This is a genomic window from Pseudomonas sp. R19M, assembly GCF_050312585.1.
Classification (GTDB): Bacteria; Pseudomonadota; Gammaproteobacteria; order Pseudomonadales; family Pseudomonadaceae; genus Aquipseudomonas; species Aquipseudomonas palleroniana.
This window is the reverse complement of record NZ_JBNPJV010000037.1, coordinates 57,308-141,420: the sequence shown is the minus strand read 5'-3', so window position 1 is coordinate 141,420 and position 84,113 is coordinate 57,308. Positions and strand designations below refer to the sequence as shown.

63 protein-coding genes, 2 pseudogenes and 1 riboswitch (1 of these 66 cut by a window edge) are annotated in these 84,113 nt (G+C 61.1%); of the genes and pseudogenes, 42 read left to right on the top strand and 23 right to left on the bottom strand.

Translation table 11 applies throughout. The features are described from left to right. Positions 1 to 158: 158 nt before the first annotated feature. Together ACQRBT_RS06940 and ACQRBT_RS06935 are read right to left on the bottom strand one after the other, a co-directional pair. A pseudogene (locus ACQRBT_RS06940) lies at positions 159 to 758 on the bottom strand (methyl-accepting chemotaxis protein); the annotation flags it as partial. A 303-nt stretch (positions 759 to 1,061) separates the two neighbouring features. Continuing rightward, positions 1,062 to 1,718, bottom strand: a pseudogene (locus tag ACQRBT_RS06935) (MCP four helix bundle domain-containing protein); the annotation flags it as partial. 342 nt (positions 1,719 to 2,060) lie between these two features. On the opposite strand from ACQRBT_RS06935, the gene ACQRBT_RS06930 reads away from it, so the two are divergent. Then, positions 2,061 to 2,291 carry a hypothetical protein gene (locus ACQRBT_RS06930; protein ID WP_058423524.1) on the top strand — a complete coding sequence of 77 codons (231 nt, stop codon included), beginning with the start codon at positions 2,061 to 2,063 and terminating at the stop codon, positions 2,289 to 2,291. After that, positions 2,288 to 2,578, top strand: coding sequence for a cell division protein ZapA (locus tag ACQRBT_RS06925; protein WP_412046586.1), 291 nt, complete (start codon positions 2,288 to 2,290; stop codon positions 2,576 to 2,578). Before ACQRBT_RS06930 ends, ACQRBT_RS06925 begins: the two co-directional genes overlap by 4 nt. On the opposite strand, the gene ACQRBT_RS06920 is transcribed toward ACQRBT_RS06925, so the two are convergent. Both ACQRBT_RS06920 and putA read right to left on the bottom strand, forming a co-directional pair. Next, on the bottom strand, positions 2,575 to 4,377 hold the full coding sequence (locus tag ACQRBT_RS06920) for an acyl-CoA dehydrogenase (RefSeq protein WP_412046587.1): 1,803 nt from the start codon (positions 4,375 to 4,377) through the stop codon (positions 2,575 to 2,577). The two genes, ACQRBT_RS06925 and ACQRBT_RS06920, sit on opposite strands and share 4 nt — an antisense overlap. A gap of 230 nt (positions 4,378 to 4,607) precedes the next feature. After that, a complete protein-coding gene (putA, locus tag ACQRBT_RS06915; RefSeq protein ID WP_205344156.1) occupies positions 4,608 to 8,561 on the bottom strand; it encodes a trifunctional transcriptional regulator/proline dehydrogenase/L-glutamate gamma-semialdehyde dehydrogenase in 3,954 nt (1,317 codons plus the stop codon). A gap of 460 nt (positions 8,562 to 9,021) precedes the next feature. On the opposite strand from putA, the gene putP reads away from it, so the two are divergent. The 3 genes from putP (at position 9,022) to ACQRBT_RS06900 (ending at position 13,475) form a co-directional block, all read left to right on the top strand. Beyond that, positions 9,022 to 10,506: a sodium/proline symporter PutP gene (gene putP, locus ACQRBT_RS06910; RefSeq protein WP_060755164.1), complete on the top strand. Its 1,485-nt coding sequence runs from the start codon at positions 9,022 to 9,024 to the stop codon at positions 10,504 to 10,506. Positions 10,507 to 10,710: 204 nt separating this feature from the next. Further along, positions 10,711 to 12,723, top strand: coding sequence for a type VI secretion system tip protein VgrG (locus ACQRBT_RS06905; protein ID WP_412046588.1), 2,013 nt, complete (start codon positions 10,711 to 10,713; stop codon positions 12,721 to 12,723). A 26-nt stretch (positions 12,724 to 12,749) separates the two neighbouring features. Further along, complete coding sequence (locus ACQRBT_RS06900; protein WP_412046589.1) at positions 12,750 to 13,475, top strand: DUF4123 domain-containing protein; 726 nt, start codon at positions 12,750 to 12,752, stop codon at positions 13,473 to 13,475. On the opposite strand, the gene ACQRBT_RS06895 is transcribed toward ACQRBT_RS06900, so the two are convergent. Beyond that, a complete protein-coding gene (locus ACQRBT_RS06895) occupies positions 13,461 to 14,738 on the bottom strand; it encodes an O-acetylhomoserine aminocarboxypropyltransferase/cysteine synthase family protein (RefSeq protein WP_060755161.1) in 1,278 nt (425 codons plus the stop codon). The two genes, ACQRBT_RS06900 and ACQRBT_RS06895, sit on opposite strands and share 15 nt — an antisense overlap. Before the next feature lie 174 nt (positions 14,739 to 14,912). Between ACQRBT_RS06895 and ACQRBT_RS06890 the strand changes: the two genes are divergently transcribed. After that, positions 14,913 to 15,749: a 23S rRNA (adenine(2030)-N(6))-methyltransferase RlmJ gene (locus ACQRBT_RS06890; RefSeq protein WP_060755160.1), complete on the top strand. Its 837-nt coding sequence runs from the start codon at positions 14,913 to 14,915 to the stop codon at positions 15,747 to 15,749. Between the two features lie 157 nt (positions 15,750 to 15,906). Here the strand turns inward: ACQRBT_RS06890 and msrA are convergent, their stop codons facing one another. From msrA to aceE, 4 genes are all read right to left on the bottom strand, one after another. After that, positions 15,907 to 16,554, bottom strand: coding sequence for a peptide-methionine (S)-S-oxide reductase MsrA (gene msrA / locus ACQRBT_RS06885; RefSeq protein WP_090367222.1), 648 nt, complete (start codon positions 16,552 to 16,554; stop codon positions 15,907 to 15,909). A 72-nt stretch (positions 16,555 to 16,626) separates the two neighbouring features. Next, positions 16,627 to 19,320 (bottom strand): putative bifunctional diguanylate cyclase/phosphodiesterase, encoded by a 2,694-nt coding sequence (locus ACQRBT_RS06880; RefSeq protein ID WP_161547742.1) that lies wholly within the window; start codon positions 19,318 to 19,320, stop codon positions 16,627 to 16,629. Between the two features lie 304 nt (positions 19,321 to 19,624). Next, the gene (gene aceF, locus ACQRBT_RS06875; protein ID WP_412046590.1) at positions 19,625 to 21,268 is read right to left on the bottom strand and encodes a dihydrolipoyllysine-residue acetyltransferase; all 1,644 of its coding nucleotides are present in this window, start codon (positions 21,266 to 21,268) and stop codon (positions 19,625 to 19,627) included. An 11-nt stretch (positions 21,269 to 21,279) separates the two neighbouring features. Then, positions 21,280 to 23,925, bottom strand: a complete 2,646-nt coding sequence (aceE, locus tag ACQRBT_RS06870; RefSeq protein ID WP_090367216.1) for a pyruvate dehydrogenase (acetyl-transferring), homodimeric type — start codon at positions 23,923 to 23,925, stop codon at positions 21,280 to 21,282. 382 nt (positions 23,926 to 24,307) lie between these two features. On the opposite strand from aceE, the gene glnE reads away from it, so the two are divergent. The 8 genes from glnE to ACQRBT_RS06830 are packed head-to-tail and all read left to right on the top strand — an operon-like array spanning position 24,308 to position 34,248. Further along, the gene (glnE, locus tag ACQRBT_RS06865) at positions 24,308 to 27,247 is read left to right on the top strand and encodes a bifunctional [glutamate--ammonia ligase]-adenylyl-L-tyrosine phosphorylase/[glutamate--ammonia-ligase] adenylyltransferase (RefSeq protein ID WP_198760867.1); all 2,940 of its coding nucleotides are present in this window, start codon (positions 24,308 to 24,310) and stop codon (positions 27,245 to 27,247) included. A gap of 54 nt (positions 27,248 to 27,301) precedes the next feature. Further along, positions 27,302 to 28,336: a lipopolysaccharide heptosyltransferase II gene (gene waaF, locus ACQRBT_RS06860; protein ID WP_060755154.1), complete on the top strand. Its 1,035-nt coding sequence runs from the start codon at positions 27,302 to 27,304 to the stop codon at positions 28,334 to 28,336. Between the two features lies 1 nt (position 28,337). Next, positions 28,338 to 29,399 carry a lipopolysaccharide heptosyltransferase I gene (gene waaC / locus ACQRBT_RS06855; RefSeq protein ID WP_090367212.1) on the top strand — a complete coding sequence of 354 codons (1,062 nt, stop codon included), beginning with the start codon at positions 28,338 to 28,340 and terminating at the stop codon, positions 29,397 to 29,399. Further along, the gene (locus tag ACQRBT_RS06850; RefSeq protein ID WP_412046591.1) at positions 29,399 to 30,523 is read left to right on the top strand and encodes a glycosyltransferase family 4 protein; all 1,125 of its coding nucleotides are present in this window, start codon (positions 29,399 to 29,401) and stop codon (positions 30,521 to 30,523) included. Before waaC ends, ACQRBT_RS06850 begins: the two co-directional genes overlap by 1 nt. Beyond that, positions 30,520 to 31,326 (top strand): lipopolysaccharide core heptose(I) kinase RfaP, encoded by an 807-nt coding sequence (gene rfaP / locus ACQRBT_RS06845; protein ID WP_104995340.1) that lies wholly within the window; start codon positions 30,520 to 30,522, stop codon positions 31,324 to 31,326. The genes ACQRBT_RS06850 and rfaP overlap by 4 nt, the downstream gene beginning before the upstream one ends. Next, on the top strand, positions 31,326 to 32,060 hold the full coding sequence (locus ACQRBT_RS06840; RefSeq protein ID WP_090367206.1) for a lipopolysaccharide kinase InaA family protein: 735 nt from the start codon (positions 31,326 to 31,328) through the stop codon (positions 32,058 to 32,060). Before rfaP ends, ACQRBT_RS06840 begins: the two co-directional genes overlap by 1 nt. Further along, positions 32,057 to 32,809 (top strand): lipopolysaccharide kinase InaA family protein, encoded by a 753-nt coding sequence (locus ACQRBT_RS06835; RefSeq protein WP_090367205.1) that lies wholly within the window; start codon positions 32,057 to 32,059, stop codon positions 32,807 to 32,809. Before ACQRBT_RS06840 ends, ACQRBT_RS06835 begins: the two co-directional genes overlap by 4 nt. Next, a complete protein-coding gene (locus tag ACQRBT_RS06830) occupies positions 32,809 to 34,248 on the top strand; it encodes a lipopolysaccharide kinase InaA family protein (RefSeq protein WP_244384537.1) in 1,440 nt (479 codons plus the stop codon). The genes ACQRBT_RS06835 and ACQRBT_RS06830 overlap by 1 nt, the downstream gene beginning before the upstream one ends. A 164-nt stretch (positions 34,249 to 34,412) precedes the next feature. Here ACQRBT_RS06830 and ACQRBT_RS06825 read toward each other — a convergent pair whose 3' ends face one another. Beyond that, on the bottom strand, positions 34,413 to 36,491 hold the full coding sequence (locus ACQRBT_RS06825) for a TonB-dependent receptor family protein (RefSeq protein WP_104995343.1): 2,079 nt from the start codon (positions 36,489 to 36,491) through the stop codon (positions 34,413 to 34,415). 173 nt (positions 36,492 to 36,664) lie between these two features. Here ACQRBT_RS06825 and ACQRBT_RS06820 point away from each other — a divergent pair, with 173 nt between their 5' ends. The 8 genes from ACQRBT_RS06820 to ACQRBT_RS06785 all read left to right on the top strand — a co-directional run bounded on the left by ACQRBT_RS06820 (position 36,665) and on the right by ACQRBT_RS06785 (position 45,282). Beyond that, a complete protein-coding gene (locus ACQRBT_RS06820) occupies positions 36,665 to 36,985 on the top strand; it encodes a YceK/YidQ family lipoprotein (protein ID WP_060755146.1) in 321 nt (106 codons plus the stop codon). A 144-nt stretch (positions 36,986 to 37,129) separates the two neighbouring features. Beyond that, a complete protein-coding gene (locus tag ACQRBT_RS06815) occupies positions 37,130 to 38,887 on the top strand; it encodes a carbamoyltransferase family protein (RefSeq protein WP_065900046.1) in 1,758 nt (585 codons plus the stop codon). Further along, complete coding sequence (locus ACQRBT_RS06810) at positions 38,871 to 40,001, top strand: glycosyltransferase (RefSeq protein WP_412046592.1); 1,131 nt, start codon at positions 38,871 to 38,873, stop codon at positions 39,999 to 40,001. Before ACQRBT_RS06815 ends, ACQRBT_RS06810 begins: the two co-directional genes overlap by 17 nt. Then, positions 40,001 to 40,897 (top strand): antimicrobial resistance protein Mig-14, encoded by an 897-nt coding sequence (locus ACQRBT_RS06805; protein WP_090367193.1) that lies wholly within the window; start codon positions 40,001 to 40,003, stop codon positions 40,895 to 40,897. Before ACQRBT_RS06810 ends, ACQRBT_RS06805 begins: the two co-directional genes overlap by 1 nt. After that, positions 40,894 to 42,333 (top strand): PIG-L deacetylase family protein, encoded by a 1,440-nt coding sequence (locus ACQRBT_RS06800; RefSeq protein WP_244701729.1) that lies wholly within the window; start codon positions 40,894 to 40,896, stop codon positions 42,331 to 42,333. The genes ACQRBT_RS06805 and ACQRBT_RS06800 overlap by 4 nt, the downstream gene beginning before the upstream one ends. Before the next feature lie 32 nt (positions 42,334 to 42,365). After that, positions 42,366 to 43,250 carry a DUF6625 family protein gene (locus tag ACQRBT_RS06795; protein WP_244701732.1) on the top strand — a complete coding sequence of 295 codons (885 nt, stop codon included), beginning with the start codon at positions 42,366 to 42,368 and terminating at the stop codon, positions 43,248 to 43,250. Continuing rightward, positions 43,247 to 44,401, top strand: a complete 1,155-nt coding sequence (locus ACQRBT_RS06790) for a glycosyltransferase (protein WP_090367187.1) — start codon at positions 43,247 to 43,249, stop codon at positions 44,399 to 44,401. The genes ACQRBT_RS06795 and ACQRBT_RS06790 overlap by 4 nt, the downstream gene beginning before the upstream one ends. Next, positions 44,398 to 45,282, top strand: coding sequence for a glycosyltransferase (locus tag ACQRBT_RS06785; RefSeq protein ID WP_090367185.1), 885 nt, complete (start codon positions 44,398 to 44,400; stop codon positions 45,280 to 45,282). Before ACQRBT_RS06790 ends, ACQRBT_RS06785 begins: the two co-directional genes overlap by 4 nt. A gap of 17 nt (positions 45,283 to 45,299) precedes the next feature. Here ACQRBT_RS06785 and ACQRBT_RS06780 read toward each other — a convergent pair whose 3' ends face one another. After that, entirely contained in the window at positions 45,300 to 47,177 is a 1,878-nt protein-coding gene (locus ACQRBT_RS06780; protein ID WP_104995347.1) for an O-antigen ligase family protein, read from the bottom strand. A gap of 158 nt (positions 47,178 to 47,335) precedes the next feature. On the opposite strand from ACQRBT_RS06780, the gene msbA reads away from it, so the two are divergent. The 3 genes from msbA (at position 47,336) to ACQRBT_RS06765 (ending at position 51,702) form a co-directional block, all read left to right on the top strand. After that, positions 47,336 to 49,141 (top strand): lipid A export permease/ATP-binding protein MsbA, encoded by a 1,806-nt coding sequence (gene msbA / locus ACQRBT_RS06775; RefSeq protein WP_060755140.1) that lies wholly within the window; start codon positions 47,336 to 47,338, stop codon positions 49,139 to 49,141. A 208-nt stretch (positions 49,142 to 49,349) separates the two neighbouring features. Beyond that, positions 49,350 to 50,774: a bifunctional D-glycero-beta-D-manno-heptose-7-phosphate kinase/D-glycero-beta-D-manno-heptose 1-phosphate adenylyltransferase HldE gene (gene hldE, locus ACQRBT_RS06770; RefSeq protein WP_090367181.1), complete on the top strand. Its 1,425-nt coding sequence runs from the start codon at positions 49,350 to 49,352 to the stop codon at positions 50,772 to 50,774. Next, complete coding sequence (locus ACQRBT_RS06765; RefSeq protein WP_161547756.1) at positions 50,767 to 51,702, top strand: NAD-dependent epimerase/dehydratase family protein; 936 nt, start codon at positions 50,767 to 50,769, stop codon at positions 51,700 to 51,702. The genes hldE and ACQRBT_RS06765 overlap by 8 nt, the downstream gene beginning before the upstream one ends. An 18-nt stretch (positions 51,703 to 51,720) precedes the next feature. Here ACQRBT_RS06765 and ACQRBT_RS06760 read toward each other — a convergent pair whose 3' ends face one another. The 4 genes from ACQRBT_RS06760 to ACQRBT_RS06745 are packed head-to-tail and all read right to left on the bottom strand — an operon-like array spanning position 51,721 to position 55,097. Then, complete coding sequence (locus ACQRBT_RS06760) at positions 51,721 to 52,680, bottom strand: metal ABC transporter ATPase (protein WP_090367178.1); 960 nt, start codon at positions 52,678 to 52,680, stop codon at positions 51,721 to 51,723. Positions 52,681 to 52,721: 41 nt separating this feature from the next. Next, entirely contained in the window at positions 52,722 to 53,534 is an 813-nt protein-coding gene (locus ACQRBT_RS06755; RefSeq protein WP_104995349.1) for an aldo/keto reductase, read from the bottom strand. Further along, positions 53,531 to 54,706, bottom strand: a complete 1,176-nt coding sequence (locus ACQRBT_RS06750) for an NAD(P)/FAD-dependent oxidoreductase (RefSeq protein ID WP_060755136.1) — start codon at positions 54,704 to 54,706, stop codon at positions 53,531 to 53,533. Before ACQRBT_RS06750 ends, ACQRBT_RS06755 begins: the two co-directional genes overlap by 4 nt. Positions 54,707 to 54,761: 55 nt before the next feature. Beyond that, a complete protein-coding gene (locus ACQRBT_RS06745) occupies positions 54,762 to 55,097 on the bottom strand; it encodes a DMT family transporter (RefSeq protein WP_060755135.1) in 336 nt (111 codons plus the stop codon). Between the two features lie 104 nt (positions 55,098 to 55,201). On the opposite strand from ACQRBT_RS06745, the gene ACQRBT_RS06740 reads away from it, so the two are divergent. Then, entirely contained in the window at positions 55,202 to 56,092 is an 891-nt protein-coding gene (locus tag ACQRBT_RS06740) for a LysR family transcriptional regulator (protein WP_060755134.1), read from the top strand. A 23-nt stretch (positions 56,093 to 56,115) separates the two neighbouring features. After that, positions 56,116 to 57,396, top strand: coding sequence for a lipid IV(A) 3-deoxy-D-manno-octulosonic acid transferase (waaA, locus tag ACQRBT_RS06735; protein WP_412046593.1), 1,281 nt, complete (start codon positions 56,116 to 56,118; stop codon positions 57,394 to 57,396). A gap of 20 nt (positions 57,397 to 57,416) precedes the next feature. Here waaA and ACQRBT_RS06730 read toward each other — a convergent pair whose 3' ends face one another. Beyond that, positions 57,417 to 58,856: a TolC family outer membrane protein gene (locus ACQRBT_RS06730; RefSeq protein ID WP_060755132.1), complete on the bottom strand. Its 1,440-nt coding sequence runs from the start codon at positions 58,854 to 58,856 to the stop codon at positions 57,417 to 57,419. Between the two features lie 196 nt (positions 58,857 to 59,052). After that, positions 59,053 to 59,158: riboswitch (TPP riboswitch) on the top strand. A 147-nt stretch (positions 59,159 to 59,305) separates the two neighbouring features. Between ACQRBT_RS06730 and thiC the strand changes: the two genes are divergently transcribed. Then, positions 59,306 to 61,210, top strand: coding sequence for a phosphomethylpyrimidine synthase ThiC (gene thiC, locus ACQRBT_RS06725; protein WP_060755131.1), 1,905 nt, complete (start codon positions 59,306 to 59,308; stop codon positions 61,208 to 61,210). 145 nt (positions 61,211 to 61,355) lie between these two features. Continuing rightward, positions 61,356 to 62,645: a putative hydroxymethylpyrimidine transporter CytX gene (cytX, locus tag ACQRBT_RS06720; RefSeq protein ID WP_412046594.1), complete on the top strand. Its 1,290-nt coding sequence runs from the start codon at positions 61,356 to 61,358 to the stop codon at positions 62,643 to 62,645. On the opposite strand, the gene ACQRBT_RS06715 is transcribed toward cytX, so the two are convergent. Beyond that, complete coding sequence (locus ACQRBT_RS06715; RefSeq protein WP_104995353.1) at positions 62,614 to 63,360, bottom strand: RsiV family protein; 747 nt, start codon at positions 63,358 to 63,360, stop codon at positions 62,614 to 62,616. The genes cytX and ACQRBT_RS06715 overlap by 32 nt on opposite strands. A gap of 193 nt (positions 63,361 to 63,553) precedes the next feature. On the opposite strand from ACQRBT_RS06715, the gene ACQRBT_RS06710 reads away from it, so the two are divergent. The 8 genes from ACQRBT_RS06710 to ACQRBT_RS06675 all read left to right on the top strand — a co-directional run bounded on the left by ACQRBT_RS06710 (position 63,554) and on the right by ACQRBT_RS06675 (position 72,570). Continuing rightward, positions 63,554 to 64,171: an NUDIX domain-containing protein gene (locus ACQRBT_RS06710; RefSeq protein ID WP_060755128.1), complete on the top strand. Its 618-nt coding sequence runs from the start codon at positions 63,554 to 63,556 to the stop codon at positions 64,169 to 64,171. Beyond that, positions 64,162 to 64,611: a DUF1249 domain-containing protein gene (locus ACQRBT_RS06705; RefSeq protein ID WP_060755127.1), complete on the top strand. Its 450-nt coding sequence runs from the start codon at positions 64,162 to 64,164 to the stop codon at positions 64,609 to 64,611. Before ACQRBT_RS06710 ends, ACQRBT_RS06705 begins: the two co-directional genes overlap by 10 nt. A gap of 99 nt (positions 64,612 to 64,710) precedes the next feature. Beyond that, positions 64,711 to 65,526: a 3',5'-cyclic-AMP phosphodiesterase gene (gene cpdA, locus ACQRBT_RS06700; RefSeq protein WP_198760888.1), complete on the top strand. Its 816-nt coding sequence runs from the start codon at positions 64,711 to 64,713 to the stop codon at positions 65,524 to 65,526. Between the two features lie 270 nt (positions 65,527 to 65,796). After that, the gene (locus tag ACQRBT_RS06695; protein ID WP_412046595.1) at positions 65,797 to 66,405 is read left to right on the top strand and encodes a YqiA/YcfP family alpha/beta fold hydrolase; all 609 of its coding nucleotides are present in this window, start codon (positions 65,797 to 65,799) and stop codon (positions 66,403 to 66,405) included. A 44-nt stretch (positions 66,406 to 66,449) separates the two neighbouring features. Further along, positions 66,450 to 68,354, top strand: a complete 1,905-nt coding sequence (gene parE / locus ACQRBT_RS06690; RefSeq protein ID WP_412046596.1) for a DNA topoisomerase IV subunit B — start codon at positions 66,450 to 66,452, stop codon at positions 68,352 to 68,354. After that, entirely contained in the window at positions 68,354 to 69,349 is a 996-nt protein-coding gene (locus ACQRBT_RS06685; RefSeq protein ID WP_104995356.1) for an esterase-like activity of phytase family protein, read from the top strand. The genes parE and ACQRBT_RS06685 overlap by 1 nt, the downstream gene beginning before the upstream one ends. A gap of 73 nt (positions 69,350 to 69,422) precedes the next feature. Next, positions 69,423 to 71,687, top strand: a complete 2,265-nt coding sequence (parC, locus tag ACQRBT_RS06680) for a DNA topoisomerase IV subunit A (RefSeq protein WP_060755122.1) — start codon at positions 69,423 to 69,425, stop codon at positions 71,685 to 71,687. 172 nt (positions 71,688 to 71,859) lie between these two features. Beyond that, entirely contained in the window at positions 71,860 to 72,570 is a 711-nt protein-coding gene (locus ACQRBT_RS06675; RefSeq protein ID WP_060755121.1) for a PqiC family protein, read from the top strand. A gap of 130 nt (positions 72,571 to 72,700) precedes the next feature. Here the strand turns inward: ACQRBT_RS06675 and ACQRBT_RS06670 are convergent, their stop codons facing one another. Continuing rightward, positions 72,701 to 74,230: a histidine kinase gene (locus ACQRBT_RS06670; RefSeq protein ID WP_412046597.1), complete on the bottom strand. Its 1,530-nt coding sequence runs from the start codon at positions 74,228 to 74,230 to the stop codon at positions 72,701 to 72,703. Between the two features lie 133 nt (positions 74,231 to 74,363). Here ACQRBT_RS06670 and serB point away from each other — a divergent pair, with 133 nt between their 5' ends. Then, complete coding sequence (gene serB / locus ACQRBT_RS06665) at positions 74,364 to 75,578, top strand: phosphoserine phosphatase SerB (protein ID WP_090367158.1); 1,215 nt, start codon at positions 74,364 to 74,366, stop codon at positions 75,576 to 75,578. 139 nt (positions 75,579 to 75,717) lie between these two features. On the opposite strand, the gene asd is transcribed toward serB, so the two are convergent. Genes asd through ACQRBT_RS06650 form a run of 3 tightly spaced genes read right to left on the bottom strand, consistent with a single transcriptional unit; the run spans position 75,718 to position 79,003 of the window. Continuing rightward, entirely contained in the window at positions 75,718 to 76,578 is an 861-nt protein-coding gene (gene asd, locus ACQRBT_RS06660) for an archaetidylserine decarboxylase (protein ID WP_205344171.1), read from the bottom strand. Between the two features lie 16 nt (positions 76,579 to 76,594). Then, positions 76,595 to 77,410 (bottom strand): thiosulfate sulfurtransferase, encoded by an 816-nt coding sequence (gene rhdA, locus ACQRBT_RS06655; RefSeq protein ID WP_060755117.1) that lies wholly within the window; start codon positions 77,408 to 77,410, stop codon positions 76,595 to 76,597. 57 nt (positions 77,411 to 77,467) lie between these two features. Further along, entirely contained in the window at positions 77,468 to 79,003 is a 1,536-nt protein-coding gene (locus tag ACQRBT_RS06650; RefSeq protein ID WP_060755116.1) for an HDOD domain-containing protein, read from the bottom strand. Between the two features lie 167 nt (positions 79,004 to 79,170). Between ACQRBT_RS06650 and motA the strand changes: the two genes are divergently transcribed. Together motA and motB are read left to right on the top strand one after the other, a co-directional pair. Further along, positions 79,171 to 80,022 carry a flagellar motor stator protein MotA gene (gene motA, locus ACQRBT_RS06645; RefSeq protein WP_060755115.1) on the top strand — a complete coding sequence of 284 codons (852 nt, stop codon included), beginning with the start codon at positions 79,171 to 79,173 and terminating at the stop codon, positions 80,020 to 80,022. A gap of 3 nt (positions 80,023 to 80,025) precedes the next feature. Beyond that, the gene (gene motB / locus ACQRBT_RS06640; RefSeq protein ID WP_090367151.1) at positions 80,026 to 81,048 is read left to right on the top strand and encodes a flagellar motor protein MotB; all 1,023 of its coding nucleotides are present in this window, start codon (positions 80,026 to 80,028) and stop codon (positions 81,046 to 81,048) included. A gap of 49 nt (positions 81,049 to 81,097) precedes the next feature. Here the strand turns inward: motB and rsgA are convergent, their stop codons facing one another. Then, positions 81,098 to 82,129 (bottom strand): small ribosomal subunit biogenesis GTPase RsgA, encoded by a 1,032-nt coding sequence (gene rsgA, locus ACQRBT_RS06635; RefSeq protein ID WP_161547765.1) that lies wholly within the window; start codon positions 82,127 to 82,129, stop codon positions 81,098 to 81,100. Positions 82,130 to 82,237: 108 nt separating this feature from the next. On the opposite strand from rsgA, the gene orn reads away from it, so the two are divergent. Further along, complete coding sequence (orn, locus tag ACQRBT_RS06630; RefSeq protein WP_034105723.1) at positions 82,238 to 82,780, top strand: oligoribonuclease; 543 nt, start codon at positions 82,238 to 82,240, stop codon at positions 82,778 to 82,780. A 16-nt stretch (positions 82,781 to 82,796) separates the two neighbouring features. Then, positions 82,797 to 83,411, top strand: coding sequence for a trimeric intracellular cation channel family protein (locus tag ACQRBT_RS06625; RefSeq protein WP_060755111.1), 615 nt, complete (start codon positions 82,797 to 82,799; stop codon positions 83,409 to 83,411). Here the strand turns inward: ACQRBT_RS06625 and queG are convergent. Then, positions 83,390 to 84,113: the 3' portion of a tRNA epoxyqueuosine(34) reductase QueG gene (gene queG, locus ACQRBT_RS06620; RefSeq protein WP_060755110.1), read on the bottom strand. The gene runs 359 nt beyond the window's last position; the window shows 724 of its 1,083 coding nt (coding positions 360-1,083); its start codon lies off the right edge, out of view; it ends in the stop codon at positions 83,390 to 83,392. The two genes, ACQRBT_RS06625 and queG, sit on opposite strands and share 22 nt — an antisense overlap.

Here is an 84,113-nt window from a genome sequence, read left to right as displayed (position 1 = left end):
GTATTTCAGAAGGACCGAGGTGCCTGGGTTCGGGGCGGCTGCGCCACCCAGCGCGGGGCAAGCCCGCTCACTACAGATGATGTGTTCTACATTCCACCATTTAACTGACTGGCATTAGGGCTTGCCCTCTCCCACATTTTCAAGCCAGTGGTGTCCAGTCAGAGGCGGAAGCGGCTCACCATCCCGTTCAAATCCACTGCCAGGCGCGACAACTCACTGCTCGCCGTACTGGTCTGGCTGGCACCGGTCGCCGACTGCACCGACAGATCACGAATGTTCACCAGGTTACGGTCCACTTCACGCGCCACCTGTGCCTGTTCTTCCGCTGCGCTGGCGATCACCAGGTTGCGCTCGTTGATCTCGATGATCGCGGTGTTGATAGTGTCCAGGGACATGCCTGCCCCTTTGGCAATGTTCAGCGTGGATTCTGCGCGTTCGGTGCTGTTACGCATCGAGTCCACCGCATGCCCGGTGCCGGTCTGAATGCTGCCGATCATCCGTTCGATCTCACTGGTCGATTGCTGAGTGCGGTGGGCCAGCGCCCGCACTTCATCGGCGACCACGGCGAAGCCACGACCGGCTTCACCGGCACGCGCCGCTTCAATCGCCGCGTTCAAGGCCAGCAGGTTGGTCTGGTCGGCCAGGCCGCGAATCACATCCAGCACCTTGCCGATGTCACGCGATTCGTTGGCCAGCTCGCCAATCAGGGTGGCGGTGGCTTGCACGTCGCTGCTCATGCGTTCGATGGCACTGACGGTTTCCTGTACCAGATCACGCCCGTCGCCGGCCGACGTGGTGGCGTTGCGCGAGGCCTCCGAGGTGCTGACCGCATTACGCGCGACTTCTTCGACGGCGCTGGTCATCTCGTTGACGGCAGTGGCGGCCTGTTCGATTTCGTTGTTCTGCTGGGTCAGGCCGCGAGCGCTTTCGTCGGTGACGGCGTTCAGTTCTTCGGCGGCGGACGCCAGCTGGGTGGCGGAGCCGGCGATGCGTTGCAAGGTGTCGCGCAACTTGTCCTGCATCTTGGCCATGGCGGCCAGCAGGCGGCCGGCTTCGTCGTTGCCGTCGACCTTGATCGGGCGGGTCAGGTTGCCTTCAGCCACTTCTTCGGCCGCTTCCAGAGCCTGGGAAATCGGCACGGTGATGCTGCGGGTCAGCAACCAGGCGAACAACAGCGTCAGCCCCGTGGCGATGATCAGCAGGCCCACTACCAGGTCAAAGGCCATGTCGTACTGGTTTTTGGCTTGCAGGTTGGCGGCATTGGCATCGTTGTTATTGATGTCCAGCAGGCGGGTCAACACGGCATTGACCTGCTCGGAGTTGTCCAGCAATTGCGTGTTCAGCAGGTCGCGCAGGGCTTCGATCTGATTGGCGCGCGACAGGCTCTTCATGCGTTCTTCAATCTGGTGGTACTGGCCCAGCAGGCGTACGTACTCCTCGTAGGCATTGCGTTCTTCAGGGCTGCTGATCAGCTTTTCGTAGACGGCCTGGGCTGTGCGGATCTGCTGATTGCGCAGGTCGAAGGCATCCAGGGTCTTTTGCTGCACGTCCGGCTCGCGGTTAGTCAGCAGGCGGTACGACAGCACTCGCAGGCGCAGGGTCAGTTGGGTGAACTCGTCCAGGGCGCGGATGCTCGGCACGCTGCTCAGGGTGATGGCTTCGGTGGCTGCGCGGATCTTGCTCATCTGGTTCAAGGCGAACACGCCCAGACACAACATCAGTGCGCCAATAAACGCGAAGCCGAGGAAGGCCCTCGGAGCGATATTCATATTACGGAGAGACATGCGGGAATCCTGGGAAGAAGCGCGATCCATGCGGTCTTGAGACGGGTATGCATCGGCTATCGGCCATGCGACTAAAGTCTTAAGGGCGTGCGCGCTTTTGTCGCATCGGACGAGGGGTTAAACCGATTCAGGAACCAGATGGGGGAATTGCAGTCACTAAGGCTCCGAAAGTGCGGCCCGGCCCTTAAAAAACGGGCTGCGCGCCGGGGATAAGCCTGGCATCCGAGGTGAATTTTCTTTATCGTCACCGCCCTTTTAAAAGCCCGAGAAATCAAAATGTTAGAAGCATCTCTCAGTCAATTGGAACAATTGGTCAGCGACCTTGTACAGCAGAACCAGGACCTGCTGGGCAGCAACGAGTCCCTCAAGGCGGAACTGGCCCGCGCCAAGGATGAAAACGACAGCCTGCAACTGAGCCTGATGGAACAGGAAGAAAAGCACGGCGCCACCGCCGCTCGCATCCAGGCGTTGGTTGAGCGTGTGAGCGCAGGGCCTGTCAGCGCATGAATGAAGGGATAAAGGTCGTTTCGATTCTCGGAGAGGATTACTCGATCAAGGCTCCGGCCGGGGAAGACCAAACCCTGATGCACGCCGTGACCCTGCTCAAGGCCTCGTTGGCCACCACCAAGAAAAAGTACCCGACCCTGATCGGTGACAAGTTATTGGTACTGGCCGCGCTGAACCTGTGCGCCGAGCAGATCGAAATGCAACAGCGTCACCAGCAGGAGCTCGACCGTTACCAAGAGCAAGTCAGCGCCACGGTCGATGTGATTTCCAAGGCCATCCAGCCCTAGAACCAGTCATCCTGCATCCCCAGGCACGTATCGTCGCGTGCCTCCAGAATCGCCAGTTCATGATGGCAGCTCGGCACTTCCCAGGTCAGGAAGTACCGGGCAGCCTGGAGCTTGCCTTTATAGAAGGCGACGTCGGCCGCATTCCCCCTGGCCAGCCCTTCCTCTGCGCGTATCGCCTGTTCCAGCCAGCGCCAGCCAATCACCGTATGCCCGAACACTTTCAAGTACAGCGCCGAGTTCGCCAGGCTGCTGTTGACCTTGCCTTGGGCCAGATCCGTCAGCAGGCCGATCGTCACGCTTTGCAAGCGGTTGACCAGGTGTTCCAGTGGCTCACGCAATGCGTTCAGTGACGGATAGGCTTGTGCCCGTGCGCCCGTCTCGGCGATCAATCGAATCAACTGCTTGAGACCCGCACCACCGTTCTGCGCCAATTTACGCCCGAGCAAGTCCAGGGACTGAATGCCATGGGTCCCTTCGTGGATCGGGTTCAGACGGTTGTCGCGGTAATACTGCTCAACCGGGTATTCACGGGTGTAGCCGTGGCCCCCGAGAATCTGGATCGCCAGTTCATTGGCCTTGAGGCAAAACTCCGACGGCCAGGATTTGACGATGGGCGTGAGCAGGTCCAGCAGTTCGTGGGCTTGCTTGCGCTCGCCCTCGGTCTCCAGGGTGGTGGTGTCGTCAAATAGCCGTGCGGCGTAGAGGCCAAGGTCGAACGCGCCTTCCACGTAGGACTTTTGGGTCAGCAGCATGCGCTTGATGTCGGCGTGCTGGATGATCGAGACCGGTGCTGTCGTAGGATCTTTGCTATCGGGCAGGCGACCCTGCGGGCGCTCACGCGCATATTCCAGTGAGTACAGGTAACCGGCGTACCCGAGCATCACGGCGCCCATGCCGACACCGATGCGTGCCTCATTCATCATCTGAAACATGCAGCTCAGGCCCTGGTGCGGTTTGCCCACCAGATAACCGACACAGTTGCCGTTATCGCCGAAGTTGAGCGCTGTGGAAGTGGTGCCGCGCCAGCCCATTTTGTGAAACAGCCCGGCCAGCAGCACATCGTTGCGCGCGCCGAGGCTGCCATCGTCGTTGACCAGGAACTTGGGCACGATAAACAGCGAAATGCCTTTCACCCCTGGCGGCGCATCCGGCAGCTTGGCCAGCACCATGTGCACAATGTTTTCCGACAGCGGGTGGTCGCCGCCGGAGATGAAAATCTTATTGCCCTTGAGTCGATAAGTGCCGTCGGCGGCAGGTTCCGCACGTGTACGGATATCCGACAGCGACGAGCCGGCGTGGGGCTCGGTGAGGGCCATGGTGCCGAAGAAGCGGCCGTCGATCATCGGCTGCAGAAAGCGCTGTTTCTGTTCTTCGGTACCGAAGCTTTCGATCAGGTTGGCGGCGCCCATGGTCAGGAACGGGTAGGACGTCGATGCCGCGTTGGCTGACTGAAAGTGCGCGAAACAGGCTTGAGACAGCAGAGTGGGCAGTTGCATGCCGCCGGCTTCGAAGCTACGGGCGGCATTGAGAAAGCCGGCTTCGAGAAAGGCATCCACGGCGGGTTTCACTTCCGGAATCAGAATCGCCGCACCGTCTGCATAGCGCGGCTCGTTTTCATCGTTCTTGCGGTTATGGGGGGCAAAGTACTTTTCAGCGATGTTTCGCGCCGTGCCGATGGCGGCGTCGAACGTCTCGCGGGTGTGTTCGGCAAACCGCTCGCGCTGGGTCAGGCCCTCGGCATCGAGGACTTCATACAGCTCGAAAGCCAGGTTGCGGGAACTGAGCAGCGACTCGGACATGGCGGGTTACCTTTAGAGGAATTGGCCTGAGTCTAAGTGCGCGAATGGAGGCTGGATAGCAAGATTGATTTGGGTGATGGAGGGGCAGAACGCGCAAGGGTGAGAGAAGCGCGGAGCCAATGTGGGAGCGGGCTTGCTCGCGATAGCAGCTTGTCAGTCGATGAGAGGTCGACTGACATTGCGCATTCGTGAGCAAGCCCGCTCCCACAGTTCTGACCCTGTTGGGTCAGTTAACCAATGGTCATCAGGCTGGCGTTACCGCCTGCCGCCGCAGTGTTGACGCTCAAGGCACGTTCGATCACCAGGCGCTCCAGCGCAATCGCCGTCTCACCCTGCGACAAACCCTGCACCCCGACAATTGCACCGCCACGCTGGGCCACTTGCTGGCACACCGCACGCAGTTGGTCGGAGTCGCCGTGGTGCAGAACGGCGTCGAATACGACTTCGTCCTTGGTCCAGTCGGCCACGCGCTTGATCTTCGCCTGAATCTCCCTCGGCAGGCGTGGGAACAAGGCCTTGGTCAGGCCAGTTTCCGGCCATACCGCCGAACCGCCTACCGCCAATACCGCCGCCAGTTGAGTAAGCAAATCACCTTCCACCTCCGCCAGCGACAACACGTGTTCGCGAGGCAGGATGGCGTAGCTGTTGCGCTCGCCGGTCGGGCCGGCCAGTTGGCGGGTGATACCGCTTTGCGACTGCGCGGCGAATTGAGTGCACAGGGCGCTCAGTTCGCTGAACTTATTGCTGTCGGCCCAGGTTTTCAGGGCGGTCAGCGGTTGGCTCATGGCATCGCGCAGGCGCACATCCGGTGCGGCCAGTGCATCGCCACGCACGAAGGATTGTTCGATCGCATCGGTCGGACGTGTCGACAGCAGGCGGTACAGGTACAGCGGGCCACCGGCTTTCGGGCCGGTGCCCGACAGGCCTTCGCCGCCGAACGGCTGCACGCCGACCACGGCGCCGACGATGTTGCGGTTGACGTAGACGTTACCGGCATTGACGTTGTCGATCACCTTGGCGATGGTCTCGTCGATACGGGTATGCACGCCCAGGGTCAGGCCGTAGCCCGAAGCGTTGATCTGGCCGATGAGCTGGTCGATTTCCTTGCGCTTGTAGCGCACCACGTGCAGCACCGGGCCGAAGATCTCGCGTTGCAGTTCGTCGAAGCTTTCCAGCTCGATCAGGGTCGGCATCACGAAGGTGCCGCGCTTGATTTCTTCGCCGTCGGCGATAGCCACTTGGTACACGTTGCGGCCTTTGTCGCGCATGGCCTGGATGTGTTTCTCGATGCCGGCCTTGGCTTCGGCGTCGATCACCGGGCCGATATCCACCGACAGACGCTCCGGGTTGCCCAGACGGCATTCAGCCATGGCACCTTTGAGCATTTCGATGACGCGGTCTGCCGAGTCTTCCTGCAAGCACAGTACGCGCAGGGCCGAGCAACGTTGACCGGCACTGTCGAAGGCCGAGGACACCACGTCGATGACCACTTGTTCGGTCAAGGCCGAGGAGTCGACGATCATCGCGTTCTGGCCACCGGTTTCGGCGATCAGCGGGATCGGGCGACCCTGGGTGTCCAGGCGGCCGGCGACATTGCGTTGCAGCAGGCGCGCCACTTCGGTGGAACCGGTGAACATCACGCCTTTGACGCGATCATCACCCACCAGGCGGGCGCCCACGCTTTCGCCCTGACCGGGCAGCAGTTGCAGCACACCTTCCGGAATGCCGGCTTCCAGCAGGATGCGCACGGCTTGTGCGGCCACCAGCGGGGTTTGCTCGGCAGGCTTGGCCAGTACCGGGTTACCCGCCGCCAGCGCGGCGGCGACTTGGCCACTGAAGATGGCCAGCGGGAAGTTCCACGGGCTGATACATACCACCGGGCCCAATGGGCGATGGGCGTCGTTGGTGAAATCGTTGCGTGCCTGCACCGCGTAATACCGCAGGAAATCCACGGCCTCGCGCACTTCGGCGATGGCGTTGGCGAAGGTCTTGCCGGCTTCGCGGGCCAGCAGCCCCATCAGCGGCTGGATCTCGCTTTCCATCAGGTCGGCGGCACGCTCCAGGATCGCGGCACGTTCGGCGGGCGGAGTGGCCTGCCAGATCGGACCGGCGTTGATCGCGCACTGGATGGCGTTATCGACATCTGCAACGGTGGCTTCCTGGACCTGGCCGACGACGTCGCGCAGGTCGGCGGGGTTCAGCACCGGCGTCGTCGCTTGCTCGCTGGACGCGCAACCGAGCATCGGCGCGGCTTTCCAGTCGTTGTGGGCCGTGGCCAGCAGGGCGCAGGACAGCGACGCCAGGCGATGTTCGTTGGCCAAGTCGATACCGGCGGAGTTGGCGCGGTCGCTGCCATACAGGTCGCGTGGCAACGGAATACGTGGGTGCGGCAGGCCGAAACCGCCTTCCAGCGTGGCCATTTGCTCGATGCTGGCCACGGGATCAGCCACCAGCTCCTGAATCGAGATCGACTGATCGGCAATGCGGTTGACGAAGGAGGTATTGGCGCCGTTTTCCAACAGGCGACGTACCAGGTAAGCCAGCAGCGTTTCGTGGGTGCCGACCGGTGCGTACACGCGGCACGGACGGTTCAGCTTGCCATCGGCAACCTTGCCCACAACCTGTTCGTAAAGCGGCTCGCCCATGCCGTGCAGGCATTGGAACTCGTACTGGCCAGGGTAATAGTTCTGACCGGCGATATGGTAGATGGCCGACAGTGTATGAGCGTTGTGCGTAGCGAACTGCGGGTAGATGACTTCCGGTACCGACAGCAGTTTGCGTGCGCAGGCAATGTAGGAAACGTCGGTGTACACCTTGCGGGTGTACACCGGGTAGCCTTCCAGGCCCTCGACCTGGGCGCGCTTGATCTCGCTGTCCCAGTACGCGCCTTTCACCAGGCGGATCATCAGGCGATGGCGGCTGCGGCGCGCCAGGTCGATAACGTAGTCAATCACATACGGGCAACGCTTCTGGTAGGCCTGGATCACAAAACCTATACCGTTCCAGCCGGTCAGTTGCGGCTCGAAACACAGGCGTTCCAGCAGGTCCAGGGACAGCTCGAGGCGGTCGGCTTCTTCGGCGTCGATATTCAGGCCTATATCGTATTGCTTGGCGAGCAGGGTCAGCGACAGCAGGCGCGGGTACAGCTCGTCCATCACACGCTCGTACTGAGCGCGGCTGTAACGCGGGTGCAGGGCCGAAAGCTTGATGGAGATGCCTGGCCCTTCATAAATCCCACGGCCGTGAGACGCCTTGCCGATGGAATGGATAGCTTGTTCGTACGAGGCCAAGTACTTCTGGGCGTCATGCTCGGTGAGTGCGGCTTCGCCGAGCATGTCGTAGGAGTAACGGAAGCCCTTGGCTTCGAACTTGCTCGCATTGGCCAGGGCTTCGGCGATGGTCTCGCCGGTGACGAACTGCTCGCCCATCAGGCGCATGGCCATGTCGACGCCCTTGCGGATCATCGGTTCGCCGCTCTTGCCGATGATGCGGCTCAGGGATGAAGTCAGGCCGGCTTCATTGTGGGTGGAGACCAGTTTGCCGGTCAGCAGCAGGCCCCAGGTGGCGGCGTTGACGAACAGCGACGGGCTGTTGCCCAGGTGCGGCTGCCAGTTGCCGGTGCTGATCTTGTCGCGGATCAGCGCGTCACGGGTGCCCTTGTCCGGGATGCGCAACAACGCTTCGGCCAGGCACATCAGGGCCACGCCTTCCTGGGACGACAGGGAAAATTCTTGCAGCAGGCCCTGAACAATACCGGCACGGCCGCCGGCACTCTTCTGATTGCGCAGTTTTTCGGCAATCGAGGCGGCCAGTTTGTTGGTGGCTTCGGCCATCGGCGCCGGCAGGCGTGCCTGCTCGATCAGCATGGGCACCACTTCCGGTTCCGGGCGGCGGTAAGCAGCGGTGATCGACGCACGCAGTACCGACTGCGGCAGGATACTTTCGGCGAACTCCAGGAAGCACTGGTGGGCGTGATCGGTCTGGATCTCGCCGGCCTCTTCAACGTCCTTGCTGCCCAAGCCATTGAGCTCGGTCAGGGTTGCACCACCCTCGAGTTTCTCCAGGTAATTGAAAATCGCCTGCTTGATCAGCCAGTGCGGCGTGCGATCAATGGAGGTCGCGGCAGCCTTCAGGCGTTCGCGGGTCGGGTCGTCGAGTTTGACCCCAAGGGTGGTCGTTGCCATCTTTTTATCCTCATGGGTGCCACTACCGAGTGGCATCTGCTGGCGCCAAGATTAGCTTTGCCCATGAGGAGGTGCAACCGGGTGCAACCCTTTTGTTCAGGAAATTTTTGAAGGTTCTTGAGAAAAAAATCGGCCCTCAGCGGAATTCGCTTCTTCTTGGTGCGTTTTATTATGATGTCGGCTGTTTTTGCTCCGAAAGGGAGCAAAAACGCGGTGTTTGGCGTAATACATGTCTGGGTGCAACTTATTCTCGCGAAACTGGTTGCACCTTATTTGCTTTGTTGCATAGCATTCGCGACCAAGGTGCAACCACCTCCAAGGTTCGGTTCATCGGCTGGCGGCTTTCCTGGGGAAACGCCAGTCATAAATGCGCGGCACGCAGTTTCGTCTACCCGGTTAACACTGGGTAGCCGTCTGACAGACCGCCGCTACATAAAAACAAAGCCAGGGCGTCACTCTTATGAGCGTTAGCAATCCAACCCTGATCACGTTCGTGATCTACATCGCAGCAATGGTACTGATCGGCTTCATGGCCTATCGCTCCACCAACAACCTTTCCGATTACATCCTTGGCGGTCGCAGCCTCGGTAGCGTGGTGACGGCTCTGTCGGCCGGCGCTTCCGACATGAGCGGCTGGTTGTTGATGGGTTTGCCGGGCGCGATCTACATGTCGGGCCTCTCGGAAAGCTGGATCGCCATCGGCCTGATCGTCGGTGCTTACCTGAACTGGCTGTTCGTGGCCGGTCGCCTGCGCGTACAAACCGAACACAACGGCGATGCCCTGACCCTGCCGGACTATTTCTCCAGCCGTTTCGAAGATAAAAGCGGCTTGCTGCGGATCATCTCTGCGGTAGTGATCCTGGTGTTCTTCACCATCTATTGCGCGTCCGGCATTGTGGCCGGTGCCCGCCTGTTCGAAAGCACCTTTGGCATGTCCTACGAAACCGCCCTGTGGGCCGGCGCTGCAGCGACCATTGCCTACACCTTTGTCGGTGGTTTTCTGGCCGTCAGCTGGACTGACACCGTGCAAGCCACGCTGATGATTTTTGCGTTGATCCTCACGCCGATCATCGTGCTGTTGGCCACCGGTGGCGTCGACACCACCTTCCTGGCCATCGAAGCCAAGAATCCCGACAACTTCAATATGCTGAAGAACACCACCTTCATTGGCATCATTTCGCTGATGGGTTGGGGCCTGGGCTACTTCGGCCAGCCGCATATCCTCGCGCGTTTCATGGCGGCCGATTCGGTGAAGTCGATCGCCAAGGCGCGTCGCATCTCCATGACCTGGATGATCCTGTGCCTGGGTGGCACCGTGGCGGTGGGCTTTTTCGGTATCGCTTACTTCTCGGCGCATCCGGAGGTGGCAGGTCCAGTGACCGAGAACCACGAACGTGTGTTCATCGAGTTGGCCAAGCTGCTGTTCAACCCATGGATTGCCGGTGTATTGCTGTCGGCCATCCTCGCGGCGGTGATGAGTACCCTGAGCTGCCAGTTGCTGGTGTGCTCCAGCGCCTTGACCGAAGACTTCTACAAGACCTTCCTGCGTAAAAATGCGTCCCAGCTGGAGCTGGTCTGGGTCGGCCGTGCCATGGTGCTGCTGGTGGCCCTGATCGCCATCGCCATGGCCGCCAACCCGGACAACCGCGTGCTGGGCCTGGTGAGCTATGCCTGGGCCGGTTTCGGCGCAGCATTCGGGCCTGTGGTACTGATCTCGGTGATCTGGAAAGGCATGACCCGCAACGGCGCACTGGCCGGTATCCTGGTTGGTGCGATCACCGTCATCGTATGGAAACACTTCAGCCTGCTCGGCCTGTACGAAATCATCCCGGGCTTTATCTTCGCCAGCCTCGCGATCTACTTCGTGAGCAAGCTGGGCGCACCGACCGCAGGTATGGTCGAGCGTTTTAATGCTGCGGAAAAAGACTACAACCTCAACAAGTGATTCGTCAGGTGTTGAGCCTGCGCTGAATTGAAAAAGAGGCCCGCGTCCTACGGATGGCGGGCCTTTTTTTGCGCGTGATTTTCGCAGGGCCGAAGAAGATTCGGGCGTGTACATGTAGGGCGTTACTGATTTATCCAGGCTGTGCTCAGCGGGGTAGAACAGTGGTGCAGAATCATCCGCCTACTTCCCGCAGAGAAACACCGGATGTTCGCTCCTGCTAATCAAAGTGCTTTTACCCTCACCCTTGATGGGGAGCCCAGTGAGCTCAAGGTCTTGGAGTTCAAGGGGACCGAAGCCATCAACCAGCCCTACCGTTTCAACCTTGAACTGGTCAGCGAGCAACCTGATCTCGACCTGGAAAGTCTGCTGCATCGCCAGGTGTATCTCGGGTTTGATGACCAGGGGCATGGCGTCCACGGCCTGGTTTACCGGGTGGCACAAGGTGACTCCGGGCGGCGTCTCACGCGTTATCAGGTCAGCCTGGTGCCGCAACTGGCGTACCTGAAACACAGCAGTCACCAGCGCATCTTCCAGCACCTGACAGTGCCGCAGATCGTTGCGCAAGTGCTGGAGGTGCAGGGCATCCAGAGTGACCGGTTCAAATTCCAACTCAGCGGTACCTACCCTGCGCGTGAGTACTGCGTGCAGTTTGGTGAGACCGACCTGGCATTCATCCAGCGGTTGTGCGCCGAGTTGGGCATTCACTATCACTTCCAGCATTCGCCCGCAGGGCACCTGCTGGTGTTCGGTGATGACCAGACGGTGTTTACCCAGGCCGAACAGTCCACCGCTTACATGCCCGGTTCCGGAATGGTGGCGGATACGCCGGTGGTCAGGCGCATGACCGTGCAATTGGAAACCCGCACTACTGCGGTCAGCCTGCGCGACTACGACTTCCGTAAACCACGCCTGACGTTGGAGAGTGAAGTGGCTGGCGAGCAGCTTCCTCGGCTGCTGGAGCAGGGTTTTCCCGGCCAATTTTCCGACCGCTCCCATGGCAAATGCCTGACGCAGCACAGGCTGGAGCGGCATCGCAGCGACTACCGCGTCGCCCATGGCCAAGCTGATGAGCCGGCGTTGGTCAGTGGCCGTTTCCTCAAGTTGAGCGGGCACCCTCGTGACGACTGGAACGACCTGTGGCTGGTGACGCGGGTCACGCACGAAGGCAGGCAGCCCCAGGTGCTTGAGGAAGCGGTGGTCGAGGTGGCCGGCGGGGATTTGCGCCAGGGGTATCGCAATGAATTCAGGGCGGCACCCTGGGACGTGATTTTCCGGCCGCCGCTGCCGGAGCAGCCACGCCCGAGTATTTCCGGGTATCAGCATGCGGTGGTCACTGGGCCTGACGACAGCGAAATCCATTGCGACGAGTATGGCCGGGTCAAAGTGCAAATGGCCTGGGATCGTACGGGAGAACACAACGACCACTCCAGCTGCTGGCTGAGGGTGGCCAGTGCCTGGGCGCATGATCGTTATGGCTCGGTGCTGATCCCGCGGGTCGGCATGGAGGTGCTGGTGGGCTTCGTCAATGGCGACCTGGATATGCCGGTGGTCATGGGTTGCCTGCCCAACGCGGCGACACCGGTGCCCCTCGAACTGCCGGCGGACAAGACCCGCAGTATCTTGCGCAGCCATAGCAGCCCAGGCGGGGGTGGCTACAACGAACTGCGTATCGAAGACCGCAAGGGGGCCGAGGAGATCTACCTGCGCGCCCAGCGGGACTGGACTGAGCATGTGCTGCATGATCAGCAGGTGCAGGTGGATAACCTGCGCCGGATAACGGTGGGCGGCGAGTCGCACCATGAATTGCAGGGCGAAGAGCAGCGCATCACCCACGGTAACCGCCTGACTGAACTCAAGCAGGATGATCATCTGGTGGTCGGTGGTTCGCAGCAAATACAGGCTGGGCGGACCGTTCAGATCGGCGCCGGGCAGAGTGTCGTGATCGATGCCGGTGCCAGCGTGACGATTCAGGCGGGCGGCCAATCGATCACGGTTTCAGCGGGCGGCATATTCAGCAGTGTGCCGATCCAGCTTGGCGGGGCGCCGGTTCCCGCTGTTGCGCCGTTGCTACCGGGCATAAAGGCAACGCTGCTGGCGGTAATACCCGCTCCGCTGAGTCGCGCTCAAGTGGCCAGCCTGAAACGCAGCGCGCCGTTCTGCGAGGAGTGTGAGCGCTGCAAGCATGGCCAGTGTGATATCCCTCGACACAGTGGCTGAGCCTAACCTGAAAGGAGTTTACCGCGATGAACAAGCTGCTGACCCCCAATGCCTGGATCACACAACACCCTCTGCAGGCTGATGAGCGGATCTTCGCCATCTTGAGTGGTACCAGCGATGCCAAACCCTTTGGCCACTGGCAAGCCATGGGCGGCGGGATGCTGCCCCAATCGATCTGGGCAGGCACCGCCTATGCCGAGTGGGATGAGGTCATGCCTCATGTCGGTATCGTCGAGCCGGGCAGTGCCTTTCTCGATTGGGTCGCAACCACTGACGCTATGGATTGGGGCTGGTTGGCGGTGTCGTCCAGCTCGCTCGACATCGTGATTGCCCATCTGCAAAGCCTGACCAAGGTCTATCTGCCCGACGGCCAGGTGGTGTTCTTGCGTTTTTGGGATGGCGCTCAGTTTCTGCCGGTTGTGCAGGGCCTGGGCGATGACGCGGGGAGGGTATTGCCGGTGTTCCAGCGGTACCTGATCAATGGCCGGCCGCTGACGGTTGCGCCTGGTGCGGTCACGGTTGCCAAGACCAGCCCCTGGTGGCGAGTGCCTGCACCTCTATTGGCGCATGTGGCAGAACAATCCCCGCAAACCCTGATCGACAACCTGCTGCAACGGCTCGAAGAACAGCGCCCCGACCTGTACGCAGGGTTTACGCCGGCGACCTTGCAGCACAAGGTCGCCTACTGGGCGCGCAGGCCGACGATCAGCCCCGCAGCGCTGGCCGATTACCTCGCCTCAGAGTTGAGTTGAACCCAGCGCCTGCTGCAGATCGTCGATCAGGTCGTCAATCGCCTCGATACCCACCGACAGGCGGATCATCTCGGGCTTTACTCCGGCCTTGGCTTGCTCGTGTTCATTCATCTGCCGATGGGTGGTGGATGCCGGGTGACAGGCCAGGGACTTGGCGTCGCCGATATTCACCAGGCGCTTGAATATCTGCAGGGCGTCGTAGAAACGTACACCGGCATCAAAGCCACCCTTCAAGCCGAAGGAGAGGATCGCCGAGGGTTTGCCTTGCAGGTATTTCTGCGCCAAAGCGAAATGCGGGTGGTCCGGCAGCCCGGCGTAACTGACCCATTCCACCGCAGCATGGCCTTGAAGGAATTGCGCGACCTTGAGGGCATTCTCAGTGTGGCGCTCCATGCGCAGGGCCAGGGTTTCCAGGCCTTGCAGCAGCAGGAAGGCATTCATCGGCGCCAGCGCTGCGCCGGTGTTGCGCAGGGGCACGGTGCGGGCGCGCGCAATGAAGGCAGCCGGACCGAATTTTTCGGTGTAGACCACGCCGTGATAGGCCGGCTCAGGGTTGTTGAGCCCGGGGAATTTTTCGGGGTATCGGGTCCAGGGGAAGGTGCCGCTGTCGACGATTACGCCGCCCAGGGAATTGCCATGGCCGCCGATGTATTTGGTCACTGAATGCACGACGATGTCGGCGCCGAACTGGATCGGCTTGCACAGGATCGGCGTAGCCACTGTGTTATCTACCATCAGCGGTACGCCACGGGCGTGGGCCACCGCTGCCAGGGCTTCGAGGTCGACGATGTTGCCCGCCGGGTTGCCGATACTTTCGCAGTAGACCAGTTTTGTATTGGCGTCGATCAGTTCGGCGATGGCCGCGGCGCTGTCATCGCGGGCAAAACGGACCTCGACCCCAAAACTCGGCAGCAAGTGGGCGAACAGGGTATAGGTGCCGCCGTAGAGCTGCGGGGTGGTGACAATATTGTCGCCGGCGCGGGTGAGGGTCTGGATTGCGTAGTGGATGGCGGCACTGCCGGCCGACACCGCCAACGCCGCGATACCGCCTTCGAGGGCGGCGATACGTTGCTCCAGCACATCGTTGGTGGGGTTCATGATGCGCGTGTAGATATTGCCGGGCACGTCGAGGTTGAAGAGGTCGGCGCCGTGCTGGGCGTTGTCGAATTCGAAAGCGACATTCTGATAGATCGGCACGGCGACGGCCTTGGTGGTCGGGTCGGACTTGAAGCCGTGGTGCAGCGCGATGGTGGCGTCTTTCATGATTGTTATTGACCTCCCTGGAGAACGGATCGCCACAATAAATCCACCCTGGCCACGCCATTTAGATTTTTTTCAGCCGGCCTCCTGTGTTTGCGGCATAAGCGTCGCCCGACACGCAGCCCTGCACCTTTGCTCACGTAGAAGGTAAACTTCGCCCCCTGCGCAGGAGCAACCATGAATTATCGTCACGCCTTTCACGCCGGCAACCATGCCGATGTCTTCAAACACCTGACCTTGACCCGCCTCATCGCCCTGATGTCGCGCAAGGAGCAGCCGTTCGCCTACCTCGACACTCACGCCGGCATTGGTCTGTACGACCTGCAAGGTGACCAGGCCAACCGCACCGGTGAATACCTGGAAGGCATCGCCCGCCTGTGGGGTGAAAGCGACCTGCCGCCACTGACCGCCGATTACATGCGCGTATTGCACGAGATGAACCCGGACGGCCAATTGCGTTACTACCCGGGTTCACCGGAGCTGGCGCGGCGTCTCACGCGCCCGCAGGATCGTGTGCTGCTCAATGAAAAGCACCCGGACGATGGCGTGTTGCTCAAGGACAACATGAAGGGTGATCGTCGTGTGAAGGTGCACCTGGGCGAGGGCTGGCATGTTCCGCGTGCCTTGCTGCCCGTGCCGGAAAAGCGTGCGCTGATGCTGATCGACCCGCCGTTCGAAAAACTCGACGAGATGCAACGCTGCGCGGCTTCCCTCAAAGAGGCGGTGGGCCGCATGCGTCAGACCGTTGCGGCCATCTGGTATCCGGTGAAAGACCAGCGCATGTTGCGCCGTTTCTACCAAGACCTGGCCGGCACCGGTGCGCCGAAGTTGCTGCGTGTGGAATTGCTGGTGCATCCGCTGGACACGCCCAACACCCTGACCGGCTCGGGCCTGGCGATCGCCAACCCGCCGTGGGGCTTGGAGGAGGAATTGCGTGAGCTGCTGCCATGGCTGTCCAAGAAGCTTGGCCAGACCCAGGGCGGGTGGCAGATGGATTGGCTTATTGCCGAGTAACTGCTGATTGTAGTGAGCGGGCTTGCCCCGCGCTGGGCGGCGTAGCCGCCCCAACAAGGACGCCGCGGTGTTTCAGCAGGACCGAGGTGCCTGGGTTTGGGGCGGCTGCGCCACCCAGCGCGGGGCAAGCCCGCTCACTACAAGTTCAGGGTTAGGGTCAGATCGGGCAGGTCACGCCGGTGCCGCCGATGCCGCAATACCCCTGCGGGTTCTTCGCCAGATACTGCTGGTGATACGCCTCGGCGAAGTACACCGTCGGCGCTTCTTCGATTTCCGTGGTGATTTCACCCAGGCCGGCCTTGGTCAGTTCGGCCTGATAGGCTTGCGCACTGGCTTTGGCCGCTGCCAGTTGCTCAGGCGTGGTGGCGTAGATTACCGAGCGGTACTGGCTGCCGATGTCGTTGCCCTGGCGCATGCCCTGGGTCGGGTTGTGCAGCTCCCAGAACATCTTCAGCAAGTCTTCGTATTTCACCTTGGCTTGGTCATACACCACCAACACCACTTCGCTGTGGCCGGTCAGGCCAGAGCAGACTTCTTCATAGGTCGGGTTCGGCGTGTAGCCACCGGCATACCCGACCACCGTGCTGACCACGCCATCGCGCTGCCAGAACTTGCGCTCGGCGCCCCAGAAGCAACCCAGGCCGAAGATGGCGAACCCGACGTCGTCGAGGAATGGGCCCAGCAGCGGGTTGCCGTTGACGAAGTGGGTGTCCGGCAGCGCCATTGGGGTTTCACGGCCGGGCAAAGCTTGTTCTTGAGTAGGCAGCACGTTTTTGTTCACCAGAATTTCCGAGCGCAAGACCATGATCAGTCCTCTCAGTCAGATTGAGTTAGGTAAGAATTCAGACAGTCAGTGTGCCCGAGTGTTACATCGCTGTCAGGCGATTGGCCCGCGCGGGTAGCGTTTAAGCATCTTCATCAGCTCTGAGCCAGGGATCGGCCGGTCGAACAGGTAGCCCTGGCCCACATCGCAGCGATGCCGACGCAGGAACGCCAGTTGTTCGGCGGTCTCGATACCTTCGGCCACCACCTTGAGCTTGAGGTTGTGGGCCATGGCGATCACCGCCGAGGTGATTTCCATGTCGTCCTGGTTGTCCGGGATTTCGTGGATAAAGCTGCGATCGATCTTAATGATGTCGATGGGGAATTTTTTCAAGTAGCTCAGCGACGAGTAACCGGTGCCGAAGTCGTCCATGGCCAGGGTCAGGCCGAAGCTCTTCAACTGGTCCAGTTGCAGGCGCGTGTCTTCAGTGGCCTCCAGCAGCAGGCCTTCGGTCAGTTCCAGCTCCAGCAGATTCGCCGGCAGCTGTTCTTCCTTGAGGATCGTGGCAATCGACGCGACCAGGTCCGGGTCGGAAAACTGTTTGGGCGACAGGTTAATCGCCACCTGCAAGTTGCCCATGCCGGCGGCGCTCAATTGCTTGCTCATGCGGCAGGCCTGGCGGGCGATCCATTTGCCGATGGGGATGATCAGCCCGGTCTCTTCGGCCACGCTGATGAATTGGTCGGGGCGGATCATGCCCTTTTCCGGATGGTTCCAGCGCAGCAGCGCTTCCATGCCCAGCAGGCGGCCGCTGCGCAGGCACAGCTTGGGCTGATAGAACACATCCAGCTCGTTCTGAGTCAGGGCGCGGCGCAGGTTGTTTTCCACGAACAGCTTGTAGCTGGCCTCGGCGTTCAGCGCCTCGGTAAACACTTGCACCTGGTGTTTGCCGTTGGCCTTGGCTTTGTGCAAGGCCAGGCCGGCATTGCGCATCAGGGTCTGCGGGTCGCGGCCATGCAGTGGCGCACAGGCCAGCCCCACCGAGCCGGTGATACTGATCAATTGGTTGTCGACGAACATGGGCTTGTCGAGGGTCGTCAGCAGTTGGCTGGCGACCTGCTGGCCCGTCTCCAGGTCGGCATCGTCCAGCAGCACCGCAAACTCGTTACTGGCAAAGCGCGCCAGGCTGCCGCCGGCACTCAAGCTGTTACGCAGGCGCCGGGCCAGGCTGATCAGCAGTTTGTCGCCGGTCTGGTGGCCGAGGCTGTCGTTGATCCGCTTGAAGTTGTCGATGTCCACCAGCAACAGGCTGATAGGGCTGTCGCTGTCCCGGGCGAAGCGCTCATCCAGGTTGCGGATAAACGCCGGGCGGTTGCCCAGGTTGGTCAGGTTATCGGTGTAGGCCAGGCGCTCGATACGCTGCTGGGCCAGCTTGGTCTGGGTGATGTCTTCGTAGATGCCGATGTAGTGGGTCAGTTCGCGGTTGTCGCCATACACCTTGGAAATCGACAGTTGGCCCCAGTAGGGTTCCAGGTTCTTGCGCCGGCTCTTGAATTCGCCTTGCCAGCTGTTGCTCTTGGCCAGGCTCGACGGGGCGTCGAACAGCAACTCGCTGAGGTTCTCCAGCGCCGGCAGCTGCGCCAGGCGATGGCCGTGGACTTCTTCGGCGCTGTACTGGGTAATCGCGGTAAAGCTGGGGTTGACGTACTCCACCACACCATCGCAATTGACCAGCAAGAAGGCGTTGGCACTTTGCTCCACTGCCCGCTGGAATAAATGCAGCGCGCTGGTGGCGGCGCGACGGTTGTGGTTGTTGATCACGTGGGCGAACTGGTCGGCCAGTTCGCCGGCAAAGGCGATCTCATCGGACTGCCAGTCGCGTGCTCGACCGCTCTGTTCCAGGCACAACACGCCGACGACATGGCCATCGACGCGGATGCTCGCGTCAAGCATCGCGTAGATGTCCTTGGCGCGCAGATGGTCGGCCATTTCACGCGTGCGCGGATCGCGCATCGCGTGGGTGGCGTCGATGGCACGGCTGCTGTGCAGGGCTTCCAGGTAGTCCGGGAAACCGCTGGCGTCAATCGCCTCGGGCAGGTGGTGTTTTTGGTCAATGCGGTGATACGCCGAGATCGGCACCAGGCGCTGCCCTTCGAGGTTCCAGATACTGGCGCAATCGACCTGGTAGATATCGCAGGCACTGCGGGTGATCAGCTCGGCGGCTTCCTGCAGCGAGTTAGGCGTGCTGTAGCGCTGGCGCGCCAGCAGCAGGATCAGTTCCTGCTGGGCGCGTACCCGCTCCAGGTGCTGCAATTGTTCCTGTTGCGCACGCTGGTTGAGTTCCAGGGCGATTTGCAGGCGGCTGTTCTGGTTTTCCAGGTCGGCAGTCGGGGCAAAAGTCGGTACTTCACTGAACAGGCCGTCGACCACCATGAGGTAGCCACGCAGCAAGTGACGATTGTGTTGCTTGTAGGCCTCGCCCATTTCCAGCAGGCTCAGCGGCCCATCGTGGGTGTGCAAGGTGTAGCGCACCAGGTAATGGGGGCTCTGGCTCAGTTGCTGCTGGATCGCATCGTGCAACTGATAGCGCGCCTGGGGTTCCATCAGGCTGGCGTAGGGGGTGCCGAGCAGGGCGCACAACTCGACCGCCGGCAGGCCGAATTGGCGTTCGCAATTGGGGTCGAGGTAAAGCATGGCCCAGCTTGCCTCATTAAGCCGCTCGAAACGCAGCATGCCGAGGCGCGAAGGCACCGGTAATTGCGTCACTACCTCGGCCGCCATTCGGGCGACATCGGGTTGGCTTTTCATGGGGGAAACTCGCTTGGGAAAATGCGCACTGCACCGGGCTCACGCCCTCTTTACTGTCGCCTGCGGCAAGGTTGCATCATGCAGCACGCACTGACAAGAGAGGATGAAGGCTAAGTGCTATATGGCTGTTATCGGCCGCTCGGAGGATTTCTGCAATCGGGCTGATAGAAGGTGTACAAACCTGTTCTGGCTATGCAACAAGAGCCCAAAAAAAGCCCCGCCAAGTGGCGGGGTTGAGGTACGAGCGTGGCGCTCGGAAATCGGTGCAGCCAGGCCTCCCTGGTAACAGGGAGACCCGTGAGGCTTACAGCAGGATGGTGCGGATGTCGTTCAGCAACTGGCTCAGGCGCTGAGTGAAGCGTGCAGCCGCGGCGCCGTTGATCACACGGTGATCGTAGGACAACGACAGAGGCAGCATCAACTTCGGCTGGAACGCTTTACCGTCCCACACAGGCTGGATAGTCGCCTTGGACACGCCCAGGATCGCCACTTCCGGCGCGTTGACGATTGGCGTGAAGCCAGTGCCGCCAATGTGACCGAGGCTGGAGATGGTGAAGCACGCACCTTGCATATCGTCTGGGGTGAGCTTCTTGTCGCGGGCCTTGGCCGCCAGCGCAGCCGCTTCAGCAGCAAGTTGCAGCAGGCTCTTCTGGTCGACGTTCTTGATGACCGGTACCAGCAGGCCATCCGGAGTATCGACGGCAAAGCCAATGTGTACGTATTTCTTGCGGATGATCGCTTTACCGCTCGGGGCCAGCGAACTGTTGAAGTCCGGCAGTTCCTTGAGCAGGTGCGCGCAAGCCTTGAGCAGCAGCGGCAGCACGGTCAGTTTCACGCCGGCTTTTTCGGCCACGGCTTTCTGCGCAACGCGGAAAGCTTCCAGGTCGGTGATATCGGCCTGGTCGAACTGAGTCACGTGCGGAATGTTCAGCCAGCTGGCGTGCAGACCTGCTGCGCCGATCTGCATCAGGCGGGTCATCGGCACTTCTTCGATTTCGCCGAAGCGGCTGAAGTCCACGGTGCGGATCGGCGGAATGCCCGAACCACCGGTAGCGCCGCCTGCGGCCGGAGCGTCCTTGGCTTTTTGCATCATGGCTTTGACGTAAGCCTGCACGTCTTCCTTCAGCACACGGCCGTGAGGGCCGCTGGCCGACACAGCACTCAGCTCAACGCCGAACTCACGAGCCAGCTGACGTACCGCAGGGCCGGCATGAACCTTGGCACCGCTTGGCGCGGGTGCGACAGCAGCAGGGGCCGCAGCGGCCTCGGCTTTTGCCGCAGGCGCAGGGGCGGCGGCGGCCGGAGCCGCTTCAGCCTTGGCGGCCGGAGCGGCAGCCGGTGCTGGTGCGGCAGCAGGCGCCGCGCCTTGTACTTTCAGCTTGAGGATGAAGTCACCGGTGCCGACTTCGTCTTCCAGCTTGACCGCGATGCTTTCCACGACGCCGGCAGCCGGCGAAGGGATTTCCATGGAGGCCTTGTCGGACTCCAGGGTGATCAGCGACTGGTCGGCTTCGACGGTATCGCCGACCTTGACCAGCAGCTCGATGATCTTGGCCTTGCCCGACGAGCCGATGTCCGGCACATGAATGTCCTGGACGCTGGCGGCGGCGGGTGCAGTAGCCGGGGCCGGGGCGGCCTCGACAGCAGGTTTTTCAGCAGCAGGCGCTGGCGCGGCAGCGGCAGCAGGAGCCGCCGCTGGGGCCGCATCAGCGGCACCTTCGATTTCCAGCTCCAGCAGTTCGTCGCCTTCTTTCAGGCGGTCGCCCAGCTTAACTTTCAGGCTCTTGACCACGCCGGCCTTGGGAGCAGGGATTTCCATGCTCGCCTTGTCCGATTCCAGGGTCAGGATGCTCTGGTCGGCTTCAACCTTGTCGCCGACCTTCACAAACAGCTCGATTACTTCACCTTCACCGCTGCCGATGTCAGGTACGCGAATGAGTTCGCTCACAAAAAATCTCCTCAGCAGTCCAGTGGGTTGCGTTTTTCCGGGTTGATCCCGAACTTGACGATAGCGTCAGCCACTACCTTGGGTTCGATCTCACCACGGTCAGCCAAGGCTTCCAGGGCTGCCAACACCACGAAGTGACGGTCGACTTCGAAGAAGTGACGCAGCTTCTTGCGGCTGTCACTGCGGCCGAAACCGTCGGTGCCCAGGACTTTGAATTCCTTGGACGGGACCCACTGGCGAATTTGTTCAGCGTACAGTTTCATGTAGTCGGTCGAAGCGATCACCGGGCCTTTACGGCCGGTCAGGCACTCTTCAACGAAGGTGCGCTGTGGCTTCTGGCCAGGATGCAGGCGGTTGTGACGTTCTACGGCCAGTCCATCGCGACGCAGTTCGTTGAAGCTGGTAACGCTCCACACGTCGGCGCCGACGTTGAACTCTTCACGCAGGATCTTCGCCGCTTCACGCACTTCACGCAGGATGGTGCCGGAGCCCATCAGTTGTACGTGGTGCGCTGCTTCCTTGGTGTCTTCTTCGAGCAGGTACATGCCCTTGATGATGCCTTCCTCCACGCCGGCCGGCATGGCTGGCTGCTGGTAGGACTCGTTCATCACGGTGATGTAGTAGAAAACGTCCTGCTGCTCTTCGGTCATCTTCTTCATGCCGTCCTGGATGATCACCGCCAGCTCATAGCCGTAGGTTGGATCAAAGGTGCGGCAGTTCGGGATGGTGGCAGCCAGGATGTGGCTGTGACCGTCTTCGTGTTGCAGGCCTTCGCCGTTCAGCGTGGTCCGGCCGGCAGTGCCGCCGATCAGGAAACCACGGGTACGGCTGTCGCCGGCCGCCCAGGCCAGGTCGCCGATACGCTGGAAGCCGAACATCGAGTAGAAGATGTAGAACGGCAGCATTGGCTGGTTGTGGCTGGAGTACGAAGTACCGGCAGCGATGAAGGAGCTCATGGCGCCCGCTTCGTTGATGCCTTCTTCGAGGATCTGGCCCTTCTTGTCTTCCTTGTAGAACATCACCTGGTCTTTATCGACTGGCTCGTAGAGCTGGCCGACGGAGGAGTAGATGCCCAACTGACGGAACATGCCTTCCATACCGAAGGTACGGGCTTCGTCCGGGATGATCGGGACGATGCGCGGGCCGATGTCCTTGTCCTTGACCAGCTGCGCCAGAATACGCACGAAGGCCATGGTGGTGGAGATTTCACGGTCGCCCGAACCGTCAAGGATAGCCTTGAGGGTGCTGAGGTCTGGCGTCGGTACGCTGAAGCTGTTGGCGCGGCGCTGTGGCACGAAACCACCCAGTGCGGCGCGGCGCTCGCTCAGGTAACGAGCTTCGGCGCTGTTCGGCTCCGGCTTGAAGAACGGCAGGTTTTCCAGCTCTTCGTCTTTTACTGGAATGTCGAAGCGGTCGCGGAACAGCTTCAGGCTGTCGACATCGACTTTCTTGGTGTTGTGCGCGGTGTTTTTCGCTTCGCCGGCACCGGTGCCATAACCCTTGATGGTCTTGGCCAGGATGACGGTCGGTTGTTCCTTGTGGTTGACCGCTTCGTGGTACGCCGCGTAGACCTTGTACGGGTCGTGGCCGCCACGGTTGAGTTTCCAGATCTCGTCGTCGGACAAGTCGGCAACCATCGCCTTGAGTTCAGGCGTGTTGAAGAAGTGTTCACGCACGAACGCGCCGTCTTTGGCTTTGTAGTTCTGGTACTCGCCGTCGATGACTTCGTCCATGCGACGCTGCAGGATGCCGTCGACGTCCTTGGCCAGCAGTGGGTCCCAGAAACGGCCCCAGATGACCTTGGTCACGTTCCACTGAGCACCGCGGAACACACCTTCGAGTTCCTGGATGATCTTGCCGTTGCCGCGAACCGGGCCGTCGAGGCGCTGCAGGTTGCAGTTGATGACGAAGATCAGGTTGTCCAGCTTCTCGCGGCCGGCCAGGGAGATGGCACCCAGGGATTCCGGCTCGTCACACTCGCCGTCACCCAGGAAGCACCAGACTTTCTGCTTGCCTTCAGGGATGAAGCCACGGGCTTCCAGGTACTTCATGAAACGTGCCTGGTAGATCGCCTGGATCGGGCCCAGGCCCATGGATACCGTCGGGAACTGCCAGAAATCAGGCATCAGCCATGGGTGCGGGTACGACGACAAGCCGTTACCGTCCACTTCCTGGCGGAAGTTGTTCATGTGTTCTTCGGTGATGCGGCCTTCCATGAACGCACGGGCGTAGACGCCTGGGGAGGTGTGGCCCTGGAAGTAGATCAGGTCGCCGCCGTGCTCGTCGGTCGGGGCCTGGAAGAAGTAGTTGAAGCCGATGTCATACAGGGTCGCGCTGGAAGCGAAGCTGGAGATGTGACCGCCCAGGTCCGAATCTTTCAAGTTCGTGCGCATTACCATCGCCATGGCGTTCCAACGTACCAGCGAGCGAATGCGGCGTTCCATGAACAGGTCGCCAGGCATGCGTGCTTCGTGGGTAACGGGGATGGTGTTGCGGTATGGCGTGGTGATGGCGTAGGGCAGTTGCGAGCCGCTGCGGGTCGCGAGTTCGCCCATACGGGTCATCAGGTAGTGAGCACGGTCTTCGCCTTCTTTGTCGAGAACCGATTCCAGGGCGTCCAGCCATTCCTGGGTTTCGACGGGATCGAGGTCTTGCATGGCTTGCTCCAGGGCGGAAAGGCTACCAGAATCGGTTGCCTGAGTTTGCGACTGGCCTTGTGGGCAGACGACATAAATTCTTGGATGGCCGAAGGTTGCTTCGGCGTCCTGTAGTTTTACTACAAATCGTCAGCCATTTCAGCCTTTCGAATGTATATACGAGTAGTAAAACTACACAAGACTGAGCGTATGGCTCGGTCTGGCTGGTGAGCATAATCGTTATTGTTGATCTTTTGCGAACAAGAAAAGGTGAATGTTTGATGTTGGCTGCCAAAATGAAATTAATTTCAGCTATTTCTAACCTTTGTTCGACAGTCCTTCACCGAGCGTGGTTCCTGCGTTCACAGCTACAAGCCATTCACGCGCCGATCAAGGATAGACCATGAGCCTTCCAACGCTGGCCGAACTGCCGGCCATTCTCTTGCCTTTTGCCCAGCGGGCCGAGCAGTCATTTCGTGACGCGGTGGCCGCGCTGGATGACGATCATGGCCTTTCTGCGTGGACGCCGCAACGGTGGGCCGACTTCGCCCGGGTATGCGCCGCCAGTGATTTTGTCATTGAACAGAGTCTTCGTGACCCTTTGATGTTGCTGGAGCTGGTGGCCTGGGGCGAGCTGGATCGCGGCTTTGCACCAGGTGAACTGTGCGGGCAGGTGGCCGGCGCGGTGCAACAGGCTGAAACAGAAGACGAGCTGGGGCGTGTACTGCGTCGTCAGCGTACCCGTCAGCAGGTGCGGATTATCTGGCGCGACCTGACTCGACAGGCGGACCTGGTGCAAACCTGCCGTGACCTCTCCGACATGGCGGACGCCTGTATCGACCAAGCGTACCAGTGGCTGTATCAGCGCCATTGCGTGCAATTCGGCACGCCGACCGGCCGTCGTAGTGGTGAACCGCAGCACATGGTCATTCTCGGCATGGGCAAGCTCGGTGCGGTGGAGCTGAACCTGTCATCCGATATCGACCTGATCTTCGCCTATCCCGAAGGCGGCGAGACGGTGGGTGTGAAGCGCGCCCTGGATAATCAGGAGTTCTTTATTCGTCTTGGTCAAAAACTGATCAAGGCCCTGGACCCGATGACCGTCGACGGTTTTGTGTTCCGTGTCGACATGCGCCTGCGTCCCTATGGTTCGGCCGGTGCCCTGGTGCTCAGTTTCAACGCGCTGGAGCAGTACTACCAGGATCAGGGGCGCGACTGGGAACGTTACGCCATGATCAAGGCACGCGTCGTGGCGGGCGATCAGGTGGCCGGCGCGCAACTGCTCGATATGCTGCGACCGTTCGTCTACCGCCGTTATCTGGATTTTTCCGCCATCGAAGCGCTGCGCACCATGAAGCAGTTGATCCAGCAGGAAGTGCGGCGCAAAGGCATGGCCGACAATATCAAGCTGGGCTCGGGGGGGATCCGTGAAGTCGAGTTTATCGCCCAGGCGTTCCAGCTGATTCACGGTGGTCGCGACCTCAGCCTGCAACAGCGCCCGCTGCTCAAGGTGTTGGGCACTCTGGAAGGCCAGGCCTACCTGCCCCCGGCGGTGATTGCCGAGTTGCGCGAAGGCTATGAATTCCTGCGCTACACCGAACATGCCATCCAGGCCATCGCCGACCGGCAGACCCAGATGCTTCCGGACAACCCGCAGGATCAGGCACGTATTGCCTTTATGTTGGGCTTTGCCGATTGGGCGGCTTTTCATGAGCGCTTGATGTATTGGCGCGGTCGGGTGGATTGGCATTTTCGCCAAGTGATTGCTGACCCGGATGAAGAGGAAGGCGACGAAAGCGAGCTGATGGTGGGCGGTGAGTGGTTGCCGCTGTGGGAAGAGTCCCAGGATGAAGACGCGGCGTGTCGCCAGTTGGCCGAGGGCGGCTTCAGCGACGCGCCCAAGGCCCTCAAGGCCCTGGCCAGCCTGCGAGGCAGCCCGCAATTACGCGCGATGCAGCGCCTGGGGCGTGAGCGGCTGGATGCGTTTATCCCGCGCCTGCTGGCCCAGGCGGTGGAACACGCCAACCCCGACCTGGTCTTGGAGCGCGTACTGCCGCTGGTGGAAGCCGTCGCGCGGCGCTCCGCTTACCTGGTGCTGCTGACCGAGAACCCCGATGCGCTGCGCCGTTTGCTGACGTTGTGCGCCGCCAGTCCCTGGATCGCCGAGCAGATCACGCGGTTCCCGTTGCTGCTCGACGAGTTGCTCAACGAAGGTCGCCTGTTCAAACCGCCTTTGGCACCTGAGCTGGCGGCCGAGTTGCGCGAGCGCCTGACGCGCATCCCCGAGGACGACCTTGAGCAGCAGATGGAGGCGTTACGCCATTTCAAGTTGGCTCACCGCCTGCGCGTGGCCGCTTCGGAGATCGCCGGCAGCTTGCCGTTGATGAAGGTCAGCGATTACCTCACCTGGCTTGCCGAAGCCATCCTCGAGCAAGTATTGGCCCTGGCCTGGCGCCAGACCGTGGCCCGCCATGGTTCGCCGCAGCGCGTGGACGGTACCTTGTGCGATCCTGGGTTCATCATTGTCGGTTATGGCAAAGTCGGCGGAATCGAACTGGGGCATGGTTCGGACTTGGACCTGGTCTTTATCCATGATGGCGACCCGCAGGCGGAAACCGATGGGGCCAAACCGATCGACGGGGCGCAGTTCTTCACGCGCCTGGGCCAGCGGATCATTCACCTGCTGACCACCCAGACCAACTCGGGCCAGCTGTATGAGGTGGATATGCGCCTGCGACCTTCCGGCGCCTCCGGGTTATTGGTCAGTTCACTGGGCGCGTTTGATCGCTATCAACAAAATGAAGCCTGGACCTGGGAGCATCAGGCCCTGATCCGCGCCCGGGTGTTGGTGGGCAGCCAGGACGTCGGGCAGGCCTTCGAGCAGGTGAGGGCCCGTGTGCTGGGCCGTGAGCGGGACCCGGTCAAGCTGCGCCAGGAGGTCAGCGAGATGCGCGCCAAGATGCGCGATAACCTGGGCACCAAGACCACGGCGGCCGGCACCGGCGCCAATGCGTTCGAGGCGACGGCGGTGTTCGATCTCAAGCAGGACGCCGGAGGTATCGTCGATATTGAATTTATGGTGCAATACGCGGCTTTGGCGTGGTCTGCGCAACATCCATCGTTGCTGCGCTATACCGACAATATCCGCATTCTGGAAGGCTTGGAGCAGGTAGGGCTGATGCCCGCCGCCGATGCCCACCTGCTGCGCGAGGTGTATAAGGCCTACCGTTCCGCTGCGCATCGCCAGGCTCTGCAAAACGAGTCCGGTACGGTCGCCGGGGATCAGTTCGCCGACGAACGGCGGCAGGTGATGCGAATCTGGCAGGCGCTGGGGTTGAGCTGAAACACTATTAGGGCGGGGAGGCATAAGCCTCCCCGCATCGTTTGTGGAAACTACATGAATATTCTGATCGTTGGGCCCAGTTGGGTCGGTGACATGGTGATGGCGCAGACACTGTTCCAGTGCCTGAAACAGCGTCATCCCGACTGCCAAATCGACGTGCTCGCCCCCGAGTGGAGCCGGCCGATCCTCGAGCGCATGCCCGAGGTGCGCAAGGCCTTGAGCTTCCCGCTCGGCCACGGCGCCCTTGAACTGGCGACCCGTCGGCGCATCGGCAAATCCCTGGCCGGCCAGTACGACCAGGCCATCCTGCTGCCCAACTCGCTGAAGTCGGCGCTGGTGCCGTATTTTGCCGGCATCCCCAAGCGTACCGGCTGGCGCGGCGAGTTCCGTTATGTGTTGCTCAACGACGTGCGCACCCTCGACAAGGCGCGCTACCCGCTGATGATCGAGCGGTTCATGGCCCTGGCTTACGAGCCGGGTGCCGAGTTGCCCAAGCCTTACCCGCGCCCCAGCCTGCAGATCGACCCGCTGACCCGCGACGCGGCACTGGCCAAGTTCGGCCTGACCCTGGACCGCCCGGTGTTGGCGCTGTGCCCGGGTGCCGAGTTTGGCGAGTCCAAACGCTGGCCGTCGGAGCACTACGCCAAAGTCGCCGAGACCAAGATCCGCGAGGGTTGGCAGGTGTGGCTCTTCGGATCGAAAAACGATCACTCGGTAGGCGAAGACATCCGTCAGCGCCTGATCCCCGGCCTGCGCGAAGAAGCGGTGAACCTCAGTGGCGACACCTCGCTGGCCGAGGCGATCGACCTGCTGTCCTGCGCGGATTCGGTGGTGTCCAATGACTCGGGCCTGATGCACGTAGCGGCCGCGCTGAACCGCCCGCTGGTGGCCGTTTACGGTTCCACCTCACCCGGTTTCACACCGCCGTTGGCCGACCAGGTCGAAGTGGTGCGCCTGGGCCTGGACTGCAGCCCGTGTTTTGACCGCACCTGCCGGTTCGGTCACTACAACTGCCTGCGCCAATTGCTGCCGCAGCCGGTCAACGAGGCTTTGCAGCGGTTGCAGGGCTCAGTGGTCGAGGTCCGTTAGTTTGCGCGTATTGGTAATCAAGACCTCATCCCTGGGCGACGTGATCCATGCGTTGCCGGCACTGACCGACGCGGCGCGGGCCATTCCCGGTATCCGCTTCGATTGGGTGGTGGAAGAAGGCTTTGCCGAAATCCCCACCTGGCACCCGGCGGTGGACAAAGTGATCCCGGTGGCGATTCGTCGCTGGCGCAAGAACCTCTGGCAGACCTTCAAGAGCGGTGAGTGGCGACGCTTCAAGCAACGCATCCAGTCAACCAGGTACGACCTGGTGATCGACGCTCAGGGCCTGCTCAAAAGCGCCTGGCTGACGCGCTACGTGCGTGCGCCGGTGGCCGGTTTCGATAAGAACTCCGCACGTGAACCCATCGCGGCGCGCTTTTATTCCCGGCGCCTGGCCGTGGCCCGTGGGCAACATGCGGTGGAGCGCTTGCGCCAGCTGTTCGCCGTGGCGTTGGGCTATGACCTGCCCAAGGCCCTGGGCGATTACGGCCTGAACGTCGACAAGTTGCTTGGCCTGCCGCCGCAAAAGCCCTTTGTACTGTTGCTGCACGGCACCACCTGGGATACCAAGCATTGGCCCGAGGCCTATTGGCGCGAGCTGGCTGAGCGGATGGGCCGCCTGGGCATGGACGTGAAGCTGCCGTGGGGCAATGCTGCCGAAAAGGCCCGGGCCGAACGCCTGGCCCAGGGGCTGCCCAACGCCGAAGTACTGCCCAAACTGAACCTCGCCGGCGTCGCCCGTGTGTTGGCCGGTGCCCGCGCCTGCGTGGCGGTGGACACGGGCCTTGGTCACTTGGCTGCAGCGCTGGATGTGCCGACCCTTTCACTGTTCGGCCCCACCAACCCCGGCCTCACCGGTGCCTATGGCAAAGGCCAGATCCACATGGCCAGTGACTTCCCATGTGCACCCTGCCTGCAAAAGCAATGCACCTATCAGCCCACGGCCGACGACTTGCGTCGGTTCGACATCCGGCGTGAATCGCCATTGTGCTTTACACGCCTGAATCCTGAGCGTGTGGCAAGCCGACTGACCACGCTGTTACTGGCCGAGGACCTGCACTGATGCAACTGGCTTTTGTGCTCTACAAATACTTTCCCTTTGGCGGCTTGCAACGCGACTTCATGCGTATCGCCCTGGAGTGCCAGCAGCGTGGTCATCAGATTCGCGTGTACACGTTGATCTGGGAAGGAGATATCCCGCCGGGTTTTGAAGTGCTGGTGGCGCCGGTCAAGGCGTTCTTCAACCATCGTCGCAACGAGAAACTCAGCGCCTGGATGGCAGCGGACCTGGCCAAGCGCCCGGTGGACCGTTTGATCGGCTTCAATAAAATGCCCGGCCTGGATGTTTACTATGCCGCCGACGGCTGTTTTGAAGACAAGGCGCAAAACCTGCGTCACTCGTTGTACCGCTATTTCGGTCGCTACAAGCACTTTGCCGAGTACGAGCGTGCGGTGTTCGCCAGGGAGGCCAAGACCGAAGTCCTGATGATTTCCGAAGTGCAGCAGCCGTTGTTCATCAAACATTACGATACGCCGCTTGAACGCTTCCATCTGCTGCCGCCAGGCATTGCCCAGGACCGCCGTGCGCCGCCGAATGCCGCCGAGATTCGCGAGGGTTTCCGCAAGGAATTCAACTTGAGTGACGACGATTTGCTGCTGGTGCAAATCGGCTCGGGTTTCAAGACCAAAGGTGTCGATCGCAGCCTCAAGGCTGTGGCCGCGTTGTCGCCCGAGCTGAAAAAACGCGTCCGGTTATTTGTAATCGGCCAGGACGACCCCAAGGTATTCCAACTGCAAAGCGCGGCGTTGGGGCTGGGGGATAACGTGCAGTTCCTCAAGGGCCGCAGCGACATCCCGCGTTTCCTGCTGGGCGCCGACCTGTTGATTCATCCGGCGTACAACGAAAATACCGGTACGGTGTTGCTCGAAGCCTTGGTGGCGGGTTTGCCGGTGCTGGTCTCGGCCGTGTGTGGTTATGCCCACTACATTGCTGAAGCCGACAGTGGCCTGGTACTGGATGAGCCGTTCGAGCAGAGCCAGCTCAACCATTACCTGACGCACATGCTCACCGACACTGCACAGCGCGCGGCCTGGAGCCGCAATGGGTTGGCCTTTGCCGAGACGGCCGACCTCTACAGCATGCCGCAACACGCTGCGGATGTGATTCTGGCGGAGCCCAAACGATGAAGTTGATCCTTGCCGAACCCTTCAAGACTTTATGGGCTGGGCTTGATGCCTTTGCCGAAGTCGAGAAACTGCAAGGCGAAGTGTTTCGCGAACTGGCGGCACGTCGTACTTTGCGCACCGAGGTGGGTGGCCGCCCGTATTTCGTGAAGGTCCACCGTGGCATTGGCTGGGGCGAAATCTTCAAGAACCTGATTACCGCCAAGTTGCCGGTGCTGGGCGCCGGCCTTGAGTGGGCGGCGATTCATCGCTTGCAGGAACTCGGCGTGCCGACCATGACCGGCGTAGCCTTCGGCGAAAAAGGCAGTAATCCGGCAGACCAGCACTCGTTCATCATCACCGAAGAGCTGGCGCCAACTCTCAGTCTCGAAGACGTTACCGTGAACTGGGCCGCTGAACCCCCTGCGCCCGCGTTACGCCACGCCCTCACGGCCGAATTGGCGCGCATGGTCGGAGACATGCACCGGGGTGGCGTCAATCACCGTGACTGCTACCTGTGCCACTTCCTGCTGGACACCTCGCAACCGATTGACGCACGCAATATCAAGCTCTCGGTGATCGACCTGCACCGTGCCCAATTGCGCGCTCAATTGCCGTTGCGCTGGCGTGATAAAGATCTGTCTGCGTTGTACTACTCGGCGCTGGATATAGGTCTTACCCGTCGCGACAAGCTGCGTTTCCTGAAGGGGTACTTCCGTCAGCCGCTGCGTCAGATCCTGGCCGAACAAGCGGCATCCTTGAGCCTGCTGCAGCGCAAGGCCGACAAGCTATATGCGCGCAAGCAACGTTTGGGGGATGCAATCTGATGGCGGGTTGGAACCTGGAACCTGCCTACGCGGCCCTGAAAGATGACTTCGGTAGCCTTGAGGCGGTTTTCGCCCTGCAAGGCCAGCAACTGACCCGCGACCCATTGTCGGAAGTGATCCGGGTGGAGCGGGGCGGGGTCAATTACTACGTCAAGCGCTACACCGGCGCCGGCAAGGGCCTGCGGCGCTATCTGGGCAAGCCGCGGGTCAAGTCCGAATGGCAGAACCTCAAGCGCTTCAACAAGTGGGGCATTCCCACTGCGGATGTGGTGGCTTGGGGGTTGGAGCGCAATGGCCTGGCCTACGACCGTGGTGCGATGATCACCCGCGAGCTGCCCAAGACCGAAGACCTGTCGGTGCTGGCCGACCGCAACGATGCGCGTCTCAAGAACCGCAAATGGGTGGATGTGGTCAGCCGCCAGCTCGCCGAATATACCCGTACCATGCACGAGCACCGTTTTACCCATAACGATTTGAAGTGGCGCAACCTGTTGATCGACGACCAGCAGACGCTGTACCTGATCGACTGCCCCAACGGTGATTTCTGGCGCGGCTTCTGGCTCAAGTACCGCATTACCAAAGACCTGGCATGCCTGGACAAGGTTGCCAAATATCATTTGTCGGCCACCCAGCGCCTGCGGTTCTACATGCAATACCGCCAACGTACGCACCTGACGGCGTCGGACAAACAGCGAATTCGCCATGTGGTGAAGTTTTTCGAGGGACGCGAATGAGTGACTTTCTGGCGGCCGAAGACCGAGCCCTGCTTGAGCGCAATGGCCTTGCAACCTTCGAGGCATTGTGGACCAAGCAATTGGACGCGGTCGACGAGCCGAACACCAGCCGTGGTGGGTGGAGCAGCGTATTCCGTCTGGAGCTGGAGGGGCAGGGTTATTACCTCAAACGCCAAAGCAACTATCTGACGCGTACCTTGCATAGCCCGTTCGGCGAGCCTAGCTTCGCCCGCGAATTCCGCAATATCAGCCGCTACCGGCAGCTGGGTATTCCTGCATTGCAGGCTGCCTTTTTTGGTGAGCGCAAGGTGCAGGGCGAGCGCCGTGCCATCTTGCTGACCCGTGCATTGGACGGCTGGAGCGACCTGGACACATTGCTGGAGCAATGGTCGCAATTGAGCGATGCTCAGCGTGCCGCGATCCTGCTGGCGTGCGGTCAGCTCGCCCGGCGCCTGCATCGCGCAGGCCAGGTGCATGGTTGTTTTTACCCCAAGCATATTTTCCTGCGGGCCAGTGATGAAGGCTACGCCGCGCAGCTGATTGACCTGGAGAAAACCCGGCCGCTGTTGTTCGGTTGGCGTGACCGCGTCAAGGATCTGGAGCCGTTGTTGCGACGCGCGCCGCAATGGTCGGACGACCAGGTACGCCAACTGCTGGCCGCCTATCTCGGCGAGCCGCAAGACAGTGCGCTGGTCTCTACATGGCTGCAGAAATTGACCGCCCGCCGCAGCCAAAAGGAAAACCGTTGATGCGTTTGTCCGAGCTGAAAATGGCCGGCCGTACTCCCGACCTGCCCCTGACCATTGAGCTTGCGGATGCGGCGGGCCCTGGCCAACTGCAACTGTTGAGCCTGCTGCGGGTATTGCCGGGTGAGCGTTACGTCGGTGCCGCGGTGTGGCGTGGCCGCCCGGTGTTGGCCAAGTTGTTGGTGGGCAGCAAGGCGGCACGCCATTTTCAGCGTGAACTCTCGGGTGTGCGCCTGCTCGCCGAGCACGGCCTGACCACGCCGTTGTTGCTGGCTGATGGTTTGAAGGACGGCGAGGGCGGCTGGCTGCTGTTCGAGTTCATCGAAGGTGCGCAAAGCCTCGCCGATGCCTGGCAGGCGGTCGAAGGTTTGCCGCCGCTGGCAGATGAACAAACCGCCGTACTCGCCGAAGCCCTGGGCGCGATTGCCCAGATGCATGCCAAAGGCCTGTGGCAGGAAGACCTGCATCTGGACAACCTATTGCGCCATGATGGCAAGCTGTACCTGATCGATGGTGCCGGGATTCGTGTCGAAGAAGCGGGCAAGCCGCTGTCGCGCAGCCGGGTGCTGGAAAACCTCGGTGTGTTCTTCGCCCAGCTACCCAAACACCTTGAGCCGTTCACCGAGGAGCTGCTGGTGTATTACCTGCTGGGCAACGGCGAACATGCCTTGCCGCTGGAAGCCCTGGAAAAACAGGTGCACAAGGTCAGTGCCTGGCGCCTGCGGGACTTTTTGAGCAAGGTCGGCCGTGAATGCACGCTGTTCAGCGTCGTAAGGGGGGCTTTTGCCTTGCGCGCCATTCGTCGTGAGGAAGAACCGGCGATGCTGCGGGTGCTGGCGCAGGCTGACGTGTTGCTCGATCAGGGCCATCTCTATAAAACCGGTGGCGCGGCGACTGTCGCCAAGGTAGAGGTCGCTGATAGGCCGTTGGTGATCAAGCGATACAACATCAAAGGTTTTGTGCATTGGCTCAAGCGCTTCTGGCGCCCCAGCCGCGCTTGGCATTCCTGGCGCGAAGGCAACCGCCTGGCGTTCCTGGGGATCGCTACACCCAAGCCGCTGGCTGTACTGGAGAAGCGTTTTCTCTGGCTGCGCGGCCGGGCTTACCTGGTGACCGAGTTCTTGCCGGGACCGGACATCATCGAGCGCTTCGCGCCCTACGTTGAACACGGCGATGCGCCTGAGAACGAACTGTTGGCCCTGGACCAGTTGTTCGCCGAACTGATCCGCGAGCGCATCAGCCATGGCGACTTCAAAGGGCACAACCTGTTCTGGAACGAAGGCCGCTGGGCAATGATCGATCTGGATGCCATGTGCCAGCACCGCTCAGTCGCCAGCTTTGCCCCGGCGTTTGCCAGGGATCGTGCGCGGTTTATGCGTAATTGGCCGTCGGACAGTGCGCTCTACAAGTTGATTGACCAGCGTTTGCCCAAGCAGGTCTGATTCGGGCGAGACCTAATGCCTGATCAGTTAAGCGATAGAACGGACGATGGTTAATCTGTGGGAGGGGGCTTGCTCCCGATAGGCCGTGCGGCGGCCTCAAAAATGGGCCTGCTACGCAGTCCATCGGGAGCAAGCCCCCTCCCACAGGTTGATTTGGGGTGAATCTAGAACTGGTACTCAGCCCCTGCGCCCGCATACCACGATCGCCCGGGGGCCGCTTCGTAATAGCGGCCGTTGCCGTCACCGACAATGACCGAGCCGACATACTGGCGATCCAGCAAGTTATCCAGGCGTAACGTCTGGTGAAAGGTCCAGTGTTCCACCTTCTGCTCGAACCGTGCACGCCAGTTGAAGACGCTGTAGCCCGGCGCCGCGTGTTGCTGGTTGGTGTCCTCTACGTAGACCTTGCTGCGGTACATGCCTTCGATAGCGCTACTGACCCAGTCGCGGGGCTTCCAGTTCAGCTCGGCGAACAGGGTGGTTTGTGGTACGCCTGGCAGGTAGTTGCCCTTGTCCACGGGTTTGCCACCTCCAACAAAATCGCTGTCATAGGTGGCTTGCAGGCGGGTGTAGGCAAGTTGGGTGCTCCACTGTTCCGTCAGTTGGCTTTCGATACCCAATTCAAAGCCCCGGCGCAGAGTGCGGCCGGCGTTCTGATAGGTGGTGCGACCGCCGCTGGATTGTTGCACCACCAGCTCGTCTTCGGTGGTGATCTGAAACACGGCTGCGTTGAGTCGCGTGTCCTGCCCGAGGCGGGCTTTGAGCCCCATTTCATACTGGGTGCTGACTGACGGCTTGAGCGCGAAGTTGAAGCCGTTCGAGGTGCCGGAATAGGCCGATTCGGCCTGGGTCGGTGTTTCGAAGCCTTTGCCCGCACTCACATAGCCATGCAGGTCCGGCGTAAAGGCGTACATGACGCTCACCGACGGCGTGTTCTTCTGGTAGGTCTTGTTGCCGCTGTCGTTACCGTCGCTCTGGAAGTGATCGTCGACGTCCATCTTCATGGTGCTGTGGCGCAGGCCGGCTTGCAGCGTCCAGTCGCCCAGCAGCCAGTTGGCTTGCACGAACGGGTCGAGGCTGGTGGCGGTGTCGATTTCATCGCGGCCCAGGGCGCCTTTGACGCCATGCACGCCGTCGAGCGTATTGGAATAGCCCTGGCGATCATCCTGACTGCGGTCGTAGTCGAGGCCGGTGATCAGCGTGAGGTCTCCAGGCGCGCTGGTGATGGGTTGCAGCCAGCGCAGGGAGCCGCCGTAGAATTTACGCTCGAAGTCCACCACGCCGCCGCGCTTGTCGGGTGGTGTGCCACCTGGAATCGATAAATATTGAATCACGCTGCGGCGGCCCGTGTACGCATTCACCTGCAAGGTGGCATCGCCGAAGTAGCGCTCATAATTCAGCCCCAACTGTTGGTGGTCGATACTTTTGCGCGTGTTGTATGTCAACGCACTGGTGCTCACCGAGCGCGGGTCGGCCTTGTAGGCTTGCCATGTCTGGCCCAGCGGATCCTGCGTATTGTTCTGCTCCAGGCTGCTGTAGATCAGCGCCAGTTTACTGTCGTCATCCGGCTGGACGTTGAGCTTGGCGAAGGTCTGGTCGCGGCGGGCGCTGCTGTGGTCACGGTAGCCGTCGGTGTCCATGCGTGAGGCGTCGAGCACGAAGCCGGCACCGTTGGCCGCGCCTTCGGCGCTCAGGTGGTTTTTATTCAGGCCATCGCTGCCCACCAGGGTTTCGGCGCCGATGCGCGGTGGGCCCTCGCCGTCACGCGAGAACATCTGGACCACCCCGCCGGCGTTGCTGCCGTACAGCGTGGCTGCCGGGCCGCGCAGCACTTCAATGCGCTCGGCGGTGTCGAGGTTGAACGTGGCCGCCTGGCCCTGGCCGTCCGGGGTGCTGGCGGGAATGCCGTCGGCAATCAATTTGATGCCGCGCACGCCAAACGCCGAGCGTGCGCCGAAGCCGCGGGAAGAAATCTGCAGGTCCTGCGCATAGTTCTGACGGTTCTGCACCACCAGGCCCGGCACGCGGGACAGGGCTTCGGAGGCGTTGATGCCCAGTTGGCCGTCGCTGATCTGCTCGCGGCTGATACTGTCCACCGAGTACGGCAGGTCGAACGTCGGGCTGGCGCTGCGCGAGCCGGTGACCACGCTGGGGTCGAGGATCAGGGTGTCGTCGGCCGTGGCGGTATCGCATATGGCGAACAGGCCAGGTAATAGCAAGGTGATGCGAGCGAGGGTTTTCATGAGTCAGCCGAAATGCGAGGCGCTTTGTGTGTAAACGCGCAAAAGGGCGCGAGTTTAGTGGTTTGGCAGGTTTTGCGCATTTCGGAAGCATCCTACGCGTTGTAGCGGTGGGGCTGGGCTGAACCCCGCTCAAGTCAGGTGCTAGCGTGGCGAACCATCTCTGAGGGCTCGCCATGAACGTAAAAACTGCGCTGGCAGTCGGTTTGGTTTCAATGACGATCAGTGGCTGCGGCACACTCAATACGGTGCTGCGTGAAGATGTCGCAGCGACCCGAGAGCTGCGCAAGCAAAAAACCTATTGTGCGGCCATTCCTCGTATCTACAGCGGCGTGGCGTTTGATTTCTGCCTGCTGCACGCTGCGCCAGACCCGACGGGCGTGCTCATACCGTTTGTGTTGGCTGATATCGCCTTGTCGGGTGCATTGGACACGGTCGTTCTGCCCTACACCCTGTATCGGCAAGTCGAGTACGGCTACCTCTATGTCTACCGTTAAGCCGCGCCGATCCTCTTGCCGCTAACAGTCTTGTGCTGCTTTTAAGCTATAATCCCGCCCTTTAGCTGTTTCCCGCCGAGGTGGGAGGCACACTTTTTTCAGGCGCAACCCGCCTGCATGCAGACTAAAAGAGGCTAGACCCCTGTGGCATTGACGATTCTTGGCCTGTCCGGCGCCCTTAGCCATGATCCTTCCGCAGCCTTGTATATCGACGGCAAGCTGATCGCGGCCGCCGAAGAAGAGCGCTTCGTACGCGACAAACATGCAAAGAACCGCATGCCTTACGAGTCGGCGAAGTTCTGCCTGGAACAGGCCGGCATCAAGCCTTCCGACGTTGACGTAGTGGCGATCCCATTCGCCCCGATCAGCCTGTTCGGTGAGGCGCGCTGGCACTACGCCAAGCGTTACTGGTACGCCCCGGACCGCGCCCTTGACGCGATCCTGATGGGCAACCGTCGCTACAAGCGCTATCGCAACAAGATCGTCTGGTGCCTGGAGCAACTGGGCTTCGATCCGAAGAAGATCAAGATCGAACCGGTTGAACACCACCTGGCTCACGCTTCCAGCGCCTACCACTGCTCGGGCTTCCAGGAAAAAACCGCGATCCTGGGCATCGACGGCAAGGGCGAATACGCCACGACGTTCTTCGGCTACGGCGAAAACGGCAAGATCCACAAGATCAAGGAATTCTACGATCCGGACTCCCTGGGCGGCCTCTACGGTGCAATCACCGAGTTCCTCGGTTTCGAGATGCTCGACGGTGAGTTCAAGGTCATGGGCATGGCGCCGTATGGCGATGCCAGCAAGTACGACTTCTCCCGCCTGGCCTCGTTTGAGAATGGCGAGTTGGTGATCAACACCGACTATGCCAACGTCATCGGCCTGCGACGTTACAAAGAGAAGGGCAAGGGTTTCTATTTCTCGCCGAAACTGATCGAGTGGCTGGGCCCGAAACGCGAAGGTGACATCGCCGACGAGCCGTACATCCACTATGCCGCCAGCATGCAGGCGCTGTTCGAGAAGCTGGCCCTGCAGATGATCGACCATTACCTGGGCGACATCCTCAAGGACACCGGCAAGCTGGCCTTCGCCGGCGGCTGTGCGCTGAACGTCAAGCTGAACCAGAAGATCATCGCGCGTGACGATGTGAAAGAGCTGTTCGTGCAACCGGCGTCCGGCGATGCCGGCACTGCGGTTGGCGCGGCGGCCTATGTGTCGCACGCTCGTGGTGTACCGGTAGAGAAGATGGAACACGTCTACCTCGGCCCGTCCTACAGCAACGAAGACGTGATCGCCGCGTGCGCCAGGCACGAGAGCAAGCCGAACTGGCGCAAGATCGAGAACATGCCTCAGCGCATCGCCAAGATCATGGTCGACGGCAACCCGGTAGCCTGGTTCCAGGGCCGCATGGAATTCGGTCCGCGTGCGTTGGGCGGCCGTTCGATCATCGGCTGCCCAAGCGCCACCGGCGTGGCTGACCGCATCAACCACCAGATCAAGTTCCGCGAGCGCTGGAGGCCTTTCTGCCCGTCGATGCTCGACACTGTGGCCCCGCAGATGATCAAGGTCGACCACCCGGCGCCGTTCATGACCTTCACCTTTGAAGTGGCGGAAGAATGGAAAACCCGCGTGCCGGAAGTGGTCCATGAAGATGGCACCTCCCGTGCCCAGGTGCTCAAGCGCGAATACAACCCGCGCTACTACGACATGATGAAAGAGCTGGAAGTACTGACCGGCAACGGCGTGTCCCTGAACACCTCGCTCAACCGTCGTGGCGAAGCGATGATCTGCTCGCCGACCGATGCGTTGAACATGTTCTTCGGTTCCGACCTGCAGTACCTGATCATGGAAGACATCCTGGTCGTCAAAGACGGCGTGGACCCTTATGACGCGCTCGGCTGATCGGCAGGTCCTGCAATTCTGCCACGGCTATGACGGGCCGTTCCTGGACTGCGCGCGGCAATACGCCAGCCTGTTCGCGGGCTCGGGTTACAAGGTGACCACGGTGTTCCTCACCGGGGTCGCCGACCCCGGCGTGGCGGCGGCCTGTGCCAGTGATGAAGTGTTGTTCATGGAATACAGCTCCAAGGCCATCCGTGGCCTGAAGCTGTCGGCCATCGCCCAGATGCGCAAGATTGCCGCGTCACGCAACTTCAGCTTCTGCATTGCCCACCGCGCCAAACCCATTTACATCGCCCTGCTGGGCACGGGGTTGCAGGTCATCGGCGTGCATCATGCCTTTGGTGACTATCAGCGTCGAGGTCGTCGCCTGTTTGCCTCGATCTTCCAGAAACGCCTGAGCCTGCTGGCAGTTTCGGACGCGGTGCGTGATGACATCCGTCGCTGCCTGCCGAAATGGCCGGCGGCACGTATTCAGACTTTGTATAACCGCATCGATGTCGAGGCCCTGCAGGCGCAACAGGTGTCGAAGGATGAGGCACGCGACGCCTTGGGGTTGTCACCCGACGAGTGGGTGGTCGGCAACGTCGGTCGCCTGCACCCGGACAAAGACCAGGCCACGCTGCTCAAGGGCTTTGCCCTGGCATTGGCGCAGTTGCCGGCTGAAAGCAAGTTGGCGATCCTCGGCAGCGGGCGCCTGGAGCAAGACCTCAAGAGCCAGGCTCGCGAATTGGGGATTGCCGATCGGGTGTTGTTCCTCGGCCAGGTGCCGAATGCGCGCCTGTATTTCCGTGCGTTCGATGCCTTTGCCCTGAGTTCCGACCACGAGCCCTTCGGCATGGTGCTGCTTGAAGCCATGGCTGCCGGTGTACCGTTGCTGGCCACGGCTTGCGGCGGTGCGCGGGAAGTGGTCGAAGGCGTTGGCATATTGTTTCCCTTCGGTGATGCCGAGCACCTGGCACAGGGCCTGGTCCATCTGGCTGCAATGGGCCCGCAGCAGAAGCGCCAGTGCGCCGAAATGATGCTGGAGCGTCTGCATGCACAGTTCTCGGATCAGGCAGTACACACGGCTTTCTGGCAGTTGCCCAACGTAATTGAACTGACCGCGGGGGCTTGATGCTCAATCGATTTCAAGGCTGGCGTGAGCGTGGCTGGTCCGTTGTCGACGCGACTGCCTACAGCGCCGCGTGGAAGCGTTTCGGCGGCAGTGTCGCCACCCATCCGCAGATCATCGAACGCCTGGCCGCGCTGGCGGGTATTCCCGTGCGCTATCTGGCGTGGGAGCAAGGCGACGAACTCAAGGCGTGCATTGCCACGTGGGGGCGCGACCTGGCGTTGTCCAAGGATGTGCTCAAGCGTCAAGGCAAGAAGGGCCTCTTCGACCTGGGCAATGCCGAATTGATCCTGCCGGCCGCCGTCGACGCCCAAGCACCGCTGCGTCACCGGGCCCGTTACTTGTCGACCCTCAATGAGGGGCGTTTCAGCGGGCTCAAGCCCCAGCCCGAACAGTTGGCCATGGCGCGTACCCCGGAAGAATTGTCGAAGAAGTTTCGCTACAACCAGCGCCGTGAGTTGCGCTTGTTGGAGGAGGCTGGTGGTGTCGTGCGGTCGGTGAGCGAATTTTCCAGCCAGGAACTGGCTGCGATCTACTGCGATTTGTTCCTGCGTCGCTGGGGTTTTGTCGCCACGGGTGCCGAGCGGATGGCCGAGGTGATCGAGTTGCTGCGTGAATGGCTGATCGGCTCGGTGATTTTTCTTAACGATGCGCCGATTGCTGTGCAGTTGGTGTACCGGGTCGAGTCGTCCGACTGGATCAGCGTGGAATATGTCAATGGTGGTGTCGACCCTGAAACCCGCTCATTCAGCCCAGGCAGCGTCCTGAGCTTTCTCAATACCCAAGCCGCCTGGGAGCAGGCGCGAGAAGTCGGCAAACCGCTGCGGTTTTCTTTCGGTCGGGCCGATCGCGAGTATAAGGACCGCTGGTGCAACCCGGTGCAGGTATTCAGCGTATGAGTCGCAAGCAGCAGTTGCTCAAGCGTCACCGGCGTAACAAGCGCATCGGTCTGTTGATCGGTTTGTTGCTGTTGGTGGTCATTGGCGTGCTGGTGGCCTGGTGGCTACCGATAGTGCTGGCCGTGTTGGCATGGGTCGCCCACGAAGCCTGGTTTGCCGACCATTTGTTCTACTCGCCGTCGCAAGACTATCAATACCCGTTTGCAGAAGACGCTCAATTGGCCGGAGTGCGGCTGGAGGGTGATCGGCTGCTACTTGATCGGCCTGACGAATTGAAGGCGGACGCCACGTTGATACTGGCTGTTCGGTTGGAGAGCCGTTGGCTGGGGCGTTTTCTTGACCCTGCCGTCGAGCTGACAGGCGGCGGGCAGGTCGACCGTCAAGCATTCGAGCGCGGTGTAAACGGTACGCGCTATGTCAATCTGACGGGGCTGGCGCCGGCCCTGCTCGCCGGGGAGTTGCGGGTACGTGCGCGTCATTGCCGGTTCAAAGGCGCGCCCAAGCTGTGGGCCTGGAGCAACCCTGACCTGAGTACGCGGCGAGTGATGGTGGTCGCGCCCCATGCCGATGACGCTGAGTTGGCGGCGTTCGGCCTTTACAGCCAGGCCGAAGAACCGTGGATCGTGACCCTGACCGCCGGTGAAATCGAAGCTGAACATTACCGGCAGATGGGCCTGGGGGCTATCGAGGCGTCGCGCGTCAAGGGTCGGCTGCGTGCCTGGGACAGTATCGCCGTACCGCGCTGGGCCGGTGTGCCCGAATCCCATTGCGTGCAGCTGGGCTATTTTTGCCTGCAACTGCAAGCCATGCAGGCCGCGCCGGACGTGCCGGTTACCTCGCGGGAAGCGGACCTTGCGGATACCCGTCTGTTTCGCCAATTCAACCCATTCCTGCTGCCGACCGATGGTGACGGTTTGCCGACCTGGAACAACCTGCTGGCTGACCTGCGTCACTTGTTACTGACGGCGCGCCCCGAAGTCATCGTGTTACCGCATCCGGTCATCGACCCGCATCCTGACCATATCTGCGCGCAGCAAGCGGTGCTGGAAGCGCTGCAGGGGTTGGAATGGCAACCGTCCATGTTGCTCGGATACGCCAATCACTTGCACGACAATGATCGCTGGCCGATGGGGGATGCCGGCAGTGGTGTCGCTTTGCCACCTTTCTTTGATTCAACGTACACTTTGCACCCTTATTGCATATCGCTGACTGATGAGCAGCAGTGTGACAAGGCAATGTCGCTTGGAATGATGCATGACTTGCAACCGCGGATGCCGTTCAAGCGGCGACTGCGGCGGGTTATCCAGCGGGTTCTGGCGCGCCGGACGATTTCACCTTGGGGAGAAAACGAGTTTTTCCGCAAGGCCGTCCGTCGTCATGAGCTGTACTGGGTGATCCGACGTCCCCAAGCGTTCGGCAATGTGAGAGAGCACTGAGTGCTCTCTGTAAATGGCAGTGAGTCCCCGTTTTGATCAACCCATGCCCTCGTATTATTTTTATCATCCCCTACTTCGGCTGCTGGCCGTTCTGGATGCCGTTTTTCCTGGAAAGCTGCCGTCACAATCCGGATATCGACTGGCTGTTGTTCAGTGATTGTCCAATGCCGGCCAACGTCCCGACCAATGTGCGCATCGAGCACATCACATTTGCCGATTACTGCGCCCTGGTATCACAGCGCCTGAATATCCCGTTTGCCCCTCAGGCTGCTTACAAACTGTGCGACATCAAGCCAGCGCTCGGGTATATCCACGCCGACCGGCTTGAAGAGTATGATTTCTGGGCCTTTGGCGATCTGGACCTGATCTACGGCAACCTGCGCAACTATTTCACCGCGGAGCGTCTGGCGGGCTACAACTTGTTCTCCACCCATGAGCGCCGCGTGGCGGGCCACTTGTGCCTGATGCGCAACACCGCCAGCAAGCGCGAAGTGTTCATGCAGATGAAGAATTGGCAGCAACGTTTCACCGATCAGAAGCACCATGCGCTGGACGAGGGCGCCTTCAGCAGGATCTTCCTGTGGCGCAAGAACTTTCCTAAGCCATTGTTCGAGCTGGTCGGTAAGCTCAACCCGTGGCGCCGGCAGAGTGAGTTTGTCGAGGCATTCAGCACGCCCGGCGGCGTAATCAAATGGCACGACGGCACGGACCGCTTCCCGCACCAGTGGTATTGGAACAAGGGACACCTGACCAATGACCGGGACGGCGAGCGGGAATTTCCCTATTTTCATTTTGTCTGTTGGAAGCGTAATCAGTGGCCATTGGTGGAAACACCGTGTCCTGATCAGATCCAGGCGCTGGCGGCTGCACCGTCCTGGATTATTGATGCTACGGGTTTCCATCGAGGAGCGTTATGAGCCGGCGGTTCAAAGTCTTGCAGTTGCAGCCTGACTACAATGTCAAATCCCATGATTTCGCTGACTTGGCCGAGCAGATCGTCAAGGCACTGCCGACGGATCGCTATGAGGTCACCGCAGCCTTCCTGCGCGGTCGACCGGGGCCGGGCGAGCCGGTGAGCCGTGCGCACGCATCGGTGTATTTCGAGTTTTCCGACAAGGCCCTCAAAGGCATGCGCCTGCTTGCCATGTGGCGCCTGTATCAGTTCTGCCGTAAGGAACGCTTCGATGTAGTGGTGTGCAACCGCTTCAAGCCCGTCAACATGCTGCTGCAGCTCAACCGCTGGTTGAAGATCCCCCTGTGTATCGGGATCTCCCACGGGTTTGGCGAGTACGACCGCTTATACCGCCGCAAACAGGCCCAGCGACTGATTGACGGCCATTGGCGGTTTGTCGGCGTGTCACCGGCGGTCAAGCAGTACCTGCTGGACTGCCAGTGCGGCTTCACCGACAGCAACACCTACGCGATTACCAATGCCATCGATATCGAACAGACCGATGCATTGCAGTATTCCCGGGAGCAGGCGCGTGAGCTGCTGGGGCTCGACCCTTCGGTGCGCTTGGTCGGAGCATTGGGCCGGCTGGTGCCGGTCAAGGGGCATACTTATTTACTGCAGGCTTTTGCGCAGCTCAAGGAGCGCTATCCCTCGGCGCAGATGGCTATCATCGGCGCCGGACGGGAGGAGGCCAACTTGTCGGCTGAAATCGAGCGCCTGGGCTTGAGCGGTCGTGTCCACTTGCTCGGCTTTCGCGAGAACGCTTTGCGTTATGTGCGCGCTTTTGACATCTGGGCGATGCCGTCCCTGGCCGAGGGCTTGGGCCTGGCGCTGCTGGAAGGCATGAGTGGGCGACTGCCGATCATCGCGTCGAGCGTGCCGGCCATGCTGCCATTGATCGAGGGTGCGGGCGGCCTGGCGGTCGAACCGGCCAACGTTGCGGCGCTGGCGCAGGCGCTGGACAGCTACCTGGCTCTGCCCGATGACGCCTTGGCGCGCAAGGGTGAACAGGCTTATCAGTACCTCCAGGCCAATCATGACATCGAGGTGTTCCGTCGCGAATATCTCGAGCTCATCGAGTCGGGACTGGCTCAAGCACGCAGAGAGAATGTATGAACCAGAATCAACCGTTGGTCACTGTGATCATCGCGTCGTACAACCACGCTCCCTATATAGAAGAGAGCATCCTGAGCGTGCTGAACCAGACGTATGCCAACATCGAGCTGCTGGTGATCGATGACGGCTCCACCGATGACAGCGTCGAGCGCATTCGCGGCTTGCTGGAACATCACGCCTTTGATTTTCGCGTACAGCAGAACCAGGGGCTGACCAACACTCTCAATGACGCCATCGCACGCGCCAGGGGCTCGTTGATTGTGCCGTTCGGTTCCGATGACATTATGTTGCCCGAGCGTATTGCGACCCAGGTTGCCTATATGGACGGCAAGCCAGAGGTGGGGATTTGCGCAGGTAATATCGAACTGATCGACTCCGAGGGGGCGCTGTATCCCGAAAGCCGCCAGCGCCGCGATGTACCCTTCCGGCGCCTCGATTTCGATGACATGTTCCTGGAGCGCAAGCCTTATCCGCCAGCACCGACGCTGATGATTCGGCGCGAGGCGCTGGAGGCGGTCGGGGGGTTCGACCCGCAGATTCGTCTGGAAGACTTGTTCATCGAATTGAAGATCACTCACGCGGGTTACTTCATCGACGGTTTGAACGTGGTGATGGCGCGCTATCGCAAGCACGCTACCAACTCCTACAAAAACCACCGCTTCATGATCGACAGCATACTGCGCACCTACGCCCTGTTCAGCGATCACCCGTTGTATGACGAGGTGCGTTACAAGTTCCTCAGTTCCATGTTCCTCAAGACGTCCAATCGCAACCGCGAGCTGGCCCGGGAGTTGTTGGCGCAGATTCCGTTTCGCGCCTGGAACAAGAAGACCTGGCGTGGACTGGCCCGCCTGTATTTTTCCCCGCTGGAAAAAGACTGACCCCCCTACGGGCCCTGTCACCTGCTGGCGGGGCTTGTATCCTGTTCTGTCGGACGCAGCGTCTGTGCCTTTTCGCGGATCTTCAACGTGGCTTGTGCCGACGCGACGGCGGCATAGCCTTGCATCAGTTGTTCAAAATGGCTCTCGAACAACCAGTTGCGGTCTTGCGAATAGCGCTGCATGTGCTTGAGGTTGCGTTGACGCAGGGCGTTGCGCAGTGCCGACGGATACAGGCGCATATCTGCCACGTCAATCAGCCCGAACTCGCCGTCTTCCATGAACAGTACATTGCCCAGGTGCAGAGAGCGGAAGTACACGCCTCGTTCGTGAAGCAGGGCTATGTACCGGCCTAGACGCTCCACAAGAGCGCCGCGCAGGCTGCTGTCCAGGCTTTGCAGGGTCTGGCGCACGGTCAGCCCCGGCAGCGGCTGGTAACGCACGGCGGTGCTGCCGTCGCGCAGGCTGTAGAGGTCGAGGATAGTCGGCGCGACGATGCCGAGTGCGCGAAGCTGCGCAGCGTTGCTGGCAAAGCGTTCCGAATAAGGATTGAACCAGCCGGAGGTGTACCAGCGGCGGGCTCTGAAGAGCTTGAGGAAGCTGCCGTCCTCCAGGCGCAGGACCTTCGGGCCCAGGCCGTCGGCCTCGATTACGTGGGCGTTGCAGCATAGCTGGTCAAATGCCTGCGGTGTTAGGGTTTTGACCGGTGTGTCCAGCAGGCTGCGACGACGCTGGGCGATGCTCAGCCCGGTCAGCAGTGCCAGCGGAATCCACAGCAGGAACCAGTGCTCCTTGGGCCGCGAAAGGATGCCGCCGCCTTCGGTGAGGCCCGCGCCGATGCCGTACACCAAGAGCGCCGATGCCAGGATAAACAGCGGCTGCGTACGTTGTTTGATGCCTATATACAACCCCCGTCCGAGCATGAATACCCACGGGATGAAGCCGATGATGCCGACATAATAGAAAACGCCCAGCGCAAAACTGTGAGGTTCGTACAGTTGGTAGCCATTCCAGAAAGTCAGGTACAGCTCGGAGTTGTAGCTGTGGCCGATCCAAGGATGTTCGGCAATGCGTTCTAGTGCCAGGTCCCATACTTCAAAGCGGAGCGAACTGCCGCGCCCACTGATGGCATCTGGGTATAGGATCAGTAATCCGACCAGGGCTATTGCCAAGCCGGTAATCAGCAGTGCTGCGCGGCGGTTACGGCTGAGGAAACTCAGCCACAGAACGGCGAGAGCCATGGCTACCAAAGGTGTTCGTGAGCCGGTAGCCAGCAAGGCTGCAGCCATGATCATCGTGGCCGGCACGCTGAACCACAGCGCCTGGAGGCGCTTGGTGGTCATGCAGATATATAACCAGTAAACGCAGAAGAAACCGAACAAATGAGAACTGAGCAGCGGGTTATCGAGGGCACCACGCCCGCCGATCATGCGCATGCCCGGCTCGAACCCTTTGACGAACGCCACCAGATTGCATAGGCAAACCACCAAGGCGATCACCGCAGCACCGAAGAAAATCGGTTTGAACAGTTCGGCGCGGTAATGCAGCAGCAGCGCGCAGCCGCCAAACAGGAGGAAGGTGTTCAATGGGCGCTTGAGCAGGTCGCTGTCGAGGGTGGGTTCAACGCTCCACAGCAGGCTGGTCAGAGCCCAGCCTGCGAAGACCAGGAACGCGATTGCCAAGGGTTCACGCAGCAGTTCCCTGAGCTCTCGGGGACGCTGCAAAAACATGAACAAGGTCGGTACGGTAAAAAGGATGTAAACGATTCGGTGCAATACGTTGCGGTTGGACACGAAGAACAGTGAGCTCAGGAGCAGCAACAAGCCAATGGGCAAAATCCAAAGGACCAGGAAGTCGAAAACGCGATTTGAGCCATAACTAAGGCGCTTGGAGTGCATACAGTAAAGCCATTCCAGAGAGAGAAAACCGACCATCTTAAGATAGTGGCTATATAATGTCTTCGGTCGGATCCAGCCGGGCCGAGGGGCAAGCCGGGTGCAAGTACAACAGAGAAGCTGTGCTAAAGTCAGCCTCCTTTTTCAAAACGCCGCGTGATATGACCGACTCCAGTCCGAGCGCAAGCCCTTCGAGCTTGAAAATATACTTCCGCCTGCTCAGCTACGTTAAGCCTTACATGGGCTTGTTCGCGTTGAGTATCGTCGGATTTCTGATTTTCGCGTCAACCCAGCCGATGCTGGGTTACATCCTCAAGTACTTTGTCGATGGCCTGTCCAACCCGCAAGCCGTGTTGTTCCCCACTGTGCCATTCCTGCGGGACCTGCAACTGCTGCAGGCCGTGCCGCTGCTGATCATCTTGATCGCCGCCTGGCAGGGCCTGGGGTCTTTCCTGGGCAACTACCTGTTGGCCAAGGTCTCCCTGGGCCTGGTCCACGACCTGCGGGTGCAGTTGTTCAACAACCTGCTGACGCTGCCTAACCGGTACTTCGACAACCACAACTCGGGACACCTGATTTCCCGCATCACCTTCAACGTGACCATGGTCACAGGTGCGGCAACCGATGCGATCAAGGTGGTCATCCGTGAAGGCATGACGGTGATCTTCCTGTTCGCCTCCCTGTTGTTCATGAACTGGCGCCTGACGCTCGTCATGATCGCCATCCTGCCGCTGATTGCGGTGATGGTCAGCACGGCCAGCAAGAAATTTCGCAAGCAGAGCAAAAAGATCCAGGTGGCGATGGGTGACGTGACCCACGTGGCTTCGGAAACCATCCAAGGCTATCGCGTGGTGCGCAGCTTCGGCGGTGAAGTCTACGAGGAGAAGCGTTTCCTCAAGGCAAGCCAGAGCAATACCGACAAGCAACTGCGCATGACCCGTACGGGCGCGATCTACACGCCGGCGTTGCAACTGGTGATCTACACCGCCATGGCGGTATTGATGTTCCTGGTTCTGTATCTTCGTGGCGATGCGTCCGCCGGTGACATGGTCGCCTACATCACGTTGGCCGGTTTGTTGCCCAAGCCGATCCGCCAACTGTCGGAAGTCAGCTCGACCATCCAGAAAGGTGTCGCCGGTGCTGAAAGCATTTTCGAGCAGTTGGACGAGGCGGTTGAAGTCGACCACGGCACTATCGAGCGCGACAAGGTCAGCGGGCGCCTGGAAGTGCGCCAGTTGAACTTCACTTACCCCGGCACCGAGCGTCATGTGCTCAAGGACATCAGTTTCACCGCCGAGCCGGGGCAGATGATTGCGCTGGTTGGGCGCTCAGGCAGCGGCAAGTCGACCCTGGCCAGCCTCATCCCGCGTTTTTACCACCACGAGAGTGGGGAGATTCTGCTCGATGGCGTCGAAATCGAAGACTACAAGCTGCTCAACCTGCGCAAGCATATCGCCCAGGTAACCCAGCATGTCACCCTGTTCAGTGACACCGTGACCAACAACATCGCTTACGGTGACCTGGCCGGAGCACCACGGGAGGCGGTTGAAGCCGCGGCGGCGGATGCCAATGCCAAGGACTTCATCGACCAGTTGCCCAAGGGCTTCGATACCCAGGTCGGTGAAAACGGCGTGTTGTTATCCGGTGGCCAGCGCCAGCGCCTGGCGATTGCCCGTGCACTGCTCAAGAATGCACCGCTGCTGATTCTCGACGAGGCCACCTCGGCGCTCGACACCGAGTCCGAGCGCCACATTCAGGCGGCGTTGGACAACGTCATGCAAGGTCGCACGACCCTGGTGATCGCGCACCGCCTGTCGACCATCGAGAAGGCTGACCTGATCCTGGTGATGGACGATGGCCGTATCGTGGAGCGCGGTACCCACGGCGAGTTGCTCGCGCAAAACGGCTACTATGCCCGCCTGCACTCCATGGGCCTGGATACGCCGGTATCGGCCGATATCACCTGATCGACAGGTACACAGGGCAATGTGGGAGGGGGCTTGCCCCCGATAGCGAAGTGTCAGCTTGCAGAAATGCCGGCTGGTATTTCGCTATCGGCGGGCACGCCCCCTCCAGCATTAGCCCCGTAGTGGATTCGGCGTCGCGCTAGTCACAAGCCATCGCAAACCCTGTGCTAATATCGCGCCCCTGTTCATTTTGTATGTGGGTTGCACCATGAAGTTGTCCATGCCGCGATTCGATCAAGCCCCTGTCTTGGTGGTCGGCGATGTCATGCTCGACCGTTACTGGCATGGTGGTACCTCACGGATTTCCCCTGAGGCACCGGTGCCGGTAGTCAAGGTCGAGCAAATCGAAGACCGTCCGGGTGGTGCTGCCAACGTTGCCCTCAATATTGCCGCGCTCGGCGCTCCAGCCTCCCTGGTGGGTGTGACCGGCGACGACGAAGCTGCCGACAGCCTGGCCAACAGCCTGCGCGGGGCCGGCGTGCGTGCGGTGTTCCAGCGTATCGCCCATCAGCCGACCATCGTCAAGTTGCGGGTCATGAGCCGGCACCAACAGTTGCTGCGTATCGATTTCGAAGAACCCTTCGCCACCGACGCCTTGGCTCTCGGCAGCCAGGTTGACGAGTTGCTCGAAGGCATCAAGGTGCTGGTGTTGTCCGACTACGGAAAAGGCGCCTTGAGGAACCATCAGGCGCTGATTCAGGCCGCCAAGGCCAAGGGCATTCCGGTGCTGGCCGATCCCAAGGGCAAGGACTTCTCGATTTATCGGGGCGCCAGCCTGATCACGCCGAACCTCAGTGAGTTCGAAGCCATCGTCGGTGGTTGCGCCGATGAGCATGAATTGGTGAGCAAGGGTGCGGCGCTGATGGCCGACCTCGACCTGGGCGCCTTGCTGGTGACCCGTGGCGAGCACGGCATGACCCTGTTGCGCCCAGGCCACCCGGCGATGCACCTGCCGGCGCGTGCCCGTGAAGTGTTTGATGTCACCGGTGCCGGTGACACCGTCATTTCTACCTTGGCCGCGTCTATCGCGGCAGGTGAAGAATTGCCTCACGCCGTGGCCCTGGCCAATTTGGCGGCAGGCATTGTGGTTGGCAAACTGGGTACGGCGGCCATCAGTGCACCTGAGCTGCGCCGGGCGATCCAGCGTTCCGAAGGTTCCGAGCGTGGCGTACTGAGTATCGAGCAGTTGCTGCTGGCGATTGACGATGCGCGTGCCCACAACGAAAGCATTGTGTTCACCAATGGCTGCTTCGACATCCTGCATGCCGGCCATGTGACTTACCTGGAGCAGGCGCGTGCCCAAGGCGATCGCCTGATCGTTGCGGTCAATGACGATGCTTCGGTCAGTCGCTTGAAAGGTCCGGGCCGTCCGATCAACAGCGTTGACCGTCGCATGGCGGTGCTGGCGGGGTTGGGCGCGGTGGATTGGGTGATCAGCTTCCCCGAAGGTACCCCGGAAAATCTGCTGGCCCAGGTCAAGCCGGACGTGCTGGTCAAGGGCGGTGACTATTCCGTCGACCAGGTGGTCGGTGCCGACATCGTCAGCGCCTACGGCGGCAAGGTCAAAGTGTTGGGCTTGGTTGAGAACAGCTCGACCACCGCGATTGTCGAGAAGATCCGCAACAATGAGTAACTTTGATAAGTGGGTCCTGATTACCGGCGGTGCGGGCTTCATTGGCTCGCACCTGGTGGACGCGTTGCTTGCCAAAGGCTATGGCGTGCGGGTGCTGGATAACCTGTCCACCGGCAAACGCAGCAACTTGTCGATGGATAACCCGCGTTTGGAGCTGATTGAAGGTAATGTCGCCGATGCGGACCTGGTGGCGAAGGCCGCCGTCGGCGCGACTGCCGTGGTGCACTTGGCTGCAGTGGCCTCGGTGCAGGCCTCGGTGGATGACCCGGTCAGCACGCACCAGAGCAATTTTGTCGGTACCTTGAATGTCTGTGAGGCCATGCGCAAGGCCGGCGTCAGGCGTGTGGTGTATGCCTCCAGCGCCGCGGTCTATGGCAACAACGGCGAGGGGGCTTCGATTGCCGAAGAAACCACCAAGGCGCCATTGACGCCTTACGCGTCCGATAAATTGGCCAGCGAGCATTACTTCGATTTCTACCGCCGCCAGCATGGCCTGGAGCCGGTGATCTTCCGTTTCTTCAATATCTTCGGGCCGCGCCAGGATCCGTCATCGCCGTATTCCGGTGTGATCAGTATCTTCAGCGAGCGCGCGCAGCAAGGTGTGCCGATCGCCGTGTTTGGCGATGGCGAGCAAACCCGTGACTTCATGTACGTGGAAGATCTGGTGGACGTGCTGGTACAGGCCATTGAAGCGCCCGCTGCACCGCTGGGTGCAATCAATGTCGGTTGGAACCGCACCACTACGCTCAAGGACGTACTGCAAGCCTTGCAAGACATCGTCGGCAAGTTGCCGGCTGTGACTTACGGGCCTGCACGCTCTGGGGATATCCGACATTCGCGGGCGAATAACCAACGGCTGCTGGCGAGTTTTACGCTGCCCGAGCCCACGCCGTTGAAGGTGGGCCTGGAGCGTTTGCTCAGAGGCTGACGGTAAGGAGGCCAGCCTTTATCGGCTGGCTTTTTTCTTTGGCACGATTTTACGCAGCATCCGCTGTGCCAGATGCTTCAATCGCGACTCTTTTTCCGGCTCTGCCAGGCCTTGCTGCCTGAGCCAGTCTTTCCAGCGAATCCGCTCATCACGTACCAACCAGCCTTCCTGTTGGGCGAAGCTTTCCGCCAGGTACAAACCTCGTGTGCTCGCCGGGTACAGCTGGTCTTTCTTGACGGTGTAAAGCTCGGCCAGTGGCTGGCCGTCTTTCAGAGGCATCAGGTACAGGTCGGGGCGCTGGCGGTCCAGGCGGGCGACCAACTGGTCACCTTCCAGGCGCTCATCGACATGGAACAGGCTCAGGGACTTGGCTTCCTTCGGGACTTCCAGCCTCAAGTCATAAATCAGCTGCAGCGATGCGGTGGGCAGGTGCACATAAGCCCGTGGGCGCTCGATCAATTGAGTGGTTGCGCAACGCACCGGTCGCGCCGCGCCAGACAGCGGGCTGAGGCGAAAGGGCAAGGCTTCACGGTAGTGCAGGGCTGCGGAGTAGGGCGCCGGGAGCCACGTGTCGTTGAAGCGCCCGCCGAGCCAGCCTTCCGGGGTTTCGAGCAGGCATTCTTCGGCAATTTCCTGGATGGCGGTGTGCAGCGGCAGGTTCAATTCATGGGCCGGGACGTAGCCGGAGATCAGCTTGAGCACCACATCGCCACGGTCCTGGCGGCGTTGGCGCACGAGCACCCAGTAGTCCTTGTTTTGCCAATGCAGCGTCAGTCGCACCGACACGCCAAGGTTGGCCAGTTCCAGGGCAAAGCGCTCGGCGTTCGGTACGTCTACCGGTTTGCGCCGTTGCAGGGTCTGGGCGAAGTTGAGCGGCATGCCGACGCTCTGGTAGCTCAGGCCCTCGGGGGTGGCTTCGACGTGTAGCGGCAGTGTTTTGAAGTTGCTGGGGTTTTTTCTTATGAGCGTTCGCGGCATGTCGGCTCCTTCTTGCGACGGGGTCGGCCGCGTCGGCGGCATCAGAGTTGACGAATGACCTGGGCAGCGGTCGCCACGTTATGGGCCAGGTGCAGCGGGTTGATGGTCCCGACAATAGCACTGGCGACGCCCGTTTGCGCAAACAACAACATGAAACTGGCATGAATTGGATCCATTCCGGGCTCAAGGCAAACGTGGCCGCTGGCCAAGGCTTTTTTCACCAGGATGCCTTTGCCATGGGTCGCGGCGTAATCAATCACGGCCTTCTCGGCCTGCTCGTTCAGATTGTAGGTGACCATCGCGCAATCGCCTTGTTCCAGAGCCTTCATACCGCCTTCAACGGTTTTGCCGGAGAAGCCGAAGCCGCGAATCTTGCCCTCTTTTTTCAGGGCCGCCAGGGTTTGGTAAACCTCACAATCGTTGAGGATGTGCAGATCATTGCCGTCGGAGTGCACCAGCACCAGATCGATAAAATCCGTTTCAAGTCTTTTCAAGCTGCGCTCGATCGACAGGCGGGTGTGGGCCTCACTGAAGTCATGACGGGATACGCCGTCGGCAAACTCTTCGCCAACCTTGCTGACAATCACCCAATCCTTGCGCTGGCCACGTAGCAGCGGCCCCAGGCGTTCTTCGCTGCGACCGTAGGCGGGGGCGGTGTCGATCAGGTTGATGCCCAGCTGTCGGGCCTGGCGCAACAACATTCGCGCTTCGTCATCGTCGGGGATCTGAAAGCCGCTGGGGTATTTCACGCCCTGGTCGCGGCCCAGTTTGACGGTGCCCAGGCCCAGTGGCGAGACGATCAGGCCCGTGCTGCCCAGGGGGCGATGCAGGTCGTGCAAGGTAGGCAGGCTCATGGCAACAGTTGCTCCCAGGCAGGCACGCCGATCGCGGGTTTCGGCAGGTCGGGCAGAGGCTCGCCGGCGCCGGGTCGGATACCGTCGCGCTCCAGGCTGTCGAGCACGCGATCGGCGAAGTCCGGCGCCAGGGCCAGCTTGGTCGGCCAGCCCACCAGTAGGCGGCCTTGTTCGGCGAGGAATGCATTGTCGGGGCGGCTCAGACCCGATTGCAGCGGCTCGGCGCGGTCGACCCGCAAGGTGGCCCACTGGGTCTGGCTCATGTCGATCCACGGCAGCAGTTGCGCCACTTCCTTTTGTGCGGTGGCGATCTGTTCTTCAGGGGTACGTGCCACACCGTCGGCTTCGGCGATATCTCCGCCGATGTACCACACCCAATTGCCATCCGCTGCCGGGTGGGTGGTAACGGTGAGGCGCGGCTTGGTGCCGCCACCCAGGCAATGGGCATACAGCGGCTTCAGGCCTGGGCCCTTGGCGATGATCATATGCAGGGGGCGTTTCTGCATGGCCGGTTGGCTGAGGCCCAGGGCGCCGAGCAAGTCAGCCGTGCCGGCGCCGGCACTCAACACGATGCGTTGCGCGCGGATCTCGCGGCCATCGACCTTCAAGCCCACCAAGTGGTCGTCTTCGCGCAGCGGTTCGATCTGCTTTGCGGCGAGCAGGCTATCACCGCCCAGTTGCGCCAGGCGTTGAATCACACTCGGCACGTCCACCACGAGTTCGGCCAAGCGATAGACCTTGCCCTTGAAGCGGCGATCCTGCAGGGCGGGGGGCAATTCGTCGCCTTTGACCTGGTCCACACGCCCGCGCACGGCCTTGCTGGCAAAGAAGCTGGTGAGGTTGCCGGCGAGCGTGCCGGGGGACCATAGATAGTGGGCTTCGGACAGCAAGCGTACGCCGGACAAATCCAGCTCGCCCGTTCCTGCCAGGGCTTCACGCCAGCGGCGCGGCATGTCGGCAATGGCTTCGGACGCGCCGGTGAGCGCGCCGTGCAGGGCATATTTCGCCCCACCGTGAATGATTCCCTGCGACTTCACGCTTTGCCCGCCGCCCAGGGTGGCGCTTTCCACCAGTACCGTGGAAAACCCCTGGCGGCGCAGGCGCGCATTCAGCCAGAGGCCGGCAACCCCGGCGCCGACAATCAGTACGTCGGTGGAAATAACGGATGGCATCGGCGACCTCAGTGTTCAAGACAAGGGACGCAGTATACAGCCTGTTGAGTAGCGGTCAGTGCCCGGCGGTTTTCGAGAACAACTGAATCACTACCACGCCCAGTACGATCAGGCCCATCCCCAGCATCGCCGGGACATCCAGCTTCTGCCCGTAGATGAACAACGCCGCGACGCTGACCATCACGATCCCCAGCCCGGCCCATACCGCATAGGCCACGCCCACCGGCACGCTGCGCACCACCAGGGTGAGCATCCAGAACGCTACGCCATAACCCACAATCATCAGCATCAGCGGGATGGGTGTGCTCAGGCCCTTGACCGCTTTCATGGAAACGGTCGCGATCACTTCCGAGCAAATGGCAATGGCCAGGTAGAGGTAGGCGACATTCATGGGGGTAATCCTCGGTGTGTTGCGTGCTAGATAAGGTCGGCATTCTAGCGACTGCCAAGATGCGGTAAAGTCATTACCTATCCGAATTAAAGATGGGTTAGGCCATGAGCGTGCAGTGGAACCTTGAGCAGATGCGCCTGTTTGTCAGTGTCGCCGAGCAGCGTTCGTTTTCCGCGGTGGCCCGTGACCAGCGCAAGGCTCAATCGGCGGTGAGCAATGGGATTGCCTTGCTTGAGGCGGACCTGGGGCTGAGCCTGTTTGATCGTAGCAGTGGCCGCCAGCCACGCCTGACCGAGGCGGGCAGTGTGTTGCTGGAGGAGGCGCGTGAGGTGTTGCGCCAGTGTGAGCGGCTCAATGGTCGGGCGCTGTCCTTGACCCGGGGTGAAGAAGCCTGCCTGCGCCTGGCCCAGGACGAAGCCATGTTGTTCCAGCCGGTACTCGACAGCCTTGAAGCGCTGGCCGCGCAATACCCGTTGCTGGAAGTGCAATTGTCCAGCGCTGCCCAAGGCGACGTAGCGCGTAAGTTGGTGGAGCGCAAAGCCGACCTGGGCCTGCTGTTCTATCACGACCAAATCCCCGAGGCGCTTGAGCGGCGGGTGGTGGGCAGTGTGGAAATGGTCACGGTGTGCGGCGTGAACCACCCGCTCGCCAAGGAGCGATATGTGGATTGCCAGCGCCTGGCACAGTTTCGCCAACTGTTGATGTCGACCCAGACCAGTGTGTACCCCGGCAGTGAGGCTGCCAGCCCTCTGGTGTGGCGCGCCGACAGTTTCTATGTGCTGGCCGAATGGTTGATGAGTGGCTTGGGCTGGGCCTGGCTGCCGCGGCATATCGTGCAGTACCCCACCTATCAGCAACAAATGGTCGAGTTGGACAGCGAATGGACGCCACCGGCCCTGGTGGTGGAACTGGTCTGGCGTCGGGATGAACACCTCGGGCCTGCCGCACGCTTCCTGGCTGAACGATTTGCCGAGTGCTTGCAGGCGATCGACTGAAAAAGCCGATAAACTCCGCCGCCATGAATAGAACTCTCTACAGCTGTCTGTTTTACCTGGCGCTGCCGTTGGTGGCTTTACGTCTGTGGCTGCGCGCGCGCAAGGCGCCGGCGTATGCCAAGCGCGTGGGCGAGCGGTTTTCCTATGGCCTGCCGATGATGCAGCCGGGCGGGATCTGGGTGCATGCGGTGTCGGTCGGCGAAAGCATCGCTGCCGCGCCGATGATACGCGGGCTGATGGCGCGCCACCCGACGCTGCCGATCACCGTCACCTGCATGACGCCCACCGGTTCCGAGCGTATCCAGGCGTTGTTCGCCAATGAGCCGCGCATTCAGCATTGTTACCTGCCCTATGACGTGCCGTGCGCCGCCAAGCGTTTTCTGGATCAGGTGAAGCCGAAACTGGCGGTGATCATGGAGACGGAGCTGTGGCCCAATCACATCCACGCCTGCTACCAGCGTGGCATTCCGGTGGCACTGGCCAATGCGCGACTGTCGGCGCGCTCGGCCAAGGGTTATGGGCGTTTCGCCAAGCTGACCGCGCCGATGCTGGCTGAGATGAGCCTGTTCGCCGTGCAGACGCGTACCGAGGCTGAGCGTTTCCTGAGCCTGGGTGCGCGCCCGGAAACCGTTGAAGTCACGGGTTCGATCAAGTTCGACCTGACTGTCGACCCCGAGCTGCCGCTGTGTGCCGCCGCCCTGCGTGAGCAATGGGGCGCCCGTGAGCGCCCGGTGTGGATCGCCGCCAGTACCCATGAAGGCGAAGATGAAGTGGTGCTGGCGGCCCACCGCCAGTTGCTCGAGAGCTATCCCAATGCGTTGCTGATTCTGGTGCCGCGCCATCAGGAGCGCTTCGGTCCGATGTTTGAGTTGTGCCGGCAACGAGGATTCGCCACGGTGCGTCGCTCCAGCGGTGACCCCGTGACCGCGCAGACCTCCGTGTTGCTGGGCGATACCATGGGCGAGTTGCTGTTTCTGTATGCCCTGGCCGACAGTGCTTTCGTCGGCGGCAGCCTGGTGCCGACCGGCGGCCACAACCCGTTGGAGCCGGCGGCGCTGGCCCTGCCTGTGATCATGGGGCCGCACCGGTTCAACTTCCTCGAAATCAGCGCGATGATGCATGAGGCGGGGGCGTTGCGCGAAGTCGACGATGCCCAAGGTCTGGCCGAAGCTGTGCGCCAGCTGTTCGAGCTGCCACAGGATGCGCGCAAGATGGCGCAGGCTGGGCTCAAGGTGATGCAGGCCAACCAGGGCGCGCTCAAGCGCTTGCTGGATGGCCTGGACAGGCTATTGGATCAGCACTGATTCCATTGTAGGCGCTGTGCTTAATTACCCGGGCGGGCCTTGAGCTGTTCGGCGGCGGCCTTGGCCAGGTCCGGCGGCAGGAAGTCCTTGTCCGGGTTGTAGTCAGCCTTGAGGTAGCGCGCCAGGTCCTGCAAGTCCCCCGGGTTCAAGGTGCCCGCCGCCTGCTTCAAGCGCAGGTTGTCGAGGATGTAGTCGTAGCGGCTGTTGTTGTAGTTGCGCACCGACGCATAGAGCTGGCGCTGTGAGTCGAGCACGTCGACGATGTTACGCGTACCCACCTGGTAGCCGATCTCCGTGGCTTCCACCGCGCTCTGGTTGGAAATGATCGACTGGCGGCGTGCCTGTACCTGTTCCACGTCGGTGTTCACTGCGCGGTGCAGGTTGCGCGTATTTTCCACCACCTGGCGCCGCAGGCCTTCGCGTTGCTGCTCGGTCTGGCCCAGGCGCGAGTAGGATTCACGCACTTGGGAACTGGTCAGCCCGCCGCTGTAGATCGGAATGTTCAGGCGCAGGCCAATGGTGCGTTGTTCCACATCGCCGCGATAGGGCGTGCCAAAGGCATTCGGGTTGCTGAACCCGAGGGCGTCGTTGTCGCCTTTCTCATATTGCGCCACCGCATCGAGTGTCGGGGCATGCCCGGCCTTGCGTTGCTTGAGGGTTTCTTCGGCGGCGGTGACGGCGTAGTTGCTGGCGAGCAGGTTCAGGTTCTGGCGGCCGGCGGTTTCAACCCAGGCCTTGGCGTCGTTCGGCAGCGGTGGCAACACCGGCAGTGTGTGGACGATGCCCTGGATCGAGTTGTATTGACGATTGGTCAGGGTGATCAACGCTTCAAAGGCGTCTTCCACCTGACGCTGGGCCAGGATCCGGTTGGCGCGCGCGGTGTCGTAGCTGGCCTGGGATTGCAGTACGTCGGTCTTGTCCGACAGGCCCACGTCGAAGCGCTCGCTGGACTGGTCCAGCTGGCGCTTGAAGGCGTTTTCTTCAGCCTTGGTCGAGGCCAGGTTGTCCTGGGCGCGCAGCACGGCAAAGTAGCTTTCGGCGCTTTGCAGGATCAGGTTCTGCTCGGTGGCCGACAGTTGCAGCGCGGCCTGCTCGTTGGTGGCCTCGGCAGCCTGTAGCTGGAACCAGCGATCGGCGCGGAACAGTGGCTGGCTCAAGGTCGCGCGCCAGGAGTGAGCGTCGCGGTTGGCGGTGGCGGCCGGCGTGTCGATCTGGGTGCGCACGGTGTTGATATCGGCACCGCCCGACAGGTTGGGCAACAAGCCGGCGCGGGCCTGGGGCACCACTTCCTTTTGTGCGCCATATTGGGCGCGTGCGGCTGCCAGGTCGGCGTTGTTGTCCACCGCTTCCTGGTAAACGCTGACCAGGTCGGTTTTGGTCGTCAGGGGCGCTTCAGCTGCCCAGACCATTCCGTTGGTTGCACAAGACACGGCAAGCGCCAGTGAAAGTTTGCGCAGCATGAGGCGATCCCTAGATTGAATATTACGGTGATAATTTAGCGCCCAAGGCTAAGGCTGGCCGTTCCTGGCGTCAAGCATTGTGGCGGCAACCGAGTGTAGTGGCGCTGACCCGGCGCAACAATCCCGCAATCATGCCATTCATCACGCTGAATGCAGCGCTATTGGCAATTTGCCCATGCCATGGTCTAGACTGCCTGCGTTCTTGTCGGGGTGCCTTGTTGGAAGGCTGAGATCGGTAAATACCGGATCCCGTTGAACCTGATCAGGTTAGCGCCTGCGTAGGGAACAAGATTTCTCGTCACCCGGCGAGTCCTCTTGTGCTTCGTCCGGGATGAATGTTCGACAATCGAACACTCCGTGCGCCAAGCACAGCACTGTTTTCAGTGCGTCCATCCGTCTCAGGTTCGCTCCGACAAAAATCCACCGCCTGGATAGTTGGAGAGCCCGTGATGAGCACAGAAATAAAAAGTACAAAACTGAAAAATACCGTGCACCTGAGTGAATCGGCCAAGGTCGACACCGGCTCCGTGCAACCCTTTACCCGCTCGCAAAAAATCTACGTGCAGGGCACTCGCCCGGATATCCGCGTGCCGATGCGCGAAATCAGCCTGGACGTCACCCCCACCGACTTCGGCGGCGAAATCAACGCGCCGGTCACCGTTTACGACACGTCCGGCCCCTACACCGACCCGAATGTGATCATCGACGTGCGCAAAGGCCTGGGCGATGTGCGTTCGCCATGGATCGAATCGCGCGGCGACACCGAGCGCCTGCCCGGCCTGAGCTCGCACTTCGGCCAGCAGCGCCTCAACGACGCCGAACTGACTGCGCTGCGTTTCGCCCATGTAAAGAACCCACGCCGGGCCAAGGCCGGTGCTAACGTCACGCAGATGCACTACGCCCGCAAAGGCATCATCACCGCCGAGATGGAATACGTCGCCATCCGCGAAAACATGAAGCTCGAAGAGGCCCGTGCCAGTGGCCTGCTCGACCAGCAACACGCCGGCCACAGCTTCGGCGCCAGCGTGCCGAAAATCATCACCCCGGAATTTGTGCGCGAGGAAATCGCACGCGGCCGCGCGATCATCCCGGCCAACATCAACCACACCGAGCTGGAACCGATGATCATCGGCCGTAACTTCCTGGTGAAGATCAACGGCAACATCGGCAACAGCGCCCTGGGTTCGTCCATTGAAGAAGAAGTGGCGAAACTGACATGGGGCATTCGCTGGGGTTCGGACACGGTGATGGACCTGTCCACCGGCAAGCACATCCATGAAACCCGCGAGTGGATCATCCGCAACTCGCCGGTGCCGATCGGCACCGTGCCGATCTACCAGGCACTGGAAAAAGTGGGTGGCGTCGCCGAAGACCTGACCTGGGAATTGTTCCGTGACACCCTGATCGAACAGGCCGAGCAGGGCGTCGACTACTTCACCATCCACGCCGGCGTCCTGCTGCGCTACGTGCCGCTGACCGCCAAACGCGTCACTGGCATCGTGTCCCGTGGCGGTTCGATCATGGCCAAGTGGTGCCTGGCGCACCACAAAGAGAACTTCACCTACACGCATTTCGACGAAATCTGCGAAATCATGAAGGCCTATGACGTCAGTTTCTCCCTCGGCGACGGCCTGCGCCCGGGCTCGATTGCCGACGCCAACGACGCCGCGCAATTCGGTGAGCTGGAAACCCTCGGTGAACTGACCAAGACGGCCTGGAAGCACGACGTGCAAACCATGATCGAAGGCCCCGGCCACGTGCCGATGCAGTTGATCAAGGAGAACATGGACAAGCAGTTGGAGTGCTGCGACGAGGCGCCGTTCTATACCCTCGGCCCGCTGACCACCGACATTGCACCGGGCTACGACCACATCACCTCCGGTATCGGTGCCGCGATGATCGGCTGGTTCGGTTGCGCCATGCTCTGCTACGTCACGCCCAAGGAACACCTGGGTTTGCCGAACAAGGATGATGTGAAGACCGGGATCATTACCTACAAGATCGCAGCCCATGCCGCCGACTTGGCCAAAGGGCATCCGGGCGCGCAGATCCGCGACAATGCCTTGAGCAAGGCGCGCTTCGAGTTCCGTTGGGAAGACCAGTTCAACCTGGGCCTGGATCCGGACACCGCGCGTTCCTATCACGACGAAACCCTGCCGAAAGACTCGGCCAAAGTCGCGCATTTCTGTTCGATGTGCGGGCCGAAATTCTGCTCGATGAAGATCACCCAGGAAGTGCGTGAGTACGCGGCCAACCAGCGGATTGATGCGGTGGATGTCGACGTGGCCAAGGGCTTGGCCGAGCAGGCGCAGCGGTTCAAGCAGGAAGGCAGCCAGCTCTACAAAAAAGTCTGATCGCAGATGCTGGGCGCCTGTACGGGCCTCATCGGGGGCAAGCCCCCTCCCACATTTTTGAATGTATTCGCAGTTCAAACAGTGGGAGGGGCTCGCCCCCGATAGCACTTCAACAAACAACCCATGCCCCTCAGAGATACAACCCTTGAGCATTCAACCGAGTACCTACTCTCCTGAGATAGCAGTGCCAAGTGACAAGCGCGTGTTCGGCGCCCGCGATCTGTTTTCCCTGTGGTTCTCCCTCGGCATCGGCCTGATGGTCCTGCAGACCGGTGCCTTGCTCGCGCCGGGCCTGGGCTTGTCCGGCTCGTTGCTGGCGATCTTCCTCGGCACCCTGGTAGGGGTGCTGTTACTGGCCGCTGTTGGCGTAATCGGCAGCGACACCGGCCTGTCCGCCATGGCGGCCCTCAAACTCAGCCTCGGCACCCAAGGCGCGAGCCTGCCGGCGTTGCTGAACCTGTTGCAGCTGGTCGGCTGGGGCTCGTTCGAAATTATCGTCATGCGCGACGCCGCCAGCTTGTTGGGCACGCGGGCGTTCAGCGAAGGCAGCCTGTTGGCGAGCCCTCTGTTGTGGACGTTGGTGTTCGGTGGTTTGGCGACCCTGCTGGCGGTCAGCGGTCCGTTGACTTTTGTACGCCAGATCCTGCGCAAATGGGGCATCTGGCTGCTGCTCGCCGCTTGCCTGTGGCTGACCTGGAACCTGTTCGCCAAGGCCGACCTCGCTGCGCTGTGGTCCCAGGCCGGTGACGGTACGATGCCGTTCGCGGTGGGTTTTGATATCGCGATCGCCATGCCGCTGTCGTGGCTGCCGCTGATTGCCGACTACTCGCGTTTCGGCAAACGCGCAAAAAGCGTGTTCGGCGGTACCGCGCTGGGCTTCTTTATCGGTAATTTCTGGCTGATGAGCCTGGGTGTGGCCTACACCCTGGCGTTTGCGCCCAGCGGCGAAGTGAATGCGCTATTGCTCGCGCTGGCCGGTGCGGGCCTGGGGATTCCGCTGTTGCTGATCCTGCTGGATGAAACGGAAAACGCCTTTGCCGATATTCACTCGGCGGCGGTGTCCAGCGGGATGCTACTGCGCTGGAAGGTCGAGCACCTGGCCTTGGTCATCGGGGTGGTCTGCACCTTGATCGCCTGCCTTGCGCCGCTGGCGCAATACCAGAACTTCCTGCTGCTGATCGGCTCAGTGTTTGCGCCGTTGTTCGGCGTGGTGCTGGTGGACCACTTCATCCTGCGCCGCCGTGGCCGCGGCGCCGTCACTCATCTGCACTGGCCGGCGCTGGTGGCCTGGATGGGCGGCATCGCTGCCTATCACCTGCTGGCCAACCTGTATCCGAATATCGGCGCGACCCTGCCGGCGCTGGTGCTGGCAGGGCTGCTGCAGTTCATCCTGGGCCGGGCCTTCAGTGGCGTGCAGGCATCAGCTCAGGCTTGAGTACGCCGGTGAGACGTGCGTAGGGGATGGTCATTTCGATCAGCCCCAATGCGTACGGGCCGATGGTGGCCACGTTGTACTTGAGCACCACGCCGTTGCTGGTCAAGGCCACGTTCGGGGTCTTCTGGAATGGCCAGTTCTTCACGAACTCCGGGTCACGGTCCATCTGCGAGTTGATCAGCCAACTGTTGTGAGCGACTTTCGCAGTGTTCCAGAACGCCTGTTCCTGGCCTGGCAGCAACATGTCGGCGAGGCTCAGCTCCTTGTGCAGCAGGCGCGAATAGTTGATGAAACCACGGCCCGGCTCACCGTGGGCTGCGCCGGTATCCAGGTAGCTGGACACTTCGATGATCACCAGTCCGTCATGCTGCTCGCGTACCTTGGCTTGCAGATACATGCTGTTGCGGTCGGCGGACTCGCGCAGGAACTTGTCCCGGTAAGCGTTCAAGGTTGGCGGCACGCTTGCCCCTGGCGTGGTCCGGGTCATCTGCAGCAGGCGCTGTTCCACCAGGGTGTCGAGTTGCGGCTCGGTGGGGAAATGCACGGTATCGATGTTGACCAGCGGGCAATCCGGGCTGTTGCAGCCGGGCTTGATCTGTTCCGAGGCGTCCGGCTGGGTGTCCAGCGGTTTGAGATAGCTGGGTTGGAACAGACTCTGGCAGGCACCCAGAGTCAAGGCAATGCAAGCCACGGAGGCGATTTTTAAAAGCGACATGTGCGTCCTTCGTAAATCGATGGAAAGCGAAAAGAGTAGCGCTTGGACTGCCCACAAGGCAGTCAGTTCGCCACTAGACTGATGAGAGTGAGTTTGACGCCCGCCGTCTATCCCGGCAACTGGAAAGGGGCTGCATCCGGGGGCGTGAGCGCGTTAGGATGGCGCCAATTGTATGGGCACAACGGGAATGGATATGACGGACATTGCGAAGTCGACGCCGAGCAAGATCGAAATCGTTCAGCACGACAATGCCTACCAGGGCTTCTACAAGCTTGATCGCGTGCAGTTGCGCCATGAAAAGTTCGATGGCGGCATGAGCCGGGTGATCAACCGCGAAGTCTTCGTTCGGCATGACGCAGTCTGCGTGCTGCCTTACGACCCGCAGCGTGACGAAGTGGTGTTGATCGAGCAGTTTCGCGTAGGCGCCATGGGCCGTACCGACAACCCCTGGCTGGTGGAAATGGTTGCGGGGCTGATTGACAAGGACGAGCAACCGGAGGAGGTTGCACACCGCGAAGCCGAGGAGGAAGCTGGGCTGACCTTCTCCGCTTTATGGCCGATTACGAAGTATTTCCCTTCGCCCGGCGGCAGTACCGAATTCGTTCACCTGTACCTGGGCCGTTGCGACAGCACAGGCGCCGGCGGCGTGCATGGACTGGAAGAAGAGGCCGAAGATATCCGCGTCACCCGCTGGGCGTTCGAAGATGCTCTGCAGGCGGTGCGTGACGGTAAGATTTCCAATGCAGCCAGCATCATCGCCCTGCAATGGCTTGCGCTTAATCGCGCGGAAGTGAGGGGGTTATGGCAGTAAAGGCACGGGAACGATATCGAGTTGACCTGATCGGGCTTCAAGCCGCCTGCGAGGCCAACTATGCGCGGCTGATGCGCCTGCTTCCCGACATGCGCCATGCGCCCGAAGCACGGCGCATTGCCGTGACCCATGGCGACCAGATGCTCGGCGTGCTGACGCTTGAAGTCATCATCAACTGCCCCTACACCACCACCCTGCGCGTGCGTCAGGAACACAGCCTGCCATGGTTGCCGGTGCCGCAGCTGGAAGTGCAGGTGTACCACGATGCACGGATGGCCGAAGTGATCAGTGCCGAACATGCGCGGCGCTTTCGCAGCATCTATCCGTACCCGAATGTGTTCATGCACCAGCCCGATGAGAAAGCACAGCTCAATGTGTTCCTCGGTGAGTGGTTGAGCCACTGCCTGGCCCTGGGCCACGAGTTCGAAGTCGTGCGGTAGATGTGAACTGCGTCTGCTTCCCCAGGTTTCCTCTTTGTGTCCTGCCCAGCATAATCGCGCCAGTCGCCCATTTTCCTGTGATTGCCTTGGGAGAACGCCTTGCCGAGCGTATCCACTGTGAACCCTGACGCACCCGCATTGCTGGTGCAACTGTCTGACAGCCACCTGTTTGCCGAGGCAAGCGGCACGTTGCTGGGCATGAACACCCGCGAAAGCCTTCAGCGGGTGATCGAGTTGGTGCGCGCACAGCAGCCGCAGATCGATCTGGTGCTGGCGACAGGCGATTTGTCCCAGGACGGTACGCTTGAGTCGTATCAGCAGTTTCGTGACATGACCCGTCAGATCGACGCGCCAGCGCGCTGGATTCCCGGCAACCATGACGAACCGCACATCATGGCCCACGCGGCTGTGCACAGCGATTTGCTGGAGCCGGTGCTCGACATTGGCCACTGGCGGGTCACCTTGCTGGATTCCGCCGTGCCCGGCTCGGTGCCTGGCTACCTGCAAGACCAGCAATTGCAATTGCTCGCCCAGGCCCTGAGCGAAGCGCCGAACCGGCACCATCTGGTGTGCTTTCACCATCACCCGGTGCCCATCGGGTGTGCGTGGATGGAGCCGATCGGCCTGCGCAACCCGGAAGCCTTGTTTGCCGTGCTCGACCGTTTCCCGCAGGTCAGGGCTGTGCTCTGGGGGCATGTGCATCAAGAGATTGATGGCGAACGCAACGGCGTGCGCCTGCTGGCCTCGCCGTCCACGTGCATCCAGTTCGCCCCGGGCAGTGAAGACTTCGAGGTCAGCGAGCAGGCGCCGGGCTACCGCTGGCTGCGCCTGCATGCCGACGGACGGTTGGAAACCGGTGTTGAGCGGGTAAAAAATTTTGTGTTCACCATAGATTACGGCAGTAACGGCTACTAGTAGTGAGCGGGGCAAGCCCTAATGCCAGTCAGTTAAGGATTAACGCGGTCACTGTGGGAGGGGGCTTGCTCCCGATGGACTGCGTAGCAGGCCCATTTTTGAGGCCGCTGCGCGGCCTATCGGGAGCAAGTCGAATCGTCGCACCGCCCCTCCCACAATTTATTCATCGCCCGCTTTATCGCTTAACTAACTGGCATTAGGGCAAGCCCGCTCACTACTGAGATTTACCTGTAAACTGCGCCTCTTTGGCTGCAGCACGGAGAGCCCGGCATGTCCGCTTCGATCTTGTATATCCACGGTTTCAACAGCGCGCCTGCGTCCAACAAGGCCAGCCAGTTGACTGCTGTGATGGATAGCCTCGGCTTGGCCGACCAGTTGCGCGTGCCGGCGCTGCATCACCACCCGCGTCAGGCGATTCCTCAATTGGAGGAGGCCATTGCGCAGTTGGGGCGGCCACTGCTGGTCGGCAGCTCACTCGGCGGCTACTATGCAACCCATCTTGCCGAGCGCCGTGGCCTCAAGGCACTGCTGGTCAACCCGGCGGTCAGCCCCCATCGGATGTTCGATGGTTACCTGGGCACTCAGACCAATCTTTACACCGGTGAGGCCTGGGAATTGACCCACGATCACGTCGCGGCCCTGGCCGAGCTGGAAGTGCCGGCGCCGCTGGACGCCGGGCGTTACCAGGTGTGGTTGCAGACCGGGGATGAAACCCTGGATTATCGCCTCGCCCAACAGTATTACCGGGCCTGTGCCTTGCGTATCCAGGCCGGTGGCGACCATGGTTACCAAGGGTTCGCCCAGCAATTGCCGGCGATGTTGAGTTTTGCCGGCATCGGCGCAGATCAGTATCAATCCTTCGACTTTGCGGCACTGTAAAGTCGCAGGTCATTTTTTAATCGAACGACTCACGACGAGACCCCATGGCCACTCCCAGCGCTAGCTCTTATAACGCCGACGCCATCGAAGTCCTCTCGGGCCTCGACCCGGTGCGCAAACGCCCCGGCATGTACACCGACACCAGTCGGCCGAACCACCTTGCCCAGGAAGTCATCGACAACAGCGTCGACGAAGCCTTGGCCGGGCATGCCAAGTCGGTGCATGTCATTCTTCACGCCGACCACTCCCTTGAAGTGTCCGACGATGGTCGCGGCATGCCGGTGGACATCCACCCGGAAGAGGGTGTGCCGGGCGTCGAGCTGATCCTCACCAAGCTGCATGCCGGTGGCAAGTTTTCCAACAAGAACTACCAGTTCTCCGGCGGCCTGCACGGTGTAGGCATTTCCGTGGTCAACGCCCTGTCCACGCTGGTGCGGGTCAAGGTCAAGCGTGACGGCAACGAGTACCAGATGACGTTCGCCGATGGCTACAAGGCCACCGACCTGGAAGTGATCGGCACCGTTGGCAAGCGCAACACCGGCACCAGCGTGTACTTTGCGCCGGACCCGAAATACTTCGATTCACCGAAATTCTCCATCAGCCGCCTCAAGCATGTGCTCAAGGCCAAGGCCGTGTTGTGTCCGGGCCTGCTCGTCACCTTTGAAGACAAAGGCACTGGCGAGAAGGTCGAGTGGCACTACGAAGACGGCCTGCGCTCCTATCTGGAAGACTCGGTCAGCGATTTCGAACGCCTGCCCAACGAGCCGTTCTGCGGCAGCCTGGCGGGTGATAAGGAGGCCGTCGACTGGGCTCTGCTGTGGTTGCCCGAAGGTGGCGACAGCGTGCAGGAAAGCTACGTCAACCTGATCCCCACCGCTCAGGGCGGCACTCACGTCAACGGTTTGCGCCAGGGTTTGCTGGACGCCATGCGCGAGTTCTGCGAATACCGCAGTCTGTTGCCGCGCGGCGTGAAGCTGGCGCCGGAGGACGTGTGGGAGCGCATCGCGTTCGTGCTGTCGATGAAGATGCAGGAACCGCAATTTTCCGGCCAGACCAAGGAGCGCCTGTCGTCCCGTGAAGCGGCGGCGTTTGTTTCCGGAGTGGTCAAGGATGCCTTCAGCCTGTGGCTCAACGAGCACCCTGAGCTGGGCCTGGCCCTGGCGGAACTGGCGATCAGCAACGCCGGCCGACGCCTGAAGGCGAGCAAGAAAGTCGAGCGCAAGCGCATCACCCAAGGCCCGGCACTGCCAGGCAAACTGGCCGATTGCGCGGGGCAGGACCCGATGCGTTCCGAACTGTTCCTGGTGGAGGGTGACTCCGCCGGTGGTTCCGCCAAGCAGGCGCGGGACAAGGAATTCCAGGCGATCCTGCCGTTACGCGGCAAGATCCTGAACACCTGGGAAGTCGACGGCAGTGAGGTCCTTGCCAGCCAGGAAGTGCACAACATTGCCGTGGCTATTGGCGTGGACCCGGGCGCAGAGGACATGAGCCAGCTGCGTTACGGCAAAATCTGCATCCTCGCAGACGCCGACTCCGACGGCCTGCACATCGCCACCTTGCTCTGCGCGCTGTTCGTCCAGCACTTCCGCCCGTTGGTGGAGGCCGGCCACGTTTATGTCGCCATGCCGCCGCTGTACCGTATCGACCTGGGCAAGGATATCTTCTACGCCCTGGACGAAGCCGAGCGCGATGGCATTCTCGATCGCCTGGTGGCCGAGAAGAAGCGTGGCAAGCCGCAGGTCACGCGATTCAAGGGGCTGGGTGAGATGAACCCGCCGCAGCTGCGCGAAACCACCATGGACCCGAACACTCGGCGTCTGGTGCAACTGACCCTGGACGATTTCGTCGCCACCGCCGAAATGATGGACATGCTGCTGGCCAAGAAACGCGCCGGCGACCGTAAATCCTGGCTGGAATCCAACGGCAACCTGGCCGAGGTTTTGGGCTGATGCGCACAGGTTTCGCCTTGGCGATCCTGATGTTGAGCGGGTTGGCGGCCACCGAAGGGGTCGCCGCGCCCGTGGCTGAGCTCAAGCTGGTAGGCGAACACCCGGTGGACGGTATGCGCGGCGGTAACCTGTCGGGCCTGGCCTTGTGCGGCAAGGAACTGTGGACGGTGTCGGACCGTGACGACGACCAGATCTATCGCCTGGATATCAGTGCGCCGACCTGGAAGGCCGAAACGGTAAAGATCGACGTGCCACCGGTGCCTGACTCCGGGTTGCCGTGGGGCTTGCGTTCGCGGACCAAGGCCGCGTCCTTCATTCGCGGGGGCGACCTGGATTTTGAAGGCATCACCTGCGATGCCGTAGGCAATCGTTACATTGTCAGCGAAGCCCATGCGGCGGTGCTGCAGGTGCCGGCAACGGGGACTGCCGAGTGGTTGAAAATTGCTCCGGGCATGGTGCGTGAAGCCCGGGCCAGTGGCATGTTGCTGCACTTCAATGCCTTGTTTGAGGGCCTGGCGGTGAATGCCGAGGGCAATCAGATCTGGCTGGCGGCCGAACGCGAGCGACGTGGCCTGATCGCCATCAAGCGCGGGCAGAGCGTATGGGACTGCGACGGCCCCTGCGTATTGCTCAGCGAAGCGGGCCAGGAAGTGCAGCCGGCGCAGTTTGAAAATGCCAAGGCGGTGTCCAAGGACTTCGCCGATCTGGCGCTGTACAACGGCAAGCTGTTTACCCTGGAGCGCAATGCGTTCCAGATTTGCCGGCGCGATACCCTCACCGCCAAGGTCGAGCTGTGCTGGTCATTTGCCGACGAGGCGCTGACGCCCAACCGACGTTATGCCCAGCCCTACGGCCTGGCTGAAGCCCTGATAGTGGATGCAGACGGTGCCTGGGTGGGCATCGACAATAATTTCGGCCCACGGGCCGATGGTGAGAAACGCCCAATGGTCTATCGTTTCGCCGCCCCGGCCGGTGGCTGGAGCGCCCAGCCATGAACCACTGCTTTTTTGAATTGACTCAGCGCGGCGGCAATTCCGCTGCGCCTTACCTGATATTGATGAGGCCCGCATGAGTGACATCCTCGCAGACAGCTTAGATGGCGTAGAACGCCGGTCGCTGGCTGACTTCACCGAAAAGGCCTACCTCAACTACTCCATGTACGTGATCATGGACCGTGCTTTGCCGCATATCGGCGACGGCCTGAAACCCGTGCAGCGGCGTATCGTCTACGCCATGAGTGAGCTGGGCCTGGACGCCGACTCCAAGCACAAGAAGTCGGCGCGTACCGTCGGTGACGTGCTCGGTAAGTTCCACCCTCACGGCGACTCGGCCTGCTACGAAGCCATGGTGCTGATGGCGCAGCCGTTCAGCTACCGCTACACCTTGGTGGACGGGCAGGGTAACTGGGGTGCGCCGGATGATCCGAAGTCCTTTGCCGCCATGCGTTACACCGAGGCGCGTCTGTCGCGTTACTCGGAAGTCCTGCTCAGCGAGCTGGGCCAGGGCACGGCGGACTGGGGGCCGAACTTTGACGGCACCCTCGACGAACCCTTGGTGTTGCCTGCACGTTTGCCGAATATTCTGCTCAATGGCACTACCGGCATCGCGGTCGGCATGGCCACCGACGTGCCACCCCACAACTTGCGCGAAGTCGCCACGGCGTGCGTACGTTTGCTGGATGAGCCCAAAGCGACGGTCGAGCAGCTCTGCGAGCATATCCAGGGCCCGGACTATCCGACCGAAGCGGAAATCATCACGCCGCGCGCCGACCTGCTGAAGATGTATGAAACCGGCAAGGGCTCGGTGCGCATGCGCGCCGTGTACCACATCGAAGATGGCGACATTATCGTCACCGCGCTGCCGCATCAGGTGTCCGGCGCCAAGGTGTTGGAGCAGATCGCTGCGCTGATGCAGGCCAAACCGTCGAAATTGCCGCAAGTCGCCGACCTGCGTGACGAGTCCGACCACGAGAACCCCTGCCGCATCGTGATCATCCCGACCAACAGCCGGGTCGATCACGAGGTACTGATGCAGCATCTGTTCGCCAGCACCGATCTGGAGTCCAGCTACCGCGTCAACGTCAACATTATCGGCCTGGACGGCAAGCCGCAGTTGAAGAACCTGCGCAACCTGCTGGTGGAGTGGCTGGAGTTCCGCGTGCAGACTGTGCGCCGCCGCCTGCAGTTTCGCCTCGACAAGGTTGAGCGCCGCCTGCACCTGTTGGACGGTTTGCTGATTGCCTACCTCAACCTGGATGAAGTGATCCACATCATCCGCACCGCCGAGCACCCGAAAGCCGAACTGATCGCGCGTTTCGAGCTGAGTGAGATCCAGGCGGACTACATCCTCGATACCCGCTTGCGTCAGCTGGCGCGGCTGGAAGAAATGAAGCTGCGTGATGAGCAGGACGCACTGCTCAAGGAGCAAGCCAAGCTGCAAGCGCTGCTGGGCAGTGAGGCCAAGCTCAAGAAGCTGGTGCGCAGCGAGCTGATCAAAGACGCGGAAACCTACGGTGATGAACGTCGTTCGCCAATCGTCGAGCGTGCGGAAGCCAAGGCGCTGACGGAAACCGAACTGCTGCCGAACGAGAAAATTACCGTCGTTCTGTCGGAAAAGGGTTGGGTTCGTTCCGCCAAGGGGCATGATATTGACGCTACCGGGCTCTCCTACAAAGCCGGTGATGGCTTCAAGACCGCTGCGGCCGGCCGTTCCAACCAGTTTGCGGTGTTCATTGACTCCACCGGGCGTAGCTATTCGGTGCCGGCCCACACCTTGCCTTCGGCGCGGGGCCAGGGCGAGCCGCTGACAGGCCGCCTTACGCCGCCGCCGGGTGCGAATTTCGAGTGTGTGCTGCTGCCGGATGATGATGCGCTGTACGTGATCGCCTCCGACGCTGGTTACGGCTTCGTGGTCAAGGGTGAAGACCTGCAGGCCAAGAACAAGGCGGGCAAGGCTCTGTTGAGCCTGCCGAATAATGCCAAAGTGATATTGCCGCGCCCGGTGGATGATCGTGAGAGCAACTGGCTGGCCTCGGTGACCACTGAAGGCCGTTTGCTGGTGTTCAAGATCAGCGACCTGCCGCAGTTGGGCAAAGGCAAGGGCAACAAGATTATCGGGATTCCCGGGGAGCGGGTGGCCAGTCGTGAGGAGTACGTGACCGACATCGCCGTGATCCCGGAAGGCGCGACCCTGGTGCTTCAGGCCGGTAAGCGCACATTGTCGCTGCGCCCTGACGACCTTGAGCACTACAAGGGTGAGCGCGGTCGACGAGGCAACAAACTGCCGCGAGGCTTCCAGCGAGTGGATGCTTTGTTGGTGGAAGCGCCGCTTTAAGGCGTACTAAGACGCTCGATCTACGATTTAACCCGTAGATCGACGCTTTGGCGCTGGAGTCATGGCGCATATTCACGGATGATATGGCCTTTCCAGCGCCGGCGTGGCCGAGCGTGTTTAGGTATTTTTTGTATTACGTTGTGGTTCGCCTTGTGGCAGCCACCTGGATGGGATGATGACTGCTCCACGCCTTCCTCTATTTTTAATGCTCGCTGGCCTCCTGGGGTTGGCGGGTTGCAGCACGCACCAACCGGTGTCGCTGTACCAGCTGGACAGCGGAAGTCCGGCTCAGCCTGCCCAAGCGGCGGGCATGGCCGTATTGCTGGGCCCGGTGGTCGTTGCCGATTACCTGCAACGCGAGACCCTGCTACAACGTCAGAACGACGGCAGCCTGCAAGGTTCCACCGATGGGCGTTGGGCGGGCAGTTTGTCGTCCGATATCAATCAGTTGATGCTGCGTCAGGTGGCCGGTCAATTGGACAGCCAGCGTGTGGTGCTGGCACCTGCTCCAACCGGGTTTACGCCGGATGTGCAGGTGTTGCTGACCATCACCCGGCTCGACTCTGGTGCATCGCAGCCGGCAATCCTGGATGCCCAGTGGCGCTTGATCGATCGCCGTGGCCAGGTGCGTGATAACCGCATCGTGCACCTGCAGGAAGAGCACGTCGGCACCACCGCGTCCCAGGTCCAGGCCCAGGGCGTGTTGTTGCAGCATTTGGCGCAGCAGTTGTCGGTAGCGATCAAGCCATTGGCCAATCAGCCGGCGGTCGCCGAAGCGCCGCGCAAACCAGCGCCGGTACATGCCAAGCCGGCAGCCCCGGAAAAGCCGAAGATGCCGATGGCCACGCCGATTCGTACGGACATGGAAGTGTTCAGGTTCTAAGCCAAACCGCAGATACAAAAAAGGCCCGCTGATTCAGCGGGCCTTTTTGTGTGCGCCGGATTTGAGTGGCGCTGAAGATCAACTGTGGGAGGGAGCAAGCCCCTCCCACACAAGCCCGCACCGCCGTGTTTCAAGGCTTGGTGCGGGTCTCATGCATCCGCGCCAACTGCCGTTCCAGCATCGACGGGTACGGCTCCATCAGGCGTTCCACGCAGCTTGCACCTTCGGGGCTGGCGATTGGACGGATACGTGCGCGCTGGCGAATCAAGGCGTCTTCGCTGATCTTGCGCTCCACCAGCAGCAAATTGCGGCTGTGTTGGGACAAGGCCAGCGCGTCCTGGGCGATCTCAGTCAACAGCAAGTCGATCTGGCTCATGCCGAACAGGTCGTCGCCGACGGTCAGGCCCAGTTGCAGTTGCAAGGTAATGCCGCTGTCCGCCACTTCGATTTGCAGGGCATGGCCCAGGGCGCGCAGCAGCTCACCGCAGCAGATGGCGTTGGTCAGATAGTCTTCGCCACTGTCTTCGCTGTGGAACAGCATCAAGGTGCTGCCATCGTTCAGGGTGTGCAACTCGCTTTGATACAGCGAGGCGGCCTGGTCGAGGCAGTCACGGTAGCGTTCGAGCAATTCCGTCAGGCGGGCGCGGGGCAGACGACGCAGTTGGTCCTGGGCACCCAGTTGTACCGCCAATACCGCGCTGTGCTGGGGCTCGGCGTTCTTCACGGGGACCGGCTTGGGGGCCATGACTGGCGCAGCGGCCGACGTGTCGCGCAAGTCGGCGAACGGGTCTTCGTCGTCCAGTTCGTCTTCTTCAGCCTTGACCACGTGGCGCGGCGTTGCCTTCAGCCCGGCTACCGGGGCGCTGTCATCAAAGCCTGGGTCGCGCAGGTCGCGTACTTCAAACTCGGGCTCATCGGCCTCGTTGTATTCGGGCTCGGGTTCCGGCTCAGGTTCGCGCACCACCGGCTCCGGGGCGAAGCTGGCGTGAAGCTGGCGAGCGAGATCGCCGATTTCGTCCTGGCGGTCGGTGGCCGGGGTATGTTCGTCGATATCCCGCAGCCAGATGCGCAACTGCATCAGCGGCGTGGAGATATGCCGACCCAGGCGCAAGCTCAAGGCCAGGGCCAGTGCCAACAGGATCGCACTGAGAATGCCCATGCTTTGCAGGCTGATGGTCATCGGCTGCTGGAATTGCTGCATATCCAGGCTGATACGCAACTGGCCGGCCTTCACGTCCTGGAACGTGATGTTGCTCTGGTACAGACCCTCGGCCTCACCCAGCAGGCCGTTTTTCGGGCGCTGCCCGGCTTCGGCCATGATCCGGTTATCCACACTGTAGATAGCGGCGTGAGCCACCAGCGGGTTCTTGGTCAGGTTATTGAGCAGCACGTTCAGGCTGAGGATGTCGTTGGACACCAGCAACTCAGTCGCCGACGTGGCGGTCTGGGTTGTCAGGCTCGCGCCCAGCGCGTCAGCTTGTTCGTGCATGGCCTGCTTGAACTGCAAACCCATCACACAGGCGTAGATCACCAAGGCCAGGGCGACCAGGATCACGTTATGGCTGGCGATGCGTAATGCGATCGGCACACGGCGGTGGCGCAGTGCCCGGAAGATCAGCAGGAAGAAGTTATCGGTTTTTACTGGCGTGGGCCGGTTCACTTGCGCTCGGCTCTTGGTCCGTGAAGTTGACGCGCAGTATAGCGATAGCCCTAGGGCCGGCAAAGCGCTGGCTGTGCCCGATGGTCACTGAAAGTGGGTAGAATGCGGTTTTTTTCCAGCCTGGGGGTGCGCTTTGCGCGAAATTGTCCTGATAAACATCACCGGTGAAGACCGCCCGGGTCTCACCGCAGCCATTACCGGCGTGCTGGCCCAGGGTGGTGTGAACATTCTCGACATCGGTCAGGCGGTGATCCACGACACCTTGTCCTTCGGCATCCTTGTCGAAATCCCGAGCACCGAGCAGGCGTCCTCGGTACTCAAGGACATCCTGTTTACGGCATACAAGCTCGATCAACAGGTGCGATTCACCCCTGTGTCCGAAGAGGACTACCAGCATTGGGTCGACGGTCAGGGCAAAAAACGCCACATCGTGACCCTGTTGACCCGCAAGGTGACGGCTGAACAATTGCAGCGCGTCAGTTCGATCACTGCCCAGTATGGTTTGAATATCGACCACATCGACCGTCTGTCGGGTCGTATGCCCCTGGACACGCCAGCCGACAAAGGCAAGGGCTGCATCGAGTTCTCTGTGCGTGGCGAGCCGGCTGACCCACAGGCATTACGCGCCGAATTCCTGAGCGTGGCCCAGGCGCTGAATGTCGACATCGCCTTCCAGGAAGATTCGCTGTTCCGCCGCAATCGTCGCCTGGCGGTGTTCGACATGGACTCCACGCTGATCGAGGCCGAAGTGATTGACGAGTTGGCCAAGGCCGCCGGTGTGGGCGAGCAGGTCTCCGAGATTACCGAGCGCGCCATGGCCGGCGAACTGGATTTCCGTGCCAGTTTCAAGGAGCGCCTGGCGCTGCTCAAGGGGCTGGACGTGAGCGTGCTGGATTCGATCGGTGCTTCGCTGCGATTGACCGAAGGCGCTGAAACCCTGTTCGCTGAACTCAAGCGCCTGGGTTACAAAACCGCGATCCTGTCCGGCGGCTTCACCTACTTTGCCAAGCAACTGCAGGCCAAGCTGGGTATCGACTATGTGTTCGCCAACGAATTGGAAGTGGTGGATGGCAAGGTGACCGGCGTGGCGGTAGAGCCGATTGTCGATGCGCAGCGCAAGGCCGACCTGCTGAAGGAATTGGCGCATAAGGAAGGTTTGCGCCTGGAGCAGACCATTGCGGTCGGCGACGGCGCCAATGACTTGCCGATGCTGGCGATTGCCGGGTTGGGGGTGGCGTTCCGCGCCAAACCACTGGTCAAGCAATCGGCCAAGCAGGCGATTTCGACCCTGGGGTTGGATGGCGTGTTGTATCTACTGGGCTTTCGTGACCGCGATGGTCAGCTCTAAGCGGCTCTCACTGTAGGAATACAAGCAAAAAATGTGGGAGGGGGCTTGCTCCCGATAGCGGTGATTCAGTCAACACATGGACTGACTGATGCTATCGGGAGCAAGCCCCCTCCCACATTTGATTTTCGTCGGCTTCAGGTCAGGCTTTAGGTGAGCCAATACCCTGGCCCATCTGCACCGGTGAACCCGCCACCAGTTCTTCAGCCCACTTCACCTGATCCGGCCCGAACAGCACGATGGCGGTCGAACCCAGCTTGAAGCGGCCCAGCTCCGCACCTTTCTCCAAGTGAATCGGCGCACGCGCGGCTTCGTCGTAGCGGAAGGTTTTCAGCTCGCGTTTCGGTGGTGTCACCAGGCCTGCCCACACGGTTTCAATCGACGCCACGATCATTGCACCCACCAGCACTACCGCCATCGGGCCGCGTTCGGTGTCGAACAGGCAGACAACACGCTCATTACGCGCAAACAGCTCCGGCACGTTTTCAGCCGTGGTCTGGTTCACCGAGAAAATCCGCCCGGGCACATACACCATCTCACGCAACGTACCGGCCAGGGGCATGTGCACGCGGTGGTAGTCTTTGGGCGACAGGTAGATCGTGGCGAAATCGCCGCCCATGAACGGCGCAGCAACCGCTGTATCACCACCCAACAGTTCCACCACGCTGAAGCTGTGGCCCTTGGCCTGGAACACCCGGCCGTGTTCGATAGGGCCAAGCTGGCTGACCGCGCCATCGGCAGGGCTGAGCACTGCGCCTGGGGTTTGATCCAGCGGGCGAGCACCGTCTTTCAGCGCGCGGGTGAAGAAGGCATTGAAGTGCTCGTAGGCGGTCAGGTCTTCAACCAGGGCCTGGGACATGTCCACTTGATAGCGCTTGGCAAACCAGCGGGTGAAGGCATTCTTGAACCAGCGCACGCGACACTCGGCAATGCACCCGGCCAGGCGCGACAGCAAGTGGTGCGGCAACAGGTACTGGCTGAGGATGAATAACTGCTTTTTCATTGACTGTCCTTAAACCTTAAATCTCAACGGGGGTGTCGGGGTGGTTGCCCCATTCGCCCCAGGAACCGGCATAACCTTTGACTCGCGGATAACCGAGCGCCTTGGCCACCAGGTAGGTGAAGCCAGAGCGATGGTGAGTCTGGCAGTGGGTGATGATTTCTTTGTCGCGGGTCAGCCCGAGGTCTTCGAGGATCTGCGGCATGTCACGACGGATGCGCAGGTTGCGTGCCTTGTCCATGCCGGCAGTCCACTCGAAGTTCACCGCGCCGGGAATGTGACCGCCCTTGGCGGCGAGGACTTTCTCGCCGGAATATTCCAGCGGTCCGCGTGCGTCCCAGATGCCCAGGTCAGCCGCGCCGAGACGGCTTTGCAGGTATTCGCGGGTGGCGGTAGGGCCGTCGTGCAAGGTCAGGCTGACCGGGCCACCAACGGGGGCGGGCACCTCGGTGGAAAGCGGGTGCTGGCTTTCCAGCCATGCGAGCAGGCCGCCGTCCAGGTAGTGGTATTTCTGGTGGCCGATCACGTCGAGCATCCAGATAAAACGTCCGGCCCAGCCACCGCCTTCGTCGTCGTAGACCACGTAGGTTGCGTTCGGGGTGTGGCCCAGTTCGCCGAACAGCTTTTGCAGGTCGGCTTTGCTCGGCAGCAAGCCGGGAGCCGGTGGCTGGCCCAACTGGGTGCGCTTGGGGTCAACGAAATGCGCGCCTGGGATATGACCCTCGGCGTAGCGGGCGGCGCTGGTGAGGTCCACCAGAATCAGGTGTTCGGCATCCAGTCGACCGAGCAGGTCGCCGGGTTCGATCACCAGCGGCAAGCCAGAGAAGTCAGGCATGTGAGGTCTCCTGGGCACAAATGTTGGCGATAAAGGACGGCGATTGTAGCGCAAGCATCAAGTGCTGCGGTTGGTAAAGCTGTGCAGTGCTTTCTCGACGCATTGCGCTGTTTTGCCGAAGGCCTGCACCGTGGTTTCCGAGAACGGCCCGCCGCCCTGGTCGGCGACCATCAGCATGACCACTCGGCCGTTGCAGCTCAGGGAGCGCAACAACAGGTGTTCGCCGGTAAACAGGCGACGCAGCACTGGCGGCAGCAGTGCAGAGAACTGTGCGTGGTTGTCGGGTGTGAGACGCACCTGCGCGGACTTTTCCAACAGCCGTTGCAGCAGCGTGCTATTGACCACGTCCAGGCTCAGGTTTGCGGCGTCCTTGGGCAACCCTTCGGCTTGATGCACGCGCAAGGTACTCAAGGCGCGGTCGGCCATGAACAGCAGCACCCGTTGCATGCCGCTCGCCACCAATGCTTCTTTGGCGCAAGTGGTCAGGTGCATGGCGTTGGCAAAGCGGTTCGGTTCAACCAGCAACTCGGTACAGCGCTTGCGCCATACGGCCAAGGCTTCGGCGGTGGGCGGTGGTGCGGGCAGCAAGCCGCGATGGACCTTCTGCACATGCCACGGCCAGATCAGCGACAAGGCCGGGTGCCAGAGGTCGGGCATCAGGGTATGGCGGGCGCTGGTCACCGCTTGCTGGTGGGCTTGCTGCTGCACATCGCCCAGGGGGGCTTCCAGGTAGAGCGCAGTCAGATATTGCCAGCGTTCGGTATGCGGGCAGGTCCAGGATTCCTGGGCCGACATTGCCAGGCCGTTAGCCAGCAGCACCGTATTGGCCGGCTGGTTCAACCAACGGCGCAGGTTGGGTTCGGCGTCGAGCAACTGCTGGTGGCGCAGTTCATCTTCCTCACGGGCGATATGCAGCGCCTTGACCAGCAAGCGTTGTTCGCTCAGCAGCAGGTTGTAGCCCTGGGACACCCAGATCGGCAAGTGCCACGCTTCGGTCAAGCCAAGGCACAAATCCAGCAGCCGTACGCCGAACAATTCCTGCTCGACCTGGCGTGCCGGCTGGCCCTTGTGGATCACCCGCAATTCCCATTCTTCCAGGAGCTTGGGGTAGGTGACGGCCATCGGCCAAAGCGGCGATAAAAACAGCAGGCTGCCCCAGTGAATGTCTTGCCACAAGCGCGCCAGGCGACTGCCGAATAAACCGTTGGCTTGCTGCGACGCGTGCAGGCTCACCAGCAGCAGTTGGCGCAAGGCCACGGGGATTTCCTTGGCCGGCACCGAGGGCAGGCGCGCCAGTAATTCTTCGGCACGCTTGAGGCCGAGGCGGTTGAGCGCCACTTCGAGGTTTTCCGCAGGGGCCGCGAGGCTGCCGTGGGTGTGGCTGTTGGCCTCGCGCATCACGCTGAGTACCAACGCCGGGCTGTCTTGCATCAGCTCGGCAATATCTCGCAATGAACTGCGGCTATCGCGAATGGCTTTGCACACGCGCTCGTGGCTGGCTTGGGGAATAGGCAGCAGCACATCATCCAGGCGCTTGATCCAAGCGGCGAGGGTGGTCGGTTTTGCAGTTGGGACTGTCGTTTCATTAGCCATGATTGGGGCGCGGTCATCACATGCATTCAACACGCCCGGAATGGGCCGAATTGGCTTTTCGCCTTAACGGGCTATAGTCTGGCGCAGTTTTGCCGATAAGTAGAACAAGAGTTTTTCTGCTACACCCACTATGTCCATGAACCCGACGGCGCAAGTACCCATCTCCTATGGCTAAAATTATCGGCATCATCGTCGTCCTCGCGAGCGTGCTCGGCGGTTACGTCCTTTCCCACGGTAAAATTGCCGCGTTGATCCAGCCTTTCGAAGTGATGATCATCGGCGGGGCGGCATTCGGTGCATTCCTGCAAGCCAACCCTGGGTACATGACCATGCATGTGGTCAAAAAATCCCTGAGCATGTTCGGTTCACGCTTCTCCCACACCTTCTATCTGGAAGTGCTGGGCCTGGTCTACGAGATCCTCAACAAGAGTCGCCGCGAGGGGATGATGGCCATCGAGGCCGACATCGAGGATGCGGCGGCCAGCCCGATTTTCGCCAAGTACCCGGCCGTGCTCAAAGACGAGCGCATGACCGCCTATATCTGCGATTACCTGCGCATCATGTCTTCCGGCAACATGGCTCCCCACGAGTTGGAAGGCCTGTTCGACATGGAGCTGTTCAGCCTCAAGGAAGAACTGGAACACCCCTCTCACGCTGTCACCGGCATTGCCGACGGCATGCCGGGCTTCGGTATCGTCGCGGCGGTACTCGGTATCGTGGTGACCATGGCGTCCCTGGGCGATGGCGACCAGAAGGCCATCGGCATGCACGTGGGTGCGGCGTTGGTGGGGACATTCTTCGGTATTCTTGCGGCCTACGGTTTCTTTGGCCCGCTGGCGACTTCCCTGGCGCATGATGCCAAGGAAGAGATCAACCTCTATGAAGCGATCAAGGCGTGCCTGGTCGCTTCGGCCTCCGGCATGCCGCCATCGTTGGCGGTGGAGTTCGGTCGCAAGGTGCTGTACCCGAAACATCGCCCAAGCTTCGCCGAGCTGGAACAAGCGGTTCGCGGTCGCTAAGCCATGGAAAACAACCAGCCGATAATCATCAAGCGCGTCAAGCGCTTCGCTGCGGGGCACCACGGCGGCGCCTGGAAAATCGCCTTCGCCGACTTTGCGACGGCGATGATGGCGTTCTTCCTGGTTCTGTGGCTGATGTCTACCGCCACGCCGGAGCAGAAGATCGCCATTGCCGGTTACTTCAAAGACCCCATTGGCTTCTCGGAAAGCGGTACGCCTTTTGTGATCGACCTCGGCGGTTCGCCGCAGTTGGCGCCTGAGCGCACGATCAACCCGGAGGTCAAGACCGAGGCCCCCCAGGAAAAAATCCCCGTCGAGCGCGACACGGTCGAGGCCATGGCTGAGCAAGTCGAGCAGGAGCGCCTGGAACTGTTGCTCAAGGAGCTGCAGACCAAGGTCGAAGAAAACCCGCAACTGCTGAAGTTCAAGGATCAGATCTCCTTCGAGATCACGCCCGAGGGCCTGCGTATCCAGATCACCGACGCCGCTAACCGGCCGATGTTCGACTCCGGTAGTGCCCGCTTGAAGCCGTACTTCGAAGATATCCTGCTGGCCATGGCCGACACCATCAAGGCGGTGCCGAACAAGATCAGCATCAGCGGCCACACCGACGCCAAGCCCTATGCAGGCCAGGGCGACTTCGGCAACTGGGAGCTCTCGGCCAACCGCGCCAACGCTGCCCGTCGTGCGCTGGTGGCGGGCAGCTATCCGGACCCGCAAGTGGCGCGAGTGGTGGGTTTTGCTTCGTCGCAATTGTTTGATCCCGCAGACCCGTTCAACCCGGTCAACCGCCGGATCGATATCGTGGTGCTGACCAAAAAGGCCCAGCGCGCGATCGAGGGTGATCACAGTGCGGCGCCTGCGGTACCGAAACCTGGCGAAGGCGCGCCAGGGGAAGTTCCGGCTGACCCGAACGCCATTCCTCCAGGGCAGGAGCCGTTGCCGGCCCATGAGCTACGGCAGAAGCTGAACCTGTTTGATGATGGTGGAGTGAAGGATCCTACGGTGCCTGCACCCAAGTCGTAATCACCATGCAAAAAGGCCGCGATGATCGCGGCCTTTTCGTTGGTGCAGGTTAGTAACTGTTCTCCGGCAAACTCGCAATGATCGACCGATAGCTGTTCATCCGTTGCTGCTGCACACGGCCATCTTCCAGGGCCTTGAGCAACGCACAGCCCGGCTCACGGTCGTGTTTGCAGTCGCGGAAGCGGCAGGTGCCGATCAGGTCGTTGAATTCGATGAAGCCCGCCTCCACATCGCTGCGGCTGACATGGCCGAGGCCGAATTCCCGGATGCCCGGGGAGTCGATCAGCTCACCGCCACCGGGGAAGTGGAACAGTCGCGCGGTGGTGGTGGTGTGGGTGCCCTGGCCGGACAGCTCCGACAGCGGTCCCACGCGGGTCTCGACTTCCGGCAGCAGGCTGTTGACCAGTGATGACTTGCCTACGCCCGACTGGCCGACGAACACGCTGATGCGCCCGTCCAGTTGCTGTTGCAACTGTTCCATGCCATTGCCGTGATGCGCCGAGACTTCCAGCACCGGGTAACCCAAGGTGCGGTAGACCGCCAGCAATGCGTTGAGCGCCGGCGCGTTTTGCTCGTCGATCAGGTCGAATTTGTTCAGCAGCAACAGCGGGCGAATGCCGGCATGTTCGGCGGCCACCAGATAGCGGTCGATCAGGTTGGCGTGGGGCTCGGGCAGCGGCGCGAACACAATCACGATCATGTCGACGTTGGCGGCCACCGGCTTGAGCTGGCCACGGCTGTCCGGGCGGCGCAGTTCGGTGGTGCGTGGCAACTGGGCGACGATTACGCCGATGCCCTGGTTGCCGGCACGCCACACAACCCGGTCGCCGGTGACCAGCGCAGGCAGGTTGGCGCGCAAGTGGCAGCGGAAAACCTGGCCGGCGAGTTCGCCTTCCAGCGCCTCGACCTCGACCTGCACGCCGAAGTGCGCGATCACCAGCCCCGTTTGTTCGGGGCCCAGGTCGCCGCCTTCGAGCGCTTCCACGGCGGAGGATTCACGTTTGGCGGCGCGAGCGGCGCGTTCACCCTGAATCTTTTCGATGCGCCAGTTTTGGCGGCGATTGAGCTGGCGTTTGGCCATTGGTGTTCCGTGTCGATAATGCAAAGGATAGGTGAAACGGTCGCGAGTCTAGCATGCCCCCGCCTGCTAAACTGCGCAGCCACGCCAAGGTGCCAAGAGAATCAAGCCATGCAAAACCCACAGAACCTGATTTGGATCGATCTGGAAATGACCGGTCTGAACCCCGACACCGACGTCATCATCGAGATGGCGACCATTGTCACCGACAGCAACCTCAACACCCTGGCCGAAGGTCCGGTGATTGCCATCCATCACAGTGATGCAGTGTTGGCCACCATGGACGAGTGGAATACCCGCACCCACGGCAACTCCGGCCTGACCCAGCGGGTGCGCGACAGCCGTATCAGTATGGCCGAAGCCGAGGCCCAGACCATCGCCTTCCTGGAGAAGTGGGTGCCCAAGGGCAAGTCACCGATCTGCGGCAACAGCATCTGCCAGGACCGCCGCTTCCTTTATACCCACATGAAGGCGCTGGAAAGCTACTTCCATTACCGCAACCTGGATGTGTCCACCTTGAAAGAGCTGGCCGCACGCTGGGCGCCGGAAGTCAAAGACAGCTTCCATAAAGGCAGCACGCACCTGGCGCTGGATGATATTCGCGAGTCGATTGCCGAGTTGCAGCACTACCGCAAGCATTTCATCAAGGCTTGATGATAAGGACTGCTTCATGCTGCTTATGCTTTACCTCATCGCCATCACGGCCGAAGCCATGACCGGCGCGCTGTCCGCCGGGCGCCGTGGCATGGACTGGTTTGGCGTGGTGCTGATCGCCTGCGTCACTGCCCTGGGCGGTGGTTCGGTGCGCGATGTGTTGCTGGGGCATTACCCGCTGACGTGGGTCAAGCACCCGGAATACCTGGTGCTGACGTCGGTTGCCGCACTGGTGACGATCTTTATCGCACCGCTGATGCGCCATCTGCGCTCGCTGTTCCTGGCGCTGGACGCCGTGGGGCTGGTGGCGTTTACCTTGATCGGCTGCATGACCGCCCTGGAAATGGGTCACGGCATGCTGGTGGCTGTGGTCAGTGGCGTGATCACCGGGGTGTTTGGCGGCATCCTGCGGGATATCTTCTGCAACGACATTCCCCTGATCTTCCGCCGTGAGCTATACGCCAGCGTTTCGTTCCTTGCCGCGTGGTTCTACATGCTGTGCCTGTATCTGGAGCTGCCGAGCGAGCAAGCGATTTTGCTGACGCTGTTCAGCGGCTTTCTATTGCGGTTGCTGGCGATCCGTTTCCACTGGGAAATGCCCAAGTTCGTCTACAACGACGACGTGCACTGACGCCCAGCGTGCTGGTTCAGCGCCCACTCGACGTGTTCGCGTACCAGTTCCGACGGATAATCCCGGCGTGCCTTCAACGCCTCCAGCACCGGGATGCTCGACGGCGCGTTGCCCAGGCCCACCGCCAAGTTGCGTAGCCAGCGCTCGTAACCGGCGCGACGTAGCGGTGAGCCCTCGGTGCTGCTGAGGAATTTATCCTCGTCCCACATGAACAGCTCGGCCAGTTCGGCGTTATCCAGGTTGTGGCGTGGCTTGAAATCACCCTCGGCCGTAGGCCGGGCGAAACGATTCCACGGGCAAACGATCTGACAGTCATCGCAGCCGAACACGCGATTGCCGATCAGCGGGCGCAGGTCTTCGGGGATCGCACTCTTGAGCTCGATGGTCAGGTAGGAAATGCAGCGTCGGGCGTCCAGCACATAGGGGCCGACGAAGGCATTGGTCGGGCAGATGTCCAGGCACGCGGTGCAGCGGCCGCAGTGTTCGGTGTCATGGGGCGCGTCCACCGGCAGCGGCAAGTCGACAAACAGTTCGCTCAGGAAGAAGTAACTGCCGGCCTTGCGGTTGAGTACCAGGGTGTTCTTGCCGATCCAGCCCAACCCGGCTTGTTCGGCGATGGCTTTTTCCAGCACGGGCGCGCTGTCCACGAAGGCGCGAAAGCCAAACGGGCCGATCTGTGCCTGAATGCGCTCGGCCAGTTGC

Bases quoted from the DNA above. Each gene is read 5' to 3' on its own strand.
- ACQRBT_RS06930 (WP_058423524.1), top strand. From the start codon at position 2,061: ATGTTAGAAGCATCTCTCAGTCAATTGGAACAATTGGTCAGCGACCTT.
- ACQRBT_RS06925 (WP_412046586.1), top strand. From the start codon at position 2,288: ATGAATGAAGGGATAAAGGTCGTTTCGATTCTCGGAGAGGATTACTCG.
- ACQRBT_RS06920 (WP_412046587.1), bottom strand. From the start codon at position 4,377: ATGTCCGAGTCGCTGCTCAGTTCCCGCAACCTGGCTTTCGAGCTGTAT.
- putA (WP_205344156.1), bottom strand. From the start codon at position 8,561: ATGGCAACGACCACCCTTGGGGTCAAACTCGACGACCCGACCCGCGAA.
- putP (WP_060755164.1), top strand. From the start codon at position 9,022: ATGAGCGTTAGCAATCCAACCCTGATCACGTTCGTGATCTACATCGCA.
- ACQRBT_RS06905 (WP_412046588.1), top strand. From the start codon at position 10,711: ATGTTCGCTCCTGCTAATCAAAGTGCTTTTACCCTCACCCTTGATGGG.
- ACQRBT_RS06900 (WP_412046589.1), top strand. From the start codon at position 12,750: ATGAACAAGCTGCTGACCCCCAATGCCTGGATCACACAACACCCTCTG.
- ACQRBT_RS06895 (WP_060755161.1), bottom strand. From the start codon at position 14,738: ATGAAAGACGCCACCATCGCGCTGCACCACGGCTTCAAGTCCGACCCG.
- ACQRBT_RS06890 (WP_060755160.1), top strand. From the start codon at position 14,913: ATGAATTATCGTCACGCCTTTCACGCCGGCAACCATGCCGATGTCTTC.
- msrA (WP_090367222.1), bottom strand. From the start codon at position 16,554: ATGGTCTTGCGCTCGGAAATTCTGGTGAACAAAAACGTGCTGCCTACT.
- ACQRBT_RS06880 (WP_161547742.1), bottom strand. From the start codon at position 19,320: ATGAAAAGCCAACCCGATGTCGCCCGAATGGCGGCCGAGGTAGTGACG.
- aceE (WP_090367216.1), bottom strand. From the start codon at position 23,925: ATGCAAGACCTCGATCCCGTCGAAACCCAGGAATGGCTGGACGCCCTG.
- glnE (WP_198760867.1), top strand. From the start codon at position 24,308: ATGAGCCTTCCAACGCTGGCCGAACTGCCGGCCATTCTCTTGCCTTTT.
- waaF (WP_060755154.1), top strand. From the start codon at position 27,302: ATGAATATTCTGATCGTTGGGCCCAGTTGGGTCGGTGACATGGTGATG.
- ACQRBT_RS06850 (WP_412046591.1), top strand. From the start codon at position 29,399: ATGCAACTGGCTTTTGTGCTCTACAAATACTTTCCCTTTGGCGGCTTG.
- rfaP (WP_104995340.1), top strand. From the start codon at position 30,520: ATGAAGTTGATCCTTGCCGAACCCTTCAAGACTTTATGGGCTGGGCTT.
- ACQRBT_RS06840 (WP_090367206.1), top strand. From the start codon at position 31,326: ATGGCGGGTTGGAACCTGGAACCTGCCTACGCGGCCCTGAAAGATGAC.
- ACQRBT_RS06835 (WP_090367205.1), top strand. From the start codon at position 32,057: ATGAGTGACTTTCTGGCGGCCGAAGACCGAGCCCTGCTTGAGCGCAAT.
- ACQRBT_RS06830 (WP_244384537.1), top strand. From the start codon at position 32,809: ATGCGTTTGTCCGAGCTGAAAATGGCCGGCCGTACTCCCGACCTGCCC.
- ACQRBT_RS06825 (WP_104995343.1), bottom strand. From the start codon at position 36,491: ATGAAAACCCTCGCTCGCATCACCTTGCTATTACCTGGCCTGTTCGCC.
- ACQRBT_RS06820 (WP_060755146.1), top strand. From the start codon at position 36,665: ATGAACGTAAAAACTGCGCTGGCAGTCGGTTTGGTTTCAATGACGATC.
- ACQRBT_RS06810 (WP_412046592.1), top strand. From the start codon at position 38,871: ATGACGCGCTCGGCTGATCGGCAGGTCCTGCAATTCTGCCACGGCTAT.
- ACQRBT_RS06805 (WP_090367193.1), top strand. From the start codon at position 40,001: ATGCTCAATCGATTTCAAGGCTGGCGTGAGCGTGGCTGGTCCGTTGTC.
- ACQRBT_RS06800 (WP_244701729.1), top strand. From the start codon at position 40,894: ATGAGTCGCAAGCAGCAGTTGCTCAAGCGTCACCGGCGTAACAAGCGC.
- ACQRBT_RS06790 (WP_090367187.1), top strand. From the start codon at position 43,247: ATGAGCCGGCGGTTCAAAGTCTTGCAGTTGCAGCCTGACTACAATGTC.
- ACQRBT_RS06785 (WP_090367185.1), top strand. From the start codon at position 44,398: ATGAACCAGAATCAACCGTTGGTCACTGTGATCATCGCGTCGTACAAC.
- ACQRBT_RS06780 (WP_104995347.1), bottom strand. From the start codon at position 47,177: ATGCACTCCAAGCGCCTTAGTTATGGCTCAAATCGCGTTTTCGACTTC.
- msbA (WP_060755140.1), top strand. From the start codon at position 47,336: ATGACCGACTCCAGTCCGAGCGCAAGCCCTTCGAGCTTGAAAATATAC.
- hldE (WP_090367181.1), top strand. From the start codon at position 49,350: ATGAAGTTGTCCATGCCGCGATTCGATCAAGCCCCTGTCTTGGTGGTC.
- ACQRBT_RS06765 (WP_161547756.1), top strand. From the start codon at position 50,767: ATGAGTAACTTTGATAAGTGGGTCCTGATTACCGGCGGTGCGGGCTTC.
- ACQRBT_RS06760 (WP_090367178.1), bottom strand. From the start codon at position 52,680: ATGCCGCGAACGCTCATAAGAAAAAACCCCAGCAACTTCAAAACACTG.
- ACQRBT_RS06755 (WP_104995349.1), bottom strand. From the start codon at position 53,534: ATGAGCCTGCCTACCTTGCACGACCTGCATCGCCCCCTGGGCAGCACG.
- ACQRBT_RS06750 (WP_060755136.1), bottom strand. From the start codon at position 54,706: ATGCCATCCGTTATTTCCACCGACGTACTGATTGTCGGCGCCGGGGTT.
- ACQRBT_RS06745 (WP_060755135.1), bottom strand. From the start codon at position 55,097: ATGAATGTCGCCTACCTCTACCTGGCCATTGCCATTTGCTCGGAAGTG.
- ACQRBT_RS06740 (WP_060755134.1), top strand. From the start codon at position 55,202: ATGAGCGTGCAGTGGAACCTTGAGCAGATGCGCCTGTTTGTCAGTGTC.
- waaA (WP_412046593.1), top strand. From the start codon at position 56,116: ATGAATAGAACTCTCTACAGCTGTCTGTTTTACCTGGCGCTGCCGTTG.
- ACQRBT_RS06730 (WP_060755132.1), bottom strand. From the start codon at position 58,856: ATGCTGCGCAAACTTTCACTGGCGCTTGCCGTGTCTTGTGCAACCAAC.
- thiC (WP_060755131.1), top strand. From the start codon at position 59,306: ATGAGCACAGAAATAAAAAGTACAAAACTGAAAAATACCGTGCACCTG.
- ACQRBT_RS06715 (WP_104995353.1), bottom strand. From the start codon at position 63,360: ATGTCGCTTTTAAAAATCGCCTCCGTGGCTTGCATTGCCTTGACTCTG.
- ACQRBT_RS06710 (WP_060755128.1), top strand. From the start codon at position 63,554: ATGACGGACATTGCGAAGTCGACGCCGAGCAAGATCGAAATCGTTCAG.
- ACQRBT_RS06705 (WP_060755127.1), top strand. From the start codon at position 64,162: ATGGCAGTAAAGGCACGGGAACGATATCGAGTTGACCTGATCGGGCTT.
- ACQRBT_RS06695 (WP_412046595.1), top strand. From the start codon at position 65,797: ATGTCCGCTTCGATCTTGTATATCCACGGTTTCAACAGCGCGCCTGCG.
- parE (WP_412046596.1), top strand. From the start codon at position 66,450: ATGGCCACTCCCAGCGCTAGCTCTTATAACGCCGACGCCATCGAAGTC.
- ACQRBT_RS06685 (WP_104995356.1), top strand. From the start codon at position 68,354: ATGCGCACAGGTTTCGCCTTGGCGATCCTGATGTTGAGCGGGTTGGCG.
- parC (WP_060755122.1), top strand. From the start codon at position 69,423: ATGAGTGACATCCTCGCAGACAGCTTAGATGGCGTAGAACGCCGGTCG.
- ACQRBT_RS06675 (WP_060755121.1), top strand. From the start codon at position 71,860: ATGATGACTGCTCCACGCCTTCCTCTATTTTTAATGCTCGCTGGCCTC.
- asd (WP_205344171.1), bottom strand. From the start codon at position 76,578: ATGAAAAAGCAGTTATTCATCCTCAGCCAGTACCTGTTGCCGCACCAC.
- rhdA (WP_060755117.1), bottom strand. From the start codon at position 77,410: ATGCCTGACTTCTCTGGCTTGCCGCTGGTGATCGAACCCGGCGACCTG.
- ACQRBT_RS06650 (WP_060755116.1), bottom strand. From the start codon at position 79,003: ATGGCTAATGAAACGACAGTCCCAACTGCAAAACCGACCACCCTCGCC.
- motA (WP_060755115.1), top strand. From the start codon at position 79,171: ATGGCTAAAATTATCGGCATCATCGTCGTCCTCGCGAGCGTGCTCGGC.
- motB (WP_090367151.1), top strand. From the start codon at position 80,026: ATGGAAAACAACCAGCCGATAATCATCAAGCGCGTCAAGCGCTTCGCT.
- rsgA (WP_161547765.1), bottom strand. From the start codon at position 82,129: ATGGCCAAACGCCAGCTCAATCGCCGCCAAAACTGGCGCATCGAAAAG.
- orn (WP_034105723.1), top strand. From the start codon at position 82,238: ATGCAAAACCCACAGAACCTGATTTGGATCGATCTGGAAATGACCGGT.
- ACQRBT_RS06625 (WP_060755111.1), top strand. From the start codon at position 82,797: ATGCTGCTTATGCTTTACCTCATCGCCATCACGGCCGAAGCCATGACC.